This window comes from Salipiger sp. ABN3_019 (genome assembly GCF_056158605.1).
This window is the reverse complement of record NZ_JBSWTP010000003.1, coordinates 113073-224643: the sequence shown is the minus strand read 5'-3', so window position 1 is coordinate 224643 and position 111571 is coordinate 113073. Positions and strand designations below refer to the sequence as shown.

General features: G+C 66.5%; 109 protein-coding genes (2 of these 109 only partly in view). 55 read left to right on the top strand and 54 right to left on the bottom strand.

Annotated features, from left to right (window positions below):
• Together ACXAD2_RS03630 and pxpB are read right to left on the bottom strand one after the other, a co-directional pair.
• Window positions 1–556: the 5' portion of a 5-oxoprolinase subunit C family protein gene (locus ACXAD2_RS03630; RefSeq protein WP_475166987.1), read on the bottom strand. It extends 509 nt beyond the left edge of the window; the window shows 556 of its 1065 coding nt (coding positions 1–556); its start codon is at window positions 554–556; its stop codon lies beyond the left edge, outside the window.
• On the bottom strand, window positions 553–1305 hold the full coding sequence (gene pxpB, locus ACXAD2_RS03625; RefSeq protein ID WP_475166984.1) for a 5-oxoprolinase subunit PxpB: 753 nt from the start codon (window positions 1303–1305) through the stop codon (window positions 553–555). The genes ACXAD2_RS03630 and pxpB overlap by 4 nt, the downstream gene beginning before the upstream one ends.
• Before the next feature lie 139 nt (window positions 1306–1444).
• Here pxpB and ACXAD2_RS03620 point away from each other — a divergent pair, with 139 nt between their 5' ends.
• The 6 genes from ACXAD2_RS03620 (at window position 1445) to ACXAD2_RS03595 (ending at window position 6537) form a co-directional block, all read left to right on the top strand.
• Window positions 1445–2224 (top strand): LamB/YcsF family protein, encoded by a 780-nt coding sequence (locus ACXAD2_RS03620; protein ID WP_475166980.1) that lies wholly within the window; start codon window positions 1445–1447, stop codon window positions 2222–2224.
• Between the two features lie 3 nt (window positions 2225–2227).
• Window positions 2228–3094: a D-amino-acid transaminase gene (locus ACXAD2_RS03615; protein WP_475166979.1), complete on the top strand. Its 867-nt coding sequence runs from the start codon at window positions 2228–2230 to the stop codon at window positions 3092–3094.
• Window positions 3095–3177: 83 nt separating this feature from the next.
• Complete coding sequence (locus tag ACXAD2_RS03610) at window positions 3178–4392, top strand: pyridoxal phosphate-dependent aminotransferase (protein ID WP_475166975.1); 1215 nt, start codon at window positions 3178–3180, stop codon at window positions 4390–4392.
• A 77-nt stretch (window positions 4393–4469) separates the two neighbouring features.
• Complete coding sequence (locus tag ACXAD2_RS03605; RefSeq protein WP_475166973.1) at window positions 4470–5396, top strand: dihydrodipicolinate synthase family protein; 927 nt, start codon at window positions 4470–4472, stop codon at window positions 5394–5396.
• Window positions 5396–6145 (top strand): SDR family oxidoreductase, encoded by a 750-nt coding sequence (locus ACXAD2_RS03600; RefSeq protein WP_475166968.1) that lies wholly within the window; start codon window positions 5396–5398, stop codon window positions 6143–6145. Before ACXAD2_RS03605 ends, ACXAD2_RS03600 begins: the two co-directional genes overlap by 1 nt.
• Window positions 6146–6405: 260 nt before the next feature.
• A complete protein-coding gene (locus tag ACXAD2_RS03595) occupies window positions 6406–6537 on the top strand; it encodes a hypothetical protein (protein WP_475166965.1) in 132 nt (43 codons plus the stop codon).
• A gap of 7 nt (window positions 6538–6544) precedes the next feature.
• Here the strand turns inward: ACXAD2_RS03595 and ACXAD2_RS03590 are convergent, their stop codons facing one another.
• From ACXAD2_RS03590 to ACXAD2_RS03580, 3 genes are read right to left on the bottom strand one after another with little or no spacing between them, the layout of a single operon-like run.
• Window positions 6545–7357 (bottom strand): metal ABC transporter permease, encoded by an 813-nt coding sequence (locus ACXAD2_RS03590; protein ID WP_475166963.1) that lies wholly within the window; start codon window positions 7355–7357, stop codon window positions 6545–6547.
• Complete coding sequence (locus tag ACXAD2_RS03585) at window positions 7354–8088, bottom strand: ATP-binding cassette domain-containing protein (protein ID WP_475166961.1); 735 nt, start codon at window positions 8086–8088, stop codon at window positions 7354–7356. Before ACXAD2_RS03585 ends, ACXAD2_RS03590 begins: the two co-directional genes overlap by 4 nt.
• A complete protein-coding gene (locus ACXAD2_RS03580) occupies window positions 8085–8570 on the bottom strand; it encodes a Fur family transcriptional regulator (protein ID WP_475166958.1) in 486 nt (161 codons plus the stop codon). Before ACXAD2_RS03580 ends, ACXAD2_RS03585 begins: the two co-directional genes overlap by 4 nt.
• 86 nt (window positions 8571–8656) lie before the next feature.
• Here ACXAD2_RS03580 and ACXAD2_RS03575 point away from each other — a divergent pair, with 86 nt between their 5' ends.
• Window positions 8657–9673 (top strand): zinc ABC transporter substrate-binding protein, encoded by a 1017-nt coding sequence (locus tag ACXAD2_RS03575; protein WP_475166956.1) that lies wholly within the window; start codon window positions 8657–8659, stop codon window positions 9671–9673.
• Between the two features lie 199 nt (window positions 9674–9872).
• Here ACXAD2_RS03575 and ACXAD2_RS03570 read toward each other — a convergent pair whose 3' ends face one another.
• Both ACXAD2_RS03570 and ACXAD2_RS03565 read right to left on the bottom strand, forming a co-directional pair.
• Window positions 9873–10073 (bottom strand): hypothetical protein, encoded by a 201-nt coding sequence (locus ACXAD2_RS03570; RefSeq protein ID WP_066111915.1) that lies wholly within the window; start codon window positions 10071–10073, stop codon window positions 9873–9875.
• 208 nt (window positions 10074–10281) lie between these two features.
• Window positions 10282–11022 carry a GntR family transcriptional regulator gene (locus tag ACXAD2_RS03565; protein ID WP_475166950.1) on the bottom strand — a complete coding sequence of 247 codons (741 nt, stop codon included), beginning with the start codon at window positions 11020–11022 and terminating at the stop codon, window positions 10282–10284.
• 176 nt (window positions 11023–11198) lie between these two features.
• Here ACXAD2_RS03565 and ACXAD2_RS03560 point away from each other — a divergent pair, with 176 nt between their 5' ends.
• The 5 genes from ACXAD2_RS03560 (at window position 11199) to kce (ending at window position 17855) form a co-directional block, all read left to right on the top strand.
• The gene (locus ACXAD2_RS03560; RefSeq protein WP_475166947.1) at window positions 11199–12443 is read left to right on the top strand and encodes an ABC transporter substrate-binding protein; all 1245 of its coding nucleotides are present in this window, start codon (window positions 11199–11201) and stop codon (window positions 12441–12443) included.
• A 115-nt stretch (window positions 12444–12558) separates the two neighbouring features.
• Window positions 12559–13434, top strand: a complete 876-nt coding sequence (locus tag ACXAD2_RS03555) for a branched-chain amino acid ABC transporter permease (protein WP_066111909.1) — start codon at window positions 12559–12561, stop codon at window positions 13432–13434.
• Window positions 13435–13447: 13 nt separating this feature from the next.
• Window positions 13448–15964, top strand: coding sequence for a branched-chain amino acid ABC transporter ATP-binding protein/permease (locus ACXAD2_RS03550; RefSeq protein WP_475166945.1), 2517 nt, complete (start codon window positions 13448–13450; stop codon window positions 15962–15964).
• Between the two features lie 13 nt (window positions 15965–15977).
• On the top strand, window positions 15978–16910 hold the full coding sequence (locus ACXAD2_RS03545) for a 3-hydroxyacyl-CoA dehydrogenase (RefSeq protein WP_475166942.1): 933 nt from the start codon (window positions 15978–15980) through the stop codon (window positions 16908–16910).
• A 15-nt stretch (window positions 16911–16925) separates the two neighbouring features.
• On the top strand, window positions 16926–17855 hold the full coding sequence (kce, locus tag ACXAD2_RS03540) for a 3,5-dioxohexanoate:acetyl-CoA acetone transferase (protein ID WP_164183248.1): 930 nt from the start codon (window positions 16926–16928) through the stop codon (window positions 17853–17855).
• A 52-nt stretch (window positions 17856–17907) separates the two neighbouring features.
• On the opposite strand, the gene ACXAD2_RS03535 is transcribed toward kce, so the two are convergent.
• The 9 genes from ACXAD2_RS03535 to ACXAD2_RS03495 all read right to left on the bottom strand — a co-directional run bounded on the left by ACXAD2_RS03535 (window position 17908) and on the right by ACXAD2_RS03495 (window position 27030).
• A complete protein-coding gene (locus ACXAD2_RS03535) occupies window positions 17908–18924 on the bottom strand; it encodes a phosphatase PAP2 family protein (RefSeq protein ID WP_083191520.1) in 1017 nt (338 codons plus the stop codon).
• 309 nt (window positions 18925–19233) lie between these two features.
• Window positions 19234–19977, bottom strand: coding sequence for an aspartate/glutamate racemase family protein (locus ACXAD2_RS03530; protein ID WP_475166936.1), 744 nt, complete (start codon window positions 19975–19977; stop codon window positions 19234–19236).
• Complete coding sequence (locus ACXAD2_RS03525; RefSeq protein ID WP_475166934.1) at window positions 19977–21332, bottom strand: amidase; 1356 nt, start codon at window positions 21330–21332, stop codon at window positions 19977–19979. The genes ACXAD2_RS03530 and ACXAD2_RS03525 overlap by 1 nt, the downstream gene beginning before the upstream one ends.
• Window positions 21329–22228 carry a polysaccharide deacetylase family protein gene (locus tag ACXAD2_RS03520; RefSeq protein WP_475166931.1) on the bottom strand — a complete coding sequence of 300 codons (900 nt, stop codon included), beginning with the start codon at window positions 22226–22228 and terminating at the stop codon, window positions 21329–21331. The genes ACXAD2_RS03525 and ACXAD2_RS03520 overlap by 4 nt, the downstream gene beginning before the upstream one ends.
• Before the next feature lie 4 nt (window positions 22229–22232).
• Window positions 22233–23033, bottom strand: coding sequence for an ABC transporter permease (locus tag ACXAD2_RS03515; protein WP_164183258.1), 801 nt, complete (start codon window positions 23031–23033; stop codon window positions 22233–22235).
• The gene (locus ACXAD2_RS03510) at window positions 23030–23860 is read right to left on the bottom strand and encodes an ABC transporter permease (protein WP_475166929.1); all 831 of its coding nucleotides are present in this window, start codon (window positions 23858–23860) and stop codon (window positions 23030–23032) included. Before ACXAD2_RS03510 ends, ACXAD2_RS03515 begins: the two co-directional genes overlap by 4 nt.
• Complete coding sequence (locus ACXAD2_RS03505) at window positions 23857–24936, bottom strand: ABC transporter ATP-binding protein (RefSeq protein WP_475166926.1); 1080 nt, start codon at window positions 24934–24936, stop codon at window positions 23857–23859. Before ACXAD2_RS03505 ends, ACXAD2_RS03510 begins: the two co-directional genes overlap by 4 nt.
• A gap of 13 nt (window positions 24937–24949) precedes the next feature.
• The gene (locus ACXAD2_RS03500; RefSeq protein ID WP_475166924.1) at window positions 24950–26002 is read right to left on the bottom strand and encodes an extracellular solute-binding protein; all 1053 of its coding nucleotides are present in this window, start codon (window positions 26000–26002) and stop codon (window positions 24950–24952) included.
• Between the two features lie 332 nt (window positions 26003–26334).
• Complete coding sequence (locus ACXAD2_RS03495; protein ID WP_475166922.1) at window positions 26335–27030, bottom strand: GntR family transcriptional regulator; 696 nt, start codon at window positions 27028–27030, stop codon at window positions 26335–26337.
• A gap of 483 nt (window positions 27031–27513) precedes the next feature.
• On the opposite strand from ACXAD2_RS03495, the gene ACXAD2_RS03490 reads away from it, so the two are divergent.
• The 6 genes from ACXAD2_RS03490 (at window position 27514) to ACXAD2_RS03465 (ending at window position 33711) form a co-directional block, all read left to right on the top strand.
• The gene (locus tag ACXAD2_RS03490) at window positions 27514–28572 is read left to right on the top strand and encodes an ABC transporter substrate-binding protein (protein ID WP_066111876.1); all 1059 of its coding nucleotides are present in this window, start codon (window positions 27514–27516) and stop codon (window positions 28570–28572) included.
• 38 nt (window positions 28573–28610) lie between these two features.
• Window positions 28611–29507: an ABC transporter permease gene (locus tag ACXAD2_RS03485; protein WP_157374386.1), complete on the top strand. Its 897-nt coding sequence runs from the start codon at window positions 28611–28613 to the stop codon at window positions 29505–29507.
• A 3-nt stretch (window positions 29508–29510) separates the two neighbouring features.
• Window positions 29511–30293, top strand: coding sequence for an ABC transporter ATP-binding protein (locus ACXAD2_RS03480; protein WP_066111874.1), 783 nt, complete (start codon window positions 29511–29513; stop codon window positions 30291–30293).
• Complete coding sequence (locus ACXAD2_RS03475) at window positions 30290–31831, top strand: amidohydrolase family protein (RefSeq protein WP_475166917.1); 1542 nt, start codon at window positions 30290–30292, stop codon at window positions 31829–31831. The genes ACXAD2_RS03480 and ACXAD2_RS03475 overlap by 4 nt, the downstream gene beginning before the upstream one ends.
• A gap of 23 nt (window positions 31832–31854) precedes the next feature.
• Complete coding sequence (locus ACXAD2_RS03470; RefSeq protein ID WP_475166916.1) at window positions 31855–33351, top strand: amidohydrolase family protein; 1497 nt, start codon at window positions 31855–31857, stop codon at window positions 33349–33351.
• Window positions 33352–33420: 69 nt separating this feature from the next.
• Window positions 33421–33711 carry a hypothetical protein gene (locus ACXAD2_RS03465; protein ID WP_475166913.1) on the top strand — a complete coding sequence of 97 codons (291 nt, stop codon included), beginning with the start codon at window positions 33421–33423 and terminating at the stop codon, window positions 33709–33711.
• Here ACXAD2_RS03465 and ACXAD2_RS03460 read toward each other — a convergent pair.
• Window positions 33696–35132 (bottom strand): ferredoxin reductase family protein, encoded by a 1437-nt coding sequence (locus ACXAD2_RS03460; RefSeq protein WP_475166911.1) that lies wholly within the window; start codon window positions 35130–35132, stop codon window positions 33696–33698. The two genes, ACXAD2_RS03465 and ACXAD2_RS03460, sit on opposite strands and share 16 nt — an antisense overlap.
• A 346-nt stretch (window positions 35133–35478) precedes the next feature.
• Here ACXAD2_RS03460 and ACXAD2_RS03455 point away from each other — a divergent pair, with 346 nt between their 5' ends.
• The 7 genes from ACXAD2_RS03455 to ACXAD2_RS03425 all read left to right on the top strand — a co-directional run bounded on the left by ACXAD2_RS03455 (window position 35479) and on the right by ACXAD2_RS03425 (window position 43894).
• On the top strand, window positions 35479–36420 hold the full coding sequence (locus ACXAD2_RS03455) for a LysR substrate-binding domain-containing protein (RefSeq protein ID WP_475166909.1): 942 nt from the start codon (window positions 35479–35481) through the stop codon (window positions 36418–36420).
• Between the two features lie 218 nt (window positions 36421–36638).
• Complete coding sequence (locus tag ACXAD2_RS03450) at window positions 36639–37607, top strand: ABC transporter permease (protein WP_066111858.1); 969 nt, start codon at window positions 36639–36641, stop codon at window positions 37605–37607.
• Between the two features lie 4 nt (window positions 37608–37611).
• A complete protein-coding gene (locus ACXAD2_RS03445) occupies window positions 37612–38556 on the top strand; it encodes an ABC transporter permease (RefSeq protein WP_224905454.1) in 945 nt (314 codons plus the stop codon).
• Window positions 38531–39595, top strand: a complete 1065-nt coding sequence (locus ACXAD2_RS03440) for an ABC transporter ATP-binding protein (RefSeq protein ID WP_475166903.1) — start codon at window positions 38531–38533, stop codon at window positions 39593–39595. Before ACXAD2_RS03445 ends, ACXAD2_RS03440 begins: the two co-directional genes overlap by 26 nt.
• Entirely contained in the window at window positions 39592–40635 is a 1044-nt protein-coding gene (locus ACXAD2_RS03435; RefSeq protein ID WP_475166900.1) for an ABC transporter ATP-binding protein, read from the top strand. Before ACXAD2_RS03440 ends, ACXAD2_RS03435 begins: the two co-directional genes overlap by 4 nt.
• 52 nt (window positions 40636–40687) lie before the next feature.
• Entirely contained in the window at window positions 40688–42427 is a 1740-nt protein-coding gene (locus ACXAD2_RS03430; RefSeq protein ID WP_475166898.1) for an ABC transporter substrate-binding protein, read from the top strand.
• A gap of 99 nt (window positions 42428–42526) precedes the next feature.
• Entirely contained in the window at window positions 42527–43894 is a 1368-nt protein-coding gene (locus ACXAD2_RS03425) for an LLM class flavin-dependent oxidoreductase (protein ID WP_475166896.1), read from the top strand.
• A 204-nt stretch (window positions 43895–44098) separates the two neighbouring features.
• Here the strand turns inward: ACXAD2_RS03425 and ACXAD2_RS03420 are convergent, their stop codons facing one another.
• From ACXAD2_RS03420 to ACXAD2_RS03400, 5 genes are read right to left on the bottom strand one after another with little or no spacing between them, the layout of a single operon-like run.
• On the bottom strand, window positions 44099–45484 hold the full coding sequence (locus ACXAD2_RS03420) for an LLM class flavin-dependent oxidoreductase (RefSeq protein ID WP_475166892.1): 1386 nt from the start codon (window positions 45482–45484) through the stop codon (window positions 44099–44101).
• A 50-nt stretch (window positions 45485–45534) separates the two neighbouring features.
• Entirely contained in the window at window positions 45535–46632 is a 1098-nt protein-coding gene (locus ACXAD2_RS03415) for an oligopeptide/dipeptide ABC transporter ATP-binding protein (RefSeq protein WP_475166889.1), read from the bottom strand.
• Between the two features lies 1 nt (window position 46633).
• Window positions 46634–48646 (bottom strand): dipeptide/oligopeptide/nickel ABC transporter permease/ATP-binding protein, encoded by a 2013-nt coding sequence (locus ACXAD2_RS03410; protein WP_475166885.1) that lies wholly within the window; start codon window positions 48644–48646, stop codon window positions 46634–46636.
• Window positions 48647–48658: 12 nt separating this feature from the next.
• Window positions 48659–49582, bottom strand: a complete 924-nt coding sequence (locus ACXAD2_RS03405; protein ID WP_066111844.1) for an ABC transporter permease — start codon at window positions 49580–49582, stop codon at window positions 48659–48661.
• A gap of 12 nt (window positions 49583–49594) precedes the next feature.
• Complete coding sequence (locus ACXAD2_RS03400) at window positions 49595–51160, bottom strand: ABC transporter substrate-binding protein (RefSeq protein WP_475166883.1); 1566 nt, start codon at window positions 51158–51160, stop codon at window positions 49595–49597.
• 203 nt (window positions 51161–51363) lie between these two features.
• Between ACXAD2_RS03400 and ACXAD2_RS03395 the strand changes: the two genes are divergently transcribed.
• Both ACXAD2_RS03395 and ACXAD2_RS03390 read left to right on the top strand, forming a co-directional pair.
• Window positions 51364–52257 carry a LysR family transcriptional regulator gene (locus tag ACXAD2_RS03395; protein WP_193789571.1) on the top strand — a complete coding sequence of 298 codons (894 nt, stop codon included), beginning with the start codon at window positions 51364–51366 and terminating at the stop codon, window positions 52255–52257.
• Between the two features lie 254 nt (window positions 52258–52511).
• Window positions 52512–53294, top strand: coding sequence for a transglutaminase-like domain-containing protein (locus tag ACXAD2_RS03390; protein WP_475166879.1), 783 nt, complete (start codon window positions 52512–52514; stop codon window positions 53292–53294).
• Window positions 53295–53303: 9 nt separating this feature from the next.
• On the opposite strand, the gene ACXAD2_RS03385 is transcribed toward ACXAD2_RS03390, so the two are convergent.
• From ACXAD2_RS03385 to ACXAD2_RS03355, 7 genes are all read right to left on the bottom strand, one after another.
• Entirely contained in the window at window positions 53304–54017 is a 714-nt protein-coding gene (locus ACXAD2_RS03385; protein ID WP_475166877.1) for an SDR family NAD(P)-dependent oxidoreductase, read from the bottom strand.
• Window positions 54014–54781 (bottom strand): SDR family NAD(P)-dependent oxidoreductase, encoded by a 768-nt coding sequence (locus tag ACXAD2_RS03380; RefSeq protein ID WP_475166874.1) that lies wholly within the window; start codon window positions 54779–54781, stop codon window positions 54014–54016. Before ACXAD2_RS03380 ends, ACXAD2_RS03385 begins: the two co-directional genes overlap by 4 nt.
• A complete protein-coding gene (locus ACXAD2_RS03375) occupies window positions 54778–55572 on the bottom strand; it encodes a creatininase (protein ID WP_203595434.1) in 795 nt (264 codons plus the stop codon). The genes ACXAD2_RS03380 and ACXAD2_RS03375 overlap by 4 nt, the downstream gene beginning before the upstream one ends.
• Window positions 55573–55635: 63 nt before the next feature.
• Window positions 55636–56949, bottom strand: coding sequence for an NtaA/DmoA family FMN-dependent monooxygenase (locus tag ACXAD2_RS03370; RefSeq protein ID WP_066111832.1), 1314 nt, complete (start codon window positions 56947–56949; stop codon window positions 55636–55638).
• A gap of 61 nt (window positions 56950–57010) precedes the next feature.
• Window positions 57011–57772 (bottom strand): ABC transporter ATP-binding protein, encoded by a 762-nt coding sequence (locus ACXAD2_RS03365; RefSeq protein ID WP_475166871.1) that lies wholly within the window; start codon window positions 57770–57772, stop codon window positions 57011–57013.
• Window positions 57772–58590, bottom strand: coding sequence for an ABC transporter permease (locus ACXAD2_RS03360; RefSeq protein ID WP_164183301.1), 819 nt, complete (start codon window positions 58588–58590; stop codon window positions 57772–57774). The genes ACXAD2_RS03365 and ACXAD2_RS03360 overlap by 1 nt, the downstream gene beginning before the upstream one ends.
• Window positions 58591–58611: 21 nt before the next feature.
• Window positions 58612–59682, bottom strand: coding sequence for a putative urea ABC transporter substrate-binding protein (locus ACXAD2_RS03355; protein ID WP_066111826.1), 1071 nt, complete (start codon window positions 59680–59682; stop codon window positions 58612–58614).
• A gap of 149 nt (window positions 59683–59831) precedes the next feature.
• Here ACXAD2_RS03355 and ACXAD2_RS03350 point away from each other — a divergent pair, with 149 nt between their 5' ends.
• On the top strand, window positions 59832–60443 hold the full coding sequence (locus ACXAD2_RS03350; protein ID WP_066111824.1) for a TetR/AcrR family transcriptional regulator: 612 nt from the start codon (window positions 59832–59834) through the stop codon (window positions 60441–60443).
• 15 nt (window positions 60444–60458) lie between these two features.
• Here ACXAD2_RS03350 and ACXAD2_RS03345 read toward each other — a convergent pair whose 3' ends face one another.
• Window positions 60459–61130, bottom strand: coding sequence for a GntR family transcriptional regulator (locus ACXAD2_RS03345; protein ID WP_475166869.1), 672 nt, complete (start codon window positions 61128–61130; stop codon window positions 60459–60461).
• 98 nt (window positions 61131–61228) lie between these two features.
• Here ACXAD2_RS03345 and ACXAD2_RS03340 point away from each other — a divergent pair, with 98 nt between their 5' ends.
• From ACXAD2_RS03340 to ACXAD2_RS03290, 11 genes are all read left to right on the top strand, one after another.
• Complete coding sequence (locus ACXAD2_RS03340) at window positions 61229–62737, top strand: ABC transporter substrate-binding protein (protein ID WP_475166863.1); 1509 nt, start codon at window positions 61229–61231, stop codon at window positions 62735–62737.
• A 60-nt stretch (window positions 62738–62797) separates the two neighbouring features.
• Window positions 62798–63715 (top strand): ABC transporter permease, encoded by a 918-nt coding sequence (locus ACXAD2_RS03335; protein WP_066111818.1) that lies wholly within the window; start codon window positions 62798–62800, stop codon window positions 63713–63715.
• A gap of 49 nt (window positions 63716–63764) precedes the next feature.
• The gene (locus ACXAD2_RS03330) at window positions 63765–64655 is read left to right on the top strand and encodes an ABC transporter permease (protein WP_412094036.1); all 891 of its coding nucleotides are present in this window, start codon (window positions 63765–63767) and stop codon (window positions 64653–64655) included.
• Window positions 64655–66319 (top strand): ABC transporter ATP-binding protein, encoded by a 1665-nt coding sequence (locus ACXAD2_RS03325; protein ID WP_475166858.1) that lies wholly within the window; start codon window positions 64655–64657, stop codon window positions 66317–66319. The genes ACXAD2_RS03330 and ACXAD2_RS03325 overlap by 1 nt, the downstream gene beginning before the upstream one ends.
• Complete coding sequence (locus ACXAD2_RS03320; protein ID WP_475166854.1) at window positions 66316–67887, top strand: gamma-glutamyltransferase; 1572 nt, start codon at window positions 66316–66318, stop codon at window positions 67885–67887. The genes ACXAD2_RS03325 and ACXAD2_RS03320 overlap by 4 nt, the downstream gene beginning before the upstream one ends.
• A 24-nt stretch (window positions 67888–67911) precedes the next feature.
• On the top strand, window positions 67912–69300 hold the full coding sequence (locus tag ACXAD2_RS03315) for a M20 family metallopeptidase (protein WP_475166850.1): 1389 nt from the start codon (window positions 67912–67914) through the stop codon (window positions 69298–69300).
• A 2-nt stretch (window positions 69301–69302) separates the two neighbouring features.
• The gene (locus tag ACXAD2_RS03310) at window positions 69303–70115 is read left to right on the top strand and encodes a sulfite exporter TauE/SafE family protein (RefSeq protein WP_475166848.1); all 813 of its coding nucleotides are present in this window, start codon (window positions 69303–69305) and stop codon (window positions 70113–70115) included.
• Window positions 70112–71431 carry a D-serine ammonia-lyase gene (locus ACXAD2_RS03305; RefSeq protein WP_475166845.1) on the top strand — a complete coding sequence of 440 codons (1320 nt, stop codon included), beginning with the start codon at window positions 70112–70114 and terminating at the stop codon, window positions 71429–71431. The genes ACXAD2_RS03310 and ACXAD2_RS03305 overlap by 4 nt, the downstream gene beginning before the upstream one ends.
• The gene (locus tag ACXAD2_RS03300; RefSeq protein ID WP_475166842.1) at window positions 71428–72921 is read left to right on the top strand and encodes an amidase; all 1494 of its coding nucleotides are present in this window, start codon (window positions 71428–71430) and stop codon (window positions 72919–72921) included. The genes ACXAD2_RS03305 and ACXAD2_RS03300 overlap by 4 nt, the downstream gene beginning before the upstream one ends.
• Before the next feature lie 14 nt (window positions 72922–72935).
• Window positions 72936–73268: a RidA family protein gene (locus ACXAD2_RS03295; RefSeq protein ID WP_475166838.1), complete on the top strand. Its 333-nt coding sequence runs from the start codon at window positions 72936–72938 to the stop codon at window positions 73266–73268.
• A 77-nt stretch (window positions 73269–73345) separates the two neighbouring features.
• Window positions 73346–74155 carry a metallophosphoesterase family protein gene (locus ACXAD2_RS03290; RefSeq protein WP_475166833.1) on the top strand — a complete coding sequence of 270 codons (810 nt, stop codon included), beginning with the start codon at window positions 73346–73348 and terminating at the stop codon, window positions 74153–74155.
• Between the two features lie 73 nt (window positions 74156–74228).
• Here the strand turns inward: ACXAD2_RS03290 and ACXAD2_RS03285 are convergent, their stop codons facing one another.
• Window positions 74229–74642, bottom strand: a complete 414-nt coding sequence (locus ACXAD2_RS03285; protein ID WP_224905404.1) for a VOC family protein — start codon at window positions 74640–74642, stop codon at window positions 74229–74231.
• Window positions 74643–75034: 392 nt separating this feature from the next.
• On the opposite strand from ACXAD2_RS03285, the gene ACXAD2_RS03280 reads away from it, so the two are divergent.
• The 9 genes from ACXAD2_RS03280 to ACXAD2_RS03240 all read left to right on the top strand — a co-directional run bounded on the left by ACXAD2_RS03280 (window position 75035) and on the right by ACXAD2_RS03240 (window position 82704).
• The gene (locus tag ACXAD2_RS03280) at window positions 75035–75868 is read left to right on the top strand and encodes a transporter substrate-binding domain-containing protein (RefSeq protein WP_224905402.1); all 834 of its coding nucleotides are present in this window, start codon (window positions 75035–75037) and stop codon (window positions 75866–75868) included.
• A 119-nt stretch (window positions 75869–75987) separates the two neighbouring features.
• Window positions 75988–76728, top strand: coding sequence for an amino acid ABC transporter ATP-binding protein (locus ACXAD2_RS03275; protein WP_066111793.1), 741 nt, complete (start codon window positions 75988–75990; stop codon window positions 76726–76728).
• Entirely contained in the window at window positions 76725–77393 is a 669-nt protein-coding gene (locus ACXAD2_RS03270) for an amino acid ABC transporter permease (protein WP_224905400.1), read from the top strand. Before ACXAD2_RS03275 ends, ACXAD2_RS03270 begins: the two co-directional genes overlap by 4 nt.
• A gap of 10 nt (window positions 77394–77403) precedes the next feature.
• Entirely contained in the window at window positions 77404–78072 is a 669-nt protein-coding gene (locus tag ACXAD2_RS03265; RefSeq protein WP_066111787.1) for an amino acid ABC transporter permease, read from the top strand.
• 22 nt (window positions 78073–78094) lie between these two features.
• Complete coding sequence (locus tag ACXAD2_RS03260) at window positions 78095–79021, top strand: N-carbamoyl-D-amino-acid hydrolase (RefSeq protein ID WP_475166825.1); 927 nt, start codon at window positions 78095–78097, stop codon at window positions 79019–79021.
• Window positions 79022–79131: 110 nt separating this feature from the next.
• A complete protein-coding gene (gene hydA / locus ACXAD2_RS03255; protein WP_066111783.1) occupies window positions 79132–80586 on the top strand; it encodes a dihydropyrimidinase in 1455 nt (484 codons plus the stop codon).
• A complete protein-coding gene (locus tag ACXAD2_RS03250) occupies window positions 80586–81239 on the top strand; it encodes an aspartate/glutamate racemase family protein (protein WP_475166822.1) in 654 nt (217 codons plus the stop codon). The genes hydA and ACXAD2_RS03250 overlap by 1 nt, the downstream gene beginning before the upstream one ends.
• Window positions 81236–82180: a LysR family transcriptional regulator gene (locus ACXAD2_RS03245; protein WP_475166819.1), complete on the top strand. Its 945-nt coding sequence runs from the start codon at window positions 81236–81238 to the stop codon at window positions 82178–82180. Before ACXAD2_RS03250 ends, ACXAD2_RS03245 begins: the two co-directional genes overlap by 4 nt.
• 62 nt (window positions 82181–82242) lie before the next feature.
• Window positions 82243–82704: an Lrp/AsnC family transcriptional regulator gene (locus ACXAD2_RS03240; protein ID WP_475166818.1), complete on the top strand. Its 462-nt coding sequence runs from the start codon at window positions 82243–82245 to the stop codon at window positions 82702–82704.
• A gap of 235 nt (window positions 82705–82939) precedes the next feature.
• Here the strand turns inward: ACXAD2_RS03240 and ACXAD2_RS03235 are convergent, their stop codons facing one another.
• Entirely contained in the window at window positions 82940–84373 is a 1434-nt protein-coding gene (locus tag ACXAD2_RS03235) for an aminotransferase class V-fold PLP-dependent enzyme (protein ID WP_475166816.1), read from the bottom strand.
• Between the two features lie 402 nt (window positions 84374–84775).
• Here ACXAD2_RS03235 and ACXAD2_RS03230 point away from each other — a divergent pair, with 402 nt between their 5' ends.
• Window positions 84776–86236: an MDR family MFS transporter gene (locus ACXAD2_RS03230; RefSeq protein ID WP_475166813.1), complete on the top strand. Its 1461-nt coding sequence runs from the start codon at window positions 84776–84778 to the stop codon at window positions 86234–86236.
• A 24-nt stretch (window positions 86237–86260) separates the two neighbouring features.
• On the opposite strand, the gene ACXAD2_RS03225 is transcribed toward ACXAD2_RS03230, so the two are convergent.
• From ACXAD2_RS03225 to ACXAD2_RS03190, 8 genes are all read right to left on the bottom strand, one after another.
• Window positions 86261–87235: a class 1 fructose-bisphosphatase gene (locus tag ACXAD2_RS03225; protein ID WP_475166809.1), complete on the bottom strand. Its 975-nt coding sequence runs from the start codon at window positions 87233–87235 to the stop codon at window positions 86261–86263.
• Window positions 87236–87334: 99 nt separating this feature from the next.
• Window positions 87335–88672: a HipA domain-containing protein gene (locus tag ACXAD2_RS03220; protein ID WP_475166807.1), complete on the bottom strand. Its 1338-nt coding sequence runs from the start codon at window positions 88670–88672 to the stop codon at window positions 87335–87337.
• Entirely contained in the window at window positions 88672–88956 is a 285-nt protein-coding gene (locus ACXAD2_RS03215) for a helix-turn-helix transcriptional regulator (RefSeq protein WP_475166805.1), read from the bottom strand. Before ACXAD2_RS03215 ends, ACXAD2_RS03220 begins: the two co-directional genes overlap by 1 nt.
• Before the next feature lie 140 nt (window positions 88957–89096).
• Window positions 89097–89540: a cupredoxin domain-containing protein gene (locus ACXAD2_RS03210; RefSeq protein ID WP_475166800.1), complete on the bottom strand. Its 444-nt coding sequence runs from the start codon at window positions 89538–89540 to the stop codon at window positions 89097–89099.
• 15 nt (window positions 89541–89555) lie between these two features.
• Window positions 89556–90185 (bottom strand): ABC transporter ATP-binding protein, encoded by a 630-nt coding sequence (locus tag ACXAD2_RS03205; RefSeq protein ID WP_475166797.1) that lies wholly within the window; start codon window positions 90183–90185, stop codon window positions 89556–89558.
• 29 nt (window positions 90186–90214) lie between these two features.
• A complete protein-coding gene (locus tag ACXAD2_RS03200) occupies window positions 90215–91180 on the bottom strand; it encodes an ABC transporter substrate-binding protein (RefSeq protein ID WP_475166795.1) in 966 nt (321 codons plus the stop codon).
• Window positions 91181–91209: 29 nt separating this feature from the next.
• Window positions 91210–92181, bottom strand: coding sequence for a YVTN family beta-propeller repeat protein (locus tag ACXAD2_RS03195; RefSeq protein ID WP_475166792.1), 972 nt, complete (start codon window positions 92179–92181; stop codon window positions 91210–91212).
• A gap of 8 nt (window positions 92182–92189) precedes the next feature.
• A complete protein-coding gene (locus tag ACXAD2_RS03190) occupies window positions 92190–93362 on the bottom strand; it encodes an ABC transporter substrate-binding protein (RefSeq protein ID WP_475167122.1) in 1173 nt (390 codons plus the stop codon).
• Window positions 93363–93529: 167 nt separating this feature from the next.
• Between ACXAD2_RS03190 and ACXAD2_RS03185 the strand changes: the two genes are divergently transcribed.
• The 4 genes from ACXAD2_RS03185 (at window position 93530) to ACXAD2_RS03170 (ending at window position 96150) form a co-directional block, all read left to right on the top strand.
• Window positions 93530–94072 carry a DUF3280 domain-containing protein gene (locus ACXAD2_RS03185; RefSeq protein WP_475166791.1) on the top strand — a complete coding sequence of 181 codons (543 nt, stop codon included), beginning with the start codon at window positions 93530–93532 and terminating at the stop codon, window positions 94070–94072.
• Window positions 94069–94620 (top strand): SRPBCC family protein, encoded by a 552-nt coding sequence (locus ACXAD2_RS03180; RefSeq protein ID WP_475166789.1) that lies wholly within the window; start codon window positions 94069–94071, stop codon window positions 94618–94620. The genes ACXAD2_RS03185 and ACXAD2_RS03180 overlap by 4 nt, the downstream gene beginning before the upstream one ends.
• A complete protein-coding gene (locus tag ACXAD2_RS03175; RefSeq protein WP_475166787.1) occupies window positions 94604–95557 on the top strand; it encodes a YncE family protein in 954 nt (317 codons plus the stop codon). Before ACXAD2_RS03180 ends, ACXAD2_RS03175 begins: the two co-directional genes overlap by 17 nt.
• 122 nt (window positions 95558–95679) lie before the next feature.
• Window positions 95680–96150, top strand: a complete 471-nt coding sequence (locus ACXAD2_RS03170) for a MaoC family dehydratase (RefSeq protein ID WP_475166785.1) — start codon at window positions 95680–95682, stop codon at window positions 96148–96150.
• A 15-nt stretch (window positions 96151–96165) separates the two neighbouring features.
• Here the strand turns inward: ACXAD2_RS03170 and ACXAD2_RS03165 are convergent, their stop codons facing one another.
• The 7 genes from ACXAD2_RS03165 to ACXAD2_RS03135 all read right to left on the bottom strand — a co-directional run bounded on the left by ACXAD2_RS03165 (window position 96166) and on the right by ACXAD2_RS03135 (window position 102466).
• Window positions 96166–96696, bottom strand: coding sequence for a PQQ-dependent catabolism-associated CXXCW motif protein (locus ACXAD2_RS03165; protein ID WP_475166783.1), 531 nt, complete (start codon window positions 96694–96696; stop codon window positions 96166–96168).
• A complete protein-coding gene (locus ACXAD2_RS03160) occupies window positions 96693–97544 on the bottom strand; it encodes a substrate-binding domain-containing protein (protein ID WP_475166782.1) in 852 nt (283 codons plus the stop codon). The genes ACXAD2_RS03165 and ACXAD2_RS03160 overlap by 4 nt, the downstream gene beginning before the upstream one ends.
• A complete protein-coding gene (locus tag ACXAD2_RS03155; protein ID WP_475166780.1) occupies window positions 97528–98061 on the bottom strand; it encodes a c-type cytochrome, methanol metabolism-related in 534 nt (177 codons plus the stop codon). The genes ACXAD2_RS03160 and ACXAD2_RS03155 overlap by 17 nt, the downstream gene beginning before the upstream one ends.
• Before the next feature lie 82 nt (window positions 98062–98143).
• Window positions 98144–99946, bottom strand: coding sequence for a methanol/ethanol family PQQ-dependent dehydrogenase (locus ACXAD2_RS03150; protein WP_475166778.1), 1803 nt, complete (start codon window positions 99944–99946; stop codon window positions 98144–98146).
• Window positions 99947–100080: 134 nt separating this feature from the next.
• Window positions 100081–100482 (bottom strand): c-type cytochrome, encoded by a 402-nt coding sequence (locus ACXAD2_RS03145; RefSeq protein ID WP_475166776.1) that lies wholly within the window; start codon window positions 100480–100482, stop codon window positions 100081–100083.
• A 28-nt stretch (window positions 100483–100510) separates the two neighbouring features.
• Window positions 100511–101335: an S-formylglutathione hydrolase gene (gene fghA / locus ACXAD2_RS03140; protein WP_475166774.1), complete on the bottom strand. Its 825-nt coding sequence runs from the start codon at window positions 101333–101335 to the stop codon at window positions 100511–100513.
• A 3-nt stretch (window positions 101336–101338) separates the two neighbouring features.
• Window positions 101339–102466 (bottom strand): S-(hydroxymethyl)glutathione dehydrogenase/class III alcohol dehydrogenase, encoded by a 1128-nt coding sequence (locus ACXAD2_RS03135; protein WP_475166772.1) that lies wholly within the window; start codon window positions 102464–102466, stop codon window positions 101339–101341.
• 184 nt (window positions 102467–102650) lie between these two features.
• Between ACXAD2_RS03135 and ACXAD2_RS03130 the strand changes: the two genes are divergently transcribed.
• On the top strand, window positions 102651–103280 hold the full coding sequence (locus ACXAD2_RS03130) for a hypothetical protein (protein ID WP_475166769.1): 630 nt from the start codon (window positions 102651–102653) through the stop codon (window positions 103278–103280).
• A 190-nt stretch (window positions 103281–103470) separates the two neighbouring features.
• On the opposite strand, the gene ACXAD2_RS03125 is transcribed toward ACXAD2_RS03130, so the two are convergent.
• Window positions 103471–104481, bottom strand: coding sequence for a quinoprotein relay system zinc metallohydrolase 2 (locus ACXAD2_RS03125; protein ID WP_475166766.1), 1011 nt, complete (start codon window positions 104479–104481; stop codon window positions 103471–103473).
• Between the two features lie 132 nt (window positions 104482–104613).
• Between ACXAD2_RS03125 and ACXAD2_RS03120 the strand changes: the two genes are divergently transcribed.
• On the top strand, window positions 104614–105447 hold the full coding sequence (locus tag ACXAD2_RS03120; RefSeq protein ID WP_475166764.1) for a quinoprotein dehydrogenase-associated SoxYZ-like carrier: 834 nt from the start codon (window positions 104614–104616) through the stop codon (window positions 105445–105447).
• Window positions 105448–105543: 96 nt separating this feature from the next.
• Here the strand turns inward: ACXAD2_RS03120 and ACXAD2_RS03115 are convergent, their stop codons facing one another.
• From ACXAD2_RS03115 to gfa, 6 genes are all read right to left on the bottom strand, one after another.
• Window positions 105544–105909, bottom strand: coding sequence for a hypothetical protein (locus ACXAD2_RS03115; protein ID WP_475166762.1), 366 nt, complete (start codon window positions 105907–105909; stop codon window positions 105544–105546).
• The gene (locus ACXAD2_RS03110; protein WP_475166759.1) at window positions 105906–106577 is read right to left on the bottom strand and encodes a hypothetical protein; all 672 of its coding nucleotides are present in this window, start codon (window positions 106575–106577) and stop codon (window positions 105906–105908) included. Before ACXAD2_RS03110 ends, ACXAD2_RS03115 begins: the two co-directional genes overlap by 4 nt.
• 117 nt (window positions 106578–106694) lie before the next feature.
• Complete coding sequence (locus tag ACXAD2_RS03105; RefSeq protein WP_475166755.1) at window positions 106695–108917, bottom strand: sensor histidine kinase; 2223 nt, start codon at window positions 108915–108917, stop codon at window positions 106695–106697.
• Window positions 108914–110071, bottom strand: coding sequence for an FIST N-terminal domain-containing protein (locus tag ACXAD2_RS03100; RefSeq protein ID WP_475166753.1), 1158 nt, complete (start codon window positions 110069–110071; stop codon window positions 108914–108916). The genes ACXAD2_RS03105 and ACXAD2_RS03100 overlap by 4 nt, the downstream gene beginning before the upstream one ends.
• Window positions 110072–110084: 13 nt before the next feature.
• Window positions 110085–110813 carry a response regulator gene (locus tag ACXAD2_RS03095; protein WP_066111724.1) on the bottom strand — a complete coding sequence of 243 codons (729 nt, stop codon included), beginning with the start codon at window positions 110811–110813 and terminating at the stop codon, window positions 110085–110087.
• 200 nt (window positions 110814–111013) lie between these two features.
• Window positions 111014–111571, bottom strand: the 3' portion of a protein-coding gene (gfa, locus tag ACXAD2_RS03090; RefSeq protein WP_475166748.1) for an S-(hydroxymethyl)glutathione synthase. Its footprint extends 69 nt past the window's final position; only the last 558 of its 627 coding nucleotides appear in the window; its start codon lies beyond the right edge, outside the window; the stop codon is at window positions 111014–111016.

Sequence of the window (111571 nt, the reverse complement as noted above, 5' to 3'; positions counted from 1 at the left end):
CAAGCACCACGCGGATCGGCCGTTCGGGGGCTATCGCGCCGGGGCGGGCAGCGGGCTCGCGCGGGCGCAGGCAAATACCGCCCTCACCCTCTTCGCCCAGCGGCAGCAGATCCCCCGGCTGCAGCGCGCGCCCCTCGACCCCGCCAAGCGCAAAGCGCAGATGCGTGGCGCGGGCGCCCAGAACCTCGGGCACGGCAATGCCGCCCGACACGGCGATATAGCCCCAGGTCGCGCCCTTCAGCACGCCGATCTTCACCACCTCGCCGGCCTCGACCGTATGGCTTTGTCCGGCGCCGAGCACACGCTCGCCGATGCGGATGTCGCACTCGCCGCCGGTCACGGCAAGGCGCAGCGCGCGGCCCGCCTTGAAGCTGCCGCCGATGGCGGTGAACTCCAGCGCGGCGGCGGTCAGAGCGTTGCCGCAGAGCGCATTGGCCAGATCCATCGCGGGGCGATCCATCGCCCCCGCAGAGGGCACGCCGAAGCGCTTGCGCCCGTGGCGTCCTTGGTCCTGAACAGACAGCATCGGGCCGGTGCTGAGAATTTCCAAGCTCATTGCACCGCCTCCGGCAGCATCTCTCCGGCAGCGATCGCGGCCTCGATTTTCGCACCTTCCGCGGCGCTGACCGGCACAAAGCTCAGCCGGTCTCCGGCGGCGAAGAGAAAGGGCTCGACGCGGGCGGGATCGAAAGCGCGCCACGGCGTCCAGCCGATGAAGCGCCAGCCCGACGGGCCGGTCACCGAGTTGATGCTGCCCTGCTGCCCGCCGATGCCGATGGCCCCCGCCGGGATCGACATACGCGGTTTCGGCAGACGCGGCGTGTGCAGCGCCTCGGGCAGACCGCCAAGATAGGCGAACCCCGGCGCAAAGCCGATCATATAGACGCGGAACTCGGCGGCGCTGTGCAGCTCGATCACCTCATCCGGGGTGAGCTGCTTCTCGCGCGCGAGGTCCTCGAGATCGAGCCCGACCTCGCCGCCATAGACCACCGGCACCCGCCAGCGGCGCGCGGTCTCATCCCCCAGCTGCAGTTGCGCGACGCGCTGCGCCAGTGCCGCCTCGAGCGCCGCACCGCGCAGCCGCGCGGGATCATAGCTCACCAGCAGCGAGCGGTAGGTCGGCACGCATTCCAGCACACCGTCGAGCGGCAGATCGGTCAGGCTTTCGGCAAGCGCAATCACCCGGCGGTTGATCTCCGCGTCCACAGACTCGCCGAAGTGCACCGCGAGCGCAGAGTCACCGACCGCCAGAAAGGCCGGGACCTTGCCCGGTTTGCCCGCAGGATCATGCGCCTGGATGCTCATTCAAAAACCTCTTCTGCCTTGCTTGCATTTTCAGTATACCAGCTGTATCCAGAATGCAATCAGGCAAACGACGGGCCTGCTCCGGCGCCTCCGACACGCCGGACGACAAGACCCACGATCAGATCCCAGGAGGGAGCGAATGACGGTCACCTTGGACCTCAACTGCGACATGGGCGAGAGCTTTGGCGCCTATTCCATCGGCGACGACGCGAAGATGCTCGAAACCGTGACAACCGCCAATGTCGCCTGCGGCTTTCACGCCGGTGACCCGGTGGTCATGCGCCGCACCATCCAGCTTGCCAAGGCGGCGGGCGTGGCGGTGGGCGCGCATCCCTCGTTCATGGACCTCTATGGCTTCGGGCGCCGCCGCATCTCGGGGGAGCGGCCCGAGGATCTCGAGGCGCAGCTGATCTACCAGATCGCCGCGATGCAGGGCATGGCCGAGGCCGAGGGCCATCCGATGACCCATGTGAAGACCCATGGCGCGCTTGGCAATATGGCCGCGACCGACCCTGAACTGGCCGCCGTCTGCGCCCGCGCCGTCGCCACGGTGGATCCCTCGCTGATTTACGTCTCGCTGCCCTATTCCGAGACCTACACGGCCGCCGAGAAGGCCGGTCTGCGCGTCGCCTGCGAGATCTACGCTGACCGCAGCTATACCGACGCGGGCGAGCTGACCCCGCGCAGCCAGCCCGGCGCGGTGATCCACGACATCGCCCAAAGCACCGAACAGGTGCTGGAGATGGTGCTGAACAAGCGCATCCCCACCACTGGCGGCAAGCGCCTGCCGGTGGAGCCCGCCACGCTGTGCATCCACGGCGACACCGCCGGCGCGCCGCAGATCGCCGCCGCCCTGCGCAAGTCGCTGGAAGAGAACGGCGTCACCATCGCTCCCTTTGCTGCTCCCGGAAGATCCTGAACCATGTCCCGAATTGTCTACCTCAACGGCCAGTGGCTGCCCGAAGAAGACGCGAAAGTGTCGATCTTCGACCGCGCCTTCCTGATGGGCGATGCCATCTACGAAGTCACCTGCGTGCTCGACGGCACGCTGCTCGACTATGCCGGTCACGCCGCGCGCCTGCGCCGCTCCGCCGCCGAACTGGGCCTCACGCTGCCGCTCGATGATGATGCGCTGCTGGCCGCGCACCACGAGATCGTCGCGCGCAACGAGATGAAGAGCGGCTTGATCTATCTGCAGCTCAGCCGCGGCGTCGCCGAGCGCGATTTCGCCTTTCCGCCCGAGGGCACCGAGCCGACGCTGGTGATGTTCACCCAAGCCAAGGACGTGCTGGTGAACCGCGCCGCCGAGACCGGCATCTCGGTCGCGCTGCTGCCCGACCTGCGCTGGGGCCGCCGCGACATCAAGACCGTGCAGCTGCTCTACCCGTCGATGGCGAAGATGGAAGCCAAGGCGCGCGGCGCCGATGACGCATGGCTTCATGAGGACGGCTTCGTCACCGAGGCCAGCGCCGCCACCGCGCATATCGTCAGCAAGGACGGCAAGCTCATCACCCGCGAGCTGTCGCATGCGCTGCTGCCCGGCGTAACCCGCGCCGCGGTGCTCGAACTGGCGGCGCGCCATGGGGTCGAGATCGAAGAACGCGCCTTCACCCCCGACGAGGCGCGCGACGCCCGCGAGGCCTTCATCACCTCGGCCACCAACTTCGTCGTGCCGGTGGTGCGCATCGATGGCGAGGTGATCGGCGACGGGGCCCCCGGCGCGCTGACCCGCGAGCTGCGCGAGCAGTATATCGCGTCGCGTCGCGCAGCCGCGCTCGCCCCCGCCTGATCCCTCCCATTCAGCCCCGCGCCGTCCTCCCCGGCGCGGGGCTGTTTTCAACGGCCCGTCGCGGCCATTCCAGGACCACTCCCATGACCCAGTACCTTGCCAGCCGCATGGCGGCCGTACGTCCCTCGCCGACCATCGAACTTGCGCTGAAGCTGCAGCAGATGAAGGCCGAGGGCCATGACATCATCAGCCTTGGCCAAGGCGAGCTCGACTTCGCCACGCCCGAGCATATCGCCGAGGCAGGCATCGCCGCGATCCGCGGCGGCCAGACCAAATACACCGCCAGCTCGGGCACGCCCGAACTGAAAGCCGCCATCGCCGCCAAGTTCGAACGCGAGAACGGGTTGAGCTACAAGCCCTCGCAGATCATCGCCGGCAATGGTGCCAAGCAGCTGGTGTTCAACGCGCTGATGGCGACGCTGGATGCGGGCGACGAGGTGATCATCCCCGCGCCCTATTGGGTCAGCTACCCCGATATGGTCAGCCTCGCTGGCGGCACCCCGGTGATCGCCCCCTGCACCGCCGAGAACGGCTGGAAGCTCACCCCCGAGACGCTGGCCGCCGCGCTGACGCCCAAGACCAAATGGGTGCTGCTGAACTCGCCGAACAACCCCACCGGCGCGCTCTACTCCGAGGCCGATATCGCCGCGCTGTGCAAGGTGCTGGCCGATCACCACACGCTGATCATGGCCGACGACATCTACGAGCTGGTGGTGCATGAGGGCAGCTTTGCCACGCCCGCAGCGGTCGCGCCCGAGCTGGCGGACCGCATCCTGACGGTGAACGGCGTGTCGAAGGGCTACGCGATGACCGGCTGGCGTCTTGGCTATGCGGCCGGGCCGGAATGGCTGGTGCGCGCTATGGACATCCTGCAGTCGCAGAGCACCTCGAACCCCTCGGCGATCTCGCAGGCCGCCACCGTCGCCGCGCTGACCGCGCCCGCCGACTTCCTGCCCGAGCGCAATGCCCGGCTGAAGGCCCGCCGCGACATGGTGATCGCCGCCATCGACAAGATGCCCGGCATCACCTGCGCGACCCCGCCCGCCAGCTTCTACGTCTTCCCCGATTGCACCGGCCTTTTTGGCGCCCGCACCCCCGAGGGCAAGGTGATCGAGAGCGACATGGACGTGGCCGACTTCCTGCTGACCGAGGGCCGTATCGGCGTGGTGCCGGGCTCGGCCTTCGGCACGCCGGGCTATCTGCGCCTCGCCTATGCGCTCGACGACGCGCGGCTCGAAGAGGCGATGCAGCGCGCCATCGCGGCGCTCGAGACGCTGCAGCTTGCCGTCCCGGCCTGAGGCCCGGCATAAGACCACACCGGCCGCGCAGATCGTCGCGGCCGGCCTTTTCACCGCCCCACCCGAGGTTTCCTGAAATGACCCTGCTCACCTCCGACGCCCGCGGCGTTTACGTCATCTCCGTCACGCCCTTCACCGACAGCGGTGAGATCGATTGGGACAGTCTCGACCGGGTGGTGGATTCCTACTTCGAGAAGGGCGCCGACGGGCTGACCATTCTTGGCATGATGGGCGAAGCGCCGAAGCTGACCCAGGCCGAAAGCCGCGCCGTCGCCGAGCGGGTGATCAAGCGCGCCGCGGGCAAGCCGGTGGTCGTCGGCGTCTCAGCTCCCGGCCTTGCGGCGATTGGCGAGCTGGGCAAAGCGGTGATGGATATGGGCGCCGCGGGCTGCATGGTGACCACCCCGGGCAGCCTGAAGACCGACCCGCAGATCCACGGCTATTTCGGGCAGGTCGCCCGCACGCTCGGGGATGACGTGCCGATCGTGCTGCAGGACTTCCCGCTGTCCACCGGCGTGAACATCTCGGACGAGGTGCTGGGTCAGATCATCGACGACGTGCCGCAGGTGGTGATGCTCAAGCACGAAGACTGGCCGGGGCTCGCGAAGATCAGCAAGCTGCGCAAGGCCGAGACCGAGGGCCGCCGCCGCATCTCGATCCTCTGCGGCAACGGCGGGGTGTTCCTGCCCGAAGAGATGGCGCGCGGTGCTGACGGCGCGATGACGGGTTTCGGCTTTCCCGAAATGCTGGCAGACGTGGTGCGGCTGGCCGGCAGCGGCGAGATGGACCGGGCGCAGGATATCTTTGACGCCTATCTGCCGCTGGTGCGCTACGAGCAGCAGCCCGGCGCCGGGCTGGCGGTGCGCAAATACGTGCTGCAAAAGCGCGGGGCCATTGCCTCGGCGGCGCTGCGCGCCCCGGGCGCGGGCCTTGCGCCCGAGGCCATCGCCGAGGTCGAGCGTCTGCTCGCCCGGCAGGACAAACGACTGAAGGAGCTGAACTGATGGATCTGGGACTGAGCGGCAAGACCGCGCTGGTGCTCGGCGCAAGCCGCGGCCTTGGCGCTGCGAGCGCAACACTTCTGGCGCAGGAAGGCGCGCAGGTGATCGCCGCCTCGCGCAGCGGCGACGCGCCCGCCGAGGGCATGGAAGGCGTCAAGCTCGACCTGTCGGATGCAGATAGCGTTGCGGCGCTGATCGAACGGCTCGCCGCGCAGCCGGTCGACATTCTGGTGAACAACTGCGGCGGCCCCGCCGCGGGCCCGGCAAAGGGCCAGAGCACCGCAGCGTGGCAGGCCGCCTTTGAGGCCATGGCCGCGCCGATCTTTGCGATCACCGATGCCGCACTGCCGGGGATGATCGAGAAGGGCTGGGGCCGCGTGGTCACCATCGGCTCGTCGGGCATTGTCCAGCCGATCCCCAACCTCGCGCTGTCGAACGGCGTGCGCGGCGCGGTGGCGGGCTGGTCGAAGACGCTGGCCGCCGAGGTCGCCGACAAAGGCGTGACCGTCAACATGGTGCTGCCGGGGCGCATCGCCACCGACCGTCTGGCGCAGCTCGACGGGATCAAGGCCGAGAAGTCCGGCGCCTCGCTCGACGCCGTGCAGGAAGCCAGCCGCAAGACCATCCCCGCAGGCCGCTATGGCACGCCCGAAGAATTCGGCGCCATGGTCACCTTCCTGTGCTCGGCGCAGGCGGCTTACGTCACCGGCTCGATGATCCGCGTCGACGGCGGCATGATCCGCGGCATGTAAACGCCGCGCTGCTCTCTTGCTAAGGGCGCATCGCGACACGAAGAACGGGCCCTAGGGCCCGTTTTCTTTTGCCTCCGGAACCTGCCCCGGACCGTCCCCAGCGGCACCACGCAGCGCCTAACCCATGGGGTATAGGACTGGCGAGAGCACAACAAACGCGTGGGCTCGCCCCCCGCACGAGCCCAGCGTGCGATCTGGCCGATCAGCTCGGCTGCGCTTTTGAGGACGGGCCGACCGGGCGCTATATTGCGGTCGACGCAATGAAGGCGACTTCGGTCCCCGGAGTCTTCGCCGCCGGAGACCTTGCAAGCCCGATGCCCAATGCGACACTTGCCGGCGCCGCCGCGCATCGCTCGCTGATCTTCGATCCCGACCTCAGGGGCCGGGGCTGAGCCCGGCTCAGCGCCGGCCCGTCAACCCGGCGCTCATGACCGACAGCATGAAGAGGATCGCCACCACGCAGACGATGGTCGGCCCGGTTGGCGTGTCGAGATGGTAGGACGCCTGGATCCCGCCGATCACCGAACCGCCGGCGATCAGCACCGCAAGGCCAGCCATCGCCTCGGGGGTACGGCTGAACGGGCGGGCGGTGGCGGCGGGGATGATCAGCATGGCGGTGATCAGCAGCGCCCCCACCACCTTGATCGCCACTGCCACGGTGATCGCCAGCGCCAGCGTCAGCACCAGTTGCTCGCGCCGCGGATCGACGCCTTCGGCGCGGGCGAGATCGGGGTTGAGCGTGGCGGTCAGCAGCCCCGACCAGCGCCAGCCCACCAGCCCCAGCACCAGCGCCGCCCCGCCCCAGATCACCGCAAGGTCGGCGGGCATCACCGCGAGGATATCGCCGAAGAGATAGGCCATCAGGTCAATCCTGATGCCGCTCAGGAAGGACGCCGCCACCAGCCCGAAGGCCAGCGCCGAATGCGCCAGCACGCCCAGCATCGTGTCCATCGCAAAGCCGCGCCCGCTCAGCGACGAGACGGTGAAGGCCATGGCCAGAGCCACCGCCAGAACCCCCGCGAAGATCGACACGGAAAAGGTGAGCGACAGCGCCACGCCGAGGATCGCCGCATGCGCGGTGGCGTCGCCGAAATAGGCCATGCGGCGCCAGACCACGAAGCAACCCAGCGGTGCCGCCGCCAGCGCGAGCCCAAGGCCCGCCAGCACGGCGCGCAGGATGAAATCGTCAAACATGGTGTTCAGAAAGCTCATTCCGCCGCCTCTTGTGGCACCCGGTCATGCCAGTGGTCGTGGTGATGGGTGTAGAGCGCCAGCGCCCCGCCCGTGCCCTCGCCGAAGAGCGCGCGATATTCGGGGGCCGAGGCGACATGCTGCGGCGCGCCCTGGCAGCAGACGTGGCCGTTGAGGCAGATCACACGGTCACTGGCGCTCATGACAACGTGCAGATCGTGGCTGACCATCAGCACGCCGCAGCCGCGGCTCTGCCGGACCTCTTCGATCTGGCGGTAGAAAGCCGCGACGCCCGGCTGGTCGAGCCCTTGTGTGGCCTCGTCCAGCACCAGCAGATTGGGCTCGGCCAGCAGCGCGCGGGCCAGCATCACCCGCTGCAACTGTCCGCCCGATAGAGCGCTGATCTGCCGCCGCGACAGCCCCGCGACCCCGGCCTCGGCCAGCGCCTGTTCGATCTGCCCGGCGCTTACCTTGCGGCGAAGCCCCAGCAGCCGGGCGACGGTCATCGGCAGCGTCGGGTCGAGCGCCAGCCGCTGCGGCACGTAGCCAATGCGCAGCCCCGGCGCGGTGGTGATCCGGCCATCGCTCGGCGCAAGCGAGCCGATCAGCAGGCGTAGCAGGGTCGATTTGCCCGAGCCGTTCGGCCCGACGATGGTGACGATCTCGCCCGCCGCCATCTGCATCGAAACATTGGAAAGGATCCGGCTTTCCCCCAGCCGCAGGCTGACGCCGGTAAATTCGAAAAGAGTCATTGCCTGGCCTCTGCCTCGATGCAGGCCGGGCAGACCCCGATGGCTTCGACAACCGTCTGCTCGATCCGGAACCCGGCATCGCGCGCGGCCGCGCCGAGCAGCCCCTTGGAAGGCGCCGAGGTCGCCTCGGCCACCGAGTCGCAGACCCGGCAGATCATGAAGGCGGGGAAATGGCTCTCGCAGGGATGCGCGCAGGCGACATAGGCATTCAGCCGCTCGACCCGATGCGCAAAACCATGGGTCACCAGAAAATCCAGTGCCCGGTAGGCCACCGGCGGCTGCGATCCCCGGCCCTCGCGTTTCAGCCGGTCCAGGATCTCGTAGGCACCAAGCGCCTTGTGCTCATCCAAAAGGATTTCGAGCACCCGGCGCCGGGCCGCCGTGAACTGAAGACGCTTGTCCGCGCAGTAGCTCTCTGCGGCGGCCACCCGCTCTGCGACGCAGGCGTCATGATCATGCTCGGTGAACCCGACGGCTCTCATCTCGCTCTCCAAATTATGCGTATTGCAATGTAATAACATTACATCTACGAGTCCAGCGCATGTTACAACATAACGTGGAGTTCCCCATGTCCAGAAAACTGATCCTCGGCACCGTGTCCGCCCTCGGTCTCGCCAGCGCCGCTGCCGCCGAGGTGCCCTCGGTTGCCGCGGATATCCCCCCTGTCCACTCCCTCGTGTCGATCGTGATGGATGGGGTCGGCACGCCCGACCTTCTGGTACAGCCCGGCGCGTCTCCGCATGGCTATTCGCTGCGCCCCTCCGAGGCCGAGGCCCTCGAGCGGGCCGATGCGGTGTTCTGGATCGGCGAGGGGCTGGAACCGTGGCTGGAAGGCTCGATCGACGCTCTAGCCGAGGATGCGCATGTGGTCGAACTGGCGGAAACCGACGGCACCACCGAGCTGGAGTTTCGCGAAGGCGCGACCTTCGAGGCGCACAGCCATGACCACGGCGCGCATGAGGAACACGAGCACGATGAGCACGCGGGCGATCATGATCACGATGACCATGAGGGTCACGACGGGCACGATCATGAAGAGCACGCGCATGACGCGCATGGCCATGACCACCACGGCCACGACCCGCACGCTTGGCTCGACCCGGAAAACGCGCGCGTCTGGCTCGACGTGATTGCAGCGGAACTGTCAGAGCTGGACCCGGAAAACGCCGCCACCTATCGCGCGAATGCCGACGCCGGAAAGGCCGACATCGAAACGCTGATCGGCGAGATCTCGGCGCAGCTCGAGCCGGTGCGCGGCAAGAACTTCATCGTGTTCCACGACGCCTACCACTATTTCGAGAACCGTTTCGAGTTCCCGGCAAGCGGCTCGATCTCGATCGGTGATGCCTCGGATCCCAGCCCGGCCCGGATCGAGGAGATCCAGGATAAGGTGGCAGAGCTGGGCGTCACATGTGCTTTCACCGAACCGCAGTTCAATGGCGATCTTGTCGCCACCGTCTTCCGCGGCAGCGACGCAAAGACCGGCGTGATGGATCCGCTGGGCGCCGCTCTGGAGCCGGGCAAGGACCTCTACCCGCAGCTTCTGCGCAACCTTGCAAGCAGCCTGACCGGCTGCCTCGGCTGACACCACCAAGGGGCGCCCGTGCCACGCGGCGCCCTTTCCATCCCCTTCCAGCATCGCGCCAAAGGAAGAGCGATGCTTGAATTCTCGCCCGCCTCGCCAGCCAACAGGTCGAGGTCTATGGCGATGTGCCCAACCCTACCAGACCCTGAGGCTCGCGCGCATTGGCTCTCGGGCGGGCGCGGTCCGCGGCACCCTGCCCTCAGTGCTTTATCCGCATCGCCGCGATCTGCGCCGAGGTGGGCCGGTTGGCCCGCCGGATCAGCAAAAGCAGCAGTCCGAACACCACAAGGAGCAGCCCGATCCCCATCAGCCCGTACCACAGGTCGAAGAAAGAGAGCGCGATCAGCATGGCCAGCAGCACCACAAAGATCGATACGAAAAAGATATCCGCCAGTTTCATTTTCTTGCATTCAGTTAGATAGTTACGCCTTCCGCCCGCGCGGACCCCTGCCCGGCGCTCCGACTGGCGCGAGGCCCCACCGGTAGTGCAGAACCACGGCAACCGCGAGCCTCGGCGTCGGCATCAGCGCAAGACCGCCGATCACCCTGTGCTGAGCCATGGGATGGCTCGAGCGCATGCCTAAGTGAGCTGAAAGCCCCCCGCCGCCTCAGATCAGGATACGCCTGCGCCCCTCATCCATCTCGTCGGCGGCATGGGCGCGGATCATCTCCGAGGCGACGCGGATATCCTCGGCGATGGCATGGGCCGCCGCCGCACCGTCATGGGCCTGCAGCGCTTGGCAGAGTTGGCGGTGGTGCTCGCGCGAATGGTGGGTGCGCGAGCGGATCAATTCCTCTTCCGCCGGGACGCCCGCTCTCACCCCGATGTCGTAGTTGATGATCGGACCGGCCTTGAGCCAGAGCATACGGATCACCTGCATCAGCGCCGCAGACCCGGACGCCCGGTAGAGCGCGAAATGCAGGTCCTTGTTGGCCGCCACCGCCTCGGCGCTGCCATAGGATCGGTCGAGAACCCGTTCGAACTGCTCGGCAAGGCGCAGAATCCCGGCGATCTCTGCCTCGCTTGCCGCAAGCGCCGCACGGCGCGCCGCCTCGCCTTCGTTGAGCATCCGGACCTCGGTCAGATCGGCGAACTCTGCCGCGGTCATCAGCGGCACCTGCACCGCCCGTTTTGGCGAGACATTCAGCGCCCCGCTCGCCGCGAGACGACTCACCGCTTCGCGCACGGGCATCATGGAAACGTCCAGCCGTTCGGCAAGATCGCGCAGCGACAGCCTGTCCCGAGGCTTGAGGGCGCCCGACAAAAGCATCTCGCAGAGCGCCTCATGCACCTGATCCGAAAGGGTTTCCCGACGCGCGGGCTGAAGCTGTTCGAGGCCGTCGTTCATCTATCTCATAACTCCAGTTGACCGCGGAAGCCCGCTCTGTAACTGTGATCTCAGATCACAGATGGAGGAGCAAGGCTCTCCCATGGGCAAGACGGCCACGGAGGAACATCGGCCGCCGGACCCCAAGAGGCAGGGCCCGAGGTGATCTTAGCAAATTGGTCTCAGGGAGGAGTACCATGACGAACCATCTCACGAGCCGCAGGGGATTCCTGCGGACGGGAGCGGCTGGCCTGACGCTGGCCGTCGCCGCCCCCGCCTATCTGCGGGCGCAGGGCGCGCCGCTGAAAATCGGCCACCTGACCCCCACCACCGGCTTTCTCGGCCCGCTCGGCGAATACGCGCAGATGGGCATCAAGCTGGCGGTCGAGCACATCAACGCCAACGGCGGCGCCGGAGGACGGCAGGTCGAGTTGATCATGGAGGACAGCGTCAACCCGCAGACCGCCTCGACCAAGGCCGAGCGCATGTTCGAGCGCGACGGCGTCGACATGATCATCGGCGAGATCTCCTCGGCCTCCTGTCTGACGATCAGTCAGGTCGCGGCACGCTACAAGAAATGCTTCGTCAACACCGGTGGCAACTCGGACAGCCTGCGTGGTCAGGACTGCAACCGCTACATGTTCCACGTCGAGACGCAGAACTCGATGTATGTGAACGCCGAAGGCCAGTATTTCGCGGGCGAGGGCATGGTCGACGGCAAGAACTGGTACACGCTGAGCGCCGATTACGCCTTTGGCCACGACCTTCTGTCGGCGGCCAAGGCGTTCCTCGAGACCAATGGCGGCAATCTCGTCGGCGACGATCTGGTGCCGACCGATGCGACCGATTTCTCGTCCTACCTGCTGAAGATCCGTCAGGCCGAGCCGGACGTGGTGGCGCTCAACCTCGCGGGCACGCAGATCACCAACTTCTTCAAGCAATACGGAGAGTTCGGCCTCGACTTCACACTCGGCGGCTTCGGCTTCGACACGGTCTCGGCATGGGCGGCGGGGGCGCAGAACTTCCGCGGCACTTGGCCGAACGTGTGGAACCATCTGGTGCAGAACGACGCCAGCCAAGCCTTTGTGCAGGCGTTCAGCGATGCCTATGGCAAACCGCCCGAGAACCAGGCCTGGGGGGATTACAACGCCGGTCTGATCATGGCCAAGGCGGTGGCCGAGGCGGGCGACGCGTCGGGAGACGCGCTGGTCGGCTATCTCGAGAGCGAAGAGGCGAAGTTCGACCTGATGAAGAGCCGTCCGGGCTATTTCCGCCCCTCGGATCACCAGCTCATTCAGGAGATCTATGCGATCACCGCGCTGCCAGCCGACGAGGCGCAGAACGAGTGGGACATCTTCACCACGTCCGATCCGGTTCCGGGCGCGGACCAGCCGCTCGAGTCGCTGGCCACCGCCGTCACCGGCGGCACCTGCTCGATGTGACGCGCCAGTGATGTGCCGGTGAAGAACCGGTGACGCAATCGGGGCAGCGGGCCAAAAGGCCCCTGCCCCACACACCGATACCCAAAGAAAATACCCAAGGAAGGAGTGCGCCGCGATGCTGGGGCTATTCATCGCGCAGGTGCTGAACGGCCTGCTGGACGGCACCTATTACCTGCTGATCGCGCTGGGGCTGTCGCTGATCTTTTCGCTTGGCGGGATCATCAACCTCGCGCATGGCGCCTTCTTCGCCATCGGCGCATATCTCGCCATCCTGATCACGCCCTACGTGGGCTATTTCGGCGCGCTGATCCTCGTGCCGCTGATCGTGGCGGGGCTGGGCATGGCGACCGAGCGCACGCTCTTCACCCGCTTCTACCGGGTCGATCCGCTCTATTCGCTGCTGCTGACCTTCGGGCTTGCCATGGTGATCGAACAGGGATTGCGCTGGATTTTCGGGGCCTCGCCGCAGAACTACAACATGCCCGAGCTGCTGCGCGGGCAGGTGTTCTTGGGGGATTTCATCTACTCGCGCTACCGCATCTTCCTGATCGCCGTCGCGGTGCTCGCCGTCGGTGCGCTGTGGCTGCTGCTCAACAAGACCGCCTTCGGGCGCATCGTCCGCGCCGGGGTGCAGAACCCCGAGATCGTCGGCTCCCTCGGCATCTCGCTGCGGCCCTATCTGTCGGTGGTCGCGGGCATCGGCATCGGCCTTGCCGGGCTGGCGGGCGTGCTGCTCTCGCCGATCTACACCATCCACCCGGCGATGGGCGCCGAGGTCATCACGCTGGCCTTCGTGGTGGTGGTGATCGGCGGGCTCGGCTCGTTCTGGGGCGTCATCATCGCCGCCGTCCTCGTCGGGCTGACCAAGGGCGTGCTCGTGGCCATCGGCCTGTCGTCATGGTCCACCGCCGCCATCTACCTGTTGATGTTCCTCGTGCTTCTGGTGCGCCCGCGCGGCCTGCTGGGCGAGCGCATTCTCCGCTTCGAATGAGACGATCCAACGCATGACCCGCATTCATCCGCTTCTTGTCGCGGCAGCCGCGCTGATCGTGCTGCCCTTCCTCATCCTCGCCGCCGGGCTGACCTATACCTCGGCGACCGAGGTGGTGGTCTTCGGCCTCGCCTGCATGGGGCTCAACATCCTTGCCGGGCGCACCGGGCTGATCAGCTTCGGCCATGGCGCGTGGTTCGGCCTTGGCGCCTATCTCGCCGGGCTCTCGGCCCGGGCCATGGGCGCGGAGGGCAGCTTCTTTCTGCCGCTGATCGTCGCCGTGCTTGCCACCGCGCTGATCGCGGCCGTCTTCGGTGCGCTGATCCTGCGCCGCCGGGGGGTCTATTTCTCGCTGATGACGCTGGCGCTCTCGGCGCTCGGGTTCACCATCGCCTTCCGCTGGACCGAGGTGACCGGCGGCGAGAACGGGCTGGGCGGCATCTCCCGCCCGCAGATCTTCGGGCTCAGCTTCGAGATGTCCCAACCCTATTACTGGCTGGTCGCACTCATCGCCTTTGCGGTGCTGTGCCTGCTATGGCGGGTCTATAACTCGCCGCTCGGCACGGTGCTGCTGGCGATCCGCGAGAATGAGCAGCGCGCGCGCTTTCTGGGCTACAAGGTCGACCGCTACAAGCTGGCCGCCTTCGTGCTCTCGGCGACGATCACCGCGCTGGCCGGGGTGCTGCTGCTCTACAAGAACCGCATGACCTCGGCCGAGCCGATGTCGGTGGTGTTCTCGGGCGAGCTTTTGGCCATGGTGGTGATCGGCGGCATGCGCTCGTTCATGGGACCGGCGATCGGCGCGCTCTTCTACATCCTCTTCCGCGAGTATCTGTCGATCTATTCCGAGAACTGGCTGTTCTGGTTCGGCCTCGTGTTCATGGGCTTCGTGCTGTTCGCCCGCGACGGGCTGATCGGCATCCCCGGACAAATCCGGCGCCACTTCAATCCGCCCGCCGAGACCGGTGCGGCGATGGCCGGGCGCAAGGCCGAGGTGCATCCGCTGCCCGAGTTCCTGCGTCCCGAGCGCCATGTGGACGGCGCGCTGCTGGAGGCGCGGGGCATCTCCAAGCATTTCGGCGGGCTCAAGGCGGTGGACGAGGTAGACATCTCGGTGCGGGACCGCACACTGCACGCCCTGATCGGCCCCAACGGCGCGGGCAAGACCACCGCCTTCAACCTGCTGTCGGGCCTTTACACCCCCGACAGCGGCGAGGTGACGCTGGGCGGTCAGCCGCTTTCGGGGCGCAAGCCCGAGGAGATCTCCGAGGCCGGGATCGGGCGCAGTTTCCAGATCACCAACCTCTTTCCCTCGCTCACCGTGCAGGAGAACATCCGCCTCGCGGTGCAAGCAGGCGATCCCAGCCGGATGAACCCGGTGATCCGCGCCCGCAACCTTGCGCAGGTCAACGAGCGCACCGCGCAGATCATGCGCTACGCCGGGCTCAGCGGCATGGAAGAGGCCGAGGCCGGATCGCTGTCCTACGGCGGGCAGCGGCTGCTCGATCTGGGGCTGGCGCTTGGCAACCATCCGCGCATCCTGCTGGCCGACGAGCCGCTGGCGGGCCTGTCGGTGGCCGAGCGCGAGCGCATCGGCCTGCTGCTCAAGGCGCTGTCCCGCGACATCCCGGTGCTGCTGGTCGAGCATGACATCGACCGGGTGTTCGAACTCGCCGACCACGTCACGGTGATGAACGAAGGACAGGTGCTGCTCGACGGCACGGTGGACGAGGCACGCGGCGACGCACGGGTGCAGGAGGTCTATATCGGCTCGGGCACCTCGGCGGTCGCCGCCAAGCCGCGCGTCAGCGCGGTGCAGGACGCCACCATCCTCTCGCTCGACAAGGTCAACGTCAGCTACGGCAAGAGCCACATCCTCAACGACGTCAGCTTCGATCTGCGGCAGGGCGAGATCCTCGCGCTCTTGGGCCGGAACGGTGCGGGCAAATCGACGCTGCTGAAATCGCTGATCGGCATCGCCCCGGTAGGCAGCGGCGAGATCACCCTCGAGGGCAAGACGATCTCGGGGCAGCCCTCCGCCGCCATGGCGCGCGCCGGGATCTCCTATGTGCCGCAGGGGCGCGGCCTCTTTGCTGGCATGTCGGTGAAGGACAACCTCGAGCTTGGGCGCATCCAGCGTCAGACCGGGCATGGGGTGCATTGGGACGAAGAGCGCATCTTCTCTTATTTCCCGCGCCTCAAAGAACGCATCGACACCCCCGCCGACTATCTCTCGGGCGGCGAGCAGCAGATGGCCGCGGTTGCGCGGGCGCTCTCTGGTGACACCCGCGTGCTGCTGCTGGACGAACCCTTCGAGGGGCTCTCACCCGCCGTGGTCGAGCAGCTTTTCGAAACCTTCGACCGGCTGCGGCAGGAGGTTTCGATCATCATCGTCGACCACAACCTCGATCTGGCGCTGACCCTCTCTGACCGCACCGTCGCGCTCGAACGGGGCAGCATCATCCACGACGGCCCCTCCGCCGCGCTCGCGCATGACATCGACCTGCGCCGGCAAGTGCTCTGGCTCTGAGAAAGGACCTTCCATGACCCAAAAGGTTGCCATCATCGGGGCCGGGCTGATCGGCCGCTCGTGGAGCGCGCTCTTCGCCCGCGCCGGATATGAGGTGCAGGTCTGGGACGCCGAGCCCGGCGTGCTCGAACGCTTCCCCACCGATATCGAGGCGCTCTGCGACACGCTGGTCACCGAGAAGCTGCTCGACGACAAGCCCGGCACGCTGGCCCGCATCCGCACCTGCCCGACGCTGGAAGAGGCGGTGGCGGATGTCGCCTTCGTGCAAGAGAACGGCCCCGAGAAGATCGAGGTGAAGACAGAGCTTTTCGCCCGGCTCGACGCCGCGACCCCGGTTGATGCGGTGATCGCCTCCTCGACCTCGGCCATCGTCGCCTCGCGGTTCACCGAGACGCTCACCCACCGCGCGCGCTGCCTCGTCGGCCATCCGGTAAACCCGCCGCATCTGGTGCCGGTGGTCGAGCTTTGCCCCGCGCCCTGGACCGATCCCGCCGCGATGGAGACAGCCGAGGCGATCTACAGTGCCATCGGTCAGGTGCCGGTGAAAATGGCCCGCGAGCGCGACGGGTTCGTGCTCAACCGCCTGCAGGGCGCGCTTCTGGGAGAGGCGCTGCGGCTGATCGGCGAGGGCACGGTTTCGGTCGAGGGTCTGGACGCCACCATCAAACACGGGCTCGGCCTGCGCTGGACGTTGATCGGCCCGATCGAGACCATCGACCTCAACGCCCCCGGCGGCATCACCGATTACGCGGCGCGCTACGGCGGCTTCTATGCAAGACTGGCCGCCGAGCCTGCAGGCCCCGAGGTGTTCTCGGTCACGCAGGCCGAGAAGATCGCCGCAAGCTGGCCGCAGGACCGCAGTCCCGAGAAAATCCGCGAACGGCAGGACCGCCGCGACACGCGCCTCGCCGCGCTGCGCCGCCACCTCGCCGCCGAGCAAAGCTGACCCAAGGAGACCCCAATGGCAAAATCCCGCAAGGTGATCATCACCTGCGCCGTAACCGGCGCGATCCATACCCCCTCGATGTCGGAATATCTGCCGGTGAGCGCCTCCGAGATCGCCGATGCCGCCATCGGTGCCGCCGAGGCTGGCGCGGCAGTGGTGCATCTGCACGCCCGCGATCCGGAAGACGGCCGCCCGGACCAGACCCCCGAGGCGTTCAGCCCGTTTCTGAAGGTGATCAAACAGGCCTCGAATGTGGTGGTGAACATCACCACCGGCGGCGCGCCCACCATGAGCATCGAGGAGCGCGTGCGCCCCGCCGCGACGCATCGGCCCGAGATCGCCTCGCTCAACATGGGCTCGATGAACTTCGGCCTGTTTCCGATGCTGCAGCGCTTTCCCGACCTCGAGCACCAGTGGGAGCGCGATTATGTCGGCAATAAAAACATCATCTTCAACAACAGTTTCGGGCAGATCGAGCACATCCTGACCACGCTCGGCGCGCTCGGCACCCGCTTCGAGTTCGAGTGCTATGACACCGCCCATCTCTACAACCTCAAGTATTTCCTCGATCAGGGGCTGGTGAAGGCACCGCTGTTCATCCAGACGGTGTTTGGCCTGATGGGCGGCATCGGCGCGCATCCCGACGACGTCATGCACATGAAGCGCACCGCCGACCGGCTGTTCGGCGATCAGTACCGCTGGTCGGTGCTGGGCGCGGGCAAGAACCAGCTGCCGATCGCCGCCATGTCCGCGGCCATGGGCGGGCATGTGCGCGTGGGGCTCGAGGATTCGCTCTGGGCCGGTCCGGGACAGCTGGCGCGCAGCAATGCCGAGCAGGTCGCCAAGGCGCGGCAGATCATCGAAGGGCTCGGGCTGGAGCTAGCCAGCCCCGACGAGGCCCGCGAGATCCTCGACACCAAAGGCGCGGACGCCGTCGGGTTCTGAACCCCGCCCGCACCGGCGCAAGGCTGCTCATGGATCGGGAAAGCGCCCGGGCTCAGTCCCGGCGCACCCGGATCGGCCTTGCGACGGGCTGTGCCGCAAGCCGCGCGGCCATGTCCTGAGGCGCCGCGCGTTTGCGCAGGTAAATCCACAGCATCGCCATGACGCCGATCGAGAAATAGCCATCCACGGCGTAGTGATAGCCGCTCCAGATCGACAGCAGCAGGATCGCGGCGCAAAACAGCGCCGCCGGGAAGGCCAGCAGGGCAGAGCGCTCGCCACAATAGAGCGCGACGACCGTGGCCACCGACACATGCACCGAGGCAAAGGCGGAAATCCCCGTACCAAAGCTTTCGCGCCCCGCAGCATACATCTCCCACAGGTACTCCTGAAGCGCACCCATGGTAGTGCCGTCGAGCCCCGCATATCGCTGTGTCAGGGTCAGCAGCGCAAAGCGATTGCCGTCATAGAGGCGGTCGTAAAAGACCGGCCCCACCGACATTCCCCCCAGCGCCAGCATGTTGCCGATGACGATCCAGCTCGCACAATAGAGCGCCAGATAGCGCTTCACGCGGGCCTGATCCTCGTCGCAGGTCACAAGCACGACCGGAAACAGCAGCGCCGCAATCAGCCACGGCCCGTGATAGAGCGGGCTGAGGCTCAGCATGGTGTCGGGGCCAAACAGCCGGTTGATCACTGCCCAAGGGTCCGCCTGCCCATGCAGCCAGGCGTCGAACCGCGCCAGATAGGGATCGGCGTAATAGGGCACGATCTGCGGCATCGTGGTCTTGAACAGCGTAAAGCCGAAATGCAGCGCCAGCACCGCGGCGTAGACCATGGCGACATTGGCGGCGGCTCTGCCCTTGGCGACGCCCCGCCGGGTCTCGGCATAAAAGGCCCAGACCGAGACCAGCACCGCAATGACCGCCACATACCAGAGCGAGACGTCCGGCTCCGAGGTCAGCGTGCCGAGCACATCCGCAAGAACCCCATCGCGGAACAGGACGGCCACGAGAAAAGAGACCAGCGCGTAGCCGATGCAGAAGGTGAAGAAGGCGAGAGAAGGGATCATTTTCTCGCTCCCTTCGACAGTGCATTGGAGTTCGGCATGGCCATCTAAATCAATTTATCGAGACTCTGACATCTAGGCGAGCAAACCCATAAGTGAAGGCGGAGTCCCGCCAATTCGCGATCCGTCCGATCCGCAGGTGGTTCTTTGCCGATCGGTTCGGGCCTCCGGCGGACCACCGAAACACCGTTTCGCCCGCGCGCAGAGGATCTGCGGCGGCGGCCCGGTGCTGCTGCAATTGTTTAAAAATCTGATGCCGGATGATGCGCCCGAGTTGGCCGTCGCGCGTCATGCGCTGCCTTGTCTAGCCGGTCACACCGCCCCCGTCGCGATGATCTGGCTCAGCGCAGGCGACAGCCCGACCGACGGTTTGGCAATCGGCTTGCAGGCGCGGCTGGCAAACCCCGCGCGCAGCGAGGCCAGCGTCAGAGCCTGCGCCGTTGCCGTGGCGATCGGGTCGAGCACGATGGCGGGCACCTCGCCCGCGATTTCCGGCGCCAGCCCCGCCAGCGGGGCCCCGCCGAGGATCACCACGTCGGCGCCATCTTCCAACGCCGCCGCGCGCGCCAGAGTGACCAGTTCCGCGCGCTGCGCCTCGCGCGCCGCCAGCACGTCGGCGGCATGTCCCGCAGGCGTACGCACGCCGGTGAAGCGCGCGCCAAGGCCGGTCGCCATGACGCAATCGCTGTACCAGCGGCTCATCACCGGCGAGAAGGTCACGATCGAAAAACGGTCGCCGAGCATGGCCGCCGACAGCACCGTGGCTTCGGCCATGCCGACCACCGGAAGATCGAAGATCTCGCGCGCGCCTGCCAGCCCCGGATCTCCGAAGGCGGCGACGATCACCGCGTCGATCCCCTGCAGATTCTCGGCGATCATCTCAAGCGTGATGCCACCGGCGATCTGCGCTTCGGCCCGCGAGGCGATATAGGGAAACCCTCGCGGCGCGGTGACCGGCACGATCTCGGCCCGGTCGCCAGCCACCTGCCGCGCGATGGCGGCCATGCTGTCGGTCATCGCGACGGTCATATTCGGATTGACGAGAAGCAGACGCATCACGGGGCCTCTTTCTGAAAGATGTCGATGCGCTTCAAAAGCGGCGCGATCTCTGCCGCCAGCGCAAGAAGGGCCGCGTCCCGGCCCGGTGCGGCGATGATCTGCAGGCCCAGCGGCAGGCCCTCGCGATCCCGGCCACAGGGCAGCGAAATCGCCGGGCAGCCGGAGTGGTTGGCCTGCGGGGTGAAGGCGGCGTGATCGCGACCGCCGCAGGGGGCACCCGCGATGGTGGCGGGCGCGCTGTCTTCGGCGGGCCATGCGGCGCAGGGCGTGGTCGGGGTGATCAGCACATCAAAGCGGGTGAGGAAATCGCGCAGGATCTGGGCCATGCGGTGCCCGGCCTGATGCGCCTGCGCCACCGCGCGACCCGAGAGCTGCAGGCCGCTGTCGATCTGCGCGCCGAGATCGGGATCAAAGAGCGCAGGGTCCTGCTGCCAGCGATCCCCGAAGAGCGCCGCCAGCCCCGCGTATTGCAGCGGCATGATGTCCATCCCGTCCAGCCCTGCCCACTCGGGCGCCGCCTCGGTCAGGCTGTGACCGGCCCCGCGCAGGGCATCCATCGCGGCGGCGAAGGCCAAATCGACATCCGGGTCCAGCAGTTGGCCAAGGCCAAAATCCGCACTGGCCGCGAAGGAGCCGCGCAGCGGCTCGGCCTGCGGCACCTCTGCCAACACCGACATGGCAAGCTGGATGTCTTCCATATGGCGCGCGATTGGCGCGATGACCGAGATCCCCCAGACCGGCTCGTCGAAACCGGGACCGTAGGGCACCAAATCCTGCGTCGGCTTGAAGCCGATCACCCCCACATGCGCAGGCGGACGCCGGCTGGAGCCGCCCGCATCGGTGCCAAGCGCCAGCGGCGCCATCCCTGCCGCCACAGCGGCCACCGAGCCGCCAGAGGACCCGCCCGGCGTGCGCGACGGGTCGACGGGGTTGCGGGTGATGCCGTGGAGCGGCGTTTTGGTGGCGCCCTTGCAGGCGAACTCGGAACAGGTGCCGATGCCGAGGATGATCGCGCCTGCCGCGCGCAGCCGGGCCACGGCCCGCGCGTCCTCTGGCGCAATGAAATCGGCAAACAACCTCGAGCCTTGGGTGATCGGCAGACCCTTCACCCAGATGTTGTCCTTGATGACCACCGGCACCCCGGCGAGCGGCAGATCCTCACCCTTGGCAAGGCGCGCGGCCACGGTTTCGGCCTCGGCCTCAAGGCGGGGGTTCACCAGCGTCAGCGCGTTCAGCTGCGGGTTCATCTCCGCAACACGCGCCCGCGCGGCCTGCGCAACCTCCAGCGGCGTGATGCGCTGCGCGCGCACTTCGGCGGCAAGGGCGCAGGCGGAAAGTTCCATCACGCTCATACTTGACCCTCCTGTACCTGCGCCCAGTGCGCAGCGATGTCGCGGCGCGGGGCGATCCACACCCCTTCGCGGGCCGAGATATGCGCCAACACATCCTCAAGCCCCGCGATCCGGCCAGCGCGGCCGATCAGCCGCAGATGCAGACCGACCGAGAGCATCCGCACCGCCGCGCCGCCCTCATCATAAAGCCGCTCGAACGCGCCGATCACATAGTCCGAGAAATCGCGCGCCTGCACGAAGCCGCCCCCCGGAGAGAAGCGCATGTCATTGGTATCGAACGCATAAGGCAGGATCACATGGCCGCCGTCCATGCGCGGGATATCGTCGTCATAGGCGTCGCTGTCATAGAGGAAATCGCCGCGCGCCTTCAGCAAGGGCCGCGTGTTCCCCGAGGCCGAAGAACGGGTGTGCCAGCCCACCGGGGCCACACCGCAGGCGCGGGTGATGGCGGCATGGGTGCGCTCGATCACCGCCTCTTCCTCGGTGCGCGCCATATTGGCGTGACGCTCCCACAACCAGCCGTGGCAGGAAACTTCGTGCCCCCGCGCCACCGCGTCCTGCAGCAGCCACGGCGCGCGCTCGGCCACCCGCCCGCAGGTCGAGAAGGTCGCCTTGGCACCCACCTTGTCAAAGGCCTTGGCGATCCGCGCATAGCCCTGCCGCGTGCCATAGGCGAAGTGGCTCTCCATGCAGAGATCCGGCGCGTGCTCGACCTCTTCGCGGATCTCATAGGTGACCTCGTTGCGCGCGTCGCCATCGCCGATGGAATATTCCGCGCCCTCCTCCACGTTGACCACGAAGGAGACGGCGAGGCGCGCACCTCCCGGCCAGCAGGGCGCTGGCTCGGCGCCGAAATAGCCCCGGAAGTCGCGGCGGTCGTCCCTGTCAAAGCTCATGCGCTTACCCTTGGATCATACGGTTGAGGCCGACGGTGCGCGCGCCGAAGACCAGCACGATGATCGCCAGCAGGATCAGCCCCGAGGACATGGCCGCAAGCGACGGATCGGGCTGTTCTTCGAGATATTGCAGCATCTTGATCGGCAGCGTTTTGTTGCGCGCGTCGGTGAGGAAGATCGAGATCGGGTAGTTGTCCATCGACGCAAGGAAGGCGAAGAGCCCTGAGGTCAGATAGGCGGGCGCAAGGCTTGGCACGAGCACCTTGAGGATCGCCTTGGGATAGCTCAGCCCCAGCGTCCGCGCCGCGTCGATCAGCGAGAAGTCGAAGGCCGCCATAGAGGCCAGCAGCGTGCGCATCACGAAGGGCAGCGTGATCACGATATGGCCCAGCAGCAGCGACCAATAGGCGTCGCGCAGGCCGATCTCGCGGAAGAACTGCAGCAGCGCCACGCCCACCACCAGCCCCGGCATCATCAACGGCGAGACGGCGAAAGTGGCGATTGCCTCGCGGCCGCGGAACTGGCCGCGGGTGACCGCGACCGAGGCCAGCGTGCCCAGCACCAGCGAGATCAGCGTGGAGATCAGTGCAAGGTTCAGCGACAGCAGCACCGCGTCCCACAGCCCGCTGCGCTTGCCCAGCGAGGCGTACCAGCGCAGCGACCATTCGGGCGGCGGCAGCGTGTAGACCGGCGAAGAGGTGAAAGAGGCGGCGATGGTGATCACGATGGGCAGCATCAGGAAGGCGACGCAGGCCAGCCCCATGCTCCACGAGAGGGCGCGGAAGATACGGTCTGTCTGGGTCATGTGCGGGCTCCCAGCCTGCGGGCCAGCCAACTCGACAGCACCACCACCAGCACCGCGATGCCCAAGAGCACCGCCGAGATGGTGGAGCCAAGCGGCTCGTTGCGGAGATAGAGGAACGAGCGCGCGATGAGCATGGACAGCGTCTGCTGGCGCTCGCCGACGATCAGCGAGGGGATCACATACATCGACACCGCCAGCGAGAAGGTGAAGGCCGAGCCCGCCACCACACCCGGCAGGGTCAGCGGCAGCGTGACGTTGAAGAAGCGGAACATCGGCGTGGCCCCAAGCGAGGCGGCGGCCTCGGGCAGGCGCTGGTCAAGCTGGCGCACCACGGCGTAGATCGGCAGCACCATGAACGGCAGGAAAACATTCGCCGCCCCGACGATCAGCGCGGTTTCGGTGAACATCATGCGGATGGGCCGGTCGATCAGCCCGATCCATTGCAGCGCCCCGTTCAGCGCGCCATTGGCCCGGAACAGGATCGACCACGCAAAGGCTTTGACCACCACCCCCAGCGACATCGGCAGCACCATGGCCACCAGAAAGACGGTCAGCCATCCGCCCTTGGCCCGGCTCATGGCGAAGGCGGTGGGATAGGCGATGACCAGCGCCAGCAAGGTGGTCAGCCCGGCAACGCGCAGCGTGCGCCAGAGCACGCGCATGTTGTATTCGTCGGCAAAGAAGTCGGCGTATTCGGTGAGTGAAAATCCATCCGGCGTGCGCACCGACTTGGCCAGCAGCATGACCAGCGGCAGCGCATAGATCACCGCCAGATACCCCAGCGCGGGGACCGCGAGCAGCGAAAGACGGTCGACACGGCGGATCATGCGGCGCCCCCATAGACCAGCGTGTCGGCGATCTCCCAGCCAAGCTGAACGGTCTCACCACGCGCCAGACCGCTGCGAATGCCGGGCAGTTCGCACAGGATGCGGTCACCCTCGGCGGCGCGGCCATGCAGCACCGTCTTGGAGCCCAGAACCATCACGTCCTCCAGCACGACCGACAGGCTGTTTTCGCCCTGCCCCACCGAGATAAGCTCTGGCCGCACGCCGATCTGCGCCGCGCCGCCAACCGGCAGATCGCCGCGGGCGCGCAAGGATCCGTAGGGCGTGTCGAGCGTCAGAAGACCGCCCTCGGAGGCGGCTACGGTGCCCATGATGGTTGCGGAAAGCCCGACGAAATCCATGACAAAAGGCGAGGCCGGACGGGCATAGAGCGTCGACGGGTCGGCAAACTGCTCGATCTTCCCGGCGTTCATTACCGCGATCCGGTCCGACACGCCCATCGCCTCTTCCTGATCGTGGGTGACAAAGATGGCGGTGATCCCGCGGTCGCGCAGCAGCGATTTCAGTTCCACCTGCATGGTCTCGCGCAGCTTGCGGTCGAGGGCAGAGAAGGGCTCGTCGAGCAGCAGCAGATCCGGCCCCACCACCAGCGCCCGCGCCACGGCGACGCGCTGCTGCTGACCACCCGACAGCGCCGAGATCGGGCGGCCCGCAAATCCCTCCATCCGCACGAGGCGCAGCGCCGCGTCCACCGGGCCAGCGATCTGCGCCTTGGGGGTGCCGCGCGCCCGCAGCCCGAAGGCGACATTCTCGGCCACGGTCAGATGCGGGAAGAGCGCGTAGTTCTGGAACACCACCGAAACATTGCGCTTATGCGCGGGAAAGCGGCTGATGTCGCGCCCGCCCAGCACCACCGAGCCCTCGTCGGCCTCCATCAGCCCGGCGATGATGCGCAACAGCGTGGTCTTGCCGCAGCCCGAGGGACCGAGGAGAGAGACAAGCTCTCCCCGGTCCACCCGGAAGTTCATGCCGGACATGACGCTTGTGCCTTTGAAGGATTTCGCAACGCCCCAGACGTCGAGGTAGCGGCGATCGCCCGGAGTGGGGTCTTGGGTCATGTCCAACATCGCCTCAGAGCGCCATCAGCTTGTCGAAACGCTCGATCCACGCGCGGCGGTTGGCGGCGACGAAGGCCCAGTCGGGACTGTAGATCTGCACGCCCTCGGGGATCACCGCGCCCGCCTTGACCGTGGTGTTGGCGGGCACCGAAGAGGCGAAATCGGCGATGGCCGACTGCATCTTCTCGCCCAGCATCTCGTTCACATAGGCCTCGGCCAGCTCCGGGTTCGGCCCGCCCTTCACAAGGCAGATGCCCGACGGCATGGCAAAGATGCCTTCCTTCGGCGCGGCCAGATCGACCGGCACGCCTTCGGATTTGCGCGGCAGCGTGTAGGACGAGAAATTGCCCGACAGCAGCGTGATCTCGCCCTGCTCCAGCAAGTTGAAGGCTTGGCTCATGGTCGAATAGACCGACAGCAGGTTGGGCTTGAGCTCCTCAAGCTTGGCGAAGGCGGCGTCGATCTCGTACTGCGCTTCCGAGAACGGCTTGCCCGAGCCCAGCATCGCCGCGACAAACAGCGTCCACATGCCTTCGGTGTTCTGCAGCGAGGGGATGATCACCTGCCCCGCGTTGGCCGGATCCCAAAGCGCCTCCCACGACGGCACGCCCTCGGAATAGTCGGTGTTATAGGCCACGCCCGCCCACGGCTGGACGTAGTTGCACCACATGCCCTCCATATGCACCGCATCGCCGCGCAGGTCGGTCATATTGGGCACCGCCTCGGCGGTGATCGGGGTCAGCAGATCGGCCTCGACCGCTTGGATCATCACCGGGTCGTCCATCTGCACGACCGACAGATACGGCTGGTCCTTGTTCGAGGCCATCTTCTCGAGGTTGACCGAGGATTTGGTGCCCTCGAACAGAATGTCCGCGCCGATCGCCTCTTTCATATGAGGCACGACGAGCTCTTCCATCCACGCGGTGTGCGATCCGGCACAGCCGATCACCAGTTCAGAGGATTGTGCGCGCAGCAGCGCGGGCGTGGCCAGCGTTCCGGCGGCGGCAAAGGCCGAGGTCTTGAGCAGCGAGCGGCGGGTGAGGCCACGGGGCGTAAGGCGGGTCATGGGCGTTCCTTCTCTGTCGGTTGCAAGGCGCGTTGGCCAAAGGGTCTGGCCGGTGAAAGGGCCGGTTCTGGCGCCGACCTCAAATGGGATGCCATTTGACTTACGCAGGATTGCCGGCCCGCTGGCGAGAGATACGGCATGAAAACTGTGTATTTTCTTAGAATGACCAAAGTTTGTGCGGCTGGATGCCACCCCTGCCCGACCCGCAGGCTAACCGCGAAGTCAAATGGCATCCCATTTTAAAGAACGGCAGTACACAGCGACTCGTGCCCGCCGGTCAGCGGGTCGGGGCAACCGCGTTGAGATGTTTCGTGAAAGCGCGCGAAGGGGGCTTAACCCTCCCCGTCCTCCAGAACGGCGGCGAAGGTCTCGCCGGTGTGCTGGAGATGCTGGCGCCAGACCTGCGCCGCCGCCACCGCGTCCCCGCCACGCAGCGCCTCCATCAGCGTCTCATGCTCTTGCACCGATTGCGCCAGACGGTCGGCGCTGTAAATCGCCATGAACCGGCCATAGCGCGCCCGCGCAATCAGCCGCTTGTGTGCGTCATGCACGATGGGATTGCCGCAGTTCTCGACGATGAAGTCGTGGATCGCGGAATTGGTGTCGAAATAATCGGTGTGGTTGCCCAGCTTGTGAAACACCATCATCTGCGCGTGCAGATCTTCAAGCTCGTCCAGCAGCGCGGGCGTGATGGTCTGCGCGAGCCGCTCGGCGGCAAGGCTTTCGAGCGAGGCAATCACCTCGAAAAGCTGCACCGCCTCTTCGGCGCTGCATTGCACCACCTGCGCGCCCTTGTTGCGCGAGATCTCGATCAGCCCGTCCTGATGCAGCAGCTTCAGCGCCTCGCGCACCGGCGTGCGCGACAGATCCAGTTCCGCCGAGATGCGCCGCTCCACCAACCGCGAGCCGGGCGGGTACTCGCCTTTGACGATACGATCGCGAAGCACTTCGGCCACCCATTGGGCAATCGCAGTCGGCGAGTCCGTGACCGGGGGAACGGCGGTCAGTTCGGGAAGAGGCTGGCTCAAGGCAAAGTGTCTCAGACAAGTAATACTGTGGCATTCCATTTTGCCCATGCCGCAGGGCGATGCAACCTAATCACGCGCCTTGCGACGTGCCCCCGACCCGTTCATCGCATTCGTCCCGGCTCGGAAGAGCCCGCAACCATTTGATTCGCCACAACCTCGCCGATCCGGGCCCTCTTCGGATCCAGATCGCTTAAATTATGCAAATTTGGCATTCCATTTGCTCAATAAGCCGACAGCGCCGAGCGCGACAAAGAAATTTCGGCGCAATTTCCCTCTCGTCCGCCGCGGATCGGCTCAGGCTGATCTCAGCGCAGAGAGGGCACACTGCCCGCTGAACCACTGACATGAATGCCATATGGCAGTGTTCGCTCCTCTTCTTCTGGTTGGCGTGCCGAGAAAAATTGTCATGGACGATTTGGCCCGGCCTGCCTGAACGATAGACCGCTCGCCACTTTGTCCGTGCCCAACAGAGAGGACAAAGACATGTGCGAACGTTGCGGAAACACCTACCAAAACATCCAGATGGCCAGCCGACGCGGCTTTCTCAAAGGCAGTGCCGCCGCTGCGGCCAGCCTTGCGCTGCCCGCCGGGCTGATGAGCGCCTCCGAGGCCGCCGCCGCCGGAATGACCACCATCAAGGCCACCCACGGCTCGGGCCTGTGCAACCTCGGCATTTTCCTCGCCAAAGAGCGTGAACTGGCCAAGGACGATGGCGTCGAGCTTGATTTCGTCGTGACCCCGACCACCACCGATGTGGTCACGCTCTTTGGCGCGGGCATGGTCGACGTCTCGGTCATCCCCTATTCCAACTTCATCACGCTGGTCGATGCCGGGGCGCCGGTGCGCATCGTCGCGGGCGCGGGTGTCGAGGGCTGCATCTTCGTCGGTGCCGAAGGCATCACCTCGGCCGAGGACCTCAAGGGCAAGACCATCGGCACCTTTCAGGCCGACACGCTCGAAGTGCTGCCCTATGACTATCTGACCGCCGCGGGCATGTCCTTTGCCGATGTCGACGTGAAATACTTCAACACCTCGCCCGAGCTTGCCGCCGCCTTCATCAATGGCGCGATCGACGCGGTGTGCCACATCGAACCCTACGCCACGCAATGTCTGCAGGAGCGCGCGGGCGCCTCGGTGCTGTCGGACGGGCTGGATGTCTACGGCAAGGGCTATTCCGACTGCGTGCTGGCCGCGCGCATCCCGTTGCTGGAAGAGAACCCCGACGCTGTGAAAGCGGTGATCAAGGCGATGATGACCGCGCAGCTGCAGTCCGAGCAGGACACCGACAAGGCGCTCGAGGACACGGTGGGCACCTACTACAAGACCTCGCTCGAGGCGCTGAAGCTGGCCCAATCGCGCCAGCCGGTGATGATCGACCAGCGCAACAATACCGAGTTCTTCGTCGAGCGTTCGGCTTCGATGCAGGCCATGGGTTACGTCAAGAACACGCTTCCTGCCGAGGCCGTTGACTGGACGCTTCTGGAAGAGGTGATCGCCGAGAACGGCGACCTCTACGAGCAGCTCGCGCTCAAGACCGCCTGAAGACCCCAATGAGCCGAACATGAGCACAGGAGCCTCCCATGAGCGACGGAACCATGAGTGACGAGAGAAAACTATCCGCCCCAACGCGTCCGCCCGCGGGCCGCAATCTGGCCCGCAAACTGGCCCCGGCGCTGTGGTCTCTCGCCTCGCTCGCAATCTTCGTGGGCTTGTGGGAGCTCGCATGGTGGCGGGGGTGGGCAAACCCTCTGCTGCTGCCGCCACCGCATATCTTTCTGGCCAACCTGCCCGACCAGTTCCGCTTCTTCGACCCCAACGGCCAGCGCGCCGGGGCGCTCAGCCAAGGCGGGTCCTTCTGGTCGGTGCTGGGGGTCATCGGCTGGACCTCGCTGCGGGTCACCGCAGGGCTGGGGCTGGGCTTTATCATGTCGCTGGGGATCGGGCTGGCGATCCGCTACTTCCGCATCTTCGGCAATCTGATGCTGCCGATGGTCACCATGTTGGCACCGATCTCGCCGGTGGCATGGATCCCGGTCGCCGTCTTCGTCTTCGGCATCGGCAACCCGCCCGCGATCTTTCTGGTGTTCATCGCCATCTTCTTCGTGATGACGCTGGCGACGCTGTCGCTGATCGACAGCGTGCCCAAGAACTACATCCAACTGGCCAAGATCATGGGCTGCTCGAAACGGCAGATCTACCGCCATGTGATCCTGCCCGCGATCCTGCCCGACCTCTTCGTCACCCTGCGCATGAACCTTTTCGCCGCGTGGATGGTGGTGCTGATCGCCGAGGCGGTGGGCGTCGGCTCGGGCCTTGGTCAGGTCACCATGCTGGCGCGCAACACGTTCAACGCCAGCCTCGTCTTCTTCACCATGACACTTATCGGGATCACCGGCTTTGCCTTCGATCAGGCGCTTCGCTACGTGCAGCGCAAGGTCCTTTGGTGGGTCGGTCCCAGCCCCGTGGGAGGGGTGTGACCCATGCTCGGACTGTCCATCAAGAACGTCTCGAAAACCTGGAACCCGGACGGCCCCGAGCCGGTCCCCGCGGTCCGCAACCTCACCCTCGATGTGGCGCTTGGCGAGTTCGTCGTGCTGCTCGGGCCCTCGGGCTGTGGCAAAAGCTCGCTGCTCTATATCGTCGCCGGGCTCGAAGACGCCACGCAGGGCTCTGTCACCTTCGACGCGCTGGAGATCACCGAACCCTCGCCCGAACGCAGCCTGATCTTTCAGGAGGCCTCGCTTTATCCGTGGCTGACGGTGAAGGACAATATCACCTTCGGCCTGCGCATCGCTGGCAAGTCGCCGCGCGAGATGGATGAGGCCGCCGAGCGGCTGCTGCGTCTCGTCGGTCTCGTCGGTGCGGGCAACAAGCGCCCGCATGAGCTGTCGGGCGGGATGCGCCAGCGCGCCGCGCTGGCACGGGCGCTGGCGATGAAACCCAAGGTGCTGCTGATGGACGAGCCCTTTGCCGCGCTCGACATCCAGACCCGCGCGCGGATGCAGAAACATCTGCTCGACGTCTGGGAAAGCTCGGGCGCTTCGGTGCTGCTGGTGACCCACTCGATCGACGAGGCGCTGGCGCTGGCCGACCGGATCGTCGTCTTCACCGCGCGTCCCGGCCAGATCAAGGCCGAGATCCGCCTCGATCAGGCCCGCCCGCGCGACCTGCGCAGCCCCGAAATGATCGACCTCGCGCGCCGCTGCGAAGCGCTGCTGGCCGAGGAAGTGGAAAAATCCTTCAAGGAACAGGAATTCTCGTGAGTATCGAAATCGTCACCGCCCGCTGGATCGTTTCGGGCGCAAAGGATGATGTCTCGCCCGATATCATCGAAAACGCGGCACTGGCCCATGAAGACGGCATCATCCTCGCCGTCGGTCCCGCCGCCGAGATCACCGCCGCCTATCCCGGTGCCAAGACCACGGACTACCCACATCACCTGATGATGCCGGGGCTGGTCAACAGCCATCACCACATCGGCCTGACTCCGCTGCAGCTGGGCGCGCCCGATTACGCGCTGGAACTGTGGTTCGCCGCGCGGCTGTCGATGCGCAAGATCGACCCCTATCTCGACACGCTGTTCTCGGCCTTCGAGATGATCTCTTCGGGCGTCACCACGGTGCAGCATATCCAAGGCTGGGCCACCGGCGATCTGGAGCAGGTCAAAGCCTCGGCTGGCGGTGTGCTCAAAGCCTATGAGGCGGTGGGGATGCGCGCCTCTTACTGCTACGCGGTGCGCGAGCAGAACCGGTTCGTCTACGAGGCCGACGAGGATTTCTGCCGCCGCCTGCCGCCCGAAGCCGGGCGCGCCATGGCCGAGCATCTTGGCCAGCAGAAGATGAGCTTTGCCGAATATATGGCGCTCTACGAGCATCTGCGCGACAGCAACGGCAATTCTCGCGCGCGCATCCAGCTGGCCCCGGCGAACCTGCACTGGATGACCGACGACGGGCTCTTGGCGATGAAAGAGCGCTCGGACGCCGACGGTGTGCCGATGCATATGCACCTGCTCGAGACCGCCTATCAGAAGGAATACGCGTTCAAGCGTACCGGTACGACCGCCGTCAAACATCTCGAAAAGCTCGGGCTTCTCGGCCCGAAGCTGACCCTTGGCCACGGCGTGTGGATGACCGAAGAAGACCTCGAGATCTGCGCCGGGACCGGCACCTGCGTGTGCCACAACTGCTCGTCCAACTTCCGCCTGCGTTCGGGGATGCTGCCGCTGATGGAGCTGCGCAAGCGCGGCATCGTGGTCGGCATGGGCATCGACGAGGCGGGCATCAACGACGACCGCGACATGCTTCAGGAAATGCGTATGGCGCTGACCGTGCACCGCGTGCCGGGCATGGATCACAGCGCCGTGCCGACGCCCACCGGCGTGCTGCGCATGGCCTCCGAACATGGCGCGCTGACCACCGCCTTCGGTGCCGAGATCGGACGTCTCGATCCGGGGCGGCGCTTCGATGCGGTGGTGCTCGATTACGACAGCGCCACCTATCCCTATCAGGACCCCGACATCGCCCCGCTCGACGCGCTGATCCACCGCGCCAAATGCAAGGACGTACATGAGGTGCTGATCGACGGCGAAGTGGTCTACCGCGACGGCAGCTTCACCCGCATCGACCGCGCGGAGGTGCTGGCGCAGATCGCCGAGGCGCTGGCCAAACCGCGCGACGAAGAAGAGCAGCACCGCCACTGGCTGCGCGATCAGGTCTTTGGCGAGGTCGAGAAATTCTACGACGGCTATATCACCGGCACCGCCCCGCGAACGCCCTTCTACAACCGCTCCTCCCGCGACTGATCCGGAGCCCGAGAGGACAGACCATGCCCGAAACCCTCTTTCGCAACGTGCGCCTGCTTGATCTGCAGGCGCACGACGGACTGACTGCGCCCTGCGATCTGCTGGTGCGCGATGGCCGTATCGCCGAGATCGGCACCCCCCAGCCCGCGCCCGATGCGGCGGTGCTCGAGGGTCGCGGCGACCTGCTGATGCCCGGCCTCGTGAACGGCCATTTCCACTCGTCGGTCAATCACATGAAGGGCCGCCTGCCGTCGCTGCCGCTCGAGATCTTCATGCTCTACGAGTGCCCCGAGCTTGAGGTGCTGCGCCCCACTCCGCGCGAAGCCTATCTGCGCACCATGCTCGGCTGCATCGAGATGCTGAAGACCGGCACCACCTCGGTGCAGGACGATTGCTTTTTCGTGCCCGAGCCGACGCCCGAGATCATCGACGCGGTGGCGCAGGCCTATCTCGACAGCGGGATGCGCGCCCGGCTGGCGCTGGATCAGCCGGAGGTGCCGGAACTCGACAAGCTGCCGTTCCTGCGCGACCTGCTGCCTAGCGAGTTGCGTGCGCCGCTCGAACAGCCCTCGCCCTGCCCCGCGCCGCGCCTGCTGGAGCTTTATGATCACCTGCTTGGCCAGTGGCATGGCGCCGAAGGTGGACGGCTGAAGGCGGCGGTCTCCTGCTCGGCACCGCAGCGGGTAACGCCCGAGTATTTCGCCGCGCTCGACGACCTGAGCCAGCGCCACGACCTGCCGTTCTATGCCCATATGCTCGAGACCAAACTGCAGCGGGTCTATGGCGAGGAGTGTCTCGGCGGCCGCTCGCTGGTGCGCTACACGGCGGATCTGGGGTTTCTGTCCGAGCGGATGAACGTGATCCATGCGATCTGGGTCGATGACGCCGATCTCGACCTTATCGCGCAAAGCGGCGCAAGCGTGGCGCATAATCCGATCTCGAACCTGCGCCTCGGCAGCGGCATCATGCGCTGGCGCGACATGCTCGGCAGGGGCATCCCGCTCTGCCTCGGCGTCGATGAGGCCATCGCCGACGACGCCATCAACATGTGGAGTGTGATGAAGACCGCCGCGCTGGTGCACACGCTGGACCGTCCGCGCTATGAGGATTGGCCGATGGCACCCGAGGTGCTGCGCGCCGCGACCGAAGGCGGCGGACGGGCGATGCGCGAGCCCGCTCTGGGCACGCTCACGATCGGCGCGCCTGCGGACCTCAATCTGCTGGACCTCAGCGCCCTGCCCTTCGTGCCGCTCAACAACCTGCCCCGACAGTTGGTACATTGCGAATTCGGCCAGTCGCTTCGGATGACCATGGTCGCCGGAGAGATCGTTACCGAAAACGGCCGCCTGCTGCGGGTCGACGCGGCGGCGCTACTTGAGGAGGCTGGCGCGCTCTTTGCAGGCAAACGCGCCCAGATGGACCGCGCCGATGCGCAGGTGGCGCGCTATCTGCCCGCCTACCGCGCGATGTACGACATGGCCTCGGCGCGGGACGTGGGGCTGCGGCGGCGACTTGGCTGAGGGCGCGCATCTTGCCCGATGGGCCGCCGCGCGGCATCATGGTGCTCCGCTGATCCGGAGGTCTCGCCGATGCCACTGCCAGCTTCTTCGCGCCGCCGCGCCGTGCTGATCGCGGGCCTGCTTTGCGTCGGAGCGGTCGGGCCCTGCGTTGCCGATGATCCCTCCCCCGGCGGGCAGGCATGGTCCGACAGCTGCGCAAAGTGCCACCGCAGCCCCAAGGCGATCGCCTATGCGCTGCCCGATCCCGACGACCGCGCGGGAAAGGACCGGCTGAACCGCTTTCTGGCCATGCATCACGCCCCCGATGCCGAGGCGCGCGCCGCGCTGGTCAACTGGCTGGCGGATCAGGCCAGCCAGTAAAGCAGCACAAGCCCCAGAACCGACCCCAGCAGTGCCGCAAAACCCGTCAGCCGCAGCCGGTCCTTCACCGAACTCGGCCCGGCGCCATAGCTGAAGCGCTCGTAGTCGATGCGGCTCAGCGGCACGCCCATTTCCAGCGCGCTGTCGGCCACGAGGGTCATCATCGCGCCCGGCCCGCAGATCATCACCTCGCAGGCCGAGGGCTCCAGCCCCTCCATGGCTTTCTCGAGCAGGGCGGCGCTCATCGGCCCGCGCAGCAGCCCCAGCTCGGACACATCTTCGGCCCGGTCCGACACCAGCATCGGCGTGACGCCAAGCGCCGCGCAGGCGGGCTGGTACAGCTCGGGCGGCAGCATCGCCCCGGCGCTGCGGGCGGCATAGACAAAGCGGACCTGCCGCTCACTGCGGCTGCGCGCCAGATGGCTCAGGATCGACAGGATCGGCGCGATCCCGACGCCGCCGGCCACAAGGATCAGCGGCCCCTCCCCGCGCGGCACGAAACTGCCGTGCGGCGCATCCATCGACACGGCGGTGCCCGCAGGCAGCGCGCCGATGCCATCGGTGAAATCCCCGGCCTCTTGAATAAGGAAGCGCAGGCCGTCTTCTCCCGGAGCCGAGGCGATGGAAAACGGATGGTCGTGCAGCGGCAGCCGCTTTGCGCCGAACGCCAACCACGCGAACTGCCCCGGCTCGAACGCCAGCGCGGCCCCTGTCGGCGGCGCCAGACGCAGCAGCCACAGACGCTCGGCGACGTGGCGGTTTTCGGCGATGGTCCACGGCGCGGCACCGCGCCGGACCAGACGCCGGGCGTAGACCGAGACCGCAGGCAGGCAGACCGCCAGCGCCAGCCCGACCCAGAGCAGCGCCGTCCCAATGCCCCTCGGGCCATCGCTCAGCACATGCCAGAGCAGCGCCGCGACCAGCCCCAGCGCGCCAAGCGCATGACCCGCCCGCCACAGCTGATAGCGCATCGGCAGCCGGTCCCGCAGCAGCGCCAGCGCGACCAGCAATGCCAGCAGCCCAAGCGCGATCCGGGCATCCCACAGCCCCGGCCCCGAGAGCACGAAGTCGATCCTCCGCGCCAGCCGTCCGGGACGGTCGGGGTCGGGCAGGCCGATGAAGGCCAGCACATGCAGCAGCGCCAAAAGCAGCGCCAGCGGCGCCGCCCATTTGTGAAACGCCATGGTCACATCGATGCCGATGCGGCCCGAGATCGCCTCGAACCGCCCACTGGTCACCATCTGCGCCAGAACCATGACCGCCGCCGCGATCCCGCTCGCCGTCGCCAGCCGCATGGCACCCTGCCAATGGCCGGGCTCGGAAAGCAGCGCCACAAGCATCGGCAGCGCGACCAGCCCAGCGTAGAGACAGGCAAGCACACGAGGCGGCAGGCCGCGGCGTTTGGAACGGTCTTGGGGCATGGCGCTTTTGGCTCCTTAGCGCAAAGCCTAGCGCGGCCCGCGCAGCGAAGACTTGATGCGGATCACAAGCGGGCGCGGAAACGCTCCGCCACCCGCGTTTTTCCCGGCGGGGGCGATCATCCCGAGCGCACAGGCTTTCTCGGCGTGCTGAAAACTCGGCGTGTCGGCGCAGCAAACGCCGGTTCTGCGAGCAGTGTCTGCGCGGCGGAGGAGAATTTCGCACAAGTTCGGACTTAAACCTCGGAGCGCCCGAAGATTTATTCTTCACTTACCTTAGCCGCAGGCGCTTGGGGGTCACTCCGAGGTGCCCGCCGCGACGCTCCCGAAATAGCCGACCGGGCCCAGCATGTTGAACGTCCGCCAGATCGAGGCCTTCAAGGCCGTCATTGAAACCGGCACCGTCAGCCGCGCCGCCTCGCGCCTCTGCGTCTCGCAGCCCGCGATCAGCAAGATGCTGCAGAACCTCGAGTATGACACCGGGCTTGCCCTGTTCGAGCGCAGTCCGGGCCGGGTCCGCCCCACCGGCGACGCGCTGCTCTTGTTCGAAGAGATCAACCGGCTCTATCGCGGCCTCGACCGGATCGAGACAGCCGCCTCGGATATCCGCAACATGAAGGGCACGATGCTGTCGGTCGGGGTGATGCCCGCGCTGTCGACCGGCTTCATTCAGGACCTCGTGATGGAATACCAAAGCAGCAACAGCGCCGCGCGACTGGCGCTGCATGCGCGCAGCACGGTCAAGATCGTCGACATGCTGATTTCCGGCAGCCTCGACTTTGGCGTCTCGTCCCATCCGATCGACGATCCCGAGATCGAGCATATCGCGCTCGACAGTCGCCCCTATGTCTGCGTGATGCCGCGCGGCCACCGGCTGGCCGAGCGGCCCGCGCTTTGCCCGGCGGACCTCGACGGCGAGCGCTTCATCAATTTCACCCCGACCTCGGATCTGCGCACTCAGGTGGATGAGCTTTTCACCCGCGCCGGAGTGCAGCGCGACATCATCACCGAAGCCTCGATGGCCCCCAGCATCTGCGCCATGGTGGCGCGCGGTCTGGGCGTGGCGCTGCTCAACCCGCTGTACCTTGGGGCTTTCTCGGAACTTGTGGTCTGCCGCCCCTTCGCGCCCACGGTCAGTTCCGAGGTGCGGCTGCTGCTGCCCCGCCACCGCCCGCGCACCAGTCAGGTGCAGCGCTTTGTCGAACTGGCGCTGGCGCACGCAGAAAGCCTCGGCCCCGCGCTGGCCCCGCCCCCCGCCAGCGCCACAAAGACCGCCGCCGAGCTGCGCTGACCCTCCAAAGATATCCGAGCCCAAAAGCCCCCGCCCCAAAAGCGGGGGTTTTCGGTTATGGCCGCGCCGCGCCCCATAACCTGAGTTCGATGCATACCTATTATTTGGAATTTGACCCTACGGGCCACGGCATCTCATCCTGACCCCATCAGAACCAATTGAAATCATTAGGCTGCAGGCGCGCTGATCCCCGCCTTGCGGCAACGGGAGAGCTTGGCTTGCAGGTCACCCAGTTCATCATCCGCCGTCTCATCTTCTCGGTGATCTTGCTCATCGGCGTCAGCGTCATCGTCTTTGCGTTGGTCAACGCCGTGGGCAATCCGATCGAGATCCTCCTTGCCGAACGGCCCGGCATCAGCCAGCAGGCCATCGACCAGATGACCGCCTATTACGGGCTCGATCAGCCGGCGGTGACCCGCTACCTGATCTGGGCCGGAAATCTGCTGCAGGGCGATTTCGGCACCTCGATCATCTACAACCAGCCGGTCTGGGAGATGATCACAGTCTGGGGCGCCGAGACCATGAAGATTCAGGTCCCCGGCATCCTCATCGCGCTGGCCATCGCCACGGTGATGGCCGTGACCGCCGCCGTGCGCCAGTACAGCAAAACCGACTTCGGGGTCATGGCCAGCGCCATGCTCGGCCAGTCGCTGCCCGCTTTCTTCGTCGGCATCCTGCTGATCCTCATCTTCTCTTACTGGCTGGGCATCTTCCCCTCTTACGGCGCCTATTCCATGCGCGCGCCGCTCTGGGGCAGCCCGACGCTCGACGCGCTGTGGCATATGGTGCTGCCGGTGGCGATGCTGACCTTCTTCAACACCGCCGCGCTGACGCTGCTGATGCGCTCGAACCTTGTGGACATCCTGCGCCATGACTTCGTCACCGCCGCCCGCGCCAGCGGCCTGCCCGAGCGGCGCATCATCTACGGCCACGCGCTGCGCAACGCGCTGATCCCGGTGCTGACCTATCTGGCGATCCTCTTCGGGCTGATGCTGGGCACCGCCCCGGTGACCGAGGCCGTCTTCACGTGGCCCGGTGTCGGCTACCTCTACATCAACGCGATCCAGCAGCTCGATTACCCGGTGATCCTCGGCGTCACCATGGCGATCTCGGTGATGCTCGTGCTGGCCACGCTGCTCACCGACATCGCCTACGTGCTCATTGATCCCCGCATCAGACTGGACTGACCCCATGGCCTCGATTGATCCTCTCACCCCAGCCGCCAGCCCCAAGGCGGCACGGCCCGAGATGCCGCGCGGCATGTGGGCACAGGGCTGGTCGCGCTTCCGCCGCAACCGCACCGGCATGCTGGGTCTCGTGCTGGTGAGCTTTGTGGTGCTGGTGGCGATCCTCTCGCCGCTGATCGCGCCCTATGCCGCCGACGACCAGTCGGCGATGCTCAACTTCGGCTCGCGCGCCGCCCCCAGCCTCGCGCATCCCTTCGGCACCGACCGCATGGGCTATGACGTCTTTACCCGCGTGGTCTATGGCGCGCCGACGGCGCTGGCGGTGGGGCTCGGCACCATGCTGGTCGCCTCCGTGCTGGGACTGCTGATCGGCGGCATCAGCGGCTATGTCGGCGGGTGGGCCGACGAGGTGATGATGCGCATCACCGAGTTCTTCCTCGTGCTGCCGGTCTTCGTGGTGATCCTCGCCGTGGTGCGGCTCTTCGGGGTGATCGTGGTCGGCACCCCGCTTGAAGAGATCCCCTATCTCAACCTAAGCACCATCGTCGTGCTGCTTGGCCTCTTCGGCTGGCCGCCCATCGCGCGCATCGCCCGCGCCGAGTTCATGCGCCTGAAAAGCATGGAGTTCGTCGAGGCCGCCCGCTGCATCGGCGCCACCCGCAGCGACATTCTGATGCGCCACATCCTGCCCAACGCCATGCCGTCGCTGGTGGTGATCATCGCGCTGGGGATCGGCTCGGCCATCCTGTCGGAGGCGATGGTCAGCTTCCTCGGCTTCGGCGACCCCGAGGCGATCAGCTGGGGCCAGCTTCTCTATTTCAACTACGAGAACCTCAAGGTCTCGCCCTGGGCCTCCATCGCCCCGAGCGCGGCGATCTTCATCACGGTTCTTGGTTTCAACCTTCTTGCAGATGGGCTGTCCGATGCTTTCAACCCCCGCGTCAAATGATCCCCTGTCCCGTGATCCCTCTCGTGACCCCGCACCCGGCAGCGCGCCGCTGCTCGAGGTGCGCGGGCTGAGCGTCAGCTTCGGCAAGGGCGCAAGCGCGGTGCCCGCGGTGATGGGTGTCGATCTCGCCGTCGGGCGGCAGGAAACCCTCTGCCTTGTCGGCGAAAGCGGCTCGGGCAAATCCGTGACCTCGCTGTCCCTGATGGGGCTGCCGCCAGCGGGCGCGCAGGTGACCGGCGGTCAGGTGGTCTTCGAGGGCGAGGATCTGACCCGCAAATCCGCAAAAGCCATGGGCCGGGTGCGCGGCAAGCGCATGGCCATGGTGTTCCAGAACCCGGCGCATTCGCTCAACCCGATCCTGACCATCGGCAAACAGCTGGGCGAGATCTACGCATGGCACACCGGGGCCGGCCGGCTCGAGACGCGCGAGCGCGTAGGCTACCTGCTGCGGCAGGTCGGCATCACCGATGCCACCAGCCGGCTGAACCAGTTCCCGCACGAGCTGTCCGGCGGCATGAAGCAGCGCGTCTGCATCGCCCGCGCATTGCTCTGCGATCCGGCGCTGATCCTTGCCGACGAGCCCACGACCAACCTCGACGTGACCATTCAGGCGCAGATCCTCGATCTGCTCGACGAGATCAAAGAGCGCTTTCACACCTCGATCCTGCTGGTCACCCACGACATGGGCGTGGTGGCGCGCATGGCCGACCGGATCTCGGTGATGTACTCGGGCCGCATCTGCGAGAGCGGCGCGGCACGCACGGTCTTTCGCGACCCACAGCACCCATACACCCGCGCGCTGCTCGACAGCACGCCGCGCATCGATCAGCGCTATGAGCAGGGCGCGCAGAGCCTGCCGGCGATCGGCGGCAAGCCCCCGAACCCGGCGGAGCGGCCCAGCGGCTGCCAGTTCAACCCGCGCTGCGGCGAAGCGCAGGAAGACTGCCGCCGCCACCTGCCGAAAATGACCGCCAGCGGACCCGGCCACGCCGTCAGCTGCCTGCGCCGCGGCTCGCTGATCGAGGAAGACGCCGCATGACCGCCCCCTTCGCCATCCCCGATCCCGACCTGCTCACCGTGCACGGGCTGCAGAAACTCTACCCGGTGACCAAACGCGGCCTCTTCCGCAGCCGCCAGACCGGGGTGATCCGCGCCGTCGACGAGATCTCCTTTTCCGTGGCGCGCGGCCAGACCCTTGGGCTCGTGGGCGAATCCGGCTGCGGCAAGTCCACCACCGCGCGCTCGGTCCTGCATCTGATCGGTGCCAGCGGCGGCGAGGTGCTGCTCGGCGGGCAGGACCTGCTGGCGACGCTGGGCGGCGACGACCGCAAGGCCGAACTGGCCATGCGCCGCCGCGTGCAATACGTCTTTCAGGACCCCTATATGTCGCTCAACCCGCGCTGGACCATCGCGCAAACGCTGTCCGAGCCGCTGCGGGTGCACGCGCTGCTGCCGCCCGCCGCATGGCGCGCCCGGGTGCTGGAACTGCTGGAACTGGTGGGGCTGGAGCCGCATCACGCCGACCGCTACCCGCATGAGTTCTCGGGCGGTCAGCGCCAGCGCGTCGGCATCGCCCGCGCGCTCGCCGTAGACCCCGAACTGCTGATCCTCGACGAGCCGGTGTCATCGCTCGACGTCTCGGTGCGGGCGCAGATCCTCAACCTGCTGGCGCGGCTGCAGGCGGAACTGGGGCTGACCTATCTCTTCATCTCGCATGACCTCAGCTCGGTGCGGTTTCTCAGCACCCGCGTCGCGGTGATGTATCTGGGGAAGATCGTCGAGATCGCCGATGTGGACACGCTGTTCGAGGCGCCGCGCCATCCCTACACCCGCGCCCTGCTAAGCGCGATCCCGGTGCCCGATCCCGACCGGCCCGCCGCGCGCAACACGCTGCGCGGCGAGATCCCGAGCGCCATGAACATGCCCGCCGCCTGCCGGTTTCACACCCGCTGCCCGCGCGCCAGCGCGGTCTGCGCCGCGCATGAGCCGCCGATGAAGACCCAGCGCGCCCACGCGCTCGCCTGCCACCACCCGCTGAACGAGCCGGCCCCGGCCGAACCGCTCGGCCCCGAAAGTTAAGCCACCACAGTTAAGCCACGACCATAACGCACCAACAGGGACCAGAACCGACATGCAAGCAAACCAGACACGCAGAAACTTCCTGAAGACCACCGGCGCCGCCGCGGCGGCACTGGCCGGGTCGGCGCCGGGCATGGGCCGCGCCGCGGCCCCCTTCTTCAAGATGTATATGATGATCCCCAACAACCAGCCCGCCCGGATGATCTGGGGCACGCTGGCGGCGCAGCAAATCTCGAAGCTGGGGATCGACGTGCAATCGAGCTATGTGCCGTGGTCGGTGATCACCCCGCGGCGCACCAATGGCGAGGGCAAAAGCCACGCCGAGGGCGGCTGGGACGCCTATCTCGAGCGCTATTACTACAACTCGATCACCCCGATGCCGAACAACCTCTTCTCGTCCACGGCCTTCCCGCCGAATGGGCAGAACTACTACTATGTCAACGACGAAGAGATTGACGCCTCGCTCAAGGATTACGCCGCCGCCCGCGAAGAGGGCCCGCGGCTAGAGGCGATCCACCGCTTCGAAAAGCGCTGGTACGACATCCAGCCGATGACCATCCTGTTCTACCCCGAGGATGTGATCGCCACGAACCCCAAGCTCTCGGGCTTTAGCGGCACCACCTTCAACCCGGTGTTCTTCCCCGACCCGCACAACTGGACGATCGAAGGAGCCGAGGGCGGTGCCACCGCCGCCTTCGCCTCGTGGCAGCCGCCGCAGAACCTCACCCCGATGTACACCGGCGGCTATTCGGACTCGAACGTCTTCGGGCCGGTGTTCAACCGCCTTTACGAGTATAAAGACTGGGAAACCAAAGAGATCGCTCCGGCGCTGGCCACCGGCCACACCATGTCGGAAGACGGCAAGCAATGGGTCATCTCGCTGCGCGAAGGCGTGAAGTGGCACAGCGGCGAGGAGTTCACCGCCGAGGATGTGATCTTCACTTGGAAGATGATCATGGACCCGGCCTATGCCTCGGCCTTCAACGCGCCCTTCGTCGAGATCTTCGGCTCGCCCGACGCCTTCAAGGCCACCGGCAAATACGAGGTCACTGTCGATCTGCCCGCCTTCACCATCCAGTTCGAGCATTGGGTGATGAACGCCATGCAGGTGATGCCCAAGCACGTGCTGGAAGGCATTGCGCCGGGCGATCTGCGTGCGCATCCGTTCAACACGTGGAACGGCAGCTATGAGGTCACCCTGTCCGACGGCTCGACCTATACCGCCGAAGGCGGCGTCGGCACCGGGCCGTGGGTCTGTCAGGGTCAGGATCAGATGCGCAAGGCCTTCGTCTACGCCAAAAACGCCGACTACTGGCAGGAAACGCCGGGCAACGTCGAGACCTTCTACGTGGTCAACATCCAAGGCTCGGACGCGGTGCTGTCGGCGCTGAAATCGGGCGAGATCGACGCGCATGACCCGATGTATGACATCGGCTCGCTGGTCGACACGATCGACCCGTCGTGGGGCAAAGTGCAGACCTACGACAGCTATAAGTGGCAACACGTCTGCTACAACCTGCAGCACCCGGTCTTTGGCACCGGCGTCGACACGCCGCTTGGCCGCGAAGACCCGTCGCGCGCCGCCGAGGCTGCGGCCTATGTGCGTCAGGCCTTCAGCCACGCCATGCCGCGCGAGCAGATCGTGCAGGAGATCGCCAGCGGCTTTGGCGCGCCGGGCACGGTTCCCATGCCCTTCACCGCGCCGGAATACGCCAAGGAACTGCTCAAACCCATCGAGTACGACCTCGAGATCGCGCGCGATTTCATGACCAAGGCTGGCTACGTCTACTGACCCCGGCCCGCAGCGACCTGCCCCGGGCGCCCCGCCGCGCCCGGGACCTCGACCAAGGCACAGCCCTGGACACATCCCCGTAAGGAACGGATCCAAGAGATGACTGACAAAAAGATGCGGCTCGGCCTGTCGATGCGTGGCGTCGGCTATCACCCCTCTGCATGGCGCCACCCCGATGTGCCGGCCAATGGCGCCAGCGAGATCGAGCATTTCCACACCGTCGCCAAACACGCCGAACGCGGCAAGATCGACATGATCTTCTTTGCCGACGGCGCGGGCGTGCGCGCCAAGGACACCCCCAAGGGCTCATTGGCCCGCCTCGGCCATTACATCACCGACATCGAACCCACGGTGCTGCTGGCCTCGATCTCGGCGGTGACCACGCATCTGGGCCTCGTGACCACGGCCTCCACCGCCTATAACGAGCCCTACAACCTCGCCCGCCGCTTTGCCGGGCTCGACCTGATGAGCCATGGCCGCGCGGGCTGGAACGTGGTCGCCTCTTGGTCGAACGAAGAGGCCAAGAACTTCGGTCTCGAACAGGTGCGCGACTACACCGAACGCTATGAGCGCGCCGCCGAGTTCGTCGAGGTGGTCACCGGCCTCTGGGACAGTTGGGAGGAAGACGCCTTCCCGCTCGACAAGGCCTCGGGGCTGTTCTTTGACGAGACGAAGATGCACCGGCTGAACCACGAGGGAAAGCACTTCCGCGTGCGCGGGCCGCTGAACGCGCGCCCCTCGGAGCAGGGCCGTCCGATCGTGGTGCAGGCGGGCAATTCCCCCGCCGGGCGCGACATCGGCGCCAAGCACGCCGAGGTGATCTATACCGCCGCGCGCAGCGTCGAAGAGGCGCTGGAGTATTACGCCGACATGCGCGAGCGGCTGGCCAAATTCGGACGCCCCGTCGATGCGCTGCGGGTGATGCCCGGCTTCCGCACCTACATCGGCGAGAGCCGCGAGGAGGCGCAGGAGAAATTCGAGATGATGCAGGAGCTGATCGAGCCGGTGGTCGGCCTGTCGTTCCTTGCCGACACATTCGGCGATCTCTCGGGGCTGCCGCTGGATGAGCCGATCCCCGCCGATTTCAAACCCTCGGGCGACAATGAAAGCCTAAGCGGCTGGGCCGACCGGCTGATCGCCAGCGCCCGGCAGGAGGGCAAGACGATCCGCGATCTCTATCTCGAGCAGGCCGGACAGGCGTCGAGCAATTACATCGGCACCGCCGCCGACATCGCCGACGTCATGGAAGACTGGTTCCACAAGGGCGCCTGCGACGGCTTCAACCTGACGGTGCCGCATCTGCCCGGCGGCGCTGCGGATGTGGCCGACCTGCTGGTCCCCGAACTGCAGCGGCGCGGGCTGTTCCGCACCGAATACGAAGGCCGCACCCTGCGCGAGAACCTTGGGCTGCCAGCGCATGTGAACCGCTACACCGCCGCCCGTGAGCGCGAGACCACAATGGCCTGAGGTCTGGCCCGCAAAGGCCTGACGACCCTCGAAAATTTCTTCCCAACTGCCCATCGGCTCTGTGCCGGGGGGCTTTTTTGTCAGCTGACAATTTCGCGCGCGGCGGCGGGCGGTGAAGACGAAAAGAGCGGGCCCGAAGGCCCGCCCTCTCGGCGCCGGGGACGGGAGCAGCCCCCAAGGCGACCATCAATGCATCTGCCGCGCTCAGTGCGAGACGGCGATCGCTTCTTCGGATTCCGAACTCTCCGAAACGCGGCCCGCCAGCGGGTTGGGCTTGGCCTCCAGCCCGAGCCGGGCGCGCAGCGTGCCGCCCTCATATTCGCTCTGCGCCAGTCCGCGCCGACGCAGTTCCGGCACCAGCAGGTTGATGAAATCCTCTGCGCCGCCGGGCATATAGGGCGCCATCAGGTTCCAGCCGTCGCAGGCGCCATCTTCGAACCAATCCTGCATCACGTCGGCGATCTGCTCGACCGTGCCGCAGCAAACGTTGTGGCCCGAAGAGATCGAGATCTCCTCATAGACCTGACGAATGGTCATCGGGGTCTCGCGCAGGCGGCGCTCCCATTGCTCGATGGCGCTTTTGACACCGTTGGATTCCGGCAGCGGCAGCGGCACCAGCTCGTCGGGATCATAGGCGCTGAGATCGCCGAACATTTTCGAGATCAACTGCAGCCCGACCTCCGGGTGGACCAGCGCCTTCAACTCGTCGAGCTTGGCCTGCGCCTCTTCCTCGGTGGCGCCAATGATCGGCATGATCCCCGGCATGATCATCACCTGCGCCGGATCGCGACCCGCCGCGGCGACCCGCGCCTTCATGTCGGCGTAGAACTCCTTGGCGATCTCCTTGTCCTTCTGGCCGGTGTAGATGATGTCGGCGATCCGCGCGCCCAGCTCGCGCCCCGGACCCGAGCCGCCCGCCTGCGCGATCACCGGATAGCCCTGCGGCGACCGCTCGAGGTTCAGCGGGCCGCGCACCTGATAGTGTTTGCCCTTGTGGTTGAGCAGATGCATCCCCTCGGGGCGGAAATAGCGGCCCTCGTCCTTGTCGCGCACGAAGGCATCATCGTCCCAGCTGTTCCACAGGCCGGTGACCACATCGAAGAACTCATTGGCGCGCTCATAGCGCTCGGAATGCTGCATGAGCGTGTCGCGGCCAAAGTTCATCGCCTCTTCTTCGCTCCAGCCGGTGACCACGTTCCAGCCCGCGCGCCCGTCCGAGATATGGTCCAGCGAGGCAAACTTGCGGGCCAGCGCATAGGGCTCGTTATAGGTGGTCGAGGCGGTGCAGATCAGGCCGATGCTCTCGGTCACCGCCGACATGGCGGCCAGTAGGGTGATCGGCTCGAAGCGGTCGATATGGCCGTGGCGGCTCAGTTCGTCGGCATCCTTGTGCGGGATGCGCACGGCGGCGCCGTCGGCAAGGAACATGAAGTCGATCTTCTGCGCCTCGGCCTGCTTGATGATCTTGGCGTAGCCTTTGAAATCATTGGCGATACCGGCGTTGGCATCGGGGTGGCGCCAGCCCGAGTTATGGCCGCCGTTCTGCACCATGTTAATGCCGATCTTCATGCGGCGTTGGGTCGTGGGCATCTTGGTCTCCTTTCCCGGACTGCGCCGGGATATCTTCTGGGGTGTTTTGATCAATTGTCAGTCGGGTTCGGCTGCGCAGCGGCAAGCGGGTAATGGCACAGGCATCCCGCAGGGCCGGTTTCGGCGCGCGGCGTTGCCTCGACGCAGAGGCGCGGCACACTGTGGCCCGCCACCTCTTGGCGCGATGCGGGATCGATCCGCGCGGCGACCACGCGCGCATGCGGGCAGCGGGTGTGAAACGCGCAGCCGGTCGGCAGATCGAGCGGGCTGGGGATATTGCCCTCGAGCAGCACCACCTCGCGATTGCGCTCCACCTCCGGGTCCTCGCCCGCCACCACCGACAGCAGGCTCTCGGAATAGGGGTGGCGCGGTCTGTCGCAGATCTGCCGGGCCGGTCCCTGCTCGACGAAGCGCCCGAGGTACATCACCCCGGTGCTGTCGGCGAAATGGCTGACCAGCGCGAGGTCATGGGTGATGATCACATAGGTCAGCCCGAGCCGCTCTTGCAGTTCCACCAGCAGGTTGATGATCTGCGCCTGAATCGACACGTCGAGCGCGCTCACCGGCTCGTCGAGCACGAGGATCTCGGGCTCGAGAATGATCGCGCGGGCAATGGCGACGCGTTGCCGCTGGCCGCCCGACAGCTCATTGGCAAAGCGCCCGAGGTGCGCCACGCTCAGCCCCACCTGCCGGATCACCCGCTCGATACGGGCGCGCTGATCGTCCTTGCCGCCCTTGATGCCATGCACCACCAGCGCCTCGCGCAGCACGTCATAGACGCGCATCCGCGGGTCGATAGAGGCGCGCGGGTCCTGCAGCACCAGTTGCACCCGGCGCCGCAGCTGCCGCCGTTCGCGCGGGGTGAGGCCGGACAGCTGCTGCCCGCCAAGGGTGACCTCGCCCGCGGTCATCTTCACCAGCCCGACGATCGCCCGCGCCAGCGTGCTCTTGCCCGAGCCGGATTCCCCAACGATGGCGTAGCAGCCGCCGCGCGGCACCGAGAAGCTGACGTTCTGCACCGCCCGCACCACCTTGGTGGCGCCGGTGCGGAAGAAGGATTTGTTCACCGGAAAATCGACGCTGAGGTTGCGCACGTCCAGCACCACATCCGCGCCGGATTGGACCTCTTGCTGCATGTCCTTGGGCATCTCAGGCTTCCTCTTCTTGCGCGAAGTGACAGGCCACCGAGGCCGCGCCGCAGCTCTGCAAATCCGGCGCCATGGTCATGCAGGGCGCGCGGCCCTTGGCCCGCGCGCAGCGCGGCGCAAAGCTGCAGCCCTCGGGCAGACGGCCCAGCATCGGCGGCTCGCCCGAGATCGCCGGAAGCAGCCGGGTCGAGCCATCGTGGCGCAGCTTCGGCGTCGAGTTGCGCAGGGCGCGGGTGTAGGGGTGGCGGGCGTTGCGGAACACCTCGTCCACCGGCCCGACCTCGACGATGCGGCCGGCGTAGATCACCGCCACGTCGTCGGCATAGCGCGCCACCAGCCCCAGATCGTGGGTGACCAGCATCATCGCCATGTCGCGCTCTTTCTGCATCTTGCGCAGCAGCGTGAGGATCTGCTGCTGGATGGTCACGTCGAGCGCCGAGGTGGGCTCGTCCGCCAGCAGGATCTCGGGCTCCTGCGCCAGTGCGATGGCGATCACGATGCGCTGTTTCATCCCGCCCGAGAACTGGTGCGGATAGGCCGAAAGGCGGCTTTCGGGATCGGCGATCTGCACCGCCTTGAGCAGCTCGATGGAGCGGGCGCGCACTTCTGCAGCGCTGAGGCTGGTGCCCGAGGTCAGCGCCTCGGCCAGCTGCGCGCCGATGGTCATCACCGGGTTGAGCGCGCTTGCGGCATCCTGAAACACCATGCCGATATGACGGCGGCGCAGGTCCTGCACCTCTTTGCCCGACAGATGCGCGGCGGATTTGCCAGCAATCTCCAGCTCACCGCCCGAGACCACCGCCTGCCCGCGCGGCAGCAGGGTGCCGACGGCGCGCAGCAGCGTGCTCTTGCCCGAGCCGGACTCGCCGACCACCGCCAGAGTGCGCCCGCGGCGCAGCGCGAAATCGACACCCCGCACCGCCGGAAGCTGACCGCGCTCGGTGAGATAGGAGATCTCCAGATCGCGCCCCAGCGCGGCGGCATCGCTGGCCACCCCGAGCCGCGCCTTGGCCTCGGCGGCGCTCTCACGCGGGGCGGCGGGCAGCGCCTTGCCGCCAGAGATCAGCCGCGCCAGCATCCCCTGCCCCTTGCGGCGCTTGGCGGCGGTGGGGTCGTAGATGTTGCGCAGCTCCTCGCCCAGCAGGTTGAACCCCAGCGCCGAGAGCGCAAGGAAGAGGCCCGGGAAGGTCGCCATATAGGGATGGCTGCGAATGTAAGAGCGGCTCTCGCCCAGCATGGTGCCCCATTCGGGTTCGGGCGGCTGGGTGCCGAGGCCGAGAAAGCTGAGGCCCGAGGCGTTGAGCAGCGTCGAGGCAAACAGCAGGCTGCACAGGGTCACGAGGATGCCGCCCATATTGGGCAGCACGTGCCGCGCCATCACCCGCATCGGCGAGCAGCCGAGCGAGACACTGCCTTCGACGAAGGGTTCCGACAGGGTGCTCATCGCCACCGCGCGGGTGGTGCGGATGAACACGGGGATCGACACGATGCCCACCGCGAGGATCACGTTCCACGTGCTCGGCCCGAGGATCGCCACGACGGCGAGGGCAAAGACGATGTCGGGGAACGAGAGCATGATGTCGACGCCGCGCATCAGCAGCTGGTCAAAGGTGCCGCGCACATAGGCTGCGGCCAGTCCCAGCGGCACGCCGATGACGAAGGCCACCGCCACGCCGCCGACGCCGATGCCCAGCGACGAGCGCGCGCCGACGAGGATGCGGCTGAACACGTCGCGGCCCAGCTGATCGGTGCCGAACCAATGCGCTGCCGAGGGCGGCTGCAGCGTCGCCATGAAATCCTGTTTGTAAGGATCGAGCGGCGCCAGCCAGGGACCGAAGAAGGCGAGGAAGGTCAGCACCGTCACCAGCGCGAGGCCGATGGCGCCCTTGGGCGAGTTGGCAATGCGGCGCAGGGTCTTGAGCCTTGGATGCAGCAGCGTCTGCCGCAGCAGCCCTTGCCGGGCGCCGGTCTCGGCGCCGCCGGGGATATCGTCTGTGGTGGATGTCATTGTCATGAGGTCTGCCTGTCAGGCGGCCGCGTAGTCGCGGGTCCGCGGATCGAGCCACTGGCCGAGCAGGTCGGTCGCGAGGTTGATGAGGACGAAGAACACCGCAAAGAGCAGCACGCAGTATTGGATCACCGGGTAGTCTGAACTGCCGACCGCGCTGACCAGAAGCCGCCCCAGTCCGGGCACGCCGAACACCGTCTCGGTCACCACCGAGCCGCCCAGCATGCCGCCGAATTGCACCCCGGCGACGCTGACCGCCGCCACCAGCGAGTTGCGCAGCGCGTGGCGCAGGATCACCGTGCGTTCGGCCAGCCCCTTGGAGCGGGCGGTGTCGAGGTAATCCTTGCCCATCACCTCCAGCAGGTTGGCGGTGACGAGGCGGCTGAAGAGCGCGGCGGGCCGTGTCGCCACCACCAGCACCGGCAGCACGTAATGCGCGGGTGTCGCCGCTCCGGCTGCCGGCAGCCAGCCCAGCGTCACGGCGAACAGCCAGATACATAACAGCCCCAGCCAGTAGATCGGCATCGAGATGCCCGCGAGCGTCAGCACGGTGACGGTGGCGTCGAACCACCCGCCCTGCCGCAGCGCGCAGATCACCCCGGTGACCACCCCGAAGGCGAGGCCGATAACCAACCCGCCGACGGCGATGATCAAGGTCTTGGGCAACCGCTCGGTGATTTCCTGAACCACCGGGCGGCTGGTGCGGTAGGAGGTCGCCACCTCGGGATCGACCACGCCGCGCAGGAACAGCGCGTAGCGCTCGAACGGCGGGCGGTCGAGGCCGAGGTGATGCCGGATATCGGCGATCTCCTCATCGGTGGCCATGTTGCCCGCAAGCTGCGCGGCCGGGTCTCCGGGGATCAGGGCCACGAACCAGAAGGCCAGCAGGCTGACAGCGAAGAGGGTCGGGACCGCGACGAGGAGTCTCTTGAGAACAAACATGGCCGTCCCCGATCAGCCGTCGACCGAGACGTGAACGTCGTCGAACAGCATGGTCTCGTCAGGCCGGATGGTGAAGCCTTCAACCTTGTCCGAGATGCCGATCGCCTGCTTCTGGTACCACAGGAAGACAAAGGGCATTTCGTCCCAGATGATCTTTTGCACTTCGGCGTAGATCTCTTTCTGCTCGTCGATGTCCGTGGTCGCGCGGCCCTCGGCCAGCAGGCTGTCAACGCGCTCGTCGCTGAAGCCGGTGGTGTTGGCGCTGACGCCGGTGTGGAACAGGCGGTAGAGGGTGAAGTCGATCCCCGCCGTGGCGCGGCCGATCATCGACATGTCATAGGTGCGCTCTTCCAGCGGCACGCGGTGCGCGGCGGACCAGCTCGGCAGGTCCAGAACGCGGGCCTGCGCGTCGATGCCGATCGCCTGCCACTGGCCGACCAGCGCCTGACAGACCTGCGCATCTTTGATGTAACGCCCGTTGGGGCAGTTCACCGTCAGCTCGAGCTTGTTGCCCGGCCCATAGCCCGCCTCTTCGAGCAGCGCCTTGGCGCGTTCGACGTCATAGGGCTTGGGCTCGAAGGTCACGCGCAGCGCATCCTCGGTGCCCGGACCGACCTGCCCTTCGGAGGGCGTGCCAAGGCCACCTAGAATGCCCTGCACCATGCCATCGCGGTCGAGCGAGATGTTCAGCGCCTCGCGCACCCGCTTGTCTTCGAGCGGGCCGTTCAGCACCATTTCCATGGAGATCGAGAACATGCTGTCGGGCAGGATCACCTCGGCATTGTCGAGCGCATTGATCGTGTCGATGGATTCCGCCGGAACGCGGTCGACGATGTCCACCTCGCCGGTCTCCAGCAGCGCCATGCGCGAGCCGTCCTCGGGGACCGCCATGAAGGTGATCTTTTCCAGCGTCGCCGGGCGCGGGCCCTCGTAGTCGGGGTTCGGCACGAGGCTGAACCGCTCGCCGCCGATGAACTCATCCACCATGTAGGGGCCCGAGCCGACCGGGTAGAACCCGTATTCGGCGCCCATCTCGGCATTGGCCTCGGTGTCGATGATGCTGGCGGCGGTGTTGGCCAGAAGCATCAGCACGTGGCCGTTCTTTTCGGCCATGTGAAAGACCACCGTGTCTTCGCCCTGCGCTTCGGCTTCGCCCAGCGAGGCGTAAAGACCGGCGTAGATCGAGCCGCTGTCGGGGTCGAGCAGCTGGTTGAACGAGGCGGCGACGGCTGCGGCGTCGAGCGGCTTGCCGTTGCTGAACTTATGGCCGGTCTCGAAGGTGACGGTGAAGGTCATGCCGTCTTCGGACCAGTCCCACTCCTTGGCCAGCGCCGGAACCACCTTGTTGTCACCGTCGATGCGGAACAGCTGCTGAAAGACCAGCCCGTCGACCGCATTGCCCACCGGCAGCGAGTTCACATGCGGATGGAAAGTGTTGGCATCAGCGCCCACGGCGATGCGCAGCTCGCCTTCGGGCGCGGCCAGAGCGGCGAGCGGCAGCGCCGTGGCCATCAGCAGCGAGGCGGTCACCGAGCGCAGACCCGAGCGGGAGAGCAGAGAGGGGAGGATACGTGTCATGTCAGTCCCTGTTGGCTGTAGGTTGCTGTTCCCCGAAGCGGCTAAGCGACGGGGTTAAGTCGGAAAATCAGCGATTCCGGAAACTGGCGGGGAGCATTCTGCGGCCCCCTCCGGCCATGGAGTAACCTCAGCTTGCCCAAGCGTTATCTTTTCTGTCAAATTATGTTTGGGGCATGTATATATCTTTGAGTTATGGCTTTGGCATGAATTACAGACAGTGCGAAATCTTTGTCACCGCGCTTGAGGCGGGCTCGGTGACGGCGGCGGCAGAGCGGCTGGATCTCTCGCAGCCCGCGGTCAGCAAGTCCTTGAAACTGCTGGAGACAGAGCTGGGTGTGCGGCTGTTCCTGCGCGGCGCCAAGGGGCTGCAACCCACTGACGAGGGCCGCTCGTTCTACCTTGAAGCGGCCCGGCTGACGGAAAGTTTCGGCCATCTCGAGAGCTTTGCCCAAAGCCTTGTGCGGCTGGAGCATGCGCGGCTCGAGATCAGCTGTATCCCGGCGCTTTCGACCGCGTGGTTGCCCGAGACCATGTGCGACTTCCTGCACGAATACCCCGATCTTTCGCTGTCTTTCCGCTCGCGCAGTTCGCCCGAAACGGTGCAACTGGTGGCGCGCGGCGAGCTTGATATCGGCGTGTCGCAGGCCCGCAGCGAGGACAAGATGGTCGAAAAGACCCGGCTCTTCGATCTGCAATCGGTCTGCATTCTGCCGCGCGGCCACAGGCTTTGCGCCGAAAAGCACATCCGGCTGGACCATTTGCACGAGGAACGCCTGCTGTCGCTGAGCGCGGCGGATGAGATCCGCAAGAAGTTCGAAGCGGCGATGCTGATGGCGGGCTACAGCATCCGCAGTCAGGTGGATGTGGCGCATGGCGCGATGCTGTGCCGGATGGCGGCGGACGGCCATGGCATCGGCATCGTCGACGAGGAATCCGCAAAGCTCTTCGAGGCGGCTGGCGCGGTCATCCGCCCCTTGGCCGAGGAACTCTCGGTGCCGATCTATTTGCTGCAGAACCCGCTGAAACCGCAGACCTTGATCGCACGGAAATTCGTCGAACACATGCTGGCGGTCACCGCCCCAAGGCGGGCGCATTGAAGGCCGCGAGGCCGCTCACCCTGAACTTCAGGTTATGGAGCGCCGCCAAAGCAAAATTTCGGATACGGCGAAAATGCCAATCGAATATGCATCTTCATCGGTTGGCGCGCCCCGCCGCGCGTGAATTTCCGCCATTTCCCGTCGGAATCGCGCACTTTGCCTCGACCTCTCCGGCGCAGGTCCAAGATTGCGTGACAAGCGCGGCGCGCGCGCCATCTTGAGACCGAGAGGACCAATCAGACCGGGGGTGCCGGATGCGCATGATGATCGACGTAGAGATGCACTATCAGTTCGCCATGCCCAACACGGTCACCCTTGTGATCGAAGCCGCCGAGACCGCAGGACAAACGGTCAATAGCGCCGAGCTTGATCTGGGGGATGCGCAGGTGACGCGGATCGCGGGCGACATGGACCTTGGAAGCCGCCTCTGGGTGCAGGTGCCCGGCGACGAGATGCGGCTGAGCTACCGCGCCGAGGTTGAGGTGACGCGCCCCGATCTGCCGCTTCAGACGCTGCGCGCCGCGCCTTTGCACGAATTGACCACCGAGGCCGCGCCGTTCATCCGGCCCTCGCGCTATTGCCTGTCGGATAAATTCGTCGCCTTCGTCGCGCGGCGCTTCGGCCATTTGCAGGGCGGCGCAAAGGTTCTGGCGATCCGCGACTGGATCGAGGCCGAGCTGGACTATGTCCCCGGCAGTTCCGATGCCGACACCCATGTGCTGGAAACCTTCGCGGCGCGGCAGGGGGTGTGCCGCGATTACGCTCATCTTTTCTGCGCCATGGTGCGGGCGGCGCAGATCCCCGCGCGCATGGTTGCCGCCTATGGGCCTTGCGTCACGCCGCCTGACTTTCACGCGCTGGCCGAGGTCTGGCTGGAGGGGCGCTGGCACCCGGTGGACCCTACCGGCATGTGCCGCCCGGACGCGCTGGCGCTGATCGCCGTGGGGCGCGACGCTTATGACATCGCCTTCATGGAATCGCAGGCCCCGGCGACGCTGGTCCGGCAGGAGGTGAGCGTGACCGAGATCCCCGGCTGAGGCGCGCCGTCAGTACATCGCCGAGCCGCCGTTGACGCCATAGACCTGTCCGGTGATGAACCCCGCCCCCGGCCCGGCGAGAAACACCGCCATGGCGGCGATCTCCTCGGGCGTGCCGAAGCGGCCAAGCGGCGTGGCAAGATCGCGGGCCACCGCCTCGGGGGTCATACCAGCAGTCATATCGGTCTCCACCGGGCCGGGCGCGATGGCGTTGACGAGGATCTGCGGCCCCAGTTCGCGCGCGAGGCTGCGGGTCATGGCGATGATCCCGCCCTTCGAGGCGGCATAAGCCACGGTATTCGCCGCGCCCAGATAGCCCAGATCCGAGGCGGTGAAGATGATCCGCCCGCCCGGCATCTGCCGCGCCGCAGCGCGCGCGGTCAGGAAGGCGCCGCGCAGGTTGACGGCGATCACCCGGTCGAACGCCTCGGCAGAGGTGTCGCGCAGGGGGGCCTCGTCGAGAATTCCGGCATTGGCGAACACCCGCGTCGCCGGGCCGAGCCGGGCCTGTAGGCTGGCGAACATGTCGCTGACCTCGGTCTCAAGCGTCACATCGGCGGGCAGTTGCAGGATGTCTTGCGGCAAATCCGCCGCCTGCGGATCGCGCGGATGGCAGACCGCCACCGCCGCCCCGGCCTCGCGCAGCGCCAGCGCCATGGCGCGCCCGATGCCCCGGCTGCCGCCCGTGACCAGCGCCACCTCTCCGCTCAGCGGGCCGCTCATGCCAGTGTCTCGCCGCGGTCGATGCAGACCGCCTGCCCGCTGATGCAGGCCGCGCCCGCGCTGGCGAGGAAAAGATAAAGCGCCGCGATGTCCTGCGGCAGCATCAGACCCGGCATCGCCTGCGCCGCCAGAATGTCGGCCATCACCGCCTCTTGTGTGCGCCCCTCTACCCGCGCCATCTCGTGCGCCGAGGCGAGCGCGGACTCGGTGCCGATCCAGCCGGGGCAGACCGCGTTGACCGTGATGCCGCGTGGGCCAAGCTCTTTGGCCCAGCTGCGCATCAGCCCGAGCATCGCGTGTTTCGACGCCGCATAGGCGGAAAACCCAGCCACCGCCGTCTTGCCCCAGATCGAGGAGGTCAGCAGGATGCGCCCGCCCTGCCCCATCTTCGGCAGCGCCGCGCGGGTGACATGCTCGGTGCCCATGACGTTGATGCTCAGCACCTCGGCGGCCACCTTGCCCGCCGCCGGATCATCGAGCCACGTGGGCCGCTCGATCCCGGCATTGTTCACCAGCACTTCGATCCGCCCAAGCGGGGCCAGCGCCTCGGCCACCGCCTCGGGCGCGCGGATATCGCAGCGCAGCGGCGTCGCACCCAGCGCGTCGGCAGCGGGCTCGATCCCGTCATCCTCGGCCAGCATCCACAGCGAGGCTCCGGCAGCGGCAAAGGCGGCGGCGATGCCCTGCCCGATGCCGCGGCTGGCCCCGGTCACCACCACGTTCTGGCCGGTGAAATCGAACTGAACCCGTCCCGCAGCGCTCATGCGCCGAGCCCGAACTCGCCGCGCACCGCAGCCCCGATGTCGCGCCGGTATTGCTCGGCCATCAGCGCGCCCTTCGCGGGGCTCGCTCCGGCGGCGGACACAAGGTTGCCCTCGGGCGCCACCCAGTCGCGGTGCGGCGGCCATGCGTCATAGGGCGGAGCATAGGCGGCCTTGTTGTCGGGGATCAGATCGGTGCGGACGAGATGCGGGTAGAAATGCATCATCAGCGAGGTCTCGAGCACCGCCGCATGTTCCAGCTCGATCCCCGGATAGCCCTCGGGGAACACCTGCGCCAGCGTGTCCTCGGTGAGAAAATCCCAATGCTGCAGGCACATGACCCGCAAATCCTTGCCCGCCGCGTCGCGCATCGCCAGATCGATGCCTTCGTTGAGGAACCACAGGTTCTCGTAGTTGCCATCGAGCACGCAGATCCGCCGCACGCCGTGGCGCACCAACTCGCGGATGATGTCACGCACGATGCCCGTCAGTGTTGCCGCGTCGAGCCCGGTGGAGCCGGGAAAGAACGGGCCGCCCGCCGAGCGGGTCATCGATTTGTAGCCATAGCAGACCGGCGCGGCGACCACGCCGCCGATGTCGCGGGCGATCTCTTCAGCGATGGCCAGCGGCAGCATGTGATCCACGCCCATCGGCAGATGCGGGCCGTGCTGTTCAAGCGCGCCGGTGGGCAGAAAAACCACCGGGTTGCGCTCCAGCGCGGCGGCATATTCGGGCCATGTCATCTCGGCCATCAGAACCGGCGAGGGTGCGGGCGGTTGGGCGGGGCTGGTCATGATCGGGCTTTCCTTGTTGCCGCGCGGGCCCCGCGAAGGGCCCGCGCATCTTCGCGACTGTCCTCAGAATTCCTTGAGGTTGTCGCGCAGCAGCTGGTGTTTGTACTCGGTGCGCACGAGGCCGCGACGTTGCAGTTCGGGCACCAGCCCGTCGGCGATCTCGACAAGGTAATGGCGGCTGACGCGCAGCACCGGGGTGGTGATCAGGAAACCGTCCCCGCCCACTTCGGCCATCGCCTCGCCCATCTTGTCGGCGACCTGCGCCGGGGTGCCGATCAGCTCCATCGACGAGACCAGCCCGCCGCCCTCGGCAGCGGCCAGTTCGCGCAAGGTCTTGCCGCTGCCCCATTGCTGGAACTTGTCGAGCGTGCCGCTTTCACCGTTGGTCACCAGTTTCTCGGGCAGCGGCTTGTCGAGATCATATTGCGAGAAGTCGATCTCGGTGATCGCCGAGATCGAAGCCAGCACGTCGTTGACGAAATGATCGGCGGTGGTGCCGCGCTCGTATTTCGCGCGGGCGTCCTCTTCGGTCTCGCCAAGCGTGGGGGTGACGCAGAACAGCACTTTGATGTCGTCGGGGTTGCGGCCGATCTTCTCGGCGCGGGCGCGGATGTCATCGCGGAAGGCCTTCATCCCCTCGATGCCATTGGCCACCGAGACGATGCTATCGGCGTGCTGCGCGGCGAAATCGCGGCCCCGCGGCGAGGCACCGGCCTGCACGTAGACCGGGCGCTTCTGCGGCGAGGGCACGGTGTTGAGCGGCCCGCGCACCTTGAAGAACTCGCCTTCGAAATCGATGCTGCGCACCTTGGTGCTGTCGGCGTAGACGCCGTTCTCGCGGTCGAGGACCACGGCATCGGCATCCCAGCTGTCAAAGAGCTGGCCCACCACATCCATATATTCGTCGGCCATGGCATAGCGCTGCTCGCGCGGGGGCAGCACGTCCATGCCGAAGTTCTGCGCGGCCAGATCCTCGGCGGAGGTGACCACGTTCCAGCCGAAGCGGCCCTTGGTCAGACTGTCGATGGTCGAGCTGAGACGGGCGAGCATGAAAGGCGGATAGGCCATGGTCGACATGGTGGCGACCACGCCAAGGTTGCGCGTCGCCATGCCCATGGCCACCGCCAGCGGCGCCGGATCGTGCTTGGGGGCCATCATGCCGTTGGCCAGCGAGAACTTGCGGTCGCCGCCGAAGGTCTCGGGCACCATCAGCTTGTCTTCGATCATGATGTAATCGAAGCAGGCCCGTTCCAACGTCTGCGCCATCTCGATGTAGAACTGCCCGTCCCACGGGTAGCCGCCCTGCCCGAAGGGCGCGCGCCACTCGTCGGGGGTGAAATTCATGAACCATGCGAGGTGAAAGCGTTTGTCGGTCATCTGTCGGTCGTCCTTGCAAATGCGCCAGCCAAAGCTGGCTGAGTTCGGGAGGAAGGGGGGATCAGCCCGCCGCGCGCTCGGCGCGGCGCAGGCTGCGGGCCAGCCGCGGCTTGGCCTCGAAGTCGGAGGTGATGATCGAGCCGTAGCGGTGCGGCGCATGCGGATCGTGGCGGCGCTTGTCCACGGCGATGACCCGCGTGCCGAGATGGAAGGCCTCGGAGAGATCATGGGTCACCATCACCACGGTCATCTGATGCTCTTCCCACAGCTCCAGCACCAATTGGTGCATAGCCTTGCGGGTGCCGGGGTCGAGCGCGCCGAAGGGCTCGTCGAGCAGCAGCACCTTGGGCTTGGTCATCAGCGCCTGCGCGATGGCAAGCCGCTGCTGCTGTCCGCCCGAAAGCTGCGCCGGATAAAGCGCCGCATGTCCGCCCAGCCCGACCCGATCGAGCATCGCCTGCGCCCGGTCACGCAGATCGGCGCGGGCGCTGCCGAAGAGCCGCCCCATCAAAGGAGCCGCCTGCCATTCGGGGCCGGTCATGACGTTGCCGATCACCGTCCGGTGCGGGAACACCGAGTAGCGCTGAAAGACGATGCCCCGGTCGGGCATGGGCTCTGGCGCGATGGGCTCGCCATCGATGAGGATCTGCCCGCCGCTCGGAGCCTCTTGGCTCAGCAGCATGCGCAGCAGCGTCGATTTGCCCGCCCCCGAAGGCCCGACCACCGCGAGGAACTCGTTGTCGTCGATGAACAGGTTGATGTTCTCGAGCACCACGGTCTCGCCATAGGTCTTGGAGACATTGTCGAAGGTGATGATGGCCATCAGCCGCCCTCCCGGAAGCGCGTCCAGGGGATCGCGTCATGCGCGAGGCGCAGCGCGTAATCCATCGCAAAGGCAAGGAAGGTGATCCACACGACGTAGGGCAGGATCACATCCATCGCGAGATAGCGCCGGACGAGGAAGATGCGGTAGCCAAGGCCTGCCTCGGCGGTGATCGCCTCGGCAGCGATGACAAAAAGCCAGGCCGCCCCCAGCGACAGCCGCACCGAACTGATCAGCCGCGGCACGACCTGCGGCAGCACCAGCCCGAGGATCATCTGCCACGTCGAGGCGCCAAGGGTCTGCGCCTTGACGATCTGCTCGCGCGGGATTTCCGACACCCGCAGCATCACGTCGCGGATGATGAAGGGCGCGATGCCAAAGACGATGAGCACGGTCTTCGACAGCTCGCCGAGGCCGAAGAGGATGAAGAGGATCGGCAGCACCGCCAGCGGCGGAACCAGCGACAGCGCGGCGAAGAAGGGCTCGAAGATGGCGCGCAGATAGGGGATGAACCCCACCAGCACGCCAATGACGAGGCCGATCAGCGCCGACAGGCCAAGGCCGATCCCCAGCCGCGACAGCGAGGCCCAAGTGTCGGCCCAGAAGAGTTTCTTGCCGGTCGCCATGTCGACCTGAAAGATCAGGCGGGACATGGCGGTGCGAAAGGCTTCGAGGCCCGGCATAAGCTTGTCGGAAGCATCGACGGCGTGTCGCGCTTCGGAGGTGACCGCGTAGACCGCGATCACCAGAATGAAGGGCATCGCGCCCAGCAGGATTTTACTCCTGCGGGAGGGAAGCCGGTTGATGGCTCGGCGCATGGAAACGTCTCGGGTCGCCGATTACAGCTCGCCCGCGGCGGCCATCTCCGAGAAGCTCGGATCGAAGCGCAGCTTCACGTTGCCCTCGTCCCCAAGCACCGTGCCGCCGACCTCGATGCCGATGGCGTCGACGCTGGAAGCCCCCTGCCCAAAGAGCCCCTGCTCGAAGCTGAAGGTGCGCACCTTGTCCATGATGTCGCGGCTGCTGTCCGCCGAGAGGAAGGCCGCCGCATCGCCGGGCGTGGTGAAGAAATGCGTCTGGTCCACCTGTACCGACAGGCCCGCCACATCCGTGCCCATGGCCGACGCCATAACCTCGGCCATCGGCTGCTCGTCCCCGGTCTCGGCGGCCATGGTTTCCATCGCCTCGTACCACGCGCCGGTCAGCGCCTTGGCGAACTCGGGGTGCTCTTCCAGCGTTTCGGTGCGGGCGATGAACACATCCATGATCTCGCCGGGGATGTCCGAGCTGTCGAACAGCACGTTGCTCTCGGGCACTTGGTTCAGCATTTCGGCGGCGATCGGGTTCCATGTCGCCACATGCTTCATCTCGGGCTGGGTGACATAGGCGGCGCCGATCTCGGCATCCGAGATGTTCACGCTTTTGACCCGCCACGGCTCGGTGATCCCGGCCTCGGCCAGCGCGCGGTTCAGCAGGTAGTGCGAGACCGAGTACTGCAGCAGCCAGACCTCATCGTCGAGCAGGTCCTCGACCTTTTCGGCGCTGCGCGAGATCAGCATGTCGTTGCCGTCGGAATAATCGGTGATCAGGAAGATCGAGGTATCCACCCCGCCCGCCGCCGGCATGGTCAGCGCGTCCATGCCCGCCACCGCCACCGCGTCGAGATCGCCTGCGATGAACTGGTTGATCGAGCCCACGTAGTCGTTGATCTGGATAAGCTCGACGTCGACGCCGTATTTCTCGCCCCACGCCTCCATCAGCCCTTCGGTGCGCATCCAAGCCAGAGGCATGAAGCCCACATAGACGACATAACCTACCTTGAACGTCTCCTTCTCCTGCGCCTGAGCGGGCGCGGTGAAGGCGACCGAGGCCGCGGAAGCAAGCAGAAGAAGCAGTCGGGAAATACGCATGGAGTGTCTCCGGGAGGGAAAGAGATGTTCGATGCTCTAACTAAACGAGCGTTGAATAGTTAAAATCAAGTTTTTAATATGTATAAAAAATGCGCTATTAATCACCTGATGAGTTCGCTACGACGGCGCGGCGTGAACGGAGAGTCCCCATGGCCAGGACCGCAACCAGAAAACGGCTCGATCCGGCCGAGCGGCGCACGCAGATCCTCGATGAGATGCTGCAGCTGTGTGCGAATCAGCACTTCGCCTCGATCACCATGCGGCAGATCGCGGCGGCCTGCGGCGTGAACATGGCGCTGCTCTACCACTACTTCGACAATAAAGAGGGGCTGGTGCACGCCACGCTGCGGCACGCGGTGGACGACTTTCTGGTGATGTTCGACGATCTGCCCAAGGATGTCGGTGCCCCGCTCGGCGCGGCTGACGTGTGGATCGACGCCACCATCGAGGCCGCGCCGCGCCTGATGCGCATGGTCAAGCTGATGAGCGATTTTGGCGCTCAGGAAAGCCGCGATGCCGAGGCGCTGGCGATCATCGACGAGTTCTATGCGCGCGAGCGGGAGACGCTGAAACACGCCATCCTCGACGGCATGGCCGAGGGCCGGTTCCGCGAGGTCGACCCCGAGCGCACCGCGCGGCTGACCTCGATCGCCATCGACGGCGTGTTCTTCGGCGGCCCCGCGCGCAACGATTTTGCCTTTGAAAACAACCTGCGCGACGTGCGGGACCAGCTGCTCGACTATCTTCAGCCCGCGCCCTGACGCCTTTGGCAGAGCTCAGCGGCGATCCCGCGCATCCTCGCCCAGCGAGGCGAGATAGACATCATAGGTGCTGCTCAGCGAGTTGATGTGCTGGCGCATCAATTCGGCGGCGTGATCGGCCTCGCCGCGCTCCATCGCATCGAGAATGCCCATGTGCTCCTGCATGGATTTCTCCAACCGCCCGGTGACGTCGAGCTGCCGCCGCCGGAACGGGCGCAACCGCCGGTCCATGCGTTTCGCCTCCTCGGCCAGCACCTGATTGCCCGACGCCTCGTAGATCATCCCGTGCAGCCGGTTGTTCGCCTCATAGTAGCGATCCGCGGCGCCCTCTTGCAGCGCCGCCTCACAATCCTGCGCCGCGCGCCGCAGATACAGCCGCTGCGCCGGTGTGATGCGCTGCGCCGCCAGCCGGACGCACCACGCCTCAAGCCCGGCCATCACCTCGAACATCTCGACCAGACGGGTCATCGAGGGCCGCCGCACGAAGGCACCCCGGCGCGGAATCAACTCCACCAGACCAATCGCTTCGAGCGTCAGAAACGCCTCGCGCAGCGGCGTGCGCGACACCTCGAGTTGCTCGGCCAGCGCCACTTCGCTCAGCTTGTCGCCATCCTGATATGCACCCGACGCGATCCGCTGCTCGATAATTGAGCAAATCCGGGTGGCGGTTCTGGAGTTGTCGGACATCGAGAAAAATCCTTGACGATATGCAATCCCCCCAGATTGTATACAGGAATAATCAAAAGAATACAAATAACGAAAATGCCAACAGTGAGGACAACACCATGAAAACGTGGAAACTTCTCGCCGGAACCGCGCTTTGCGCGAGTCTCTCTGCCCCCGCTTTCGCGGATAAGGCGAGTGACACGGTGAACATGGCCTTCAACAAGGAACTTGAAACCGCGGATGTCTACTTCAACACCGCGCGCGAGGGCCTGCTGCTCAACCATTCGGTCTGGGACGGCCTGCTGTACCGCGATCCGGACACTGGCGAGTATAAGGGCAACCTTGCCACCGAGTGGACGTGGATCGACGACGTTACGCTCGAACTGAAGCTGCGCGAGGGCGTGACCTTCCACAACGGCGAGCCGTTCAACGCCGATGACGTGGTGTTCACCGTCAACTATGTGACCGATCCCGAAAACGGCGTGAAGAACATGGCCAACGTCGGCTGGATGGACCACGCCGAGAAGGTCGACGACTACACCGTGCGCATCATCCTGGGCGCGCCCTTCCCGGCGGCCGAGGAATTCCTTGCCGGTCCCGTCGCCATGTATCCCGATGAATATTATGCCGAAGTTGGCCCGAGCGGCATGGGTCTGAAGCCCGTCGGCACCGGCCCCTTCAAAGTGACCGAACTGGAGCCGGGCAAGCACTTCGTTCTCGAGCGGTTCGAGGATTACTACGGAGGGCCGAAGGGCAAGGCCGGGGTCGCCAAGGTCGACATCCGCACCGTTCCCGACACCAACACGCAGATCGCCGAGTTCTTTAACGGCACGCTCGACTTCCTGTGGAACATGCCCGCCGATCAGGCGGAAAAGCTCGACGCTATGGGCAAGTATCAGGTGGTCAACGCCCCGGCGATGCGCGTCGGCTACATCACCATGGACGCCGCTGGCCGCGCTGGCGACACGCCGATGACCGATCAGAAGGTGCGCGAGGCGGTCTATCACGCCATCGACCGTCAGGCGATCGTCGATGCGCTGGTCAAGGGCTCGTCGGAAGTGATCGACACCGCCTGCTCGCCCGCGCAATTCGCCTGCGACCAGAGCGTCGAAGGCTATGAGTACGATCCCGAGAAGGCCAAGGAACTGCTGGCCGAGGCGGGCTATCCCGACGGGTTCGACATCGACTTCTACGCCTATCGCAACCGGCCCTACGCCGAGGCGATCATGGGCTTTCTGGGCAAGGTCGGCATCAACGCCAACCTCAACTACATGCAGTACTCGGCCCTGCGCGAGAAGCACCGCAAGGGCGAAGTGCCGATGGCCTTCCTGACGTGGGGCTCGAACTCGGTGGCAGACGCTTCGGCGATCACCTCGGAGTTCTTCACCGGCGGGCCGCAGGACGATGCGCGCGATCAGGAGGTGATCGACTGGATCGAGGCCGCCGACAGCACCAACGACAAGGAAGAGCGGCAGGCGCTCTACTCCAACGCGCTGAACAAGATCACCAGCGAGGCCTATTGGGTGCCGCTCTGGACCTACAACGTCAACTACGTGATGAGCCCGGAAATGGAGTTCACCCCGACCGATGACGAACTGGTCCGCTTCTTCAGCTTCGGCTGGAAGTAACCGCTGGCCCTGCCCGGCCCCCGCGCGGGGCCGGGCGAGACCCGACCACAGGAACACCCCATGCTGCTCTATATCCTCAAACGCCTCGGTCTTGCGGTGCTGGTCGCGCTGACCGTCTCGGCGATCAGCTTCAGCCTGCTGTTCATGGCGGGCGATCCGGCCATCTCGATCGCCGGTGAGAACGCCGCCGCCGAGGACATCGCCGCGATCACCGAACGCTATGGTTTCGACCGCCCGGTGCTGGTGCAATACGCCGACTGGCTGGTCTCTGCCGCGGGCGGCGATCTGGGGCGCTCTTGGTATTTCGATCTGCCGACCACCGAGATCATCGGCGACCGGCTTGGCGTGACCATGACGCTGGGCCTGCTGGCGATCTCGTTTGCGCTGATCCTCGCCATCCCGATGGGCGTTGCGGCGGCGGTGAGGCCGAACTCGCTGATCGACCGCGCCGCGCTCTTCATCTCGGTGGTGGGTCAGGCGATCCCCTCGTTCTGGTTCGGGCTGATCCTGATCGTGGTCTTCTCGATCAAGCTCGGCCTCGTGCCCGCCTCGGGTTCGGACGGCTGGAAACACTTCATCCTGCCCACGGTGGTTCTGGGCTATTACGCCACGCCCGCGATCATGCGCCTGACCCGCGCCGGGATGATCGAGGTGCTGTCCGCCGATTACATCCGCACCGCCCGCGCCAAGGGTCTCGCGCCGCGCAAGGTGCTGTTCAAACACGCGCTGCGCAACGCCATCATCCCGGTGATCAGCCTCGCAGCGGTGCAGATGGGCTTCATGCTGGGCGGCTCGATCGTCGTGGAGTCGATCTTTGCCCTGCATGGCGCGGGCTATCTGGCGTGGGAGAGCATCAGCCGCAACGACCTGCCGGTGATGCAGGCGCTGATCCTCGTCTTTTCCATGTTCTACATCCTGTTCACCTTCCTCGCCGACGTGCTGAACGCGTGGATGGACCCGCGCCTGCGCGTGGGCTGACCGAAGGCGCCTCGACATGACCGACACGACCGCATCCGAAAGCCCCGCCATGACCGCCTCCAACGCCGCCCCCAAGGAAGCCCCGCTCTCGCCCCGTCAGGCGATGGTGCGCCGCGCCCTGCGTCACCGCGGGCTGATCTTCGGCGCGCTGGTGATGGGCATCATCATCTTCGTCGCGCTCTGCGCGCCGCTGCTCACCAGCTACAGCCCCTATGATCAGGACCTCTTGGCCCGCATGAAACCGCCCGTCTTCATGGGCGGCGACGAGGCGCATTGGCTCGGCACCGATGCCTTGGGCCGCGATTTCTGGGCCCGGCTGGCCTATGGCGCGCGCATCTCGCTGATGATCGGGCTGCTGGCTGCCACCATCTCGGCGCTGATCGGCTCGGTGCTGGGCATCCTCGCGGGCTACTTCGGGGGCCGCGTGGACATGGCGGTGACCTTCCTGATCAACGTGCGCCTTGCCATGCCTGTGGTGCTGGTGGCGCTGGCGGTGGTCGCGCTCTTCGGCGGCTCGCTGATGGTGGTGGTCTCGGTGCTGGGGCTGCTGCTCTGGGACCGTTTCGCCGTGGTGCTGCGCGCCGCCACCATGCAGGTGCGCAAGCTCGAGTATGTCGCCGCCGCCGAGGTGCTGGGGGCGTCGCTGCCGCGGGTGCTGTGGAAGGACATCCTGCCCAACGTGATGAACCACCTGATCGTGATTTTCACGCTCGAGATGGCCCATGCCATCATCCTCGAAGCAGCGCTGTCGTTCCTTGGCCTTGGCGTGCAGCCGCCCACCCCCTCGTGGGGGCTGATGATCTCGGAGGGCAAGGAAATGCTGCTCTTCGAGCCGTGGCTCATCACCATTCCCGGCGTGGCGCTGTTCTTCCTCGTCCTGTCGATCAACATGCTTGGCGACGGCATCCGCGACGTCACCGCACCCGAAGGCAGAAACTGATGACCGATCCCATCCTGTCCATCCGCAACCTCACCGTCGATCTGCCCAAGGGCGGCGACCGGCCTCACGCGGTCGAGGGGCTGAGCCTCGAGATCATGCCCAAGGAGATCGTCTGCATCGTCGGCGAGTCCGGCTCGGGCAAGTCGATCACCTCCTTCACCACCATGGGGCTGCTGCCGAAAGCGCTGGTGCCCTCGTCGGGCGAGGTGATCTTTGACGGCAAGGACCTGCTGAAACTGCCCCCGTCCGAGCATTCGAAACTGCGCGGTCGGCGCATGGCGATGATCTTTCAGGAGCCGATGTCGGCGCTGAATCCCTGCTACACGGTCGGCAACCAGATCGAAGAGATGTTCGAGCAGCACACCAGCCTGCCCGCCGCCGAGCGCAAGGCCCGCACGATCAAGCTGCTGGACGAGGTGCAACTGCCCGATCCGGCGCGCATCTACTCCAGCTACCCGCACCAGCTTTCGGGCGGGCAGCGGCAGCGCATCGTGATCGCCATGGCGCTGGCGCTCGACCCGGCGCTGCTGATCGCCGACGAGCCGACCACCGCGCTTGATCTCTCGACGCAGGCGCAGATCCTGCACCTGCTGAAAGAGCTGCGTGAAAAGCATTCGGCGGGCATCATGTTCGTCACCCATGATTTCGACGTGGTGGCCGAGATCGCCGACCGGGTGGTGGTCATGCAGCACGGGCGCATCGTCGAGCAGGGCAGCGCCGAAGAGGTGCTCAACCGCCCGCAGCACCCCTACACCCGCCTGCTGATCGACGCGGTGCCGCGCCGCGAGCGCGCGGCGCAGCCCAGCCTCGAAGGGCGGGTCGAGATGCTGAAGGTGCAGGGGCTGGAAAAGACCTACCATGTGAAGGGCAACATGTTCCGCCCCGGCCGCATCGTGCACGCCTGCAAGGACGTCGGCTTTGCCGTGCGCCGCGGCGAGACGCTGGGCATCGTCGGCGAGAGCGGCTCGGGCAAGTCGACGCTGGTCAAATGCCTGATCCGGCTGGAAGACCCCGACGCGGGCCATGTCTGGGTCGAGGGCACCGACATTGCCGCCTATTCCAAGCGCGCGCTGCATCCCTACCGCAAGATGATCCAGATCGTGTTTCAAGACCCCTACGGCTCGCTCAACCCGCGCCGCACCATCGGCGACCAGCTGGTCGAAGGGCCGGTGAACTTTGGCCGCGACCGCGCCGAGGCGATGGAAAAGGCCCGCGAGCTGATGAAGATCGTGCGGCTCGATCCCGACGCGCTCAACCGCTACCCCAACCAATTTTCCGGCGGTCAGCGTCAACGCATTTGCATTGCGCGCGCACTGATGGTCGAACCCAAGGTGCTGATCGCCGACGAGGCGGTCTCGGCGCTCGACGTGTCGGTGCAGAAGGAAGTGCTCAAGTTGCTCAATGAAATCCGCGACAAGATGGGGCTGACCGTGCTCTTCATCACCCATGACCTGCGCGTCGCGGCGCAGGTCTGTGACAATCTCATCGTCATGCAGCAGGGCGAGATCGTCGAGCGCGGCTCGGTCGATCAGGTCTTTGGCAGCCCCAGCCATGCCTATACGCAAAAACTGCTCGCGGCGCAGCCCGGACAGGATTGGGACGTGCCGGACGTGTCGAAACTGCCCCCCGCCACCGGCGTCATGGGCATGGGAGGTCGGGTATGAGCGGCTCGTTCTCTCCGTCGCAGACCACCCGCAAACCCGGCGTCACCGCCACTTCGGGCGGCGTTGTTGCAGCCCAGCACGCGCTTGCGGCCAAGGCCGGGGCCGAGGTTCTGAAGGCGGGCGGCGATGCGCTTGACGCCGCCGTGGCGGTGAGCTTCGCCATCGGTGTGCTCGAGCCGTGGATGTCCGGCCCGATGGGCGGCGGCGCGATGATGATCTGGCGCGAGGACGAGGGCCGCGCCCATGCGCTGAACTATGGCATGCGCAGTTCCGCCGCGCTCGATCCGGCGCATTATCCGCTCTCGGGCGCGGGCAAGGCCTCGGACCTTTTCCCGTGGGACGCGGTGGTCGAGGACCGCAACGTCATCGGCGGCTCGTCGGTCGCGGTGCCCGGCACCGTCGCGGGCATCGCCGCCGCGCATGGGCGCTATGGCCGGATGCCGTGGAAAGACCTGCTCTCCCCCGCCATCGGTTTCGCCAAGAAGGGCCTGCATGTCGACTGGTACGCGGCGCTGGTCATCGCCTCCTCGGCGCGCGATCTTGCGCAGGACCCGGACGCCGCCGCCATGTTCCTCGAAGACGGGCAATGGCCCAAGGGCTCTGGCTGGACGGCGCTTTCGGACATCCGCCTCGACCAGTCGCGCCACGCCGCCACGCTGGAGCAGCTGGCGCAGGCGGGCGCAGAGGATTTCTACAAGGGCGATATCGCCGCGATGCTGTCGGGCGATGTGACCGCCAAGGGCGGCTTTCTGACCATGGACGATCTCGCGGCCTATGCGCCGCAATGGTCCGACCCGCTGGAGATCCCCTACCGCGACGGGCGGCTCTTTGCCCTGCCCGGCCTCACCGCCGGACCGACGCTGAGCCACGCCGTCACCGGCTGGACCAAGGGCTATGATGCCGCCGAGGCCGCCGCGCCAAAGGCGCATCTGGCCCGCGCGGAGGCGCTCAAGGCCGCCTATGCCGCGCGGCTCGAGGGGATGGGCGACCATGAATTGGCCAAGGCCCCCGGTTGCACCACGCATTTCTCGATCGTCGACCGCCACGGCAACATGGTCGCGATGACCCAGACGCTGCTGTCGATCTTCGGCTCGCGCGTGGTCTCGCCCTCCACCGGCATGCTGCTCAACAACGGCATCATGTGGTTTGACCCCGCACCGGGCGGGCCCAACTCCCTCGCCCCCGGCAAACGCTGCCTGATGAACGTCTGCCCGGTGATCGGCGAAGCGCCCGGCAAGCGCTTTGCGCTCGGGGCCAGCGGCGGGCGCAAGATCATGCCCGCCGTCGGGCAGATCTCGGGCCATATCATCGAGCAGGGCATGTCCATGCAGGAGGCCATCGAAGCGCCGCGCATCGACGTCTCGGGCGGCGCGCAGGTGGTGGCCGACGAACGCCTCGAAGGCCCCGTCACCGAGGCGCTCGCCGCCGCGCACCCGCTGGCCATGGTCCAGCGCCTGCCCTTCCCCTTCGCCTTTGCCTGCCCCGCCGGGGTCTTGCGCGAAGGCACCACCAATTCCGGCACGACCGAGACCTTCTCGCCCTGGGGCGACGGGATCGCTGCCGACTGACCGACGAAGCAAGAAAGAGACCCCATGTCCCCCCGCGACACCGCCCTTGCGGCCATCACCGAGTATTTCGACAGCGGCAGCTTCCAGAGCGAACTTGCCGATCTGGTCGCCCGCCCCACCGAAAGTCAGGACCCGCGCGGCGCGCCGCATCTGATGGCCTATCTCACCGAGGCGATGGTCCCGATGCTGGAGGCGATGGGCTTTACCTGCCAGATCTTCGACAACCCGCAAGAGGGCGCTGGCCCGCTGCTCGTCGGCCAGCGCATCGAGGGTGAGAGCCTGCCCACGGTGCTGACCTATGGCCATGGCGATGTGATCCGCGCGCAAGAGGGCCAGTGGCGCGAGGGGCTGGAGCCCTTCACGCTCACCGAAGAGGGCGACCGGCTCTATGGTCGCGGCTCGGCGGACAACAAGGTGCAGCACCTGATCAACCTGCGCGCCATGGCGGCGCTGATCGAGACACAGGGCAAGCTGGGGTTCAACGCCAAGGTGCTGATCGAAATGGGCGAAGAGAACGGCTCGCCCGGTCTCAAGACCTTCTGCGAAGAGCACAAGGAGCTTCTGGCCGCCGATGTGCTGATCGCCTCGGACGGGCCGCGCCTGTCGCCCGACGCGCCGACGATCTTCACCGGCTCGCGCGGCGGAGCGCTGTTCGATCTCAAGGTCGAGCTGCGCGAGGGGGCCAACCACTCGGGCAACTTCGGCGGCCTGCTGGCCGACCCGGCGATCATCCTCGCCCATGCGCTGGCCTGCATCACCGACCGGCGCGGCCAGATCAACGTGCCCGAATGGCGCCCCGACAGCCTGACCCCGCGCATCCGCGAGGTGCTGGCGGCGCTGCCAGAGGTGAAATCGGGCATCGCGCTCGATCCGGACTGGGGCGAAGAGAGCCTGACCATGTCCGAACGCGTCTTTGGCTGGAACAGCTTTGCCGTGCTGGCGATGATCTCGGGCGTGCCCGAGGCGCCGGTGAACGCCATCGCGGGCTGGGCACGCGCCACCTGCCAGCTGCGCTTCGTCGTCGGCACCGATGTGGACGACATCCTGCCCGCGCTGCGCCGCCATCTCGACACGCACGGTTTCCAGCAGGTTCAGATCACCTCTGCCGACCGCGGATCCTTCCCCGCGACCCGGCTCGACCCCGATCACCCTTGGGTGCGCTTCGCCGCGGCCTCGCTGCAAAAGAGCACCGGCCAGAGCCCGCATATCCTGCCCAACCTCGGCGGCTCGCTGCCCAATGACTGCTTTGCCGAAGTGCTGGACCTGCCGACCATCTGGGTGCCCCACTCCTATGCCGGTTGCAGCCAGCACGCCCCGAACGAGCATGTGCTGAAGCCGCTCTCGAAACAGGCGCTGATCGGCATGACCGGGCTGTTTTGCGATCTCGCCGAGCACGGCGCGCCGAAGGACTGAGCATGGAATATCTCATCCTCTTCGCGGTCATCGCCGCCGCCGGCGCGGTGGCCGGGATCATCTCGGGGCTGCTTGGCGTGGGCGGCGGGATCATCCTCGTGCCCGCCTTCTATTACGTCTTCACCGGGCTCGGCTATGAGCCGAACCAACTCATGCAGATCTGCGTCGCCACCTCCACCGGCACGATCATCGTCACATCGCTGCGCTCGGTCACCTCGCACCACAAGCGCGGCGCGGTGAGCGTCGAGCTGATCAAGACATGGGGGCCGTTCATCGCCATCGGCTCGGTGCTGGGCGTGCTGGCCGCCACCGTGCTGCGCAGCCACCAGCTGCAGCTGGTCTTCGGCATCGTCGGCGTCTGCCTCGGGCTTTACATGCTGCTTGGCAAGAAAAGCTGGCGGCTGTCGGACACGCTGCCGGGGCGCGGGCTCAGCGCGATCTATGGCAGCATCATCGGCTTTTTCTCGGCCCTGATGGGCATCGGTGGCGGCAGTTTCACCGTACCGCTGCTGACCGCCTACAACGTGCCGCCGCATCGCGCCGTGGGCACCTCGCCCGGCTTCGGCCTGCTGATTTCGATCCCCGGCTTCATCGCCTTTCTGCTGACCGGCTGGGAGATCACCGGCAAGCCGCCGGGCACGGTGGGCTACGTCAACCTGCCCGCGGTGCTGCTGATCATGGTGACCTCGCTGCTGACCGTGCCGATCGGCGTGAAGCTGGCACATAGCCTCAGCCCCGCGCGGCTGCGGCTCGTCTTCGCGCTGACCGTGCTGGTGCTGGCCGGGAACATGCTGCGCAAGGCGCTGATGGGATGAGCGACGAGACCCTCCTGCAGCGGCTGCGCGCCGCCGAGCCGGTGCTTTGGTCCAATCCGGGCTATGCCCCGCAGACCGATCCGCAGGCCATGGCGGACGTCATGGGGGCCAAGGCCGCATGGGCTCGTTTCGCGCCGCTGATGGCCGAGCTTTGGCCCGAACTGGCACCTTCGGGCGTGATCCGCTCGGCCCTCACCGACATCGCCGATCTGCGCCCCGCGCTTGGTTACGATGCTCCCGAATACGGCACGCTGCTGGTCAAGGGAGACCACGCGCTGCCCGTCGCCGGGTCGGTCAAGGCACGCGGCGGCGTCTTCGAAGTGCTCAGCATCGCCGTCAGTCAGGCGCGCGGCGCTGAGCTGCTCTATGATGGCGAGGACATCGAGAAACTCGCGGGCGACGACGCCCGCGCCTTCTTTGGCAAGCGCCGCATCGCCGTCGGCTCCACCGGCAACCTCGGGCTAAGCGTCGGCATCGCGGCGCGGGCGCTTGGGTATAAGGCGACGGTGCATATGTCGCATGACGCCAAAGAGTGGAAGGTGGCGCGGCTGCAGAGCCTCGGCGTCGAGGTGGTGCAGCATGAGACCGATTATTCGCAGGCCGTCGCCGCCGCCCGCGAGATCGCCGCGCGCGATCCGCTGACCCATTTCGTCGACGACGAGGACTCGCTGCTGCTGTTCAAGGGCTACAGCGCCGCCGCCGCCGAACTGAAGGAGCAACTGGCCGAGCAGGGTATTTCCATCGGCCCCGACCGTCCGCTGATCCTCTATCTGCCTTGCGGCATCGGCGGCGCGCCGGGCGGCATTGCCCATGGCGCGCGCGGTGTCTTTGGCCCCGACGTGCACCCGTTCTTTGTCGAGCCGGTGCAGGCCCCTTCGGCGCTCGTGCAGATGCGCGAGGGGCGGGGCCGCGAAACCTCGGTCTACGAGCTTGGCCTGTCGAACCGCACCGAGGCCGACGGCATGGCCGTCGCCACCATGTCGCAACTGGTGGCCGAGCGGACGCAGCGGCGGCTGGCGGGGGTCTTCACCGTCGGCGACGATGATCTCTTCCGCTGGCTCGCGCTGGCCGAGACCAAGGGGCTGCGGCTGGAGCCCTCGGCCGCCTCGGGCTTTGGCGGGCCGCAGATGCTGATGAACACCCATGAGGGCCGCGCCTTTAGGGCCATGCATATGCCCACCGTTGATCCGGCGCGCGCGGTGCATGTGATCTGGACCACCGGCGGCGCATTCGTGCCCGAGGAGCAGTATCAAGGTTTTGTCGCGAAGGGCCGCGCGCTCGGCCCGCGCTTCGATCTGAAAGGAGTTTCGTCATGACCAATCCCGCCGACCTCGGGGCCATCGAGGCGCGCAGCCTGATCGCCCGCAGGCAGCTGTCGCCGGTGGAACTGGCCGAGGCCTGCATCGCCCGCGTCGAAGCGGTGGACCCCGCCGTCAACGCGCTGATCGCCCGCGATTTCGACGGGCTGCGCAAGGCCGCGAAACAGGCCGAAGCGGATGTGACCGCTGGCAAGGAACTGGGGGCGCTGCACGGGCTGCCCTTCGGCGTGAAGGACATGATCGACGTCACCGGCCTGCCCACCACCTTCGGTTCCGAGGCGTTCAAGGACAATATCGCCACCAAGGATGACGCCATCGTCGCCGCCATGCGCGCGGCGGGTGGCTTTCCCATGGGCAAGACCAACAACCCCGAATGGAGCGCCGGGGCCAACACCCGCAACCGCGTCTACGGGGTGACGGCCAACCCGCATGACATCACCCGCAGCTGCGCCGGATCCTCGGGCGGCTCGGCGGTGGCGCTGGCCTGCGGCTATGCCCCGCTCGCCACCGGCTCGGACACCGGCGGCAGCCTGCGCAACCCGGCGGCCTTTTGCGGCATCGTCGGCTATCGCCCCAGCCCCGGCGTGGTTCCCGGCAACACCCGCGCGGCAGGGCTGATCCCGCTGCCCACCTCCGGCCCGATGGCCCGCAACGTGGCCGATTGCGCGCTGATGCTCTCGGTGCTCGCGCGTCCCGACCGCAATGATCCTTTCACCACGGTGATGGACGGCAAGACGCTCTGGTCCGCCGGTGATTTTGCCAATCTGCCGCGCCGCGATCTGTCGTCGCTGAAGATCGCGGTGACCGAGGATTTCGGATTTGCCCCGACCGAGAGCCTCATCCGCGACCACTTCCGCAAGATCATGCCGCAGCTGGCGCCCTTCTTCGGGCAGGTCGAGGACGCCACCCCCGACTGCAGCGACGCCGACCGCATCTTCTCGGTGCTGCGCGCAGTGCAATTCCTTGGGGTGCATGCGAAACTGGTGGACGAACAGCCCGAACTGGTCGGCCCCAACGTCCGCGACAATGTCGCCGAGGGCCGCAGCTATTCCGCCGAGGATGTGGCGCAGGCGATCTTTGGGCAGGCGCGTTTTTACCGCGACTGGCAAGCCTTCTTCGAGACCACCGACTATCTGCTGTCTCCGGCGGTCTGCATCTCGCCGCGCGACTGGCACGAGCTCTATCCCACGCAGATCGACGGCGTGCCGACCAAGAGTTATTACCATTGGCTCGCCATGGCCTATGCCTCGACCATCGCGGGCCATCCCTCGATCACCATCCCCTGCGGGACGGATGCCAATGGCATGCCCTTCGGGCTGCAGATCATCGGCAAGCGGCACGACGATCTGGGCGTGCTGGCGGTGGCGGCAGAGCTTGAGGCGGTGATCGCTGGCCTCTCCGATCTCGCCCCGCGCGCACCCGACATCGCAGCACTGGCCAAGGCGCCGAAGCTGTCGGACGCGCCCGGCTTTCTCACCTTCGACTGATCCAAGGAAATCTCATGAGCATACCCCTTTCCAAGACCCGCCGCTCTGGCAGCACCCTCTATCTGTCGGGCGAGCTCGGCTTCGGGCCGGACAGCAAAATCCCCGACGGCATCGAGGCGCAGACGCGCCAGTGTATCGAGAACATCAAGGCGACGCTGGCCAAGGAAGGGCTCGACCTGTCGCACGTCATGTCGGCGACCTGCTACCTGACCGATCCGGCGGATTTCCCGGCCTTCAACAAGGTCTATGCCGAGATGTTCCCCGAGCCCTACCCGGTGCGCACCACCATCGGCTGCGCGCTGATGATCGACGCCAAGGTCGAGATCACGGTGATCGCCGAGGGCTGATCCCCGCCTCTGGGGCAGGTTTGCATTCCCGGCGGCTGCGTGGTCTAGCTGGATCACTGCCGCCGGAAGGACCTGCCATGCAAGATGATCTCAACCAGTCCGAATGGGCTCTCCTGCTCGAAGGGGTGCTGTTCTATGGCGATCCGCATGGCCGCTGGGATCCGCTGCTGAAGGCGCTCGGACCCGAGACCAAAGAGGTGATCATCCTTGGCGATCTGGCCGATGCCGCGAAAGATCCGGCGCAGGTCGAGACTGCCCGCCGCGCGCTGCAGGACGTGCGCGCGCGCGGCATCAAATGGTGGACGATCTCGGGCAATCACGACACGGAAACCGACGAGATCTGCGATCTTTTGCATGACGAGATGCCGGGCAACCTGCTCGACGGCAAGGTGGTGCAGGCCACCGGCATGGGCACCGCGATCGCCGGGCTGGGCGGCGTGGTGCGGGGCCGGGTCTGGGATGGCAGAGGCCCGGCGCAGGTGCATTCGCCCGAGGATATGATCGCCGCCAGCCACCCCTCCGCCCTGCACAGAGGCGGCCTGCCGCGCCGCCACCGCAGCACGATCTTCCCCTCGGATGTGGCCAAGCTCGGGCTGCGGCGCGCCGATGTGCTGGTCAGCCACGAGGCGCCAAGCTGCAACCGCCACGGCTTCTCCTTCATCGACCGGCTGGCCGGCGACATGGGCGCGGGGCTGATCGTGCACGGCCACCATCACCTGTCGTACGAAAGCGTGCTGCCCAACGGCGTGCGGGTGAAGGGGCTGGGCCGCGCCGAGGTCTGGCAGCCGAGCGTCGAACTCAGCCCGACCCAGCGCAGCCTGCTGCGCGCCGGGGTCGACACGCTGCGGCGCGGCTCGGCGACCTATGATCTGCTGAAGGACCTCTGAGCGACGCAACGGCCGGCGCATGAAAAAGCCCCCGACCAGCTGGCCGGGGGCTCTCGTTTCAGGGACTTGCGGATCAGGAGGCGAAGAGGCCGTCGAAATCGGCAAAGCCCTTGATCTCGATCGGGTTGCCCGAGGGATCGAAGAAGAACATGGTCCGCTGCTCACCCGGCTCACCTTCGAAGCGGATCACCGGCGGGATGTCGAACGCGATGCCCTTCTCCTGCAGCCGCGCCGCCAGCGCCTTCCAGTCGTCGAGCCGCAGCACCGCACCCATGTGGGGCATCATCACCATATGCTCGCCGACCTTGCCGGTGCGGGTCACCGGGAAGGGCTCGCCGAGGTGCAGCGACAGCTGGTGGCCGAAGAAGTCGAAATCGACCCAAGTGTCGGTCGAGCGGCCTTCCTCGCAGCCCAGAACGTCGCCGTAGAAGGCGCGGGTCTCGTCGAGGTCTGTGACGTGAATCGCGAGGTGGAAGAGGGATTTCATAAAGGAATACTCCGGTTGCCGGGACAGCGCCGGACCCCAGCCCGGGCGCACGATGGGGCATGGATTGCTCAATCCGCGGGCATCGTAAAGGGCCGGATCGGCGAGCCCTGAAGCGCTGCAGCGCCCCGCGTGACCCCGCCGCAGCGCCCTGCGCCTGCCGCGGGGGAATGCGATTGTCCGAACTAGACCAATTACTTAGGGTCAGGAGCCCCTCGCGCAGCAGCCCGCGGGCACGCGGCCATTCCGCGCCGATATATAATCCCTGTTTATAATTATACTATCAGTATAATCTTCATTTCTATTGCTCTCCCCCGGGTCCGCCGTCTTTTTGAACACATCCGAGCCTCCCCCGGATCACAGCAAAAACAAACCAACCCAACACGGAGCTCCTCATGAAACGAACCGGTTTCCTTCTTTCCGCAGCCTTCGCCGCGCTGGCGATCCCCGCTTCTGCCGAAGGCTATAAGGTCGCTCTCGACGGCACCTTCGCCCCCCACGCCATGCCCAGCCTGTCGGGCGGTGTCGAGGGTTTCAACGTCGATCTGGCAGCGGCCATCGGCGAAAAGCTCGGCACCGAGGTCGATGTGACCGCGGCGCAGTTCTCGGGGCTGATCCCGGCGCTGCAGGCGGGCACCTACGACTTCCTCGTCGCCCCGACCACCGTCACCGAAGAGCGCGCGTCGAACCTGCTCTTCTCCGAGGGCTTCATGGACACCAACTTTGCCTTCACTGTCCCCGCGGGGACAGAGGCGATGGAGGGGCTCGACGCCTTCAAGGGCAAGACCATCGCGGTCAACAAAGGCTCGGTCTATGAATCCTTCCTGACCGAGAAGGCCGAGGAATACGGCTGGGAAGTCGTCGCCTATGGCACCAACACCGATGCGGTCGAAGCCGTGGCCACCGGCCGCGCCGACGCCAACCTTGCCGGTGCCACCGTTTCGGCATGGGCAGCGAAGCAAAACCCGCGCATCGATCTTAGCTACGAATACCCCACCGGCCTCGTCTGGGCCTTCCCGTTCCGCAAGGACGACGTGGAAACCCGCAACAAGATCGACGCCGTGCTGGAATGCCTCAAGACCGATGGCACCATGGTCGCCCTGTCGGAAAAATGGTTCGGCGTGACCCCCACCGAGGGCACCACCATCGTCACCCCGACCCCCGGCTACGGCACCCCCGGTTTCGACGGCTACGACGAAGCCGAACATGAGGTCTCCTGCGACTTCTGATCGCTGACACCGCTCCCTGACATCTCCGGGCGGGGCGCCCGCCGTCCCGCCCGTTCATCGAAAGTTTACGCATGCACGCAGCCCCCTCTTCCTCTTCTGCCAAGGTCCACCAAAGACCGATGCTCGAGATCAACCAGCTCGAGAAGAGCTTTGGCGACACGCAGGTTCTGACCTCCATCGACCTGAGCGTGAAACCGGGCGAACTGGTCTTCGTGATCGGCCCCTCGGGGTCGGGCAAATCCACCATGCTGCGCTGCTGCAACCGGCTCGAAGAGCCGACCTCGGGCAGCATCCTGCTCGACGGAGAACATGTCACCGACTGCCACGGACGCGCGCTCGACAAGATGCGGCTGAAGATCGGCATGGTGTTTCAGGGCTTCCACCTCTACCCGCACAAATCGGTGCTGGCGAACGTCATGCTGGCGCAGGTCAAGGCGCTGAAACGCTCCAAGCCCGAGGCCAAGGCCCGCGCCATGGAGATGCTCGAACACGTCGGGCTGGCGCATAAGGCCGATGCCATGCCGACCGAACTGTCGGGCGGCCAGCAGCAGCGCGTCGCCATCGCCCGCGCGCTGGCGCTCGATCCCAAGGTCATGCTGTTCGACGAGCCGACCTCGGCGCTCGATCCCGAACTGGTGGGCTCGGTGCTGAAGGTGATGAAACAGCTGCGCGACGAGGGCATGACCATGGTCGTGGTCAGCCACGAGATGGACTTCGCCCGTGAGGCCGCTGACCGCGTGGTCTTCATGGACGGCGGCGTGGTGGTCGAGGCGGGCACCCCCGACGAGATCTTCGGCAACCCCAAGTCCGACCGGCTGCGCGCCTTCCTCTCCCGCCTGCATCCGACGAGCGCCGCATGAGATTTATCGAGACATTCTTCAACGGCGCGGTGATGGCGAAATACCTGCCGGACCTCGCCTCGGCCATCGTCACCACGCTCTGGCTGAGCGTTGTGATCGTGGTGGGCGGTCTGCTGCTGGGGCTGGCGCTGGCCTGCCTGCGCACGCTGGGCCGCTGGTATCTCAACATTCCCATCGTCGCCTTTGCCGACATCGGCCGCGCCCTGCCGCCGCTCGTCGTGATCCTGATCTTCTACTTCGGCCTGCCCGGCCTCGGCATCAACCTGTCCGGCCCGATGGTTCTGATCCTCGTGCTGGGCGGCGTGCTCGCCGCCTTCGCCGAAGAGATTTTCTGGGCTGGTCTCACCGCCGTCTCCAAGGGCCAATGGGAAGCCGGGCGCGCCACGGGCCTCAGCTTTGCGCAGACGCTGTTCGAGATCGCGCTGCCGCAGGCCATCCGCCTTGGCATCCCGCCGCTGGTCAACCGCGCGCTGGCGATCACCAAGATGACCGCGCTCGGCTCGGTGATCGGGGTGAAGGAAATCCTCGCCGTGTCTTCCTCGGCACAGAGCTTCTCGGGCTCGGCCACGCCGCTGACCATGGCCGCGCTCGCCTATCTCGCGATCTTCCTGCCGGTGGTCATCCTCTCGCGCCTCCTCGAGAAGCGCTACGCTTGGTCTGTGTAAGGGGCGCATCATGAGCAATTTCATCGACCTCTTCTTCAACCTCGACATCATGGGTCAGGCCTGGCCGCTGCTGCTCAAGGGTCTGATCATCACGCTGAAACTCTGCGCGGTGGTCATCGGGCTGGGCCTCATCGGCGGGCTCTTCCTTGCCCTTGGCGCGCTGTCGCCGCGGCGCTGGCTGAAATGGCCCTCGGTGGGGTTCATCGACCTCTTTCGCGCGGTGCCGCCGCTGGTGCTGCTGATCTTCGTCTACTCGGGCCTGCCCTTTGCGGGGCTGGAACTGAGCCCCTTCCTCGCGGTGGTCATCGCCTTCTTCCTCAACAACTCGGCCTATTTCGCCGAGGTGTTCCGCGCGGGTATCCAATCGGTGCCCAAGGGCCAGACCGAAGCCGCCCGCGCCACGGGCCTCAGCCAAGCTCAGACGCAGGTCTATGTGATCCTGCCGCAGGCCGTGCGCAACGTGCTGCCCGACCTGCTTTCGAACACCGTCGAGGTGGTGAAGCTCACGTCGCTCGCCTCGGTCGTCTCCCTTTCCGAGCTGCTCTACTCGGCCAATATGGCCCGCTCGGTCACCTATAACTCCTCGCCGCTCATCCTCGCTGCGCTGATCTACCTCGCGATCCTCTGGCCGCTCGTGCGCCTGATCTCTCGGTACCAGCGCGGGCTGGCGGTGCACTGAACGTCCCTGAAAGGAAACTCCCATGACGAAGATGATTATCGGCGGCGCCCAGATCGGCGGCATCCAGAAGGACGAGACCCGCGAAGAGGTCGTCGCCCGGATGGTCGCCCTGATGGAGCAGGCTCACGAGAAGGGTGTGAAATACCTCGTCTACCCCGAGATGACGCTGACCACCTTCTTCCCGCGCTTCTACGTCGAGGACCGCGCCGAGTTCGACCATTGGTTCGAAAGCCAGATGCCCAACGCCGCCGTGCAGCCGCTCTTTGACAAGGCGCGCGAATACGGCATGGGCTTCACCTTCGGCTATTGCGAGCTGACCCCCGAGGGCGAGCATTTCAACACCTCGATCATCGTCTCCCCCGAGGGCGAGATCGTGCTGAAGTACCGCAAGACCCACCTGCCCGGCCATTCCGAGTTTGAGCCCGAGCGCACCCACCAGCACCTTGAAAAGCGCTACTTCCTGCCCGGCGACACCGGTTTCAACGTCGTCAAGAACCAAGGCGTGGTCATGGGCATGGCGATCTGCAACGACCGCCGCTGGCCCGAGACTTGGCGCGTGCTGGGCCTGCAGGGCGTGCAGCTGGTGACCATCGGCTACAACACGCCCAGCCAGAACAACCTCTCGGCCGAGGAAGGCATCGAGCGGCGCATGTATCACCACGAACTCTCGGTCTGCGCGGGTGCTTACCAGAACTCGACCTATGCCGTGGCCGTGGCCAAATGCGGCATGGAAGACGGCAACCACATGTTCGCCGGCTCGATCATCGTGGACCCCGACGGCTTCGTCGTGGCAAAGGCGGAAGGCGAAGGCGACGAGCTGATCGTGCATGAGGCGGATTTCGCCAAATGCGACTTCGGCAAGTCCACCGTGTTCAACTTCGCGGCGCACCGCCGGATCGAGCACTATGGGCTGATCGCCGAGCAGACCGGCGTGAAAGTGCCGGAATAAGACCGGAATAACACCGGATTATAACAAGCGCGCCGGGGCCCTGTCCCGGCGCCCGTCCCCGCGGGGACAGACGGATAGGCCGCCAGCGGCGGCACGCAAGGAGAGATCAGATGCAATTCGATACGGTGATCCACGGCGGCATGATCGCGACCGCCGATTACACGGCCAAGGGCGACATCGGCATCAAGGATGGCCGCATCGTCGCGGTGGCTGAAACCCTCGCCGGGGGCGAGCGCCGGATCGACGCGGGCGGGCGCATCGTCATGCCCGGCGGCATCGAGGCGCATGCCCATATCGCGCAGGAAAGCTCTTCTGGCGTGATGACCGCGGACGATTACCTTTCGGGCTCCATCTCGGCGGCCTATGGCGGCAACTCGTCGTTCATCCCCTTCGCGGCGCAGCAGCGCGGCCAGTCGGTCGATGACGTCATTGCCACCTATGACGCCCGCGCCGCGCGCTCGGTGATCGACTATTCGTACCACCTGATCATCTCCGACCCGAAGCCCGAGGTTCTGGAAGACCAGCTGCCCCGCGCCTTCGCCCGCGGCATCACCTCCTTCAAGGTCTTCATGACCTATGACCTGATGAACCTTGGCGACGGCGGCATGCTCGACATCCTGACCGTCGCGCGCGAGCACGGCGCGATCACCATGGTCCATGCCGAGAACAACGACATGGTCAAATGGATGAACCGCCAGTTGGCGGACAAGGGCCTCACCGCGCCCAAGTATCACGCCGTCTCGCGCCCCGAACTGGCCGAGCAGGAGGCGATCAACCGCGCCATTCAGCTGGCCAAGCTGGTGGATGCGCCGCTGTTCATCGTGCACGTCTCGACCGAAGGCGGCGCCGAGATCGTCCGGCGCGAAAAATTCAACGGCGCCAAGCTCTTCGCCGAGACCTGTCCGCAGTATCTCGCGCTCACCCGCCAAGACCTCGACCGCCCCGGCATGGAAGGCGCGAAATACATCTGCTCGCCGCCGCTGCGCGACGCGCAGACGCAAGACGCGCTCTGGCACCACATCGCGCAGGGCACCTTCGAGAGCGTCAGCTCGGACCACGCGCCCTACCGTTTCGACGAGACCGGCAAGTTCCTGAACGGCAAGGATATTCCCTACCCCAAGATCGCCAACGGCATGCCCGGCATCGCCGCGCGCCTGCCCTATCTCTTCTCTGAAGGGGTGGTGAAGGGCCGCATCACGCTCGAGCAGTTCGTGGCGCTTTCGTCCACCAATGCCGCCAAGACCTTCGGCTGCGCCACCAAGGGCCGGATCGCGCCGGGCATGGATGCCGATATCGCCATCTGGAACCCCGAAGAGCGCGTCACCGTCACCGCCGCCGACCAGCACGACAACATGGATTACACGCCCTTCGAAGGCATGGAGATCACCGGCAAGCCCGAGGTGGTGATGAACCGCGGCGCGGTGATCGTCGAGCATGGCGAGCTGAAGGCCAAAGAGGGTCAGGGCCGTTTCGTCGCTCGCCAGCCGGTCGATCTGCGCGGCAAGCCCGGCTACACCGCCAAGGAGCTTGATCCTTCGCAGAACTTCGGCGCGGTGTTGCGCTGATGGGCCCGATCCTGATCATCAACCCCAACTCCGCCGCCAGCGTCACGCAGGGCATCCGAGAGGCCATCGCGCATCTCGCCCCCGCGCAGGGCCCGGCCTTTGAGGTCACCGATCTGCCCGCCTCTCCGGCGACGATCATGACCGCCGAAGACGTGGCCCGCGCCGGGCTCGGGTTTGCCGAAGCGGCGCAGGCGCGGCCCGATGCGGCGGCCTATGTCTCGGCCTGTTTCTCGGATCCGGGCGTCGAGCTCACCCGGACGCTGGTCAAACAGCCGGTGATCGGCGTGCAGGAGGCGGGCATCCTCACCGCCATGGCGCGCGCCGATCTCTTTGGCATCATCGCGCTTGCCCCCGGCTCGGTCGCCCGCCACCGGGTGAAGATCCGCGCCATGGGCGTCGAAAGCCGCCTCGCCGCTGAACTGGCCCTGCCCGGCGTCTCCGCCGAAGCCTCGGGCCGCGACCCGCAGGTCTATGGCACGTGCGTCACCCTTGGCCGCGAACTGGCCGAGAAAGGCGCGGGCGCGGTGGTGCTGGGCTGCGCTGGCATGGCGCCGATCCGCGCCAAGCTGGAACGCGACATTGGCATCGCGGTGATCGACCCGGTGCAGGCAGGCGCCGCCATGGCGCTGGGTCTGGTCGGGGCGCCTGAATGAGCAGCGTCGACGGGCTGCCGGAGGTCTCGCTGCGGCTGCTCGAGATCTTTGCCGCGATGATGCGCTGCGCCACCACGGTCGAGGCTGCGGAACAGCTGCGCATCTCGCAGCCCGCGGTCTCTGCCGGGCTACGGCAGCTGGAATTGCAGCTGGGTCTGACGCTGTTCGAACGCACCGGCCGCCGCCTGCAGCCCACCGCCGAGGCGAAATCGCTCTACGACGAGATCCGCCCGGTGTTCAGCCTGATGCGCGGCTTCTCGCAGCGCGCCCGTGACATGAAGCTGGGCATGGCCGGTCGCCTCAAGGTGATCGCCACCCCGCCGCTTGGCTATTCCGTGGCCCCGGTCGCGTTGCGCCGCTTTCTCGACGCGCGCCCCGACGTCTCGGTCGCTTTCGACGTGCGGCGGCTCGAACAGGTCAAGGACGCGGTGCAGAGCGGGCAGGCCGACATCGGCCTCGCCATCGACCACGACCGTCAGCCTGCGGTGAACGTCGATGTGCTGCAGCGCGCGCATATGGTCGCGCTGGTGCCCAAGGACAGCGCGCTCGCCGCCAAGCCGCATCTCACCGCGCTCGATCTGCAGGATCAGCCGCTGGTCGGGCTGGAGACCGCCTCGAACCTCGGGCAATTGGTGCGCAAGGCCTATGAGCAGGTCGGCGCCACCTACGCGCCGCGCATCGAGGTGCGCTATTGCGCCACCGCCACGGCGCTGGCCGCGCAGCACCTCGGGGTGACCGTGGTCGATCCCTATTCGGCCACCACCCATGCCTCCGACGGGCTGGTGTGCAAACCCTTCCTGCCCGCCTGCGAGGTGAAAGCGGTGATGTATACCCGCCGCGGCGTGCCCTACTCCGGGCTGCTGCACAGCTTCATGTCGGACCTGCGCGCCGCCTTTGCCGACAGCGACCTGCTGATTGCCGAACCGCCTCAGAAGGCGTGATGCTACCAATGCGCCACGGGCTGGGATAGGATTGCGCAGAACGACCTGACAGGCGCAATCTCATGCTCAATTCCTACGATCGCAAGATACTCTCCCTTCTGCAGCGCAACTCCGAGATGGCGGTGGCCGAGATCGCCGCCGAGATCGGGCTGACCACTACCCCCTGCTGGCGCCGCATCCGCAAGCTCGAGGAGCGCGGCTATTTCAAACGCCGCGTGGTGCTGCTGGACGAAGAGAAGCTCAACGTCGGCGTGTCGGTCTTCATGGCGATCCGCACCAACCAGCACAGCCGCGAATGGGCGCGGGCCTTCGTCAAAGCCGCCGAGAGCATCCCCGAGATCGTCGACATCTTCCGGCTGGCGGGCGAGACTGATTACATGCTGCGCGTCGTGGTGCCGGACATCGCCACCTACGACCGGGTTTACCAGCGGCTGATCGACAAGGTGGAGATCCACGACGTCTCTTCGATGTTCGCCATGGAGACGATCAAGTCGAGCACCGAGCTGCCGCTGGACTACGCCTGAGGCAAGACGGATGGGAGCCGGGCGAGCGCTGGCCCGTGGGATGGCGCCGGGGCGATTGAGGTCAGCACTTTATCCCGGCCAAATCTGCACGACCTCCTTCTGCCGTGCGAGGATGACAAAGCGCCAGCCCGCCGGGACGGCGTCGTCCATCGGGCTTGAACCGATGGCGCCACAATGAACGACCGCTCGCCCGGCGGCCTTCGGCCTTGATTCCGGGCGCATCAGCGCATCTATCTTACGCCGCGCTGGCCGAGAAGATCGCCCTTCCGGCGTCGACCTCATAGCCGTCCACATGGGCCACCGCATCGCGCGACAGCGTCGCGACGCTCTGCAGGATGAAGTCGACCTCGGCCTCGCTCATCAGCACCGACAGATTGAGCCGCACGAAACCGGGCTTTTCCAGCTCATGCCCCGACAGGATACGGTCCCGCACATCGGCGGCGCTCTGCGCGTCATAGCCCAGCAGGCGCAGCACATAGGGTCCGGCGCAGGCGCAGCCACCGCGGGCCTGAATGCCGAAACGGTCGCTCAGCATCTTGGTCGCCAGCTGCTGGTGGATGTAGCCACCGCGCGGGTCGCGAAGGCGGAAGGACAGCACCGGGATGCGCGCGGGCTCGGTGTTGCCGAGCAGCTCGATCCCCGGCTCGCCCTGCCATGCGGCGATGGCGCGGGCGGCCAACTCGGCATTGCGCTGCGCCATGTAGGACGCGCCGATCTCTTCCTTGACGATCACCGCCAGCGCCGCGCGGATGTCGCCGACGACATTGGGCGTGCCCGCCTCTTCGCGCGCTTCCAGCGCGGCCGAATACTCATGCCCCTCGGACGACACGAAGCGCACGGTGCCGCCGCCGACCCATGTGGGCCGGTCCGAGACCACCGCATCGCGGCGCAGCACCAGCACGCCCGAAGCGCCCGGCCCGCCGATGAACTTATGCGGCGAGAACACCAGCGCGTCGATCTCGGTGCCGCCGGGCGTCATACCCATCGGCAGGTAAGGCCCGCCGCCGGCGTAATCCCAGACCATCAGCGCGCCCGCCGCCTTGACCCGCGCCGTCAGCCCTTCCACATCGGCGATGATCCCCGAGACATTCGACGCCGCCGAGAAGGCGCAGATCACCCGATTGTAGGCCGGGGCATCGGCAAGCGCCGCGTCCAGCGCCGCAAGATCGGGGCCGCCGCGCGGATCCTCGGGCAGCTCGACCACCTCCGCGCCGCTCTCGCGCCACGGCAGGATGTTGGAGTGATGCTCATAGGGGCCGATGATCACTTTCACCCGGCCCTGATCGGCGCCCAGCAGACGCACCAGCCGGTTGATCCCCGCCGTGGCGCCACTGCCTGCAAAGATCACCGCATGCGCCTCGGCGCTGGCGCCGCAATGGGCAGCGATCGTGGCGCGGGCGGCGGCGCGCAGCCGGGTCATATAGCCGCCGCAGAAAGACGCCTCGGTGTGGCTGTTGGCATAATAAGGCAGCACCTGCTCGAGCATGAACATCTCGAGCGTCCGCAGGGCCCGCCCCGAAGCCACGTAATCGGCGTAGACCAGCGGCTTGGGACCGAACGGCCCGTCGATCATCGCGCCCTTGCCCACCAAATCTTGCCCCATCTGGGGCGCCGCGGGCAGCGACGCGCGGAACGAGGACAGCAGGGCGGCGGGATCGGGGAGGGGCATGGGAGGTCTCTTTGGTCTTGTGGGTCTGGGAGAGGGCTGATGGCGCAGTGACGCGCTGCGCAGAGGCTACCAACAGGGAGCCGAAGCGGGTTTCCATTTTTTGCGGTGTCTGGGTGAGAGCGTGGCATTTGATGCTACATTTTCCAGAATTTAGGAGCATGTGATTTTCCCTTATCTCGCCATCTGGCAAACTCCCTCCAAGCCACCCATCGCCGCGCGTGTGGTGCAGGCCGCGATATGCGTATTTGGAAAGAGAAGAAGATGGCGGGGATCCGCGCCGGGCGCGCGCGACAGGCGGCGCGGGTTGCGCGGGGCGCGGCGGCAGCCTAGGTACGGGGCACCGGCGCGGGGTCCGCAGCGTCCGCCGTGGCCGGTCCTTCCCGATTTTCAGAGACACGAGTGATGCAAAGCCCTCCCGAGCCCGAAGGCGCCGCCGCCGCGCCGCCTCCCGACCACGCCGCCCGCAACCGTCTGGTGATCCTGCTGCTGCTGGTCTCGGCCTTCACCGTGATCCTCAACGAGACGATCATGGGCGTGGCGCTGCCGCGGCTGATGACCGACCTTGAGATCACCGCCAATGCCGCGCAATGGCTGACCACCGCCTTCTTGCTGACCATGGCCGTGGTGATCCCGATCACCGGCTTCCTGCTGCAACGGCTGAACACGCGCACGGTGTTCCTGATGGCTATGGGTCTTTTCAGCACCGGCACGCTGATCTGCGCGCTGGCGCCGGGGCTGGGCATGCTGATCGCCGGGCGCATCGTGCAGGCCTGCGGCACGGCGATCATGATGCCGCTGCTGATGACCACGGTGATGACGCTGGTGCCGCCCGAGAGCCGCGGCAAGACCATGGGCAATATCTCGATCGTGATCTCTGTAGCCCCGGCGATCGGGCCGACGATCTCGGGGGTGATCCTTGCGGTGCTCGACTGGCGCTGGATGTTCTGGCTGGTGCTGCCGATCGGGCTGGCGGCGCTGGTGCTGGGATATGCGCGGCTGCAGAATGTCACCGAGCCGCGCAAGGCACCGCTCGATCTGATCTCGGTGCCGCTCTCGGCGCTGAGCTTCGGCGGGCTGGTCTACGGGCTTTCGGCGCTTGGCGAAGGCCACGGCAGCGGCGGCGCGGTGCCGCCCTGGCTGCCGCTGGCGGGCGGCGCTTTGGTGCTGGTGATCTTCGTGCTGCGCCAGCTGCGGCTGGGACCGCAGGGCCGGGCGCTGCTCGATCTGCGCACCTTCCGGGTGAAGGTGTTTACCGTCGCGGTCATCATGATGGCGTTTTGCATGATGTCGCTCTTTGGCATGATCATCCTGCTGCCGATCTACATGCAGAACGTGCTGGGCATGGAGCCGCTGGAGGCGGGTCTGCTGCTGCTGCCGGGCGGGCTTTTGATGGGGCTGATGGCGCCCTTCGTGGGCCGCACCTTCGACCGCGTCGGCGCGCGCAAGCTGGTCATTCCCGGTGCGGTCTTTGTCTGCGCGGGGCTGGGGGCGATGGCGACACTGGGGCTGCAGAGCGCGGTCTGGCAGGTGCTGGCCTGCCATGTGATCCTCAGCATCGGGCTGGCGCTTCTCTTCACGCCGCTCTTCACCTCCTCGCTGGGCTCGCTGCCGAAGGACCTTTACTCCTACGGCTCTGCGGTGATCGGCACGGTGCAGCAGGTGGCAGGCGCGGCGGGGATCGCGCTTTTCGTCTCGATCATGTCGATCCGCATCGGCAACGAGATGGCCGGCGGCGCGAGCCTTCCCGAGGCCACCGCCGCCGGGGTGCAGGCCGGGTTCCTGACCGGCGCGCTGATCTCGCTGGTGATGATCGGCGCCAGTTTCTTTGTGCGGCGCCCGCCCGACATGCGGCCGGATGCCTGACGCCTAAAGCAACGCGCGCCGCGCTCAGCCGTGGCGCGCGATATAGCCCTCGATCAGCTCGACCTCTTCGGTGGAGCCGAAGATCAGCGGGCAGAAGCCATGCGGGGTTTCGGCCACCAGATCGAGGATGCGGCGGCGCCCGTCGGTGGCGCGTCCGCCCGCCTGCTCGACCATGAAGGCGATGGGGATCGCCTCATAGGCCAGCCGCAGCCGCCCCTGCTCATAGCCCTTGCGGCTGTCCTGCGGATAAAGGAACGCGCCGCCCTTGAGCATGATGCGGTGCAGATCGCCCACCGCCGCCGCCAGCCAGCGCATGTTGAAGCTCTTGCCGCGCGGCCCGTCCGTGCCCGCCCGCAGATCCTGCGCATAGGCCTGCAGCCCCGGCCCCCAGTGGTATTCGTTCGAGGCGTTATAGGCGATCATCGAAGTGCTGGGCTTCAGCCGGATGTTCTCGGAGGCGATGCGGAAATCGCCGAGCGCGCGGTCGAGCGTGGCGATATGCACGCCGTCGCCCAGCGACCATGCGAAATCCACCGAATGGCCAAAGCAGGCATAGCCCGCCGCCACCGCCTCGGAGCCAGCGCGGCGGAAGCTGCCGTCGCCCGCCGGGTAGATGACGAAGAGCATGCCCAGAAGCGCGCAGATGCCGATCGAGCCCGAGCCGTCGATCGGGTCGATGGCCAGATCATAATCGCCCGCCGGATCCAGCGTGACCACCTCTTCGGCCTCTTCCGACAGCACGTGGCGGATGTTGCAGCCCTGAAGCGCCGCCAACATGTGTTCATGCGCGCCCACGTCCAGCGCCTTCTGCGCGTCGCCGCTTTCGTTGTCGCCGACGATCTGCGCCGGGTTGCCGGGCAGCAGCCCCGCCGCCAGCCGGTCGGCGATGGGCAGCAGCGCATCGGCGATATGGCGCACGATGCGGCCCGCGCCGTCGTCGGGCAGGCGGTCGTGCAGCGCGTCGCCGGTGGTGCAATGGTCGGTGGGGAGGGTCAGCATCTGGGGTCGTCCTGTGGCAATCCGTGCGCCAATTCTGCACACGCCTCAGTGATGTAGCGCCGAAGCGGCAAAAGGAACAGGCTCTGCTGCGTGCAAGGGTCAGGCCAGCGGCACATCGTTCTGCGCGGCGCTGACCAGCAGCCGGGCGCAGTCCTGCGCCCGCGCAAGGATCGGGCCCGCCACATGGCGGGGCAGCGTGGCGGCCAGCGGGGTGATCTCGCGCAGCGCCGGCGCGGCGCGCTGCGCCAGCTCCGCCAGCGCCTCGCGGGCAAAGAACTCGGGGCATCCGGCGTCCACCGCGCTTTGCACGAAGTGCCGCGGATGCAGCTGATCCATGCGGTACTTGCGGCTGCGCCCCGCCGACATCGCCATCTGGTACTGCGCGTTGCGCAGCGCCCCCGCCGCATGGGCCGGGGCCGCGCTGAGGATGTCGTAAAGCGGCGTCAACCGGTAGCCGCGCGGCTCTTGGAACAGGCTGAAGTTCTTGGCGTGGCCATCGGTGGCGCCGATCATCCAGAAAAACAGCTGCGCCTTGAGGAAGAGTTTCTGGTCGCCGCGCGGATCCTGCGCCCCGGCCAGCAGCCGGTAGCAATCGCCCGCGGTTGGCCCGCCGTCGCTCTGGTACTTCAAAGTCGAGGGCAGCCCCAGCGCCTGCAGGAAATCCTCCTGCGGCAAGCGCAGGTAGCGCCCCTGCCCCGCGTTCCAATCGCCCTGCCAGAGCCGGTCGAAACGCGCCACCACCAGCGCCCGCTCGGCGCCGAAGCGCGCCATCTCGACCTGCGGCACGTCGAACCCCAGCGCGCCCGCCAGCCGCATGCACAGAAACTCGTTCTCGACGCTGTCGGACATGTCGATGCCCTGCTGCAGCGCCCCCATCGGCCGCTTGAAGATATGGCTGGTGGGGGTCAGCCCCTCGGGCCGGCACCACGCGCCGCCCTGCCGCAGGTAGGCGGTCTTTTCCTGCGCCCCGGCCAGCGAGATCCGGAAGGCCTCGTCCCGGCCCAGCCCCAGCGGCGCGCGCCCCAGCCCCGAGAGCGCCGCCGCGATCTCGGTCTCGGTCTGCGGCACGGCGTGCAGGGCAAAGGCATCGCCCGGCGCCGTGCCTTCGGGCAGGAACTGCAGCGCGCCGACGCAGTCGCGCCCGATGGCGGCCAGCAGCGCATGCGGATCGGTGCCCGCCGCCCCGGTGCGCTCGGCGATGAGGCGGCGCAGATCGGGGCTGTCGGGCAGCAAGTTCTCGAACACCGCGATCACCTGCGGGCCGCGCTGCGCGCCGTCACGCAGCGGCAGGGCGCGGGAGATTTGCAGCCCGACCTCTTGGGTCCACTGCGGATCATAGGTGAAGCTCACCGCGCCGTCGGGCGCCTTGGAATAAAGCCCGACGCGGCGCCCGTTCATATGCACGTCGAGCCCGCGCCGCAGCGGTTTGCGGCCCATCAGAACAGATCCTCGATCCGCCGCGGCTGGCGCGCCAGTTCGGCGGCGGGATCGTCGAGCGCGCGCGGTGCCAGCAGCGCGTCCAGTTCCAGCGCCGCGAGCAGCGCCAGAACCGTGCTCAGCTTGGGGTCGGTGTCGCCGGTCTCGATCTTCGAGACGTGATGGGTGACCAGCCCCGCCCGTCGGCCCAGTTCCGCCTGCGTCCAGCCGCGGGCATTGCGCGCCGCGCGGATCGCCGCGCCAAAGCCGTTGGCGTCGCGGATCGGGGTGAGGGACTGGGGCATGACGGGCTCCGGGCGGCGTGAGGACCGCCCGAGCATACATCAGAGTGTATATTTATCCAATATGCTCTGGGGTGTATTTCTTCCGCTTATGCGCTGTAGGGTATATACGGTGAATATACCCTACAGTGTAAACGCGCACCCTATTGGATGGTGATCTCGACCCGCTGGCTCTCGCCGGTGGAGCCGGGGATCTTCAGGTAGTACTGACCGGGCTTGATCGCGAGAAACTCGATCTCCATCTCGCCAGCCTCGTCGAACTCGACGCTCTCGAGGCCATAGGGGCGGATCTCGAGCCCGTTGATCACCACCTCATTGACCCAGATCGCGCGGAAGAAGCCCGGCCCCTCCAGCCCCAACTCACCGGTGCCATCGGCCTCGATCTCCAGCTCGTACATCATGCCCGACTTGAGCGTGATCGGCCCCTCGGCCAGCGGCTTGCCCACCGACAGGGTGATCTCGGGCATCTCCTCGGAATTGCTGTTCGAGAGGATCCCGGCAAAGCCGTATTCATGCGCGGCGGCGGGCAGCGCCCCAAAGCTCAGGGCCGTAAGGCTCAGCGCTGCGGTGATAACAAAGCTCTTCATGATCGATTGTCTCCTTCAGACAAGATGCGGGCCCAGCGTCGCGGGCTGGCCCTTGAGTTCAAGAACGCGGTCGGCGAGGCGATCCGCCTCGGCCCGCGCGTGGGTGACGAGGATGGTGGCCGGGCGCTGCTCGGCGATCAGCGCCTCGGTCAGCTGCAGCATCGCCTCGGCCAGATCGGGATCGAGCGAGACGAAGGGCTCATCCATGATCAGCAGAGCGGGCTGCCCGGCAAAGGCGCGCGCCAGCGCCAGACGGCGCTGCTGGCCAAGCGACAGACTGCGCGGAAAGGCATCGTATCGCCCTTCGAGGCCGACCCGGTCGAGCGCGGCGCGGGCGTCCTTTTCGGCGAGTTCGGGATGCACCAGCGTGAGGTTCTGCAGCGCGCTGCGCCACGGCAGCAGCACCGGCTCCTGAAACACCATCGCCATCTCGGCGGGGCGGGTGATCTCGCCCTCGAAATAAGGATCGAGCCCGGCGACGATGCGCAGCACGGTGGATTTGCCGATACCCGAAGGCCCGACCAGCGCCACCGTCTCGCCGCGCGCCACGGTGAAGCCGAGGTTGCGCAGCACCTCGACGCTGCCGAAGCGTTTGGAGCGGATATCCACGCGCACGGCGGCAGGCTCGGGAAGCAAGCTTACCACCCGGCGCTCCTCGGGCGCGCAGCGCAGGCTCATTGCACCGCCGCGAAGAGGCCGTCCGGCACGCGATCCGCCTGACCGACCATCTCCTCGCCGCCAAGCTGCGACATCAGCGCCAGCAGCTTGCCCGCAGCCTCGGCATCCACCGCACCGCGCGCGGGCACCCCGGCGATCCAATCGCTGCGCAACTGCTCGAACTGCGCGTCGCTTTGCGCGTTCATCTGCGGGCGGACCGCCTCCCATGCGGCGGGGTCGTCCGAAAGCATCTGCTTGGCGTCGCGGCTGGCCTCATAGAAGGCCTGCGCCAGACCCTCGTGCTGCGCCAGAAACTCCTCCTTGAAGTAATACCCCAGCAGCGGCACGTCAGGATCGAGCCCCAGCGCCTCTGCCGCCGTCTCGACCGAGATCAGCTCGCGCATCCCCGCCGCTTTCATCTTGGCGAGGAAGTGCCAGAAGTTGATCGCCCCGGCGTAATCCCCCGAGAGGCCCGATTTGAACACCAGCGGCGGCGCGCCATAGACCTGCTCGGTCTGCGCGGCGAGGTCCATGCCGTATTCCTGCTGCGCGAAGGCACGCAGGATCAGCCAGGATTTGTCGAGCGGCCCCCCGGCGATGCCGATCTTGCCGCCTTCGAGATCGGCGAGCGTTTCCACGTCCGAGCCCTCGGGCACCACCAGCCCGCCGACGGCGCGCGAATAGGGCACAACCACATAGTCCTTGCCCGCGGCGCGCTGGCGGGCGACCCAGATCCAATCGGCCACCGCCATGTCGGCCTCGCCGCCCTCCACCGCGAGGCGCGTGGCGCCATTGTCGGCATAGGGCACCATCTCGAGCCGGAAGCCGTGCTTTTCGTCGAGCCCCTGTTCGGTGATCGTCGACAGCTCCCAATTGACCGTGCCGATCTTCAGCACGGCGGCGCGGATCACCGGCAATTCCTGCGCAGCGGCACCGAAGGCGGTCACGCATCCCAGCGCCAGTACGGTCAGAAATCTCTTCATCGTCTCTCCTCCCCTCACTGCGGCCCGTCTCATTCGGGGGTGATCGCCACGCCCCAGGGCTGCTGGCCCACCTGCACCGATTTGATCGCCTTCTCGGCGGCCACGTCGATAATCGTGATGTCGTTGGAATTGCCGTTGGTGGTCACGAGGAACTCTTCGCCCGGCGTGAAGGCCATCTGCCACACCCGCTGGCCCACCATGATGTAATCGATCACCTCAAGGCTCGTGCCGTCGATCACCGCCACCCGGTTCGCCGGTCCCAGCGCCACGAAGATGCGGCTGCCGTCGGAGGTTGCCTTCACCCCCACCGGCTGCAGCCATTCGGGCAGCACGCCGGGCACCTCGAAGCTGATCTTCTGGCTCAGCGTCGGCGTGCCGTCCTCGGCGATGTCGATGACGCTGACGGTGCCGCCGATCTCGGAACTGACGAAAAGCCGGGTGCCATCGTCCAGATATTCGGCATAGCGCGGGCGCTGATCGACGAGGATATTGTGCTTGATCGCGTAATCCTCGGTCGAGATGAAATGCGCCATATTGGTGGTTTCCGAGGTGTTCACCACCCATTTGTGGTCGGGCGAGATCGCCATGCCCTCGGGCTCCACCCCCACCGGCACTTCGGCAAGGATCGTATGGCTCTGGGTGTCGGTCACGGTGACGAGGTTGTCGTCTTCATTGGCGATGTAGAGCGGGCTGCCAGAGGGATCGAGCACGAAAAGCTCGGGGTCCGGGCCAGAGGGCAGCGTGTAAAGCTCCTCATAGGTTTCGGTGTCGAAGACCCGCACCGTGTCGTCATCCGAGGCGCAGACATAAAGCAATGCGCCATCGGGCGAGAGGGTGATGCCGCGCGGGCGGTTGCCGCCCGGAAACTCGGTGATCACCTCCCAGCTTTCGGTGTCGACCACGGTGATCGTGTTGCCGCGTTCGTTCGACACAAAAGCCTTGCCCGCATAGGCACCGGTGGCGGCGAGGCAGAGCGCGGCGGAAAGCATGAGATGTTTCATCGGTGTCCTCATTCGAAAGCCGTGCAATCGGATTCGGGGCGGTCGAGCCCCAGCGTGTCGAGCGGCGAGACCTGATGCAGAAACCCTTCCTGCGGGCTGACGCTGACGGTGATGCGGTCGTCGTAAAGCAGGATCGGCTGGCGCAGCTGGCCGTTCCAAGTGCGGAAGGTCACCTTCTGGCCCTTGAAGGCGGCCAGTTCGAAGGCGTCCGATAGGATGTAGTCTTCCAAGGTGGTGGGATCGTTGCTGCCGGTGCGGGTCACCGCCTCGCCCAGCACGCGCAGCGCCAGCCATGTGTTGTAATCGCCGGGCCTCACCTGCCGCCGCGCCAGTTTCTCGAACCGGGTCTGGAACTGCGTCGCGCCCCAGGCCTCATGCGCGCCATGCATGGTGACCGGGCGCAGCCCGGCGCTGCCCATCACCGGGCGCGGCGTCCAGAGGTGATAGGGCAGATAGGCGGCGAAATAATCCGAGGCGTCGGCGGCGATCACCACATCATGCTCGGGCAGGCGCTGCAGGAAGGTGGGCAATTGGCGCTGCACCAGCACATGGCCTGAATCGGTGCGGCGGGCGCCGCCGGTGTCCTCGAACTCGCGCTCCTCGACGATCTTCGCGCCGAACTTGCGGGCGGCGCGGCGGTAGGCCTCGGCCAGCGCGCGGTCTTCGGGGTTCGAGCCGCTGACCAGCACCCAGCGCGGCCATTTCTTCCAGATCGCGAATTGCGCCACCGCGTCAGCGGCCATCGCGTCCGAAGGGGCGACGTGCAGCAGGTTGGCGCGGCAGTCCGCGCCGCGCAGCGCGACCTCTGGCGCGGCGGCGTTGACCACCAGAGCGCCCGCCTCGGCAGCCCGGCCCGCAAGCGCCAGCATCTCCTCGCCCCGCGCATCGACCACGATGTAGCGAATGCCCGACGCCAACATCTCCTCGAGCGCGGCAAGCGCCTCCTCGGGCGCGGCGGCGGCGGTCACCGTCTCGTAGCTGTGGCCCATGAAAGCGCCGGTGGTGGCATTGTCTTCATCCGCCAGGTGCGCCCCGGCGAAATCCAGATCCTCGGCCCGCAGGTCGTAGCGCGAGATCGGCAGCAGCGCCGGGTAGTCCACCCGCAGCACCCCGGCCTTCACCTCGACCGCCTGCGCCACCGGCGCCCATAGCGCCAGCGCCACCGCGGCCAGCAGCGGCATCGCTCGTGTCAGCACGTTCTCCTCCCATGCCCGCCTGTTTTGGTCGGGCTTGCCCCACTTTGCCCCTCCGAAGGCAAGGCGGTGAACCGATACTTTCGGTTCGGTTGCGAGGACCAGCGTAACGGCGGCACGATTACCTGCAACTCTTAATTTCTAAGAAGGCAGCGATGCTTATCCGCGCCCTGATCCTGCTCAACCTGCTCTGCAGCCCGGCCTTTGCCGGCGGCAAGGTGGCGTTTTTCGGGATCACCTTTCTCGACAGCTCGCTGCAGACCGCCGAACTGGGGCAGGACCCGGCGGAGCTGGGGCGGATTGCCATGCTCGAGCAGATGGTTGCCGACCGGTTCAGCGCCGAGGGCTTTGAGCTGCTGGACCTCGCGCCGGTGGCCGAAGAGCGCGCGCGCATCGTCAACCCGGCCAAATGCTACGGCTGCGACGCCCGCATGGCCAGCAAACTGGGGGCCGACTATGCGCTGGTGGGCGAGGTGCAGAAAGTGTCGAACCTGATCCTGTCGATGAACCTGCAGTTGCGCGATCCAAACACCGGGCAGACCGTGCGCGGCCGGGTCGTCGATATAAGGTCCAACACCGACGAGAGCTGGCGCCGCGGGATGGATTACATCCTGCGCACCGGCATTTTCACGGGGCCTTTGACCGGGGAGTTCCCCGAGAATTCCAAGCCCGAGACTTCCAAGGAGGAGAGCAAATGAAACGACGCAACCTGCTGATCGCGGGGGCGGCGCTGGCGCTGATGCCCGCCGCCGCCATGGCGCATGGGCCGACCCGGCAGAAAGTCACCGTGACCACCGAGGTCGCCGCCGAGCCCGCCGAGGTCTGGGCCGCCATCGGCGATTTTCAGGACATGACATGGCACCCCGCGATCCTGTCGAACTCCGGCGAGGGCAGCAATGAGATCGACGCCACGCGCGAGCTTTACCTGTCGGATCAGGGCGCCGAGGGGCCGATGATCTCGGAGGTGCTCTACAAATACAGCGACGAGAAGATGTCCTACAGCTACCGCATCACAGATGTCGCGGTGGAGGTGCTGCCGGTGACCAACTATTCGTCGCATCTGACGGTGAAACCGCGCGACGGCGGCGGGTCCGAGGTCGAATGGCGCGGCGCCTTCTATCGCGGCTATCCCAACAACGACCCGCCCGAAAACCTCAACGACGAGGCCGCGATCGCGGCGGTGACCGGGGTCTATGAGGCCGGGATGAAGGCGCTGGTCGAGCGGTTCGGTGCGCCCTCTTCGTGATCTCGCGCGCGGTGCGGCGCTGGCGTTCTGGGCCGGTGCCGCACCGGGCGTTGCCACCGCCGATCTTGCCTATGTCACCTGCCAGAACGGCGAGGCGGTCAGCGTGCTCGACCTTTCCACCGGCACCGAGGTCGCGCGCTGGTCCCTGCCCGGCAAACCGGCGGGCATCGCCGTGGCCACAGACGGCCGGGTCTATACCGTGGCCCCCGATGCCAAGACCGTGCGTCGCCATGGCCCGGACGGCACGGTAGAGGCAGAGGTGCAGCTTGACGGCGGCCCGATGGGTGCGGCGCATGACGCGGCGCGCGGGCGGCTTTTCGTGTCGGACTGGTACAACGCGCGGCTCTGGGTCCTGGACGACATGACGCTCGAGCCGCAGGCCGAGCTACAGGCAGGCGCCGCCCCCGCCGGGCTGGCGCTGTCGCCCGATGGCCGCTGGCTTGCCGCCGCCGAGCGCGATGCCGACCGGGTGAGCCTTTACGATGCCGAGACGCTGGCGCTGGCCCGCACCGCCACGGTCGGCACCCGCCCCTTCGGGCTTGGTTTCGCGCCGGACGGGCGGCTTTTCGTGGGCAACGTCGGCAGCGACGACGTGACGGTGATCGCGCCCGCCACGGGCGAGGTGCTGGCAACGGTTGCCGTGGGCGCGCGTCCCTATGGTGTGGCCTTCGCGGCGGGGCGCGCCTTCGTCACCAACCAATACGCGGGCACGCTCAGCGTGATCGCGCTTTCGGACCTCGCGCCGCTGGCGGAGCTGCCGGTGGGCGAATACCCCGAGGGGATCGCCGCCACCTCGGATGGGCGCATCGCCGTGGCCAATTGGTTCGACAACACCCTCAGCCTGATCGACGCCGAGACGCTGGAATGGATCCGCGACATCGACACTGCCGACGGGCCGCGCGCCTTCGGGGCCTTCGTTCTGCAAACCGCCGACTGATGCCGCTGCGTCAGGGGAGGGCGGCATGGGGCCGAGTCAGGGGGCTGCTTCACGGGGCTGGACGCGCCCGCCCGCGTTGCGCATAGCTTTGTGACCACAATCAGCCGAGGACCCCAGCCGCCATGACCGATACCGCCCCCCTGCCCCGCGATCTCTACCTCGAAGATATCGCCGTCGGGGATCGGTTCGTCAGCGGCACCCACGCGCTGGATGCGGCGCAGATCAAGGCCTTCGCCGCCGATTACGACCCGCAGCCCTTCCACCTCGACGAAGAGGCGGCCAAGGACAGCCTGTTCGAGGGGCTGGCCGCCAGCGGCTGGCACACGGCGGCGATCACCATGAAGCTCTTCGTCTCGTCAATGCCCTTCGCCAAGGGGCTGATCGGTGCCGGGGTCGAGGTGACATGGCCCAAGCCGACCCGCGCAAACGATGTGCTGCATGTGGAAAGCACGATCACCGAGATCAAACCCTCGCGTTCGCGCCCCGGTCGGGCGATGGTCTCGGTCGAGACGCTGACGCTGAACCAGCACGGCGAGACCCGGCAGCGGCTGCTCTCGCGCATGGTGATGTTCGGGCGCGGCGATCAGGGCTGACCGCCCGCCCGCAGATCACTGCCGCGGCGTGACCCGCTCCAGCGGGTAGCCTGCCGCGGCCCACCCGTCTGTCCCTACGGGCAGCCAGTAAACCTCTGCATATCCTTCGGCCAAGGCGCGTTTGGCCGCGTTCCAGCTCATCCAGCACTCGGCGAGGCAGAAGATCAGCAGCGGATGCGCCGTGTCGCCGCCGGTGACCGCCGCCAGCCCGTCGCGAAAATACTGCGCATCCTCCTCGGCCAAGGCGCCATAACCGGTGTTGGGCAGCCAGACGGCGCCGGGGATGCTGTCGCGCGGCTTGGCCCGCCAGACCGTGCCCTCGGGCAGATTGGCGGGCTTCGGCGGCTGCGGCAGCACATCGACAAAGGCAACCTCTCCCGATTGCCACAAGGCATGTGCTTCATCCGCATCCACCACCTGCGCCCCCGCCAGCGTCTCTGGCACCGGCGCGCGATAGGCCTCCATCCGGTAGCCTTCGGGTTCCGGCACCTGCTGCGCAAACGCCAGCGCTGGCAGCAGTATCAGCACCGCCGCCAGAGCCCTCATTGCGACACCGAGATCACCTGCTCGCCCATGTCCGACACGAGCGGCACCCCAGCCTCGATCAGCAGCGCGTCGATCTCGGCCTGATTGCGGCGGATCAGCGAATTGAGCTGGCGCTGCCAGACCTTCTCGCCCTGCCGCACGCCCATGGTGATGCGATAGAACAGCTTCGGCGCGCCCGCCTCATGGATCAGCGGCACCACCTTCAGCCCCGGATGGTCGCGCTTCACCAGCGGTCCGGCGATCGGCCCCCAGAGCACCGCGGCGTCGATCTCGCCCGCCTCGAGGTCGGTCAGCATGTCGTCCGCCGGGCTGTCATGGCGCCGGTCGACCACCAGCTGATAGGGCCGCGCCTTTCCGATGAGACCATTGCGCGCCATATGGGTGGCGGGCGGCGATCCGGCGATCACCCCCAGCTTCAGCCCCTGCAGCGCCGGGTCCGACAGTTGCGTCACTTCGGCAAGCTCTCCGTCGGCGGGCACCACCAGCACATAGGCCGAGGTCATGTAGTGGTTGGTGTTGAGCACCAGCTCATGGCCCTGCGCGTAGCCCATCACCACGTCGCATTTCCCGGCCTTGAGCGTCTGGCGGATAAAGCCGGTGGCCATGGGAAACCACGTATAGCTGACGGATCGTTCGAGCTTGCTGGCGATCAGCTCGGCCAGCTTGTTCTCATAGCCCGATCCGTCCTCCGTCGACATCGGATCATTGGCGGGATCGGCGCAGACCCTCAGATGCGTCTTGGAGACGAGATCCGAGGTCTGCGCCGCGCCCGGCCCCGCATGGGAGGCAAGCAGGGCCACCAGCGCCGCGATGAGGATGCGGCGCTTTTCCTCAGCCCATGCAGGCATCTTCCATCTCGGTGAAAGTGTCACTCTTGGGCTCCTTCTTGGCAGGACGGCCACGGTCGATCGCGCCCGAGCCATGCGCCTTGAGATATGTGTAAATGTCGTCGAGGTAGCACATCACGTTAGGGTTGGTGCCGAAGGCGGGCATCACCGAGTTTTCGGCCGCGCCGACCTTTTTGCGCCCGTTCACCACCACATCGACGAAATCGTAGTAATCCATCTCGACCGCCGAGTTCTTCAGCGCCGGCGCATAGGTCGAGCCCTCGCCATCGGGGCCGTGGCAGACATGGCATTCGGCGTGATAGCGGCGGAACCCCGAGAAGGTCGGCCAGTCCACCGTGCCATCCTCGGTGATGTTGAAGGTCGGAATGCCATCCTCGGTGTAATAGCGGCCACCTTCCTCGTAATCGACGGCGATATTGGGATCGTCCATCGAGACGTTGGCGGCATTGAGCGCCCCCGCCATCAGGAAGGCCGCAAGCAGGCCAGCGGCGGCAAGGAGGGTAAGCTTTGGGGTCATGGCATAAGGGTCCTGAAACTGTCTTTCGGAGGGATGCGCCGGCGAAAGCCTTGCTCTCGCCGGCGCCCTTCACGGCTGCGGATCACTCGGGCAGAGCAAAGACCGTCAGCTGGCCGCCAAGCGCGGTGTAGTCGGACAGGGCCGAATAGCCGCCGACCGCGCCGAGACCGTCGTTGGGGTTGGTCAGCCCCGCGGCAAGACCGATGCCGGCCCAGCCCCCGACACCCGACAGGATGCCGAGGTACTGCTTGCCGCCATGCTCGTAGGTCATCACGTTGCCGATGATCCCCGAGGGCGTCTTGAAGCGATAGAGCTCGTCGCCGGTCTCTGAATCGACCGCCTTCAGGTAGCCCTCGAGCGTGCCATAGAAGACCACGTCACCCGCGGTCGCCAGAGCGCCCGACCAGACCGAGAACTGCTCGGGGATAGACCATTTGATCTCGCCCGCGATATTGTCCCACGCGATGAAGTTGCCCATGCCGCCGTGGCTTTCGGGCGCCGGATACATCGCCAGCGTCGCGCCCACATAGGGCTGACCGGCGGTGTAGCTCACGCGGAACGGCTCGTAGTCCATGCAGACGTGGTTGGTCGGCACATAGAACAGTTCGGTCTTCGGCGAATAAGACGCCGGCTGCTGGTCCTTGGTGCCAAGCGCCGCCGGACAGATGCCGGTCGAGTTCACATCCTCGCCGTTCTGCTCGGTGGAATACTCGGCCACCACCGCCGGACGACCATAGGTCTCGGAGCCCGGGTCCATGTCGACGCCGGTGGTCCAGTTCACCGCCGGGTCGTATTTCTCGGCCACCAGAAGCTCGCCGCTGACCCGGTCCATCGTATAGGCCAGACCGTTGCGATCGAAGTGGGTCAGCAGCTTGCGCGCCTCGCCGTCGATCTCCTGATCCGTGAGGATCATCTCGTTGACGCCGTCGAAGTCCCACTCATCATGCGGGGTCATCTGGTAGACCCATTTGGCCATGCCGTCGTCGGGGTCACGCGCCATCACGGTCATCGACCAGCGGTTGTCGCCCGGGCGCTGTGCCGGGTTCCAGGTCGAGGGGTTGCCGGTGCCGTAGTAGATCAGGTCGGCCTCGGGGTCATAGGAATACCAGCCCCAAGTGGTGCCGCCGCCGATCATCCACTGATCGCCTTCCCATGTGTTGGTGCCCGAATCCGCGCCCACCGGCTCGCCCAGATGCGTGGTGTTCTCCGGGTCCATCAGGATGTCGCTGTCCGGTCCCATCGACCAGGCGCGCCATTCCTGCTCGCCGGTCTCCATGTTGTAGGCCGTGACATGGCCGCGCACGCCGAACTCACCGCCCGAGATGCCGACGATGACCTTGTCCTTGACCGGCAGAACCGTCGCGGTGTTGGTCTCGCCTTTCGACGGATCGCCATTCACCACTTCCCAAAGCACTTCGCCGGTCTCGGCACTCAGCGCCACGACCTTGGTGTCGGCCTGATGCAGGAAGATCTTGCCATCGGCATAGGCGACACCGCGGTTCACCGTGTCGCAGCACATCACCGGAATGACGTCCGGATCCTGCTTCGGCTCATAGCGCCATTTGATCTTGCCGTCTTCGTTGAGATCGAGCGCATAGACGATGTTCGGGAACGGTGTGTGCACGAACATCGTGTCCCCGACCACCAGCGGCGAGCCCTCATGGCCGCGCAGCACACCGGTCGAGAAGGTCCATGCCACCTGCAGGTCGCCCACGTTCTCCTTGTTGATCTTGTCCAGCTCGGAATAGCGCTGGTTTGCGTAATCGCCCGTCTGGATCGCCCATTGCGCGGGATTGTCCATCTGGGTCATGAGGTCGTCATTCGCCATCGCCATGGACGCGGCGCATAGGGCCACGCCAGACGTCAGTAGCAGCCGTCTCTTCATTTCCTTCTCCCTTGGTATGGCGGCGGGTGCCGCCTCGTTGTCCCGCGGGGTCCGCCTTGCGGCGACAGAGACCTCGTGGGCTCATCCGGGTTTGGCGATCCTCCTCCCGCCGCCCCCGGACATTCGAATACCGGTTACGAGCCGCCCTCCGCGCTGAAGGTCGACAGGTAGGCAATCACATTGGTGCGCTCGTCTTCCTTGCGCAGCCCGGCAAAGGACATCTTGGTGCCCTTGGCGTAATCCCGCGGCTTCTCGAGAAAGGCCGCCAGTTCCTCGGCGGTCCAGCTGCCCTTCTCGGCGGCCAGCTCGGTCAGCGCGTCGGAATAGTCAAAGCCCTCTTCCGCCGCGATCTCGCGGCCGATGATGCCGTTCAGCGTTGGGCCCACGCGGTTCTGTGCATCAGCGCCAACCATGTGACAGGCCTTGCACTTGCGAAACACCTTCTCGCCCGCGTCGGCGTCGCCCTCTACATCGGCAAGCGCGGCGCCCCCCGAAAGCGTCACCATCAGCGCGGCTGCGAGCAGTCTTTGAAACATGCCTTGTCTCCTCCTTCTGGGCCGGGGCTCAGGCAAGCCGGGCCGCATGCCAAGCGACGTGGTCGCCGGCGAATGTGTTCACGAAAAAATACGAATGGTCGTAGCCGGGCTGCATCCGCAGCACCCCCGGCTGACGCCGCTTTGTCATCGCCCCGGCCAGCGCCTCGGGCTTCAGCAGGTCGAGGAACTGGTCGCGCGCGCCCTGATCCACGAGGATCTCTCCCTTCCAGCCGCGCTCCTCCATCAGCAGCGTGGAATCATGCCCCGCCCAACATCCCTCGTCGTCGCCGAGATAGGCCGAGAGCTGTTTGCGCCCCCAGTCCGACTGGGTGGGATGGGCAATCGGCGCGAAGGCCGACAGGCTGTCGTAGAGATCGGGGTTGCGCATCGCCAGCGTCAGCGCGCCATGCCCGCCCATGGAATGGCCGGTGATGCCATGGCGCGCGCCGATCCCCTCCATGGCAGACACGAGCCCGCGCAGCTCGTCGGTGATATAATCGTACATGCGGTAATGCGGCTTCCACGGCTCGCGCTTGGCGTTGACGTAGAACCCGGCGCCCTGCCCCAGATCATAGGCCTCGTCATCGGCCACCTGCGGCCCGCGCGGCGAGGTGTCGGGAAACACCACCGCCAGCCCGTGCAGCGCGGCATGCTCCTGAAAACCGCCCTTGGTCATCGCGTTTTCATGCGTGCAGGTCAGCCCCGAGAGATACCACAGCACCGGCACCGGTCCGGCCTCGGCCTGCGGCGGCAGATAGACCGCGAAGGTCATGTCGCAGCCGCAGGCCTCCGAGCCGTGCCGGTAGACGGTCTGCCGCCCGCCGAAGCTGATGTTTTCCGCCACAACCTCCATATCTCAGAACTCGACCACCGCGCGGATGGATTTGCCCTCGTGCATGAGATCGAAGCCGTGGTTGATCTCTTCGAGCTTGAGTTTGTGGGTGATCATCGGGTCGATCTCGATCTTGCCGTCCATGTACCAGTCGACGAATTTCGGCACATCGGTGCGGCCCTTGGCGCCGCCAAACGCCGTGCCCTTCCAGACCCGGCCGGTGACCAGCTGGAACGGGCGGGTGCTGATCTCGGCCCCGGCCGGTGCCACGCCGATGATCACCGACACGCCCCAGCCGCGGTGCGAGCATTCCAGCGCGTCGCGCATCACCTTGACGTTGCCAGTGGCGTCGAAGCTGTAATCGACGCCGCCGATCTGATCCGCGCCGCGCTTGGTCAGATCGACGATGGCCTGCACCGTGCTGTCGACCTTCGACGGGTTCACGAAATGGGTCATGCCGAACTTGCGGGCCATCTCGGCCTTGGAGTCGTTGAGATCCACGCCGATGATCATATCGGCCCCGGCCATGCGCAGGCCCTGGATGACATTGAGACCGATACCGCCGAGGCCGAACACCGCCGCCGTCGCGCCGATCTCAACCCCCGCCGTGTTGATCACCGCGCCGATGCCGGTGGTGACGCCGCAGCCGATGTAGCAGATCTTGTCGAAGGGCGCGTCGTCACGCACCTTGGCGAGCGCGATCTCCGGCATCACCGTGTGGTTGGCGAAGGTCGAGCAGCCCATGTAGTGATGGATCGGCGTGCCATCGAGCATCTTGAAGCGGGTGGTGCCATCGGGCATCAGCCCCTGCCCTTGGGTGTTGCGGATCGCGGTGCAGAGGTTTGTCTTGCCCGACAGGCACGAGGGGCACTCGCGGCACTCAGGGGTATAAAGCGGAATGACGTGATCGCCGGGCTTCAGCGTGGTGACGCCCTCACCCACTTCCAGCACCACACCGGCGCCCTCATGGCCAAGAATGGCCGGGAAGATGCCCTCGGGGTCGGCACCAGACCGGGTGAACTCATCGGTGTGGCAAAGCCCGGTGGCCTTGATCTCCACGAGCACCTCTCCGGCCTTCGGGCCGTCAAGTTCCACCTCCATGATCTCGAGCGGTTTGCCGGCTTCCAGCGCCACGGCTGCACGGGTTCTCATGCAGTCCTCCTCCTGAGTGAAAATCCTTGCACATCGGGTCCCGAGACGGGTCCCGCGGTTGAGGCGAGTATGGGTGCGCCGTTGCATACCCAACAATACCGCCAATGGTGGGTATTCCCCGCAGGGCCTTGAAAGCGCAGCCTGCAAGCGGGCAAAATGCGGCCCCGCAGGCAGGAGGAAGACCATGATCAGACAGGGAATGTTCCGGGGAGGTCTCGCGCTCGCCGCCGCGCTCACACTGGCCGGACCGGCGGCGCAGGCGGCAGATTTCTCCGATCCCACATGGCCCTGCGTGCAGCGCAAGGTCGAGCGGCTGTCGGCGGGGCTGATGTGGCCGCAGCCGCTGCCCGAAACCGGCCCCGAAGGCGCCTCTGGTGCCGCCGCCGATGAGCTCGCCGAGCTGCTGGCGCTGCGCCGCGTGGACCTCGACACCGCGCGCACCGAGGTCGCCGCCTTTGCCGAAACCGAGGGACGCGACATGGCGCTGATGGGGGCGGTCTTTGGCGAGGTCTTCGACCGGCTTGCCGCGCGCCGCACACGGATCCTCGACGGCATCGGGAAATTTTCCCTCAGCCAGATCGCGCTGTCGGAAAAGATCGACGCCGCCCGCGCCGAGATGGAGGCGCAGATGGCCATGGCCGACCCCGATTTCGACCGGGTCGACGCGCTGGAGGAACAGATCGACTGGGACCAGCGCATCTTCACCGACCGCCAGCACACGATCACCTACCTGTGCGAGACGCCGCAACTGCTGGAAAAGCGCCTCTATGCCATCGCCCAGATCCTCGCCGAGGCCGGGCGCGAGGGCGGCTGACCCCGGCCACTGACCGAGGACCACAAACTCAGCCCGCTTGCCCCGCGCCGCGCCGCTGGAGGGATCAGGACGCCTCCGGCGGGCGTATTTTCAAAGAGAAGAAGGGGCAGAAGGGACGGTCCCCCTGCTTCTTCTCTTTAAAAATACGCAGCCTTCCGCTGGCGCTGCGGGGGCGGGTCTCGGGGCGGATTTATTCCCATTCCAGCTCGGTAAAGGCCTGCGTGGCGTTGCGCGGGTTGAACGCCTCGAAAAGCTGCCACTGCCCGGCCTCGCCCTGCGCCACATGCGCGATGGCCTCCGACAGCCGCTCACCGGCGGCGATGGCGGCGGCGGTCTCTTCGGCCAGCACGCTCAGGTAGCGTTGCACCGGCGCGGCGCCCTGCGGCCAGTCCAGCACCGGCCCGCCGTGCCCCGGCACCACACGCTGCGCGTCGATCTTCGCCATCTCGCCGAGCGCCGCCTGCCAGCCCCGCAGGTTGCCGTCGAGCGCGGGCACATGCGCGTCGAACAGCAGATCCCCCGCGAACAACGTGCCGCTCTGCCGGTCGAGCACCGTCAGATCGGTGCTGCTGTGCGCCGCAGGCCAGGCGCGCAGCTCCAGCACCCGCCCGCCGAGGTCGATCTCGAGCCGCGCGTTCACGCCGCGGGTCACCTGCGGCGGCGTCGTGCCGAGAAAGCGCTCCGCCCCGATCTGCCGGGCGAAGCTTTCCAGGTAGCCCGCCTGCCGCTCCACCAGCGCCCGCGGCAGCCCGGCATGGCCGATGACCTCGGCCCCCGCCGCCTCGAACACCCGCGCGCCCAGCACGTGATCGGGGTGCACATGGGTCAGCAGCAGGTAGCGCACCGGCAGGTCCGTGCGGGCGCGGATGGCGCGCCAGAGCGCCTCGCCCATCCAGGCCGCCGACCCGCTGTCGATCACCGCCACCGCGCCTTGGCCGACGACAAAGCCGAGGTTCGACGCGTCGCCGCCGTTCTGCGCATCGGGCTCGGCCACCGCGCCGCGGTGCACGAAGACCCCCGGCGCCACCTCGCGCACGTCAAGCGCCGGACCGGCGGCGCGGCAGATCGCGCTCGCCACCGGGCGGGCCGCCAGCGCGTCCTTGCAGGCGGCCATGCTGGCGCTCTCATAGCCCGGCACCAGCGCATCGCGGCAGGGCTCGCCCGCCAGCGCCGCGCAGATCATCACCACCGCTTCGAACATCTCGCGTCCTCCTGCGCCGAGCCTCGCGCCGCCGCGCCCGCCGATCCATACCGACCATGCGCTCGGTACCCGTGCGGACCGTCGTCAGGCACACTGCCCGCAGACACCCCGGATCGGAGACAGGAGGAGAGCATGGAGCCCAAGACCCTTGCGGCCCCGCTGCTGGCGCTGCTGATCGGCGGCGCGGCGATGGCCGCCGACGCGCCCAACCCACTGGCAGAGAGCGCCACGTGGCGGGACCTGCGCGCGGATGTCACTGGCGCGTCAGAGATCGCGCCCGCAGGCAGCCTCTTTACCGTCGAGGCGCCGTATCGCGCCGAAGATGCCGCCACCGTGCCGGTGCATATCGTGCAGACCGACGCCGCCGCCACGATCACCGGCGCCACCGTGGTGGTTGACGAGAACCCCGCGCCGGTCGCCGGAACCTTCAGCTTCGGCGCCGCGATGGCACCGCTCGATTTCGAGCTGCGGGTGCGGGTGAACCAATATTCCAACGTGCGGGTGATCGCCGAGACGCCGGAAGGGCTGCGCATGGACGGGCGCTTCGTCAAAGCCTCGGGCGGCTGTTCGGCCCCGGCCACCAAAGCGCCCGCAGCGGCGCTGGCGACCATGGGGCAGATGAAGCTGCGGCTCTTCGGGGCGGCGCAGCCGGAACAGCAAACCGGGCAGCAACCCGCGCAGTCGGTGGCGCGGCGCGAGGCGCAGATCCAGATCCGCCATCCCAATTACTCGGGGCTGCAGCGCGACCAGATCACCCAGCTTTTCGTTCCCGCGCATTTCATCGACCATCTCGAGGTCTGGCAGGGCGAGGAGCAGCTTTTCGCGATGGACGGCGGCATCTCGATCTCAGAAAACCCCACGTTCCGCTTTGCCTATGCCGACAATGGCACCGAGGCGCTGACGGTGAAGGCCCGCGATACCGAGGGCAATGAGTTCGAGCAGGTGCTGCCGAAAGCGGGCGGCTGAGCCCGCCGCCCAAACGATCCCCCCGCCGCCCATGGGCAGCGAGGGGCGCGCCAAGCCCCGTCGCGCAGCAAGAAACAAGGGCTCAACCTGAAGACTTCAGAAAAAGCACACCACCTCGGCCTCGGCCTGCGCCCGGCGCAGATCGGCGACGATGGCGTTGGCCGCGGCAGAGCCGTTGAACACCGCCATGCGCTCGCCCCCGGTGAGACGCATGGAGAGCACGGTTTCGGCCTCGACGTATTTCTCATAGGGCAGGATCGACGCGATCTCGTCGATCGAGCAGGCGCATTGCCGCAGCACCTGACGGCTCTGACCGTTGCTGGCCATGCAGCCAAAGACATAATCGGCCCGCGCCTCGGTGGGGTAATCATTGAGCCGCTCGGCCACACCCTGCGCTGAAGCCAGCCCCGGACCGCAGAGCAGCGCGCCAAGCGCCAACGCAGACAGGCGCTGCCGGATCATTCCGCCATCGTCCCGGCAAAGCGCAGCTCTGAGCGGTAGCCGCCCGCCGCCCCTTCGCCATCCGGTGCCTCGGCGGTAAAGCTGAGATACCAGCCCGGCACCGCCTCGGACATGGTCACCCGCAGTTCCAGATCGCCAAAGCCCTGCATCCGGCCCGCGTTGGGATCATCGGCGAAGGGCCGCAGGGTGATGGTGCGCGTCGGCACTGTCGCGCCGTCAAAGCTTGCCTCGCCCATGTCGATCTGCGCCGGCTCCACCAGCGCCTCTTTCACCCGGTTGCGGATGTAATAGGGCGAGCCGCCAGCGGTCTCGGCCATGTCGCGGATCACCGTCTCGTAGAAATACATGATCATCGGATTGCCGACGCTGGCCGGAAAACTGCCGAGATTGCGGTGCTTGCCGCCTTGCTCGAACTGCAGATTGGCGAGCGGCGCGGCGCCGCTTTCGTCGATCGACAGCGCGATCTGGCCGCTGTCGCGCTCTGCCGCCTCGGGCTTGGCGCTGTTGCTGACCGCGCGGGTGTAGCGCAGCACCGAGGCGCGGCTCACATCGTCGAGCGTGCCCTCTTTGAAGAGCAGCGCGTAGGTCTGTTCCGCCTCGGTCGTCGCCGCACCCGCAGGCAGCGCCAGCGCCGCCATGACGGCAATCAGGGCCATTCTCTTGCGCATCGGTCAGACTCCTCCCTGTTATCTCCCACGCGCCAGCCTATCCCCCCTGCCCTGCCTGTCATTGCCGACTTTTGTCGGTGCTAAGGTGGGTGCTGAGCTGGATACTGGTTGGCCCCCCTACCCTTCCGGCGCCTGCCAGCGGGTCTTCCATTCGATGAGTGCGCGCAGCCGCGACAGCTGCACCGGCTTGGTGAGGATCGAGAACCCCTGCGCCGCGCCCTTCTTGAGCAGCCCGTTGCCGCGGTTGGCGGTGATCATGATGGCGGGCACCTGCGCGCCGCAGGCCCGGCGGACCTCGGCAATCGCTACATCCCCGGTCTCATCCCCGTCGAGCTGGTAATCGGCAAGGATTATGTCGGGCGGCATCCCCATGTCCGCCACATGCACCAACGCCTCTTCGATGCCACGCGCCGCCAGCACGCTGGCCCCCCATTGCTCGAGCTTCTGGCTGAAGGCGAAAAGCACATCGGGGTCGTTCTCGATCAGCAGCACGATGTGATCCATCTGCTGCGGCGTGGCGGTGTCGTTGCGGCAGGGCTCTTCGGGGACGGGCTGCCGCCCTTCGACCACATCCATCTCGATGCTGAACACCGAGCCGACGCCGGGTTTCGAGCGCACCCGCACGTGATGGCCAAGCTGGCGGCAGGTGCGATCGACGATCGACAGGCCCAGCCCCACGCCCGAGCCCAAGGGCACATTGTCGGCGCGGGCGAACTCTTCGAAGATGCGCTTCTGATCCTTGCGGTTGATGCCGATGCCAGTGTCCCAGACCTGCAGCTCGACGCGGGTGCCGCGCCGCCGACAGCCGACCAACACGCGCCCGCCATCGGGGGTGTATTGCAGCGCGTTGACCACGAGGTTCTGGATCGAGCGCAACAGATAGATCGGATCGGAGCGCACAAAGACCATGCTGGGCACCACGTCGAGCCGCACGCCGCGGCGCTGCGCCACCGGGGTCTGATCCTCCCAGACGCTGCGCATCAGGGTGCCGAGGCACAGCTCGGAGGGCGTCAGCGAACGGTCGGCGCTTTCCAGCCGCGAGATGTCGAGCAGCGAATGCAAAAGCTGCTCGGTGGAATTGAACGACCCCTCCAACCGCTCGACCGTGGGCGCAAACCGCGTGCCCGCAACCGCCTCGAGCAATGTGGCGATAAGCAGTTTGGCGGCATTGATCGGCTGCAGCAGATCGTGGCTGGCGGCGGCAAGGAAGCGGGTCTTGGACGACACCGCCGCCTCGGCGCGCTCCTTGGCCAGCCGCAGCTCCTCTTCCACCCGCGCCTTCTGTTCGAACTGCTCGCGCAGCTGCGCGTTGGCGCGGGTCAGCTCGGCGGTGCGCTCGATCACCCGGTTTTCCAGCATCACCGTGGCGCGGGTCTCCAGCGTCACATCCTTCAGCTCCAGCAGCACCCCGCCGTCGGGCAGCCGGTGCGCGTGCAGATCCAGCATCCGCCCCGAGGCATGGCGCAGCCGCCGCCGCAGCCGCCCCTGCCGCTCGAGCCGGTCGAGCCAATGGGCAATGTCATGCTCCGCCGCCTCCGAGATCAGCCCGTATTGCGCCACATAGTCGAGCAGCCGCCCCAGCTCGGTGCCTTTCTGCAGGATCGTATAGGGCAGCCCCAGCAACTGGCGGAACTGCTGGTTGTACATCATCACCTCGCCCTGCGGCGAGAAGGTGCAGACCCCCGAGGTCATATTCTCGAACACCGCCTGAAGGTAATCGGCATGGCGGTCGATCAGGCTTTCCTTCTCCGAGCGGTTGCGCCGCACGATGCGGGTCATCTCGGTGAGCAGCAGCACGAGGTTCTCTTCGCCGGTGCGCTGGAAGTTGACCTGATACCAGCGATCCCCGGTCAGCTCGATCACCAGCGTGACCACCGCGGCGCCCCTGCCCCGCCGCGCCTGCGCCAGCGCGGTCTCGAAACTGCCCTCGACGGTCACCAGATGGCGGCTTTCGGCCATGGCCGAAAGACAGGCGTCGATGCGCAGCCCCGGACGCAGGACCTCGGTGATGTCGGGCAGCAGCGTCTGGAAGATGTCGTTGCACACCTCCAGTCGCCCGCCGGTGAACAGCGCCACCCCGCCGTCCATCGCCGAGAGCGCATCGGCAAGGTTCTTGCGCATCCGCTGGGTGTCGTCGCGGGCGTGGCGCAGCTCGTCGGTGGTGCGCTCCAGATCGCGGGTCTTGGCCCAGACCTGCGCCTGCAGCGCGATGGCCGACTGGAAGGCCCCATAGGCGGTGCTGCCGACCTCATGCTGACGGTTGGCACGGCGCATCAGCGCGTCGATGATCCGGCCCTGCCGGGCAAGCTGGGTCTCGAGCGGCTCTTCGGGGTCGATCATGCCAGCTCACGCCTCCCGGGATCGTAGAAGGCGACGCCGACGAAGGTCTGGTTCACATGCACCCCGCAATGCTGCTCGCCGTAGGTATTGAACCCCAGCACCCGGCGGCGGCGGAAAATCTCGCTGACCGCGGGCGCCAGCTGCTTTTGCTCGATCTCCAGCTTGCGCAGCACGCAATCGAAGCCGAGCACGAAATCCGGCGGCCCGCCCTCGGGCCCGCGGGTGTCGAGCTCTGCCTCCAGCGTCTCGATGATCTCCTTGCCGCGCCCCAGCGTGAGGATCAGCCCATCGTCGATCGCCCCAAGGAAGGACAGCGCGTGACTGTCCGGCACGCTGTGGATCGCGCGCACGTGGTAGTTCATGTTCTGCCGCACCAGCATCGGGTTCTCGGCAAAGACCTGCGGCGACAGCCGGTCCACCGGGCAGCCGACGATGCGCGCATATTCCAGCGCAGCGGGCGCGCCGTTGATCTCGAACACCAGCCGCTCTTCGGGCAGCGCGTGGGTGACCACCACCTGCTGCTCGGTGGGCAGAAAATGGTCGAAGCCGAGCCCTTGGAACTCGAGGTCCGTTTCAACCAGAAGGAGAATAGCCGCATTGCTGTGGAACTGACCGTCATGCAGCACGAAGGTCTCTTCGAAGGCCAGATTATCCCCCGCCGAGCCACCAAAAACCGGCACCTCGCCAAGCGCCGCCTCCAGCGTGGCGACCAGCATCTCCTCTTGCTTGGCCAGCCCGTCGGCAAAGATCAGCGCCAGTCGGTTCCATCCGGCGGTGCGGCGGAACCTCGCGGCGTGGCTGCGCACCTCGCTGGCGATGGCTTTCATCTCGAGCGGCTTCAGCGGCGAGATCAGCATCGAGGCGCAGCGGAAGTGTTCCCGCGGAAAGGCCAGCAGCAGCAGCGCACCGGTCTCATAGCCTTCGGGGGTGATCGTGCCAGCCGTCGTGCAGCCAAACACCGGCACCCCGCCCGAGCCCGCGTCGAGCGCGGCGGCCACCGCATCCGGCGCCAGCCCTTCGGGCAGGAACGCGAGGATGAAGCAGATCTCGGGCAGATCGAGCGCCGCCAGCGCCTCGGTCACGGCGGCGGCGGCCTCGGACTGATGCGAGACCGCGATGCGGATGAAGCGGGGCAACTGGCCGTCGGGCGCCATTCCGGTCGGCGGCTCAGCGGCTCAGGAAGGCCTGCGCGTCGGCATCCGCCGCGCCGATCGCCGTGGCGGGCTGCGAGCTTTCGACCAGCACCGCCGCCTGCGTCCGGTTCTGCACCCCAAGCCGCCGCAACAGCGCGGTGATATGCGCCTTCACCGTGGCCTCTGCCAGATCGAGCTCATAGGCGATCTGCTTGTTCGGCTTGCCAGCGCAAATCAGCTTCATGATGCGTTTCTGCTGCGGCGTCAGTTCGGCCAGCTTCGGATGCATCGCCTCGAAGGGCAGCTGCTCGGCGGGCTCTTCGATGGCCCGCCCGGCATAGCCAGAGTGCACATAGGTATGGCCCGCGGCGATCTCGCGCAGCGCCTGCCGCAGCACCGGCGCCGGAGCATCCTTGGGCAGGAACCCTGCAGCCCCCGCCTCCATCAGCGCCTGCACCACCTGCACCGAGGTCAGCGACGAGATCACCAGCACCGGAGTTTCCGGCAGCGCCTCGCGCAGCTTCTGGAACCCGGAAATCCCGCAGACATCCGGCAGCTTGAGATCGAACATCACCAGATCGGGCGCGACACCCTGTGCCAGCAAATCGAGCGCGGCGCCCAATGTCTGCGCCTGCGACGGCTGACAATCTGGGAAGGCAGCACGCAGCGCGGCCGCCAAAGCATCGCTGTATAGCGGGTGATCATCGACGATCAGGACAGGCCCGATCGTGCCCGATGCTGCCGCATCTTGCATGTCTTTCATTGAACTCTCCTCCCAGCTCAACGTTAGCGCATGAATTTTCTTTCGCGCAATGGTGTAATTCCCCGGCGTCAGGTCCCGCGCCTCGGACCGGCGAAAAGCTGCACTCCCTTGCTTGCTGTTCACGGCCCCGTCCTCCTCAAGCACGAAGCACCTTCGCGGGGTTCGCGAAGGTGCCAGCCGGTTGAAAGCCGGTCGGTTTTCTAGGCCAGCGCGCCGTTCTGCTTTGCCACATGGGTGGCGATCGCATCCATCAGCGGCGGCGAAAGGCAATCATAGGGCTCGAGCCCAAGCTCGCGCAGCCTGCCCCGGATGTCGTCCATCCGCGCCGGATCGACACCCGACTCGATGATCGACGAGACGAACGCGGCAAACTCCGCCGGCGCCCACCCGCTGTCATCCGAGAGTTCGGTGTGCACGAAGTCGAGCCCGTGGAACGGATGGCCGGTGTTCTCGATGCGCCCGTACATATGCACGCCGCAGCCGCTGCAGGCGTGGCGCTGGATCGCCGCCGCAGGATCGACCACCTGCAGCTTGTCGCCATTGTCGGCAACGCTCACCTGATCCCGGCTGACAACCGCGATCTGGCTGAACACCGCGCCATCGGGTTTCCAACACTTGGTACAGCCGCAGACGTGGTTATGCGCGGTCTGCGCGCCGACTTTCACAACAACCGGATCGCTGGTGCATTTGCACGTCAGCGTCCCACCGGCAAAGCCCGGCCGTGCCGAGCCGACGCCAGTGTCGACCTGAGGATGAAT

Coding starts and splice junctions, on each gene's coding strand:
- pxpB (WP_475166984.1), bottom strand. CDS start 1,305: ATGAGCATCCAGGCGCATGATCCTGCGGGCAAACCGGGCAAGGTCCCG.
- ACXAD2_RS03620 (WP_475166980.1), top strand. CDS start 1,445: ATGACGGTCACCTTGGACCTCAACTGCGACATGGGCGAGAGCTTTGGC.
- ACXAD2_RS03615 (WP_475166979.1), top strand. CDS start 2,228: ATGTCCCGAATTGTCTACCTCAACGGCCAGTGGCTGCCCGAAGAAGAC.
- ACXAD2_RS03610 (WP_475166975.1), top strand. CDS start 3,178: ATGACCCAGTACCTTGCCAGCCGCATGGCGGCCGTACGTCCCTCGCCG.
- ACXAD2_RS03605 (WP_475166973.1), top strand. CDS start 4,470: ATGACCCTGCTCACCTCCGACGCCCGCGGCGTTTACGTCATCTCCGTC.
- ACXAD2_RS03600 (WP_475166968.1), top strand. CDS start 5,396: ATGGATCTGGGACTGAGCGGCAAGACCGCGCTGGTGCTCGGCGCAAGC.
- ACXAD2_RS03595 (WP_475166965.1), top strand. CDS start 6,406: ATGAAGGCGACTTCGGTCCCCGGAGTCTTCGCCGCCGGAGACCTTGCA.
- ACXAD2_RS03590 (WP_475166963.1), bottom strand. CDS start 7,357: ATGAGCTTTCTGAACACCATGTTTGACGATTTCATCCTGCGCGCCGTG.
- ACXAD2_RS03585 (WP_475166961.1), bottom strand. CDS start 8,088: ATGACTCTTTTCGAATTTACCGGCGTCAGCCTGCGGCTGGGGGAAAGC.
- ACXAD2_RS03580 (WP_475166958.1), bottom strand. CDS start 8,570: ATGAGAGCCGTCGGGTTCACCGAGCATGATCATGACGCCTGCGTCGCA.
- ACXAD2_RS03575 (WP_475166956.1), top strand. CDS start 8,657: ATGTCCAGAAAACTGATCCTCGGCACCGTGTCCGCCCTCGGTCTCGCC.
- ACXAD2_RS03570 (WP_066111915.1), bottom strand. CDS start 10,073: ATGAAACTGGCGGATATCTTTTTCGTATCGATCTTTGTGGTGCTGCTG.
- ACXAD2_RS03565 (WP_475166950.1), bottom strand. CDS start 11,022: ATGAACGACGGCCTCGAACAGCTTCAGCCCGCGCGTCGGGAAACCCTT.
- ACXAD2_RS03560 (WP_475166947.1), top strand. CDS start 11,199: ATGACGAACCATCTCACGAGCCGCAGGGGATTCCTGCGGACGGGAGCG.
- ACXAD2_RS03555 (WP_066111909.1), top strand. CDS start 12,559: ATGCTGGGGCTATTCATCGCGCAGGTGCTGAACGGCCTGCTGGACGGC.
- ACXAD2_RS03550 (WP_475166945.1), top strand. CDS start 13,448: ATGACCCGCATTCATCCGCTTCTTGTCGCGGCAGCCGCGCTGATCGTG.
- ACXAD2_RS03545 (WP_475166942.1), top strand. CDS start 15,978: ATGACCCAAAAGGTTGCCATCATCGGGGCCGGGCTGATCGGCCGCTCG.
- kce (WP_164183248.1), top strand. CDS start 16,926: ATGGCAAAATCCCGCAAGGTGATCATCACCTGCGCCGTAACCGGCGCG.
- ACXAD2_RS03535 (WP_083191520.1), bottom strand. CDS start 18,924: ATGATCCCTTCTCTCGCCTTCTTCACCTTCTGCATCGGCTACGCGCTG.
- ACXAD2_RS03530 (WP_475166936.1), bottom strand. CDS start 19,977: ATGCGTCTGCTTCTCGTCAATCCGAATATGACCGTCGCGATGACCGAC.
- ACXAD2_RS03525 (WP_475166934.1), bottom strand. CDS start 21,332: ATGAGCGTGATGGAACTTTCCGCCTGCGCCCTTGCCGCCGAAGTGCGC.
- ACXAD2_RS03520 (WP_475166931.1), bottom strand. CDS start 22,228: ATGAGCTTTGACAGGGACGACCGCCGCGACTTCCGGGGCTATTTCGGC.
- ACXAD2_RS03515 (WP_164183258.1), bottom strand. CDS start 23,033: ATGACCCAGACAGACCGTATCTTCCGCGCCCTCTCGTGGAGCATGGGG.
- ACXAD2_RS03510 (WP_475166929.1), bottom strand. CDS start 23,860: ATGATCCGCCGTGTCGACCGTCTTTCGCTGCTCGCGGTCCCCGCGCTG.
- ACXAD2_RS03505 (WP_475166926.1), bottom strand. CDS start 24,936: ATGACCCAAGACCCCACTCCGGGCGATCGCCGCTACCTCGACGTCTGG.
- ACXAD2_RS03500 (WP_475166924.1), bottom strand. CDS start 26,002: ATGACCCGCCTTACGCCCCGTGGCCTCACCCGCCGCTCGCTGCTCAAG.
- ACXAD2_RS03490 (WP_066111876.1), top strand. CDS start 27,514: ATGTGCGAACGTTGCGGAAACACCTACCAAAACATCCAGATGGCCAGC.
- ACXAD2_RS03485 (WP_157374386.1), top strand. CDS start 28,611: ATGAGCGACGGAACCATGAGTGACGAGAGAAAACTATCCGCCCCAACG.
- ACXAD2_RS03480 (WP_066111874.1), top strand. CDS start 29,511: ATGCTCGGACTGTCCATCAAGAACGTCTCGAAAACCTGGAACCCGGAC.
- ACXAD2_RS03470 (WP_475166916.1), top strand. CDS start 31,855: ATGCCCGAAACCCTCTTTCGCAACGTGCGCCTGCTTGATCTGCAGGCG.
- ACXAD2_RS03465 (WP_475166913.1), top strand. CDS start 33,421: ATGCCACTGCCAGCTTCTTCGCGCCGCCGCGCCGTGCTGATCGCGGGC.
- ACXAD2_RS03460 (WP_475166911.1), bottom strand. CDS start 35,132: ATGCCCCAAGACCGTTCCAAACGCCGCGGCCTGCCGCCTCGTGTGCTT.
- ACXAD2_RS03455 (WP_475166909.1), top strand. CDS start 35,479: ATGTTGAACGTCCGCCAGATCGAGGCCTTCAAGGCCGTCATTGAAACC.
- ACXAD2_RS03445 (WP_224905454.1), top strand. CDS start 37,612: ATGGCCTCGATTGATCCTCTCACCCCAGCCGCCAGCCCCAAGGCGGCA.
- ACXAD2_RS03440 (WP_475166903.1), top strand. CDS start 38,531: ATGCTTTCAACCCCCGCGTCAAATGATCCCCTGTCCCGTGATCCCTCT.
- ACXAD2_RS03435 (WP_475166900.1), top strand. CDS start 39,592: ATGACCGCCCCCTTCGCCATCCCCGATCCCGACCTGCTCACCGTGCAC.
- ACXAD2_RS03430 (WP_475166898.1), top strand. CDS start 40,688: ATGCAAGCAAACCAGACACGCAGAAACTTCCTGAAGACCACCGGCGCC.
- ACXAD2_RS03425 (WP_475166896.1), top strand. CDS start 42,527: ATGACTGACAAAAAGATGCGGCTCGGCCTGTCGATGCGTGGCGTCGGC.
- ACXAD2_RS03420 (WP_475166892.1), bottom strand. CDS start 45,484: ATGCCCACGACCCAACGCCGCATGAAGATCGGCATTAACATGGTGCAG.
- ACXAD2_RS03415 (WP_475166889.1), bottom strand. CDS start 46,632: ATGCCCAAGGACATGCAGCAAGAGGTCCAATCCGGCGCGGATGTGGTG.
- ACXAD2_RS03410 (WP_475166885.1), bottom strand. CDS start 48,646: ATGACAATGACATCCACCACAGACGATATCCCCGGCGGCGCCGAGACC.
- ACXAD2_RS03405 (WP_066111844.1), bottom strand. CDS start 49,582: ATGTTTGTTCTCAAGAGACTCCTCGTCGCGGTCCCGACCCTCTTCGCT.
- ACXAD2_RS03400 (WP_475166883.1), bottom strand. CDS start 51,160: ATGACACGTATCCTCCCCTCTCTGCTCTCCCGCTCGGGTCTGCGCTCG.
- ACXAD2_RS03395 (WP_193789571.1), top strand. CDS start 51,364: ATGAATTACAGACAGTGCGAAATCTTTGTCACCGCGCTTGAGGCGGGC.
- ACXAD2_RS03390 (WP_475166879.1), top strand. CDS start 52,512: ATGCGCATGATGATCGACGTAGAGATGCACTATCAGTTCGCCATGCCC.
- ACXAD2_RS03385 (WP_475166877.1), bottom strand. CDS start 54,017: ATGAGCGGCCCGCTGAGCGGAGAGGTGGCGCTGGTCACGGGCGGCAGC.
- ACXAD2_RS03380 (WP_475166874.1), bottom strand. CDS start 54,781: ATGAGCGCTGCGGGACGGGTTCAGTTCGATTTCACCGGCCAGAACGTG.
- ACXAD2_RS03375 (WP_203595434.1), bottom strand. CDS start 55,572: ATGACCAGCCCCGCCCAACCGCCCGCACCCTCGCCGGTTCTGATGGCC.
- ACXAD2_RS03370 (WP_066111832.1), bottom strand. CDS start 56,949: ATGACCGACAAACGCTTTCACCTCGCATGGTTCATGAATTTCACCCCC.
- ACXAD2_RS03365 (WP_475166871.1), bottom strand. CDS start 57,772: ATGGCCATCATCACCTTCGACAATGTCTCCAAGACCTATGGCGAGACC.
- ACXAD2_RS03360 (WP_164183301.1), bottom strand. CDS start 58,590: ATGCGCCGAGCCATCAACCGGCTTCCCTCCCGCAGGAGTAAAATCCTG.
- ACXAD2_RS03355 (WP_066111826.1), bottom strand. CDS start 59,682: ATGCGTATTTCCCGACTGCTTCTTCTGCTTGCTTCCGCGGCCTCGGTC.
- ACXAD2_RS03350 (WP_066111824.1), top strand. CDS start 59,832: ATGGCCAGGACCGCAACCAGAAAACGGCTCGATCCGGCCGAGCGGCGC.
- ACXAD2_RS03345 (WP_475166869.1), bottom strand. CDS start 61,130: ATGTCCGACAACTCCAGAACCGCCACCCGGATTTGCTCAATTATCGAG.
- ACXAD2_RS03340 (WP_475166863.1), top strand. CDS start 61,229: ATGAAAACGTGGAAACTTCTCGCCGGAACCGCGCTTTGCGCGAGTCTC.
- ACXAD2_RS03335 (WP_066111818.1), top strand. CDS start 62,798: ATGCTGCTCTATATCCTCAAACGCCTCGGTCTTGCGGTGCTGGTCGCG.
- ACXAD2_RS03330 (WP_412094036.1), top strand. CDS start 63,765: ATGACCGCCTCCAACGCCGCCCCCAAGGAAGCCCCGCTCTCGCCCCGT.
- ACXAD2_RS03325 (WP_475166858.1), top strand. CDS start 64,655: ATGACCGATCCCATCCTGTCCATCCGCAACCTCACCGTCGATCTGCCC.
- ACXAD2_RS03320 (WP_475166854.1), top strand. CDS start 66,316: ATGAGCGGCTCGTTCTCTCCGTCGCAGACCACCCGCAAACCCGGCGTC.
- ACXAD2_RS03315 (WP_475166850.1), top strand. CDS start 67,912: ATGTCCCCCCGCGACACCGCCCTTGCGGCCATCACCGAGTATTTCGAC.
- ACXAD2_RS03310 (WP_475166848.1), top strand. CDS start 69,303: ATGGAATATCTCATCCTCTTCGCGGTCATCGCCGCCGCCGGCGCGGTG.
- ACXAD2_RS03305 (WP_475166845.1), top strand. CDS start 70,112: ATGAGCGACGAGACCCTCCTGCAGCGGCTGCGCGCCGCCGAGCCGGTG.
- ACXAD2_RS03300 (WP_475166842.1), top strand. CDS start 71,428: ATGACCAATCCCGCCGACCTCGGGGCCATCGAGGCGCGCAGCCTGATC.
- ACXAD2_RS03295 (WP_475166838.1), top strand. CDS start 72,936: ATGAGCATACCCCTTTCCAAGACCCGCCGCTCTGGCAGCACCCTCTAT.
- ACXAD2_RS03290 (WP_475166833.1), top strand. CDS start 73,346: ATGCAAGATGATCTCAACCAGTCCGAATGGGCTCTCCTGCTCGAAGGG.
- ACXAD2_RS03285 (WP_224905404.1), bottom strand. CDS start 74,642: ATGAAATCCCTCTTCCACCTCGCGATTCACGTCACAGACCTCGACGAG.
- ACXAD2_RS03280 (WP_224905402.1), top strand. CDS start 75,035: ATGAAACGAACCGGTTTCCTTCTTTCCGCAGCCTTCGCCGCGCTGGCG.
- ACXAD2_RS03275 (WP_066111793.1), top strand. CDS start 75,988: ATGCTCGAGATCAACCAGCTCGAGAAGAGCTTTGGCGACACGCAGGTT.
- ACXAD2_RS03270 (WP_224905400.1), top strand. CDS start 76,725: ATGAGATTTATCGAGACATTCTTCAACGGCGCGGTGATGGCGAAATAC.
- ACXAD2_RS03265 (WP_066111787.1), top strand. CDS start 77,404: ATGAGCAATTTCATCGACCTCTTCTTCAACCTCGACATCATGGGTCAG.
- ACXAD2_RS03260 (WP_475166825.1), top strand. CDS start 78,095: ATGACGAAGATGATTATCGGCGGCGCCCAGATCGGCGGCATCCAGAAG.
- hydA (WP_066111783.1), top strand. CDS start 79,132: ATGCAATTCGATACGGTGATCCACGGCGGCATGATCGCGACCGCCGAT.
- ACXAD2_RS03250 (WP_475166822.1), top strand. CDS start 80,586: ATGGGCCCGATCCTGATCATCAACCCCAACTCCGCCGCCAGCGTCACG.
- ACXAD2_RS03245 (WP_475166819.1), top strand. CDS start 81,236: ATGAGCAGCGTCGACGGGCTGCCGGAGGTCTCGCTGCGGCTGCTCGAG.
- ACXAD2_RS03240 (WP_475166818.1), top strand. CDS start 82,243: ATGCTCAATTCCTACGATCGCAAGATACTCTCCCTTCTGCAGCGCAAC.
- ACXAD2_RS03235 (WP_475166816.1), bottom strand. CDS start 84,373: ATGCCCCTCCCCGATCCCGCCGCCCTGCTGTCCTCGTTCCGCGCGTCG.
- ACXAD2_RS03230 (WP_475166813.1), top strand. CDS start 84,776: ATGCAAAGCCCTCCCGAGCCCGAAGGCGCCGCCGCCGCGCCGCCTCCC.
- ACXAD2_RS03225 (WP_475166809.1), bottom strand. CDS start 87,235: ATGCTGACCCTCCCCACCGACCATTGCACCACCGGCGACGCGCTGCAC.
- ACXAD2_RS03220 (WP_475166807.1), bottom strand. CDS start 88,672: ATGGGCCGCAAACCGCTGCGGCGCGGGCTCGACGTGCATATGAACGGG.
- ACXAD2_RS03215 (WP_475166805.1), bottom strand. CDS start 88,956: ATGCCCCAGTCCCTCACCCCGATCCGCGACGCCAACGGCTTTGGCGCG.
- ACXAD2_RS03210 (WP_475166800.1), bottom strand. CDS start 89,540: ATGAAGAGCTTTGTTATCACCGCAGCGCTGAGCCTTACGGCCCTGAGC.
- ACXAD2_RS03200 (WP_475166795.1), bottom strand. CDS start 91,180: ATGAAGAGATTTCTGACCGTACTGGCGCTGGGATGCGTGACCGCCTTC.
- ACXAD2_RS03195 (WP_475166792.1), bottom strand. CDS start 92,181: ATGAAACATCTCATGCTTTCCGCCGCGCTCTGCCTCGCCGCCACCGGT.
- ACXAD2_RS03190 (WP_475167122.1), bottom strand. CDS start 93,362: ATGCCGCTGCTGGCCGCGGTGGCGCTGGCGCTATGGGCGCCGGTGGCG.
- ACXAD2_RS03185 (WP_475166791.1), top strand. CDS start 93,530: ATGCTTATCCGCGCCCTGATCCTGCTCAACCTGCTCTGCAGCCCGGCC.
- ACXAD2_RS03180 (WP_475166789.1), top strand. CDS start 94,069: ATGAAACGACGCAACCTGCTGATCGCGGGGGCGGCGCTGGCGCTGATG.
- ACXAD2_RS03170 (WP_475166785.1), top strand. CDS start 95,680: ATGACCGATACCGCCCCCCTGCCCCGCGATCTCTACCTCGAAGATATC.
- ACXAD2_RS03165 (WP_475166783.1), bottom strand. CDS start 96,696: ATGAGGGCTCTGGCGGCGGTGCTGATACTGCTGCCAGCGCTGGCGTTT.
- ACXAD2_RS03160 (WP_475166782.1), bottom strand. CDS start 97,544: ATGCCTGCATGGGCTGAGGAAAAGCGCCGCATCCTCATCGCGGCGCTG.
- ACXAD2_RS03155 (WP_475166780.1), bottom strand. CDS start 98,061: ATGACCCCAAAGCTTACCCTCCTTGCCGCCGCTGGCCTGCTTGCGGCC.
- ACXAD2_RS03150 (WP_475166778.1), bottom strand. CDS start 99,946: ATGAAGAGACGGCTGCTACTGACGTCTGGCGTGGCCCTATGCGCCGCG.
- ACXAD2_RS03145 (WP_475166776.1), bottom strand. CDS start 100,482: ATGTTTCAAAGACTGCTCGCAGCCGCGCTGATGGTGACGCTTTCGGGG.
- fghA (WP_475166774.1), bottom strand. CDS start 101,335: ATGGAGGTTGTGGCGGAAAACATCAGCTTCGGCGGGCGGCAGACCGTC.
- ACXAD2_RS03135 (WP_475166772.1), bottom strand. CDS start 102,466: ATGAGAACCCGTGCAGCCGTGGCGCTGGAAGCCGGCAAACCGCTCGAG.
- ACXAD2_RS03130 (WP_475166769.1), top strand. CDS start 102,651: ATGATCAGACAGGGAATGTTCCGGGGAGGTCTCGCGCTCGCCGCCGCG.
- ACXAD2_RS03125 (WP_475166766.1), bottom strand. CDS start 104,481: ATGTTCGAAGCGGTGGTGATGATCTGCGCGGCGCTGGCGGGCGAGCCC.
- ACXAD2_RS03120 (WP_475166764.1), top strand. CDS start 104,614: ATGGAGCCCAAGACCCTTGCGGCCCCGCTGCTGGCGCTGCTGATCGGC.
- ACXAD2_RS03115 (WP_475166762.1), bottom strand. CDS start 105,909: ATGATCCGGCAGCGCCTGTCTGCGTTGGCGCTTGGCGCGCTGCTCTGC.
- ACXAD2_RS03110 (WP_475166759.1), bottom strand. CDS start 106,577: ATGCGCAAGAGAATGGCCCTGATTGCCGTCATGGCGGCGCTGGCGCTG.
- ACXAD2_RS03105 (WP_475166755.1), bottom strand. CDS start 108,917: ATGATCGACCCCGAAGAGCCGCTCGAGACCCAGCTTGCCCGGCAGGGC.
- ACXAD2_RS03100 (WP_475166753.1), bottom strand. CDS start 110,071: ATGGCGCCCGACGGCCAGTTGCCCCGCTTCATCCGCATCGCGGTCTCG.
- ACXAD2_RS03095 (WP_066111724.1), bottom strand. CDS start 110,813: ATGAAAGACATGCAAGATGCGGCAGCATCGGGCACGATCGGGCCTGTC.